The 113,080-nt window shown below is 50.4% G+C and carries 111 protein-coding genes, 4 tRNA genes and 7 pseudogenes (2 of these 122 running past the window's edge); 89 read left to right on the top strand and 33 right to left on the bottom strand.

Annotation, left to right across the window (positions count from 1 at the left end; translation table 11 throughout):
- The 3 genes from Q9O24_01915 to Q9O24_01905 all read left to right on the top strand — a co-directional run.
- Positions 1-5,340, top strand: partial view of an OmpA family protein gene (locus Q9O24_01915; protein ID MDQ7073919.1) — the 3' portion only. The gene continues 1,098 nt to the left of window position 1, outside the view; 5,340 of the gene's 6,438 nt are visible here — the last part of the coding sequence; the start codon falls outside the window, past its left edge; its stop codon occupies positions 5,338-5,340.
- A 98-nt stretch (positions 5,341-5,438) separates the two neighbouring features.
- A complete protein-coding gene (gene yegQ, locus Q9O24_01910; protein ID MDQ7073918.1) occupies positions 5,439-6,761 on the top strand; it encodes a tRNA 5-hydroxyuridine modification protein YegQ in 1,323 nt (440 codons plus the stop codon).
- Between the two features lie 115 nt (positions 6,762-6,876).
- Complete coding sequence (locus Q9O24_01905) at positions 6,877-7,326, top strand: hypothetical protein (GenBank protein ID MDQ7073917.1); 450 nt, start codon at positions 6,877-6,879, stop codon at positions 7,324-7,326.
- Here the strand turns inward: Q9O24_01905 and rsgA are convergent.
- The 4 genes and pseudogenes from rsgA to Q9O24_01885 all read right to left on the bottom strand — a co-directional run bounded on the left by rsgA (position 7,323) and on the right by Q9O24_01885 (position 10,198).
- Positions 7,323-8,282, bottom strand: a complete 960-nt coding sequence (gene rsgA / locus Q9O24_01900) for a ribosome small subunit-dependent GTPase A (protein MDQ7073916.1) — start codon at positions 8,280-8,282, stop codon at positions 7,323-7,325. The genes Q9O24_01905 and rsgA overlap by 4 nt on opposite strands.
- A gap of 9 nt (positions 8,283-8,291) precedes the next feature.
- A complete protein-coding gene (locus Q9O24_01895) occupies positions 8,292-8,630 on the bottom strand; it encodes a 4a-hydroxytetrahydrobiopterin dehydratase (protein MDQ7073915.1) in 339 nt (112 codons plus the stop codon).
- Positions 8,620-8,946 (bottom strand): cytochrome c, encoded by a 327-nt coding sequence (locus Q9O24_01890; protein ID MDQ7073914.1) that lies wholly within the window; start codon positions 8,944-8,946, stop codon positions 8,620-8,622. Before Q9O24_01890 ends, Q9O24_01895 begins: the two co-directional genes overlap by 11 nt.
- Positions 8,943-10,198: pseudogene (locus Q9O24_01885) on the bottom strand (M48 family metallopeptidase). Before Q9O24_01885 ends, Q9O24_01890 begins: the two are co-directional and overlap by 4 nt.
- Positions 10,199-10,286: 88 nt before the next feature.
- Here Q9O24_01885 and orn point away from each other — a divergent pair.
- Positions 10,287-10,850 carry an oligoribonuclease gene (orn, locus tag Q9O24_01880; protein ID MDQ7073913.1) on the top strand — a complete coding sequence of 188 codons (564 nt, stop codon included), beginning with the start codon at positions 10,287-10,289 and terminating at the stop codon, positions 10,848-10,850.
- Here the strand turns inward: orn and Q9O24_01875 are convergent.
- The 3 genes and pseudogenes from Q9O24_01875 to Q9O24_01865 form a co-directional block, all read right to left on the bottom strand.
- Positions 10,847-11,686 (bottom strand): sulfurtransferase, encoded by an 840-nt coding sequence (locus Q9O24_01875; GenBank protein MDQ7073912.1) that lies wholly within the window; start codon positions 11,684-11,686, stop codon positions 10,847-10,849. The two genes, orn and Q9O24_01875, sit on opposite strands and share 4 nt — an antisense overlap.
- Positions 11,683-11,967, bottom strand: coding sequence for a hypothetical protein (locus Q9O24_01870; protein MDQ7073911.1), 285 nt, complete (start codon positions 11,965-11,967; stop codon positions 11,683-11,685). Before Q9O24_01870 ends, Q9O24_01875 begins: the two co-directional genes overlap by 4 nt.
- A gap of 225 nt (positions 11,968-12,192) precedes the next feature.
- Positions 12,193-13,298 (bottom strand): annotated as a pseudogene (locus Q9O24_01865) (FAD-dependent oxidoreductase).
- A gap of 195 nt (positions 13,299-13,493) precedes the next feature.
- Here Q9O24_01865 and rpoE point away from each other — a divergent pair.
- The 15 genes and pseudogenes from rpoE to Q9O24_01790 all read left to right on the top strand — a co-directional run bounded on the left by rpoE (position 13,494) and on the right by Q9O24_01790 (position 24,483).
- A complete protein-coding gene (gene rpoE / locus Q9O24_01860; GenBank protein MDQ7073910.1) occupies positions 13,494-14,096 on the top strand; it encodes an RNA polymerase sigma factor RpoE in 603 nt (200 codons plus the stop codon).
- On the top strand, positions 14,083-14,673 hold the full coding sequence (locus Q9O24_01855; GenBank protein MDQ7073909.1) for a sigma-E factor negative regulatory protein: 591 nt from the start codon (positions 14,083-14,085) through the stop codon (positions 14,671-14,673). The genes rpoE and Q9O24_01855 overlap by 14 nt, the downstream gene beginning before the upstream one ends.
- Positions 14,674-14,686: 13 nt before the next feature.
- Positions 14,687-15,658: a MucB/RseB C-terminal domain-containing protein gene (locus tag Q9O24_01850; protein MDQ7073908.1), complete on the top strand. Its 972-nt coding sequence runs from the start codon at positions 14,687-14,689 to the stop codon at positions 15,656-15,658.
- Positions 15,655-16,119 (top strand): SoxR reducing system RseC family protein, encoded by a 465-nt coding sequence (locus Q9O24_01845; GenBank protein MDQ7073907.1) that lies wholly within the window; start codon positions 15,655-15,657, stop codon positions 16,117-16,119. The genes Q9O24_01850 and Q9O24_01845 overlap by 4 nt, the downstream gene beginning before the upstream one ends.
- A gap of 60 nt (positions 16,120-16,179) precedes the next feature.
- Positions 16,180-17,589 (top strand): DegQ family serine endoprotease, encoded by a 1,410-nt coding sequence (locus tag Q9O24_01840; protein MDQ7073906.1) that lies wholly within the window; start codon positions 16,180-16,182, stop codon positions 17,587-17,589.
- Positions 17,586-17,837, top strand: coding sequence for a glutaredoxin family protein (locus Q9O24_01835; protein ID MDQ7073905.1), 252 nt, complete (start codon positions 17,586-17,588; stop codon positions 17,835-17,837). The genes Q9O24_01840 and Q9O24_01835 overlap by 4 nt, the downstream gene beginning before the upstream one ends.
- Positions 17,838-19,631 (top strand): translation elongation factor 4, encoded by a 1,794-nt coding sequence (gene lepA, locus Q9O24_01830; GenBank protein ID MDQ7073904.1) that lies wholly within the window; start codon positions 17,838-17,840, stop codon positions 19,629-19,631.
- A 41-nt stretch (positions 19,632-19,672) separates the two neighbouring features.
- Entirely contained in the window at positions 19,673-20,488 is an 816-nt protein-coding gene (gene lepB / locus Q9O24_01825; GenBank protein ID MDQ7073903.1) for a signal peptidase I, read from the top strand.
- A 13-nt stretch (positions 20,489-20,501) separates the two neighbouring features.
- Positions 20,502-20,876 (top strand): DUF4845 domain-containing protein, encoded by a 375-nt coding sequence (locus tag Q9O24_01820; protein ID MDQ7073902.1) that lies wholly within the window; start codon positions 20,502-20,504, stop codon positions 20,874-20,876.
- On the top strand, positions 20,877-21,581 hold the full coding sequence (gene rnc / locus Q9O24_01815; GenBank protein MDQ7073901.1) for a ribonuclease III: 705 nt from the start codon (positions 20,877-20,879) through the stop codon (positions 21,579-21,581). It abuts the gene before it with no gap.
- Between the two features lie 42 nt (positions 21,582-21,623).
- A complete protein-coding gene (gene era / locus Q9O24_01810) occupies positions 21,624-22,526 on the top strand; it encodes a GTPase Era (GenBank protein ID MDQ7073900.1) in 903 nt (300 codons plus the stop codon).
- A complete protein-coding gene (recO, locus tag Q9O24_01805) occupies positions 22,523-23,104 on the top strand; it encodes a DNA repair protein RecO (protein ID MDQ7073899.1) in 582 nt (193 codons plus the stop codon). Before era ends, recO begins: the two co-directional genes overlap by 4 nt.
- Positions 23,101-23,253, top strand: coding sequence for a hypothetical protein (locus tag Q9O24_01800; GenBank protein ID MDQ7073898.1), 153 nt, complete (start codon positions 23,101-23,103; stop codon positions 23,251-23,253). Before recO ends, Q9O24_01800 begins: the two co-directional genes overlap by 4 nt.
- Positions 23,250-24,071 carry a ferritin-like domain-containing protein gene (locus Q9O24_01795; protein MDQ7073897.1) on the top strand — a complete coding sequence of 274 codons (822 nt, stop codon included), beginning with the start codon at positions 23,250-23,252 and terminating at the stop codon, positions 24,069-24,071. The genes Q9O24_01800 and Q9O24_01795 overlap by 4 nt, the downstream gene beginning before the upstream one ends.
- A gap of 178 nt (positions 24,072-24,249) precedes the next feature.
- Positions 24,250-24,483 (top strand): annotated as a pseudogene (locus tag Q9O24_01790) (transposase).
- A gap of 126 nt (positions 24,484-24,609) precedes the next feature.
- Here the strand turns inward: Q9O24_01790 and dapD are convergent.
- Both dapD and dapC read right to left on the bottom strand, forming a co-directional pair.
- Positions 24,610-25,440, bottom strand: a complete 831-nt coding sequence (gene dapD / locus Q9O24_01785; GenBank protein MDQ7073896.1) for a 2,3,4,5-tetrahydropyridine-2,6-dicarboxylate N-succinyltransferase — start codon at positions 25,438-25,440, stop codon at positions 24,610-24,612.
- A 33-nt stretch (positions 25,441-25,473) separates the two neighbouring features.
- Positions 25,474-26,673, bottom strand: coding sequence for a succinyldiaminopimelate transaminase (gene dapC, locus Q9O24_01780; protein MDQ7073895.1), 1,200 nt, complete (start codon positions 26,671-26,673; stop codon positions 25,474-25,476).
- 70 nt (positions 26,674-26,743) lie between these two features.
- On the opposite strand from dapC, the gene Q9O24_01775 reads away from it, so the two are divergent.
- On the top strand, positions 26,744-27,115 hold the full coding sequence (locus Q9O24_01775; GenBank protein ID MDQ7073894.1) for a VOC family protein: 372 nt from the start codon (positions 26,744-26,746) through the stop codon (positions 27,113-27,115).
- 3 nt (positions 27,116-27,118) lie between these two features.
- On the opposite strand, the gene Q9O24_01770 is transcribed toward Q9O24_01775, so the two are convergent.
- Positions 27,119-29,857 (bottom strand): thrombospondin type 3 repeat-containing protein, encoded by a 2,739-nt coding sequence (locus Q9O24_01770; protein ID MDQ7073893.1) that lies wholly within the window; start codon positions 29,855-29,857, stop codon positions 27,119-27,121.
- An 82-nt stretch (positions 29,858-29,939) separates the two neighbouring features.
- Between Q9O24_01770 and Q9O24_01765 the strand changes: the two genes are divergently transcribed.
- From Q9O24_01765 to Q9O24_01710, 12 genes are all read left to right on the top strand, one after another.
- Entirely contained in the window at positions 29,940-30,530 is a 591-nt protein-coding gene (locus tag Q9O24_01765) for a DUF922 domain-containing protein (GenBank protein ID MDQ7073892.1), read from the top strand.
- Between the two features lie 143 nt (positions 30,531-30,673).
- The gene (gene rpsF, locus Q9O24_01760) at positions 30,674-31,114 is read left to right on the top strand and encodes a 30S ribosomal protein S6 (GenBank protein ID MDQ7073891.1); all 441 of its coding nucleotides are present in this window, start codon (positions 30,674-30,676) and stop codon (positions 31,112-31,114) included.
- 36 nt (positions 31,115-31,150) lie between these two features.
- Complete coding sequence (gene rpsR, locus Q9O24_01755) at positions 31,151-31,375, top strand: 30S ribosomal protein S18 (GenBank protein MDQ7073890.1); 225 nt, start codon at positions 31,151-31,153, stop codon at positions 31,373-31,375.
- 22 nt (positions 31,376-31,397) lie between these two features.
- Positions 31,398-32,309, top strand: a complete 912-nt coding sequence (locus Q9O24_01750; protein ID MDQ7073889.1) for a hypothetical protein — start codon at positions 31,398-31,400, stop codon at positions 32,307-32,309.
- A gap of 62 nt (positions 32,310-32,371) precedes the next feature.
- Positions 32,372-32,821, top strand: coding sequence for a 50S ribosomal protein L9 (gene rplI, locus Q9O24_01745; protein MDQ7073888.1), 450 nt, complete (start codon positions 32,372-32,374; stop codon positions 32,819-32,821).
- A 114-nt stretch (positions 32,822-32,935) separates the two neighbouring features.
- Complete coding sequence (gene dnaB, locus Q9O24_01740; GenBank protein MDQ7073887.1) at positions 32,936-34,351, top strand: replicative DNA helicase; 1,416 nt, start codon at positions 32,936-32,938, stop codon at positions 34,349-34,351.
- Complete coding sequence (gene alr / locus Q9O24_01735) at positions 34,348-35,451, top strand: alanine racemase (GenBank protein ID MDQ7073886.1); 1,104 nt, start codon at positions 34,348-34,350, stop codon at positions 35,449-35,451. Before dnaB ends, alr begins: the two co-directional genes overlap by 4 nt.
- A complete protein-coding gene (galU, locus tag Q9O24_01730; protein ID MDQ7073885.1) occupies positions 35,438-36,322 on the top strand; it encodes a UTP--glucose-1-phosphate uridylyltransferase GalU in 885 nt (294 codons plus the stop codon). The genes alr and galU overlap by 14 nt, the downstream gene beginning before the upstream one ends.
- A 93-nt stretch (positions 36,323-36,415) precedes the next feature.
- Entirely contained in the window at positions 36,416-36,844 is a 429-nt protein-coding gene (locus Q9O24_01725) for a hypothetical protein (protein ID MDQ7073884.1), read from the top strand.
- Positions 36,845-37,009: 165 nt separating this feature from the next.
- Positions 37,010-38,272 carry a TolC family protein gene (locus Q9O24_01720; GenBank protein ID MDQ7073883.1) on the top strand — a complete coding sequence of 421 codons (1,263 nt, stop codon included), beginning with the start codon at positions 37,010-37,012 and terminating at the stop codon, positions 38,270-38,272.
- A gap of 68 nt (positions 38,273-38,340) precedes the next feature.
- A complete protein-coding gene (locus tag Q9O24_01715) occupies positions 38,341-39,687 on the top strand; it encodes an efflux RND transporter periplasmic adaptor subunit (GenBank protein ID MDQ7073882.1) in 1,347 nt (448 codons plus the stop codon).
- Positions 39,681-42,851, top strand: coding sequence for a CusA/CzcA family heavy metal efflux RND transporter (locus tag Q9O24_01710; protein ID MDQ7073881.1), 3,171 nt, complete (start codon positions 39,681-39,683; stop codon positions 42,849-42,851). The genes Q9O24_01715 and Q9O24_01710 overlap by 7 nt, the downstream gene beginning before the upstream one ends.
- An 87-nt stretch (positions 42,852-42,938) precedes the next feature.
- Here Q9O24_01710 and Q9O24_01705 read toward each other — a convergent pair.
- Positions 42,939-43,015, bottom strand: a tRNA-Pro gene (locus Q9O24_01705).
- Positions 43,016-43,115: 100 nt separating this feature from the next.
- Here Q9O24_01705 and Q9O24_01700 point away from each other — a divergent pair.
- The 9 genes and pseudogenes from Q9O24_01700 (at position 43,116) to Q9O24_01660 (ending at position 50,336) form a co-directional block, all read left to right on the top strand.
- Positions 43,116-43,619 carry a CinA family protein gene (locus Q9O24_01700; GenBank protein ID MDQ7073880.1) on the top strand — a complete coding sequence of 168 codons (504 nt, stop codon included), beginning with the start codon at positions 43,116-43,118 and terminating at the stop codon, positions 43,617-43,619.
- A gap of 30 nt (positions 43,620-43,649) precedes the next feature.
- Positions 43,650-44,141, top strand: a complete 492-nt coding sequence (locus tag Q9O24_01695; GenBank protein ID MDQ7073879.1) for a hypothetical protein — start codon at positions 43,650-43,652, stop codon at positions 44,139-44,141.
- Between the two features lie 114 nt (positions 44,142-44,255).
- Positions 44,256-45,314 (top strand): recombinase RecA, encoded by a 1,059-nt coding sequence (recA, locus tag Q9O24_01690; GenBank protein ID MDQ7073878.1) that lies wholly within the window; start codon positions 44,256-44,258, stop codon positions 45,312-45,314.
- 70 nt (positions 45,315-45,384) lie between these two features.
- Entirely contained in the window at positions 45,385-45,786 is a 402-nt protein-coding gene (locus Q9O24_01685; protein MDQ7073877.1) for a regulatory protein RecX, read from the top strand.
- A gap of 66 nt (positions 45,787-45,852) precedes the next feature.
- Positions 45,853-48,460: pseudogene (alaS, locus tag Q9O24_01680) on the top strand (alanine--tRNA ligase).
- On the top strand, positions 48,460-49,677 hold the full coding sequence (locus Q9O24_01675; protein ID MDQ7073876.1) for an aspartate kinase: 1,218 nt from the start codon (positions 48,460-48,462) through the stop codon (positions 49,675-49,677). The pseudogene alaS and the gene Q9O24_01675 overlap by 1 nt, the downstream one beginning before the upstream one ends.
- A gap of 116 nt (positions 49,678-49,793) precedes the next feature.
- On the top strand, positions 49,794-50,009 hold the full coding sequence (csrA, locus tag Q9O24_01670; GenBank protein MDQ7073875.1) for a carbon storage regulator CsrA: 216 nt from the start codon (positions 49,794-49,796) through the stop codon (positions 50,007-50,009).
- A gap of 80 nt (positions 50,010-50,089) precedes the next feature.
- A tRNA-Ser gene (locus Q9O24_01665) sits at positions 50,090-50,182 on the top strand.
- 77 nt (positions 50,183-50,259) lie between these two features.
- A tRNA-Arg gene (locus Q9O24_01660) sits at positions 50,260-50,336 on the top strand.
- A gap of 283 nt (positions 50,337-50,619) precedes the next feature.
- Here Q9O24_01660 and Q9O24_01655 read toward each other — a convergent pair.
- Positions 50,620-50,695: transfer RNA gene (locus Q9O24_01655), tRNA-Glu, on the bottom strand.
- Positions 50,696-50,831: 136 nt separating this feature from the next.
- Between Q9O24_01655 and dusA the strand changes: the two genes are divergently transcribed.
- From dusA to Q9O24_01635, 4 genes are all read left to right on the top strand, one after another.
- Positions 50,832-51,806 (top strand): tRNA dihydrouridine(20/20a) synthase DusA, encoded by a 975-nt coding sequence (gene dusA, locus Q9O24_01650; protein MDQ7073874.1) that lies wholly within the window; start codon positions 50,832-50,834, stop codon positions 51,804-51,806.
- A 327-nt stretch (positions 51,807-52,133) separates the two neighbouring features.
- Entirely contained in the window at positions 52,134-52,511 is a 378-nt protein-coding gene (locus Q9O24_01645) for a helix-turn-helix transcriptional regulator (GenBank protein MDQ7073873.1), read from the top strand.
- A gap of 249 nt (positions 52,512-52,760) precedes the next feature.
- Entirely contained in the window at positions 52,761-53,567 is an 807-nt protein-coding gene (locus Q9O24_01640; GenBank protein ID MDQ7073872.1) for an IS5 family transposase, read from the top strand.
- A gap of 135 nt (positions 53,568-53,702) precedes the next feature.
- Complete coding sequence (locus Q9O24_01635; protein ID MDQ7073871.1) at positions 53,703-54,641, top strand: hypothetical protein; 939 nt, start codon at positions 53,703-53,705, stop codon at positions 54,639-54,641.
- 24 nt (positions 54,642-54,665) lie between these two features.
- Here Q9O24_01635 and Q9O24_01630 read toward each other — a convergent pair whose 3' ends face one another.
- Both Q9O24_01630 and cobD read right to left on the bottom strand, forming a co-directional pair.
- The gene (locus Q9O24_01630; protein ID MDQ7073870.1) at positions 54,666-56,105 is read right to left on the bottom strand and encodes a cobyric acid synthase; all 1,440 of its coding nucleotides are present in this window, start codon (positions 56,103-56,105) and stop codon (positions 54,666-54,668) included.
- Positions 56,106-56,198: 93 nt separating this feature from the next.
- Positions 56,199-57,182 (bottom strand): annotated as a pseudogene (cobD, locus tag Q9O24_01625) (threonine-phosphate decarboxylase CobD).
- A 425-nt stretch (positions 57,183-57,607) separates the two neighbouring features.
- Between cobD and Q9O24_01620 the strand changes: the two are divergent.
- Entirely contained in the window at positions 57,608-58,939 is a 1,332-nt protein-coding gene (locus Q9O24_01620; GenBank protein MDQ7073869.1) for a cellulose binding domain-containing protein, read from the top strand.
- 57 nt (positions 58,940-58,996) lie between these two features.
- Here the strand turns inward: Q9O24_01620 and bluB are convergent, their stop codons facing one another.
- Positions 58,997-59,656 (bottom strand): 5,6-dimethylbenzimidazole synthase, encoded by a 660-nt coding sequence (gene bluB / locus Q9O24_01615; GenBank protein MDQ7073868.1) that lies wholly within the window; start codon positions 59,654-59,656, stop codon positions 58,997-58,999.
- 164 nt (positions 59,657-59,820) lie between these two features.
- Between bluB and Q9O24_01610 the strand changes: the two genes are divergently transcribed.
- Together Q9O24_01610 and Q9O24_01605 are read left to right on the top strand one after the other, a co-directional pair.
- Entirely contained in the window at positions 59,821-61,101 is a 1,281-nt protein-coding gene (locus Q9O24_01610; protein MDQ7073867.1) for an AAA family ATPase, read from the top strand.
- Positions 61,102-61,106: 5 nt separating this feature from the next.
- Positions 61,107-61,760 (top strand): DUF4276 family protein, encoded by a 654-nt coding sequence (locus tag Q9O24_01605; protein MDQ7073866.1) that lies wholly within the window; start codon positions 61,107-61,109, stop codon positions 61,758-61,760.
- 98 nt (positions 61,761-61,858) lie between these two features.
- On the opposite strand, the gene Q9O24_01600 is transcribed toward Q9O24_01605, so the two are convergent.
- Complete coding sequence (locus Q9O24_01600) at positions 61,859-62,713, bottom strand: arsenite methyltransferase (GenBank protein MDQ7073865.1); 855 nt, start codon at positions 62,711-62,713, stop codon at positions 61,859-61,861.
- Between the two features lie 266 nt (positions 62,714-62,979).
- Here Q9O24_01600 and Q9O24_01595 point away from each other — a divergent pair, with 266 nt between their 5' ends.
- Genes Q9O24_01595 through Q9O24_01585 form a run of 3 tightly spaced genes read left to right on the top strand, consistent with a single transcriptional unit; the run spans position 62,980 to position 64,051 of the window.
- On the top strand, positions 62,980-63,132 hold the full coding sequence (locus Q9O24_01595; GenBank protein ID MDQ7073864.1) for a hypothetical protein: 153 nt from the start codon (positions 62,980-62,982) through the stop codon (positions 63,130-63,132).
- 20 nt (positions 63,133-63,152) lie between these two features.
- Positions 63,153-63,434, top strand: coding sequence for a hypothetical protein (locus tag Q9O24_01590; GenBank protein ID MDQ7073863.1), 282 nt, complete (start codon positions 63,153-63,155; stop codon positions 63,432-63,434).
- The gene (locus Q9O24_01585; protein MDQ7073862.1) at positions 63,431-64,051 is read left to right on the top strand and encodes a hypothetical protein; all 621 of its coding nucleotides are present in this window, start codon (positions 63,431-63,433) and stop codon (positions 64,049-64,051) included. Before Q9O24_01590 ends, Q9O24_01585 begins: the two co-directional genes overlap by 4 nt.
- Positions 64,052-64,101: 50 nt before the next feature.
- On the opposite strand, the gene gluQRS is transcribed toward Q9O24_01585, so the two are convergent.
- The 3 genes from gluQRS to Q9O24_01570 all read right to left on the bottom strand — a co-directional run bounded on the left by gluQRS (position 64,102) and on the right by Q9O24_01570 (position 68,587).
- Positions 64,102-64,923 (bottom strand): tRNA glutamyl-Q(34) synthetase GluQRS, encoded by an 822-nt coding sequence (gene gluQRS, locus Q9O24_01580; GenBank protein MDQ7073861.1) that lies wholly within the window; start codon positions 64,921-64,923, stop codon positions 64,102-64,104.
- A gap of 21 nt (positions 64,924-64,944) precedes the next feature.
- Positions 64,945-65,376, bottom strand: coding sequence for an RNA polymerase-binding protein DksA (gene dksA, locus Q9O24_01575; protein MDQ7073860.1), 432 nt, complete (start codon positions 65,374-65,376; stop codon positions 64,945-64,947).
- 133 nt (positions 65,377-65,509) lie between these two features.
- Positions 65,510-68,587 (bottom strand): efflux RND transporter permease subunit, encoded by a 3,078-nt coding sequence (locus tag Q9O24_01570; protein ID MDQ7073859.1) that lies wholly within the window; start codon positions 68,585-68,587, stop codon positions 65,510-65,512.
- Positions 68,588-68,691: 104 nt separating this feature from the next.
- On the opposite strand from Q9O24_01570, the gene Q9O24_01565 reads away from it, so the two are divergent.
- The 3 genes from Q9O24_01565 to Q9O24_01555 all read left to right on the top strand — a co-directional run bounded on the left by Q9O24_01565 (position 68,692) and on the right by Q9O24_01555 (position 71,418).
- Positions 68,692-68,928, top strand: a complete 237-nt coding sequence (locus tag Q9O24_01565; GenBank protein MDQ7073858.1) for a hypothetical protein — start codon at positions 68,692-68,694, stop codon at positions 68,926-68,928.
- Between the two features lie 44 nt (positions 68,929-68,972).
- On the top strand, positions 68,973-70,592 hold the full coding sequence (locus Q9O24_01560) for an ABC transporter ATP-binding protein (protein MDQ7073857.1): 1,620 nt from the start codon (positions 68,973-68,975) through the stop codon (positions 70,590-70,592).
- A 385-nt stretch (positions 70,593-70,977) separates the two neighbouring features.
- A complete protein-coding gene (locus Q9O24_01555) occupies positions 70,978-71,418 on the top strand; it encodes a YtoQ family protein (protein MDQ7073856.1) in 441 nt (146 codons plus the stop codon).
- Between the two features lie 20 nt (positions 71,419-71,438).
- On the opposite strand, the gene mnmA is transcribed toward Q9O24_01555, so the two are convergent.
- Positions 71,439-72,515 carry a tRNA 2-thiouridine(34) synthase MnmA gene (mnmA, locus tag Q9O24_01550; GenBank protein ID MDQ7073855.1) on the bottom strand — a complete coding sequence of 359 codons (1,077 nt, stop codon included), beginning with the start codon at positions 72,513-72,515 and terminating at the stop codon, positions 71,439-71,441.
- Positions 72,516-72,648: 133 nt separating this feature from the next.
- Here mnmA and Q9O24_01545 point away from each other — a divergent pair, with 133 nt between their 5' ends.
- Entirely contained in the window at positions 72,649-72,849 is a 201-nt protein-coding gene (locus Q9O24_01545) for a hypothetical protein (protein MDQ7073854.1), read from the top strand.
- A 13-nt stretch (positions 72,850-72,862) separates the two neighbouring features.
- Here the strand turns inward: Q9O24_01545 and gph are convergent, their stop codons facing one another.
- From gph to Q9O24_01525, 4 genes and pseudogenes are all read right to left on the bottom strand, one after another.
- A complete protein-coding gene (gph, locus tag Q9O24_01540) occupies positions 72,863-73,516 on the bottom strand; it encodes a phosphoglycolate phosphatase (protein MDQ7073853.1) in 654 nt (217 codons plus the stop codon).
- A gap of 2 nt (positions 73,517-73,518) precedes the next feature.
- A complete protein-coding gene (gene ubiG / locus Q9O24_01535; protein MDQ7073852.1) occupies positions 73,519-74,244 on the bottom strand; it encodes a bifunctional 2-polyprenyl-6-hydroxyphenol methylase/3-demethylubiquinol 3-O-methyltransferase UbiG in 726 nt (241 codons plus the stop codon).
- 78 nt (positions 74,245-74,322) lie between these two features.
- Positions 74,323-75,105 (bottom strand): annotated as a pseudogene (locus Q9O24_01530) (class I SAM-dependent methyltransferase).
- A 37-nt stretch (positions 75,106-75,142) separates the two neighbouring features.
- The gene (locus Q9O24_01525) at positions 75,143-75,472 is read right to left on the bottom strand and encodes a hypothetical protein (protein ID MDQ7073851.1); all 330 of its coding nucleotides are present in this window, start codon (positions 75,470-75,472) and stop codon (positions 75,143-75,145) included.
- 243 nt (positions 75,473-75,715) lie between these two features.
- Here Q9O24_01525 and Q9O24_01520 point away from each other — a divergent pair, with 243 nt between their 5' ends.
- The 10 genes from Q9O24_01520 (at position 75,716) to Q9O24_01475 (ending at position 85,850) form a co-directional block, all read left to right on the top strand.
- Positions 75,716-77,752: a chemotaxis protein CheA gene (locus Q9O24_01520; protein MDQ7073850.1), complete on the top strand. Its 2,037-nt coding sequence runs from the start codon at positions 75,716-75,718 to the stop codon at positions 77,750-77,752.
- A gap of 45 nt (positions 77,753-77,797) precedes the next feature.
- Entirely contained in the window at positions 77,798-78,292 is a 495-nt protein-coding gene (locus Q9O24_01515; protein MDQ7073849.1) for a chemotaxis protein CheW, read from the top strand.
- 41 nt (positions 78,293-78,333) lie between these two features.
- Entirely contained in the window at positions 78,334-80,715 is a 2,382-nt protein-coding gene (locus tag Q9O24_01510; GenBank protein MDQ7073848.1) for a methyl-accepting chemotaxis protein, read from the top strand.
- Positions 80,716-80,795: 80 nt separating this feature from the next.
- The gene (locus Q9O24_01505) at positions 80,796-81,335 is read left to right on the top strand and encodes a chemotaxis protein CheW (protein ID MDQ7073847.1); all 540 of its coding nucleotides are present in this window, start codon (positions 80,796-80,798) and stop codon (positions 81,333-81,335) included.
- Positions 81,332-81,613: a hypothetical protein gene (locus tag Q9O24_01500; GenBank protein MDQ7073846.1), complete on the top strand. Its 282-nt coding sequence runs from the start codon at positions 81,332-81,334 to the stop codon at positions 81,611-81,613. The genes Q9O24_01505 and Q9O24_01500 overlap by 4 nt, the downstream gene beginning before the upstream one ends.
- Before the next feature lie 15 nt (positions 81,614-81,628).
- Positions 81,629-82,465, top strand: coding sequence for a protein-glutamate O-methyltransferase (locus tag Q9O24_01495; GenBank protein MDQ7073845.1), 837 nt, complete (start codon positions 81,629-81,631; stop codon positions 82,463-82,465).
- A gap of 8 nt (positions 82,466-82,473) precedes the next feature.
- A complete protein-coding gene (gene cheD / locus Q9O24_01490; protein ID MDQ7073844.1) occupies positions 82,474-83,100 on the top strand; it encodes a chemoreceptor glutamine deamidase CheD in 627 nt (208 codons plus the stop codon).
- Between the two features lie 13 nt (positions 83,101-83,113).
- Entirely contained in the window at positions 83,114-84,172 is a 1,059-nt protein-coding gene (locus Q9O24_01485) for a chemotaxis response regulator protein-glutamate methylesterase (protein MDQ7073843.1), read from the top strand.
- A gap of 100 nt (positions 84,173-84,272) precedes the next feature.
- Positions 84,273-85,196 carry a CobD/CbiB family cobalamin biosynthesis protein gene (locus Q9O24_01480; protein MDQ7073842.1) on the top strand — a complete coding sequence of 308 codons (924 nt, stop codon included), beginning with the start codon at positions 84,273-84,275 and terminating at the stop codon, positions 85,194-85,196.
- 30 nt (positions 85,197-85,226) lie between these two features.
- A complete protein-coding gene (locus Q9O24_01475; protein MDQ7073841.1) occupies positions 85,227-85,850 on the top strand; it encodes a YdcF family protein in 624 nt (207 codons plus the stop codon).
- An 11-nt stretch (positions 85,851-85,861) separates the two neighbouring features.
- On the opposite strand, the gene Q9O24_01470 is transcribed toward Q9O24_01475, so the two are convergent.
- The 3 genes from Q9O24_01470 to Q9O24_01460 are packed head-to-tail and all read right to left on the bottom strand — an operon-like array spanning position 85,862 to position 90,294.
- Positions 85,862-86,011, bottom strand: coding sequence for a hypothetical protein (locus Q9O24_01470; protein MDQ7073840.1), 150 nt, complete (start codon positions 86,009-86,011; stop codon positions 85,862-85,864).
- A 49-nt stretch (positions 86,012-86,060) separates the two neighbouring features.
- Entirely contained in the window at positions 86,061-86,948 is an 888-nt protein-coding gene (locus Q9O24_01465; GenBank protein ID MDQ7073839.1) for a hypothetical protein, read from the bottom strand.
- A gap of 10 nt (positions 86,949-86,958) precedes the next feature.
- A complete protein-coding gene (locus Q9O24_01460) occupies positions 86,959-90,294 on the bottom strand; it encodes an SUMF1/EgtB/PvdO family nonheme iron enzyme (protein ID MDQ7073838.1) in 3,336 nt (1,111 codons plus the stop codon).
- A gap of 232 nt (positions 90,295-90,526) precedes the next feature.
- Here Q9O24_01460 and Q9O24_01455 point away from each other — a divergent pair, with 232 nt between their 5' ends.
- Genes Q9O24_01455 through Q9O24_01445 form a run of 3 tightly spaced genes read left to right on the top strand, consistent with a single transcriptional unit; the run spans position 90,527 to position 92,652 of the window.
- Positions 90,527-91,885, top strand: a complete 1,359-nt coding sequence (locus Q9O24_01455; protein ID MDQ7073837.1) for a sodium-dependent transporter — start codon at positions 90,527-90,529, stop codon at positions 91,883-91,885.
- 9 nt (positions 91,886-91,894) lie between these two features.
- Complete coding sequence (locus Q9O24_01450) at positions 91,895-92,338, top strand: type II toxin-antitoxin system RatA family toxin (GenBank protein ID MDQ7073836.1); 444 nt, start codon at positions 91,895-91,897, stop codon at positions 92,336-92,338.
- Complete coding sequence (locus Q9O24_01445) at positions 92,335-92,652, top strand: RnfH family protein (protein MDQ7073835.1); 318 nt, start codon at positions 92,335-92,337, stop codon at positions 92,650-92,652. The genes Q9O24_01450 and Q9O24_01445 overlap by 4 nt, the downstream gene beginning before the upstream one ends.
- A gap of 8 nt (positions 92,653-92,660) precedes the next feature.
- On the opposite strand, the gene Q9O24_01440 is transcribed toward Q9O24_01445, so the two are convergent.
- Positions 92,661-92,978, bottom strand: coding sequence for an outer membrane protein assembly factor BamE (locus tag Q9O24_01440; protein MDQ7073834.1), 318 nt, complete (start codon positions 92,976-92,978; stop codon positions 92,661-92,663).
- 78 nt (positions 92,979-93,056) lie between these two features.
- Between Q9O24_01440 and fur the strand changes: the two genes are divergently transcribed.
- The 13 genes and pseudogenes from fur (at position 93,057) to cobM (ending at position 101,377) form a co-directional block, all read left to right on the top strand.
- Positions 93,057-93,488 carry a ferric iron uptake transcriptional regulator gene (gene fur / locus Q9O24_01435; protein ID MDQ7073833.1) on the top strand — a complete coding sequence of 144 codons (432 nt, stop codon included), beginning with the start codon at positions 93,057-93,059 and terminating at the stop codon, positions 93,486-93,488.
- A gap of 16 nt (positions 93,489-93,504) precedes the next feature.
- Positions 93,505-94,236, top strand: a complete 732-nt coding sequence (gene cobK, locus Q9O24_01430; GenBank protein ID MDQ7073832.1) for a precorrin-6A reductase — start codon at positions 93,505-93,507, stop codon at positions 94,234-94,236.
- Between the two features lie 13 nt (positions 94,237-94,249).
- The gene (locus tag Q9O24_01425; GenBank protein ID MDQ7073831.1) at positions 94,250-95,164 is read left to right on the top strand and encodes a sirohydrochlorin chelatase; all 915 of its coding nucleotides are present in this window, start codon (positions 94,250-94,252) and stop codon (positions 95,162-95,164) included.
- Between the two features lie 112 nt (positions 95,165-95,276).
- On the top strand, positions 95,277-95,930 hold the full coding sequence (locus Q9O24_01420; protein MDQ7073830.1) for a precorrin-8X methylmutase: 654 nt from the start codon (positions 95,277-95,279) through the stop codon (positions 95,928-95,930).
- Entirely contained in the window at positions 95,822-97,153 is a 1,332-nt protein-coding gene (gene cbiE / locus Q9O24_01415; GenBank protein MDQ7073829.1) for a precorrin-6y C5,15-methyltransferase (decarboxylating) subunit CbiE, read from the top strand. The genes Q9O24_01420 and cbiE overlap by 109 nt, the downstream gene beginning before the upstream one ends.
- Before the next feature lie 7 nt (positions 97,154-97,160).
- Complete coding sequence (gene cobI / locus Q9O24_01410) at positions 97,161-97,862, top strand: precorrin-2 C(20)-methyltransferase (protein ID MDQ7073828.1); 702 nt, start codon at positions 97,161-97,163, stop codon at positions 97,860-97,862.
- On the top strand, positions 97,859-98,635 hold the full coding sequence (locus Q9O24_01405; GenBank protein MDQ7073827.1) for a cobalamin biosynthesis protein: 777 nt from the start codon (positions 97,859-97,861) through the stop codon (positions 98,633-98,635). Before cobI ends, Q9O24_01405 begins: the two co-directional genes overlap by 4 nt.
- 48 nt (positions 98,636-98,683) lie before the next feature.
- Positions 98,684-98,947: a type II toxin-antitoxin system RelB/DinJ family antitoxin gene (locus Q9O24_01400; GenBank protein ID MDQ7073826.1), complete on the top strand. Its 264-nt coding sequence runs from the start codon at positions 98,684-98,686 to the stop codon at positions 98,945-98,947.
- Positions 98,934-99,215, top strand: a complete 282-nt coding sequence (locus Q9O24_01395) for a type II toxin-antitoxin system YafQ family toxin (GenBank protein ID MDQ7073825.1) — start codon at positions 98,934-98,936, stop codon at positions 99,213-99,215. The genes Q9O24_01400 and Q9O24_01395 overlap by 14 nt, the downstream gene beginning before the upstream one ends.
- A 31-nt stretch (positions 99,216-99,246) precedes the next feature.
- Positions 99,247-100,022, top strand: a pseudogene (gene cobJ, locus Q9O24_01390) (precorrin-3B C(17)-methyltransferase).
- Between the two features lie 52 nt (positions 100,023-100,074).
- A complete protein-coding gene (locus Q9O24_01385; protein MDQ7073824.1) occupies positions 100,075-100,332 on the top strand; it encodes a DUF4160 domain-containing protein in 258 nt (85 codons plus the stop codon).
- Between the two features lie 5 nt (positions 100,333-100,337).
- Entirely contained in the window at positions 100,338-100,568 is a 231-nt protein-coding gene (locus tag Q9O24_01380) for a DUF2442 domain-containing protein (protein ID MDQ7073823.1), read from the top strand.
- 47 nt (positions 100,569-100,615) lie between these two features.
- A complete protein-coding gene (gene cobM, locus Q9O24_01375) occupies positions 100,616-101,377 on the top strand; it encodes a precorrin-4 C(11)-methyltransferase (protein ID MDQ7073822.1) in 762 nt (253 codons plus the stop codon).
- Between the two features lie 51 nt (positions 101,378-101,428).
- Here the strand turns inward: cobM and Q9O24_01370 are convergent, their stop codons facing one another.
- Together Q9O24_01370 and Q9O24_01365 are read right to left on the bottom strand one after the other, a co-directional pair.
- Positions 101,429-102,412 (bottom strand): DUF3187 family protein, encoded by a 984-nt coding sequence (locus Q9O24_01370; protein MDQ7073821.1) that lies wholly within the window; start codon positions 102,410-102,412, stop codon positions 101,429-101,431.
- Positions 102,405-102,716: a hypothetical protein gene (locus Q9O24_01365; protein ID MDQ7073820.1), complete on the bottom strand. Its 312-nt coding sequence runs from the start codon at positions 102,714-102,716 to the stop codon at positions 102,405-102,407. Before Q9O24_01365 ends, Q9O24_01370 begins: the two co-directional genes overlap by 8 nt.
- A gap of 151 nt (positions 102,717-102,867) precedes the next feature.
- Between Q9O24_01365 and Q9O24_01360 the strand changes: the two genes are divergently transcribed.
- Positions 102,868-103,422, top strand: a complete 555-nt coding sequence (locus tag Q9O24_01360) for a DUF2058 domain-containing protein (protein ID MDQ7073819.1) — start codon at positions 102,868-102,870, stop codon at positions 103,420-103,422.
- Positions 103,423-103,427: 5 nt separating this feature from the next.
- Entirely contained in the window at positions 103,428-104,840 is a 1,413-nt protein-coding gene (sbcB, locus tag Q9O24_01355) for an exodeoxyribonuclease I (protein ID MDQ7073818.1), read from the top strand.
- Here the strand turns inward: sbcB and Q9O24_01350 are convergent.
- A complete protein-coding gene (locus tag Q9O24_01350; GenBank protein ID MDQ7073817.1) occupies positions 104,837-106,093 on the bottom strand; it encodes a protein kinase in 1,257 nt (418 codons plus the stop codon). The two genes, sbcB and Q9O24_01350, sit on opposite strands and share 4 nt — an antisense overlap.
- A 237-nt stretch (positions 106,094-106,330) precedes the next feature.
- Here Q9O24_01350 and Q9O24_01345 point away from each other — a divergent pair, with 237 nt between their 5' ends.
- Both Q9O24_01345 and Q9O24_01340 read left to right on the top strand, forming a co-directional pair.
- The gene (locus Q9O24_01345) at positions 106,331-107,356 is read left to right on the top strand and encodes a response regulator (GenBank protein MDQ7073816.1); all 1,026 of its coding nucleotides are present in this window, start codon (positions 106,331-106,333) and stop codon (positions 107,354-107,356) included.
- A gap of 28 nt (positions 107,357-107,384) precedes the next feature.
- A complete protein-coding gene (locus Q9O24_01340) occupies positions 107,385-108,116 on the top strand; it encodes a metal-dependent hydrolase (GenBank protein MDQ7073815.1) in 732 nt (243 codons plus the stop codon).
- Positions 108,117-108,118: 2 nt separating this feature from the next.
- On the opposite strand, the gene Q9O24_01335 is transcribed toward Q9O24_01340, so the two are convergent.
- Positions 108,119-108,451, bottom strand: coding sequence for a PilZ domain-containing protein (locus Q9O24_01335; protein MDQ7073814.1), 333 nt, complete (start codon positions 108,449-108,451; stop codon positions 108,119-108,121).
- Positions 108,452-108,685: 234 nt separating this feature from the next.
- Here Q9O24_01335 and Q9O24_01330 point away from each other — a divergent pair, with 234 nt between their 5' ends.
- The 4 genes from Q9O24_01330 (at position 108,686) to Q9O24_01315 (ending at position 110,933) form a co-directional block, all read left to right on the top strand.
- Entirely contained in the window at positions 108,686-109,264 is a 579-nt protein-coding gene (locus tag Q9O24_01330) for a CDP-alcohol phosphatidyltransferase family protein (protein ID MDQ7073813.1), read from the top strand.
- 91 nt (positions 109,265-109,355) lie between these two features.
- A complete protein-coding gene (locus tag Q9O24_01325; protein MDQ7073812.1) occupies positions 109,356-110,348 on the top strand; it encodes a hypothetical protein in 993 nt (330 codons plus the stop codon).
- 41 nt (positions 110,349-110,389) lie between these two features.
- Positions 110,390-110,599: a hypothetical protein gene (locus Q9O24_01320; protein MDQ7073811.1), complete on the top strand. Its 210-nt coding sequence runs from the start codon at positions 110,390-110,392 to the stop codon at positions 110,597-110,599.
- 94 nt (positions 110,600-110,693) lie between these two features.
- Complete coding sequence (locus tag Q9O24_01315; protein ID MDQ7073810.1) at positions 110,694-110,933, top strand: EF-hand domain-containing protein; 240 nt, start codon at positions 110,694-110,696, stop codon at positions 110,931-110,933.
- Positions 110,934-110,976: 43 nt separating this feature from the next.
- On the opposite strand, the gene Q9O24_01310 is transcribed toward Q9O24_01315, so the two are convergent.
- Positions 110,977-113,080, bottom strand: the 3' portion of a protein-coding gene (locus Q9O24_01310) for an efflux RND transporter permease subunit (protein MDQ7073809.1). The gene runs 341 nt beyond the window's last position; 2,104 of the gene's 2,445 nt are visible here — the last part of the coding sequence; its start codon lies off the right edge, out of view — the gene reads right to left on this strand; its stop codon occupies positions 110,977-110,979.

The following is a 113,080-nucleotide window of genomic DNA, read 5'->3' as shown; positions in this document are numbered from 1 at the left end:
CTTGCTTTTGATTCTGATGGCGATAACTTGATTAATAGCGATGAGGATAGGCTGACAACCGATCGAAATTTGGTTGATACAGACGGTGATGGTGCGCGTGATGATGTTGAAGCGGGTGTGGTTGCGACACCGAACGATGCGGACAATGACGGTAAAAATGATGCGATAGAGTCGAGCATTTTTGATACGGATGGTGATGGTGCTTTTGATCAGTTTGATCCTGATGATGTGGACAGCTGTATCCCGAGCGTGACGGCGGCAAATTGTGATTCTGATGCTGATGGGCTTGGTTATGCTGAAGAATTGGCGATTAATACCGACCCGAACTCAAACGACAGCGATGGCGACGGCATTTTGGATGGCGTTGAAGTAGGGCCGGTTGTTTCAGTGCCTCTTGACGGTGATGGCGATGGCATCATTGACGCACTGGACTCCAATATTCTGGATGCTGATCTGGACGGTGTTGTGGATCAGCTGGATCCGGCCAATTTAGATGCGTGTATTCCGAGCGCCGCAGCGGCCAGTTGTGATGCCGACAACGATGGCCTAACCAACGGCGAAGAAATCATTGCAGGCACCAATCCAAACGTAAGCGACAGTGATGGTGACGGCATTCTGGATGGTGTTGAAGTGGGAGCGGATGTTAACAATCCGTTGAATGGTGATGGCGATGGCATCATTGACGCACTGGACTCCAATATTCTGGATGCTGATCTGGACGGTGTTGTGGATCAGCTGGATAAGGCCAATTTAGATGCCTGTATTCCGAGCGCCGCAGCGGCCAGTTGTGATGCCGATAACGATGGCCTAACCAACGGCGAAGAAGCGATCATTGCAAGCACCAACCCGAATACGCAAGCGACAGCAGACGGCGACGGCATTCTGGATGGCGCTGAAGTTGGAGCTGATGTTAATGCGCCTCTTGATGGTGATGGCGATGGCATTATCGATGCGCTGGACTCCAACATTCTGGATGCCGATTTGGACGGTGTTGTGGATCAGTTGGATCCAGCCAATGCCGACCTCTGTATTCCGAACCCAACTGCCCCCAGTTGCGATGCCGATGGCGATGGTTTAACGAATGCACAAGAGGTTGTTCTGGGCACCAATCCAAATGTGGCCGACAGCGATGGTGATGGGCTTGATGATGGTCAAGAAATCACAGTAGGCACCAATCCCAATTCAAGCGACACAGACGGCGACGGCATTCTGGATTTGACCGAAGTGGGCAACGTTAATGCGCCTCTTGACGGTGATGGCGATGGCATCATTGACGCTTTGGACTCCAACATTCTGGATGCCGATTTGGACGGTGTTGTGGATCAGTTGGATCCGGCCAATGCAGACATCTGTATTCCTAATCCAACGGCTCCTAGTTGCGATGCCGATGGCGATGGTTTAACCAACGGCGAAGAAGCGACATTAACCACCGACCCGAATAACAACGACACAGACGGCGACGGCATTCTGGATGGTGTTGAAGTCGGTGCTGATGTTAATAATCCGTTGAATGGCGACGGCGATGTTTTCATTGACGCACTGGACTCCAATACTCTGGATTCAGATCTGGACGGTGTTGTGGATCAGCTGGATCCGGCCAATGCAGACCTCTGTATTCCGAACCCAACTGCCCCCAGTTGCGATGCCGATGGCGATGGTTTAACGAATGCACAAGAGGTTGTTCTGGGCACCAATCCTAATGTGGCCGACAGTGATAACGATGGCTTAAGCGATGGCCAAGAAGTCACCTTGGGAACGAATCCAAATTCAAACGACAGTGATACAGATGGTGTTTTGGACGCAGTTGAGGTGGGTCTAAATCTCAATGCCCCGTTGGACTTCGATGGCGACGGCATTATTGACGCGTTGGATTCGAATCTTTTGGATTCAGATGGCGATGGGGTGAACAATCAGCAAGATATTGCTAACAGTAACCCCTGTTTGCCAAGCAATTTGGTCGCGTCCTGTCTTCTTGACTCTGATGGTGATGGTTTGACCGATGTTGAAGAGACTGCGCTTAATCTGAACCCAAATTCAAGCGACAGCGATGGCGATGGCATTCTGGATGGCGCTGAAGTTGGAGCTGATGTTAATGCGCCTCTTGATGGTGATGGCGATGGCATTATCGATGCGCTGGACTCCAATATCTTGGATTCGGATCTGGACGGTGTGGTGGATCAGTTGGATCCAGGCAATGCCGACTTCTGTATTCCAAATCCAACTGCTCCCAGTTGCGATGCCGATGGCGATGGTTTGAGTAACGCTCAAGAAGCGGCGCTGGGTATTAATGCCAACAGCAATGACAGCGATGGTGATGGTTTGTTGGATGCGGTGGAGGTGGGAACAAACGTCACTGCACCACTGGACAGCGATGGTGATGGTATTTTTGATGTGCTGGACTCCAATCTCCTCGACAGCGATGGCGATACCTTTGTTGACCAAGTCGATATTGATAATCAAAACCCCTGTTTGCCGAGTGCGACGACAGTGGCTTGTGGCCTGTTTGATTCGGATGGCGATGGCCTGAGCAATAACGATGAGGTTCTGTTAGGCACTGATCCGGCGCTGTTTGATAGCGATGGAGATGGGATTGGTGATGGTCTGGAGGTGGGAGACAGCACAACACCACTGGACAGTGACGGCGACGGTTTGATTGATGCGCTGGAGTCCAATCGGCACGATCTGGATGGTGACGGTTTGGTTAATGCACTGGATGCAGACAGTGATGGCGATGGCATAAGCGATTTGATTGAGGGTGCGGGTTTGGGGGTTGATTTTGATGCGGATGGTCTGCCGGATTACTTGGATCGTGACAGCGATAATGACGGCATTCCAGACTTGTTGGAAACGCCCTTTTTGTCTGTTGTTCCGCGTGACACCGATGGCGATGGTGAGCCAGATTATCGGGATACGGACTCGGATAATGACGGTCTGCCCGACCTGTTAGAGAGCCCAGCTCTGGGGTCGGATCTGGATCACGACGGCATTGATGATGGCTTTGATGTGGACTTTACCGAAGGTCTGGATCTGAACGGGGACGGCATTGATGACTTGGTGCAGTTTGCTGACCCTGATGGCGATGGTCTGGAAGATCATCGCGATGTGGACAGCGATAACGACGGCTTGAGCGATGCGCTGGAAAGCGGTTTGGCACAGCAAGATCTGAATGAAAACGGTCTGGATGATGCTCTGGATGTTGCTGTGACGGGTGGTTTTGATCTGAATTTTGATGGCATTGATGATGATTTTCAGCGCCCCGATTCCGATGGCGATGGGGTGATTGATGGCCATGATCTGGACAGCGATAACGACGGTCTGCATGATGTTTTGGAAGCCGGTTTGAGTGATGTGAACCAAGATGGTTTTGTGGATAACGGCGCTGTGATTGATGTTGCTCCTGACCGTGATGCGGATCTGTTGCCGGACTATTTGGACAGCGACTCCAATGACGATGGGCAATTTGATATTGTCCGTGTCTCTTTGCAGGCGCTGGACGGCAACGGCGATGGTGCGATTGATCTTATGGTTGATCCCGACGGTGATGGCATTCTTTCCACGGCAGATCAGCTGCCGAATCAGTTTGGTAATGTTTTGGATGCCGACAGTGACGGCGACGGTCTTGTGAACAGTCTGGATCTGGATGCCGATGGTGATGGAATTCCTAATTCAGAAGAGGGGTTTGGTGATCTGGATGGTGATGGGGTGCCCAATTATCTGGATCTGGATACGGATAACGACGGTCTGGCGGATGTGGTGGAAGGCGGTGGCAGCGATGTCGATGGTGACGGTCGTTTGGATGATCTATTGGATCTGAACGGTGACGGTCTGGCGGACAGCGTTGATCCTAACTTGGCAGGGACTCCTCTGCCGTTGCCGGACAGTGATGTTGATGGTCTGCCGGATTACCAAGATCTAGACAGCGACGGCGATGGCATTGCCAGCGTTTTGGAGGCAGGTGCTACGGATGTTAATAATGACGGTCAAGTAGATGGCTTTGTCGATCAAAATGGCAACGGTTGGTCTGATAATCAAGAGGTCTTGTTGGGCGGTGTGACCTTGCAAAGTGGTGAGGTGGGAGAGGGTGTTTATGTTTTGCAGTCCGCTTTACAGGGGGTGGGTTCATTGGCCTCATCGGGTATTTTATTTTTGTTTTCTTTGTTGATGTTGCGTCAACGACGCTTGCAAACGGTGCTTGTCTTGTCGTTGCTTGTTTTCTTTAGCGGCGTTAATGCGGAGGAAGAAAACCACAGCAGGCCGAATTGGTATGTGGGTATCAATGGCGGCCTAACAGAGTTAACTCCGCGTGAAAATCAAAGTGGTTTAGTGGTGGCGGATAAAAACAGCAGCGGTGTGGGTTTGTTGATGGGGCGGCATCTATTGGATCAATTTGCGCTGGAATTTTTTGCGATTGATGGCGGTTTTGCACGGATCAAACATCAAAATCCGGCGGTGAATTTACAAGGTAAATTGAATTATAAATTTTATGGGGCGAGTTTGGACTGGTTTCCATTGAGCCACCAACCCACGTTTGCGCCTTACCTTAAAGCGGGTCTGCATTACAACGAGAACTCGGTGGATAACAGCCGTATTGTCTATGAAAAATTAAATAATTTGGGGCTGCATCTTGGTATTGGTCTGGTTTGGTATGCCTTGCCGCGTCTGGGCATCACTTTGGATTACAGTAGTTTTGATAAAGATGCCAACTACCTTTCATTGGGGTTGCGTTTGGTTTTGGGTCGTCGAGAAGAAATTGCGGAAACCAAAGCGTTTAATTTCCCTCATCCCGCTGAACCAGAATTGTTACAGATGCCCGACAGTGATGGTGACGGGGTTCCTGATATCAATGATCGTTGCGTGGCGACGCCGTCTGGTGTGTTGGTGGATGCCTTTGGTTGTCCTCAGGACAGCGACGGTGATGGCATTCCCGATTATTTGGATCGCTGTCAGGGCAGTCTGAAAACCATGTGGACGGATGAGCAGGGTTGTGCGGTGTTTAAAAGCCATGTGGTTAGAGGGATTAACTTTAAGCTTAATGCTGCCAACTTAAATACAAAGTCGCGTTCAGTGTTGAATATGATCGCCACCAAGTTGATCCAACATGGCAAAATCACCGTGGAGATCGCCGGTTACACCGACAGTCAGGGCGCGGCGCAATACAACCGCGCTTTGTCACAAAAACGAGCCGAAGCGGTGGTGAAGTATTTAATCCAAAAAGGCGTTAATGCCGAACGTTTGGTGGCCAAGGGCTACGGTGAGTCAGATCCCATTGCCAATAACAAGACTTCAAAAGGGCGCAGAATTAACCGCCGTGTGGAGATTCATGTGTTGCAGCGTCATTGACTGGGAGAGTCTCTTGTCGAAATAAGCAGGTAGTGCTTGGTTAAAAAGGAGCCAAGCCGTAAAATTAGGCCTTTCCATTACCTGTTGTTGTGTCGATTATGAATTCCCCTGAACTGCTTTCCCCTGCTGGAACCTTGAAAAACATGCGTTATGCTTTTGCTTATGGGGCTGATGCCGTGTATGCGGGGATGCCGCGTTACAGCTTGCGGGTACGCAACAACGACTTTAACGCAGAAAATTTGGCCATCGGAATTGCCGAAGCCCATCAGCAGGGCAAGCAGTTTTTTGTCGCCTGTAATGTCATGCCACACAACTCCAAATTAAAAACCTTTATGCGTGACCTTGCGCCGGTGATCGAGATGAAACCCGATGCGCTGATCATGGCCGATCCTGGTTTGATTTTTTTGGTGCGTGAGGCGTGGCCGGAAATCCCCATTCATCTGTCGGTGCAGGCCAATACGGTTAATTATGCGGCGGTTAAATTTTGGCAGTCTGTGGGCATTGAACGGGTGATCCTCTCACGAGAAATTTCCTTAGATGACATTGCTGAGATTCGCCAGCAGGTGCCAGAGATGGAGCTGGAGGTGTTTGTACACGGGGCACTGTGCATCGCGTATTCAGGGCGTTGCATGTTGTCCGGTTATTTTAACCATCGAGATGCGAATCAAGGCACCTGCACCAACTCGTGTCGTTGGGATTATAAAATGAGCCCCGCCGAGGAGGGCGTGGATGGTGTTTGGCGACCGGCTGAGCAGGAAATTGTGGCACCGCAGCCGGAAGCACGTCACCCGATGGCTGATTTGCCGGTGTTTCTGGAAGAGCCGCAACGCCCAGGTGAATTGATGCCGGTGATGGAAGATGAACACGGCACTTACATTATGAACTCCAAAGATCTGCGTGCGGTCGAACACGTACATAATTTGGTCAAGCTGGGGGTGAATTCACTCAAAATCGAAGGACGCACCAAGTCACATTATTATGCAGCACGCACGGCACAGGTCTATCGACGCGCCATTGACGATGCGGTGGAAGGTAAACCCTTTAATCCGCAGCTGCTGGGGATTTTAGAAAACTTGGCCAATCGCGGTTACACCGATGGTTTTTATCAGCGTCACCATACTCAGGCGGAACAGAATTTGATTGAATCCCATTCGGATTCTTACAAGCAGCGTTTTGTCGGTGAAATAAGTGCTTACGATGAAGAAACTCAATTGGCGACCATTGAGGTGAAAAATAAATTTTCCGTAGGTGACAGTTTGGAATTGCTCTCTCCGCAAGGTAATCAGACCTTCACTTTGGGTGAAGTGTGGGACTTGAAAGGAAATAATATGGATGTGGTGCCTGGTGGCGGTTATCGAGTCAAAATTAAGACCCCCCAAGCAGCCTCCAAACTGGATCTTTTAACGATAAATCTGACATAATCTGATTTTTAGTGCTTTTTTGCAGATAAAAGCCATTCAATGGCTTGTAGTGTGGATCTTTTTGTGGGAAAAATAGTCTTTCCTAGCGACATCAGTTTTTATTGAGGTGGGTAAGGTGAAGAGAGAATCAAATATAGATCAAGAGGTGGATCTTGATCTGGAAGAGACGTTGTTGGACAGCGAGTCTGATTTAACAGAGGCGATACGCTGTATTCGAGAACAGGGGGTGGATTTTGCATCTGAAGATGATGAAGTGTTGTCGTTTGATGCCGACGAGACGGTGGTAGAGGAAGATCTGGGAGCGTTAAAAGCCGCATTGGCCGCCGTTCGGCGTGCTCATGGGGTAGAAAAGGAGCAGCATCAGACGTTGGCACCGGCACCCGATTTTGTTTTGGATGAACCCTCGGAGCCGGGCAGTGAGGATTTTTCAGATTCGTTAGCGAAGTTACGTCGTGCGAATAATATTCATGAAGAACCGGAGCTAGAGGCGGATCGTACCTTGATGGACGGCGATCAAGCGGCGTTGCAAGAGGCCTTGGCAAAGATTCGAGAAGGCGGTTTTTAGTGTGAGCTGTTTTTCAGTGAAGCACAGATTTTCTGGTAGTTAAACATGCGTTGTGAATCAATTTTGCCTTGGGTCACAGCGGTTTGCACAGCGCAGTTGGGTTCGACCAGATGAGTGCAGTTGTTGAATTTGCAGAAGGGTGCTAACTCATCGAATTCTCGAAACCCTCGTGCAATTTGGGGCTGGCTGAAGTTTTCCAGCGAGTATTCTCGCACTCCAGGTGAATCAATCAGTTCTCCACCGTCGGGAAGGGGGTAGAGAATGGTGGTGGTGGTGGTGTGTTTCCCCAGCCCAGTGGCTTGTGAAAGTGCGCCGACGCGAATTTCTCGTTCGGGCAGCAGATGCTGAATAATGGATGATTTCCCCACCCCCGATTGACCGACAAAAATGGCAGTCTGTTGATGCAGAGCTTGGCGCAAGGGGTCTAAACCATCCCCGTCAAGGGTGTTGACCAGCAGTGATTTATAACCCAACTCTCGGTAGCGTTTTAGCAGTTGGCCGACTTTTTCTCGTTCTTGCGTAGAGAGCAGATCGGATTTGTTGATCACCAGCAGTGGGGTGACGCCCATGCTTTCGGCGGCGGCCAAAAAGCAGTCGATCATTTCTGGACTGATGCCAGGAGAGGGGGCGTTGACAATAATCAGGCGGCTGAAATTGGCCGCCAAGGCTTTGGGGTGGCCGCGATGGTCCGGGCGTTCCAGCACCGATTGACGCGCTTCGATGCCGGTAATAACGCTGTCGCCCCGGGTTTGAGGCTGCCATGTGACACGATCACCGCAGACGGGCAAACCAACCCGTTTGCGCGCTACGGCACGGTGAATGCCGCCCTGTTCGTCTTCAAAGGCGAGGGTGGCACCATAATTGGCAATCACGCGGCCACTGAGGTCGTTGCTGGTGTCGGTCACTCTGGACGGAGTAGGTGCATCTCTGTTTTTTCGGTTGCGAATTTTTCTCACAATATTGGCTTAATCGGCTACAAGGTCGTCGATTTTTGCCGCACAGATAAAATCGTTGTGTGACAGGCCACCAATGGCATGGGTGCTGTAGCGCACCAAGCAGCGGTTGTAACCGACTTCCAAATCAGGGTGGTGGTCTTCGCGGTGAGCCACCCAAGCCAAGGCATTTACAAACGCCATGGTTTGGTGAAAGTCTTTGAATGTAAACGTCCGTTGAATCTCTTTGCCGTTTTCGTTTAGTTGCCATGTTTTGATTTGTGGCATTAAGTTGTGAGCGGCTTCCAGAGAGATGGCCTCAACGCCGCCCTCACAGGGCTGGCATTTGGCTTGGCGTAGATCAGTGCTCATGGTGGTCTTTCTTGTTGTGGTCGTCTTTTTTGGCCATGTCGAAGTGGTAGTACTCTTTGTTGAGGTAACCAATAACGTCGTTTACTTCATCATCAAACCAAGTCAATCCTAGATTGGTTTTGCACATCCGTACCTGTGTTCCCAGTGCGGGCAGTGACGTGACTTTGCGATTGTCGCGGGTGTAGTTGCTGCTGCCGTGACAGCGAACACACGATTCATCGTGCAGCTCTTTGCCGTCGTCGCTGTCGGCTAAGACAAGAGCGGGGCTGGTGATTAAGGCAAGCACGCAAGCCAATGCGGTGTGGGACAGTTTCATGAGGAAACTCCTTTCAGTTGATTGAGATGCGCAATGCGGATCGAGGCCGGAGGATGCGAATCGTAGAAAGACGAATATAACGGATCGGGGGTTAATGTGCTGGCATTTTCGCGATAAAGACCGACCAGCGCGGTAATTAATTCTTCTGCTGAGCTGTTTTGGGCTGCAAATTCATCGGCTTCAAATTCGTGTTTGCGTGAAAAGAGCGCGGTTAAGGGCTGCAAAAAGAAGCTAAAGACGGGCATGGTCAACATAAACAACAGCAAGGCGATGTGGGTTGAAGGGGTAGAGACGCCCAAGCCACTGTAAAACCACTCTGAGGCCATCAGCCATGCCAATAGAGCCAGACCGGCCAGACTCATGGCGGCCATTAAAATGATGTTTTTCAGTACGTGTTTGCGTTTGAAATGCCCCAGTTCGTGCGCCAAGACGGCCTCCACTTGTGACGGGGTGAGGGACTCCAGCAAGGTATCGAAAAAAAAACGATGCGCTTGTTGCGCCCAAAGCCGCTGAAATAGGCGTTGCCGTGGCCGGAGCGTTTGGAACCGTCCACCACAAAAATGCCGTTGCTGCTAAAACCGCAGCGCTGCAACAGGCTGTCGATGCGCTCTTTCAATGGACCGTCTTCTAGGGGGGAGAATTTATTGAACAGGGGGGCGATGATGCTGGGGTAAGCCCAGAGGATAAAGAGGTTGAAGCTCATCCAGACCAACCAGGTGTAGAGCCACCACTGTTCACCGGCATCGTTCATCAGCCAGAGCACCACCCAGATCAGCGGCAAGCCCAATAGAAGCATCAGCAGGGTGCCTTTGAGCGTGTCTTGTACAAACAGCGTTGGGGTGGTTTTGTTGAAGCCAAATTGTGCTTCGATGACAAAGGTACGATAAAGATTAAAAGGCAGATCAAGCAGCGCACCGATGACAGTGAGGCTGAGAATCACGGCCATGCCAGTGGCGATGGGGCTCCAGCCTGCGCTTTGCCAACTTTGATCAAGCCACTCCAAGCCGCCGCCAAAAGTCCAAATCAGCAGTAAAACGGGTTCCAAGAGCAGATCCCAGCGGCCAAAACGGGCTTTGCAGAGGGTGTAGTCGGCGGCGGTCTGGTGCTGCTCCAGACGAATGCTGTGTTGAAACTCTTCGGGTACGGCGGCTCGGTGTTGCTGTACATGTTTGATTTGGCGTTGATTTAACCAGAATCGAATCAGCAGGCTGAGACCCAATGCGGTTAAAAAGAGGAGGCTAAAAGTGCTCATAGAGTTTAGAAACTGTATTAATATATGGAAGGGTAGAATAACAAATTCTTCAACTCTATAAGACCATAACTTTTTTAAGGAGTTTAATATGGGTACAACAACTTCGCCCTCAGCGGAAGAGCAACGTTTGATCTGGATTGATCTGGAGATGACGGGGCTGTTCCCAGAGTCGGATCAGATCATTGAGATTGCCACTGTGGTCACGGACGGTGATTTGAATGAGTTGGCGCAAGGTCCAATGATTGCCATTCATCACAGCATTGAGACTATGGCGGCGATGGACGAGTGGAACACCAAGCAACATGGTAAATCCGGCTTGACTCAGCGGGTTAAGAAGAGTGATTATTCTGTGGCGGAAGCGGAAGCGGAGACGATTGCATTTTTACAGCAGTGGTTGCCAAAGGGGGTCTCTCCGATGTGTGGCAACAGCATCTGCCAAGATCGACGTTTTATGGCGCGACTGATGCCGACCTTAGAAGAGTATTTTCACTACCGTAACTTGGATGTCAGCTCCATTAAAGAGCTGACTTCACGTTGGGCACCGGAGATTTTAAAAGGCTTCACTAAAGAGAGCTCACATCTGGCGCTGGACGACATTCGTGACTCGATCAACGAGTTGAAATATTATCGCCAGCAGGTGTTTAAAATTTAGTCGTGTTCTGTTTGTGGATCGGTTTCGATGGGGGTGTCATCACAGTTGCCCCAATCAGACCATGATCCTGGATAACCCCTGACCTTGGCGTAACCGAGGTATTTGAGCATAAACCAGCTCAGAGCTGATCGGTGATGGGTTTGGCAGTAGACAATGACTTCCTGTTCAGGCTCGATGCCGCGCGCTAACAAGAGCGTGGATATTTCATCTTTGGAGCGAAAACGTAAGTTTTTTGTTGGATCAAGGCCGATGCTCCATTTGAAATGAATCGCACCTGGAATGCGCCCTGAACGTTTTGAGTAGGCTTCGCTGCCGTCAAATTCCGCTTTGGAGCGGGCGTCTAAAAATTGCACGTTAGGGTTATCAAGGTGTTCTAAAATATACGCTTGGTCGGCAACGTTGTAGCCTTTGAAGAGGGCTTGATAAGGCTGGGGTTCTGGGAAGACGGGGTTGTTGCTGAGGGGGTGACCTTCGTTCGCCCAGCTGTGTAGGCCGCCGTTGAGCAATGAAACGTGTTTGTGGCCAAAGGCTTCTAAGGTCCACAACAGACGTGCTGCATTGCCACCACCTTCGTCATCATAAGCCACCACATGGGTGTTGGGGGTTAAACCGATGGCAGACATGAGGCGATTAAATTGCTCGCTGCTGGGCAGCAAACCGCCAATGGGTGGGGCAAAACGAATGATCTGAGTGTAGTCGAGATGGATTGCGCCTGGAATATGGTAGTGGCGGTAGACCTGAGGGCGTGAGACATCGATGACCAATAATTTTTTGTTGCCCAGCAGTGATTCGAGCTGTTTTGTTTCGACCAGAAGAGGAGCAAGTGGGGTGCTCATGATATTCCTTTGTCTTCGGCAGGGGTTAAAAGAGTGTTTTTTGCTTGGTTTAACATTTTTGGGTAGTCGAGAGTGTAATGAAGGCCTCGACTTTCCTTTCTTTGTTGGGCAGAGCGAATAATTAACTCCGCGACCAGTGCCAAGTTGCGCAGCTCCAGTAGGTCACTGCTGACGCGGAAGTTACCGTAATAGTCGTTTATCTCTCTTTGCAACAGTTCAATTCGGTTTTTTGCTCGTTGCAAACGTTTGTTGGTGCGCACAATACCCACATAATCCCACATAAAGCGCCGAAGTTCATCCCAGTTGTGGGAGACCACCACCTCTTCGTTAGAATTGGTGACCCGACTTTCATCCCAAAGGGGAATATTTCTGTTTTTTCGCGGTTTATTGAGTTGGTGATTAATAATATCTTCGGCGGCAGAACGGGCAAAAACAAGACACTCCAGCAGAGAATTACTGGCCATGCGATTGGCTCCGTGTAGGCCGGTGTGGGCGGTTTCGCCAATGGCATACAAGCCGGAGAGTTGGGTGCGACCGTTGAGATCGGTCACCACTCCCCACAGGTGTAGTGGGCTGCTGGTACCACGGGAATTGGTTCTTGGGTCATGTCGATACCAAACATTTGGCATTTTTGATAAATGTTCGGGAAGTGTTTGAGAATAAAGTTGGCGGGTTTGTGGCTGATGTCCAGATAGAGGCAATCAACGCCGAGGCGTTTCATTTCATGATCAATGGCGCGGGCAACGATGTCGCGGGGAGCGAGTTCGGCGCGTGGATCAAATTTATGCATAAAAGCAGTGCCGTCGGGCAACAATAATTTTCCACCTTCACCGCGCACCGCCTCAGAGATCAGTGACGATTTGGCTTTGGGGTGATAGAGACAGGTAGGGTGGAACTGCATGAACTCCATGTTTGCTACTTGACAGCCCGCTCGCCACGCCATGGCGATGCCGTCGCCGGTAGAACCATCGGGGTTGCTGCTGTAGAGGTAGACTTTGCTGGCACCACCACTGGCTAAAATGACAATGGGAGCCAAGAAGGTCTCGATCTGTTGCCGCTCTCGATTGAGAACGTAAGCGCCGATGCACTCTTTTTTGCCCTTGTTGTTGCGCTTGGTGATCAGATCGACGGCGTTGTGATGTTCAAACAAAGTTATATTGTGGTGGCGGCGTGATTGAGATTCTAGGGTGTTTGCCAATGCTTGGCCGGTGGCATCGTCGGCGTGAATGACGCGGCGATGGCTGTGGCCGCCTTCGCGGGTAAGATGGTAGTGTGAACCGCCGTTGTCATCGTCGCATTGGGTGAACGGCATCTGCAATGACTCAAGCCAATGAATGCTGTCAGGGCCGTGAGTGACCACGTATTGCACGGTTTCGGGGTTGCACAGACCTGCCCCTGCATTGAGGGTGTCCTGAGCATGGGAGGCAAAACTGTCCTCTTTGTCCAAGACTGCGGAGATGCCGCCTTGGGCGTAGAAGGTGCTGCCGTCTTTCAAAGCACTTTTTGAGAGCACCGCGACTTGAGCATGAGGAGCCAATTGCAGAGCCAAAGTCAGCCCAGCAGCACCGGAGCCGATAATTAAAACGTCGTATTGTTTCTGTTTTTTTTGCATTTGCTTGTAGAGATGAGCCGGTCTGTGTATTTTGTCCCCCATGAGCGAGGGTTAAGGCGATTAAGTTTTAACATGGCGAACGAACAGCGGCATTCTACCTGCTTTTTTTGAAAAAGCGGTACAAAAAAAGAACCAACAAAAAATTTTGCGGTCTATCCTAGCGATTTGGGCGGCAAGAGTAAGGAGTCTGCCCAAATGGGCGAGAGAGATATTGATCTTGAGTTGGTAAGACGAGTACAGCGGGGTGATAAAGCAGCCTTTGATCTGTTGGTATTGAAGTACCAGCACAAAATTGCTCACCTGATTTTGCGTTTTGTTAAAAATCCGGCGGATGTTCAGGATGTGGCGCAAGAGGCGTTCATCAAAGCGTACCGTGGTTTAAAGAATTTTCGCGGTGACAGTGCCTTTTATACTTGGATGTATCGCATTGCGGTGAATACAGCGAAAAACTTTTTGGTTTCCAATCGACGTAAAGCCCCTCTCGGTACGGTGGATTCGCAAGAGGCGGAGCAGTACGAGGGGGCGGATTTACTCAGGGACTATGCAACACCGGAACATGAGTTGTTGTCCAACGAGGTGAAAGAGGTGGTACACCGCACGATTAATGAGTTGCCTGAAGAGTTGAAGGTGGCCATTACCTTGCGGGAGCTGGAGGGGTTGTCTTATCTTGAGATTTCCCAAGTGATGGAGTGTCCCATTGGCACGGTGCGCTCCCGTATTTTTCGAGCGCGTGAGGCGATAGATCACAATCTAAAACCTCTTCTTGATGAGACGGAAGAACATTATGTCAACGAATAAACAAGTTAATGAGTCATTGTCAGCCTTGATGGATGGAGAGAGTGATGCCAGAGAGCAAAAACATATATTAAATTTGATGGCGGAGTCTGAGCAGGTTGATTTGAAATTGAGGTGGGGGCGTTATCACTTGATCTCTGATGGAGTACAAGGTGATGTGCCGCTGTTGAGCACCAATTTTGCCGCTTCGGTGCGAGATGCCATCGATAATGAACCGGCCATTTTAGCGCCTAGAGCGTTGCGGACAATTTTGACTCGCAGTACCTTGCTCAAAGGGGTCGCCGGTTTTGCGATTGCCGCGAGTGTGGCTTTGGTCTCCATTGTGGGTTTGCGAAGTTTACAAAACGAGGTAGGTGTCGATCAGCAGTTGGCAGAGCAATCTCAGCCCTTGATGTTATTACAACCTCGCCAGGATGTGCGTTTGGTTGCCGCACCGCTGCAAGGGACGCGCTGGAATTTGCACCGTTCTGCGATTGAAAAACGTCTAAACGGTTATTTGGCCACCCATACGGAACACACGGTCTTGGGTGAAGTGCAGGGAGTGGTTCCTTACTCTCGTTTGGCTGGTTACGATCAATAGGGCGCTAACTCAAATGCGGATCTTCGTCATACTCTTGTTGTCACTGTTGGCTTCACCCCTGTTTGCCGACGAGGTTCGTCAGTGGCTGGATCGCATGTCCGTTGCCATGAAAACCCATAATTATGAAGGGGTCTTTGTCTATCAACATGGCTCTGAGTTGGAGTTGATGCGCATTGTGCACGGCCATGATGGCGAACATGAACGTGAGCGACTCTTCTCTCTTAATGGCGAAGCTCGTGAAGTGATTCGAGACAATCATTCTGTGATCTGTATTTGGCCCAACAGTCAGTCGGTGACGGTGAGTAAATCTGATCCTCGTTCGCCTTTTTTGTCCACTGTGCCAGACTCTGTGGGACGTTTGGATCGTTTTTACGATCTGTTGGTAACAGAAGGAGAGCGAGTGGTGGGGCGTGATGCCCGTTTGCTCAGTATTCATCCTAAGGATGCGTTTCGTTACGGCTATCGGCTTTGGTTGGATCAAAAAAGCGATCTGTTATTGCGCTCCGATTTATTGGATTCCGAGGGGAAAATCATTGAAGTGGTGATGTTTACCGAGCTGACTCTGTTGGACAAAGTGCCAAAGGAGCGTTTTGTTTCGATCTCTGGTGGCAAAGGTTTTATCTGGCATCATGGCAAAGAGAGCAAGGCACCGCTTAAATTCAGCTCGCCGTGGTTCATTAAAGAGGTGCCTGAGGGTTTTGTTTTAACTTCTCAGACGGAAAAAACCATGAGCTCGAAGGGTATGCCGATCTTTCATACGGTCTATTCCGATGGGTTGGCCAGTGTCTCAATTTTTATTGAAAAGTTGCTCTCGGAAAAAGAACGTTTCCAAGGTATGTCGAAAATGGGTGCGGTGACGGTCTACGGTCGAGTCATTGGCGATCATCAAATTACGGTGGTGGGAGAGGTGCCGATGCAGACCGTTAAGTTGATTGCTCAATCAATTACACCGGTTACGCCCTCTTCGGATAAAGAGCCGTCATGATAGAAGAGCAGGCGTGCATCAGCGAGCTTGACGGTGACTACGCTTGGGTGGAAGTGGAGCGTCGCTCCGCTTGTGGTTCTTGTGCGGTCAGTGGCGGTTGCGGCACGTCGGTGCTGGCCAACGTGCTGGGTCGTCGCATGAGCCGGATTAAGGTGCTGAACTCTATTTCTGCCGGTTTGGGTGATTCGGTGGTCGTCGGGATTCCCGATGCGGCTTTGATACAAGGCTCTTTGGCAGTCTATGCCGCTCCCTTGTTGAGTATGTTATTATTCGCCATACTTGGAGAGCAGCTCATAGAAGAGCCTCAATGGGTCGAAATTGGATCAATTTTTGGCGGCCTGTTGGGATTAGGTTTAGGCTTTTTTTGGTTACGTTATTACACTCGTCGTATCTCAAAAAACCCCCACCATCAACCGGTCATTTTGCGTAAAGTGTGGCCTCTGCATGTGTCAGCCGATTGAGTTGTTGTTTGATCTTTGCTGATTATTATTCCCTATTTTTGCCGTTTCGCAGGAGAAACTATGAAGACCGCGATTAAGTGGCTTACTCTGTTGGTTGTGCCGTTTTTATTCATGCCCGTGCAGGCCAGTTTGCCGGACTTTACCCGTTTGGTGGCGGAAAACCACAAGGCGGTGGTGAACATTAGCACCACCAAGCGGGTTGAGCGGCGCAATTTTTTGCCGCGCGGTATGGATAAAATCCCCGATCTGGAAAACAGCCCTTTTGGTGAACTGTTTCGCCGCTTTTTTGGTGAAGGCGGAGAGATGCCGGAGTATCAAGATTCCACCTCGCTGGGATCGGGTTTTATTATTTCTTCCGATGGTTATATTTTAACCAATAATCATGTGGTTGAAGGCGCTGACGAAATTGTGGTGCGCCTGCATGATCGGCGTGAGCTGTTGGCAAAAGTCATTGGGGTGGATGGTCGCAGTGACATTGCGTTATTGAAGGTCAGTGCCGAATCGTTGCCGGTGGTGAACATCGGCACCTCCAGCAATTTGCAAGTGGGGGCGTGGGTGCTGGCGATTGGCTCACCCTTTGGGTTCGAGCACAGTGTGACTCAGGGCATTGTCAGTGCGAAGGGGCGCAGTTTGCCCAATGAGAATTACGTGCCTTTTATCCAGACCGATGTGGCGATTAACCCAGGGAATTCCGGTGGGCCGCTGTTTAATTTGGAAGGAAAAGTGGTGGGGATTAACTCACAAATTTACAGTCGCACCGGTGGTTTTATGGGGCTCTCTTTTGCGATCCCCATCGAAGTGGCGATGGATGTGGTGGAGCAGCTCAAATCCAAAGGCAAGGTGACGCGCGGCTGGTTGGGGGTGATCATCCAAGAAGTGACCCGTGAGTTGGCTGAATCTTTTGCGATGGAGGCGGCACACGGAGCGTTGGTGGCGCGGGTGTTGGATAACAGCCCAGCGGCTGCGGCAGAGATTCGGGTGGGCGACATCATCACTCGTTTTAATGGTCAGCGTGTTTCGACCTCAACGGATCTGCCGCCGCTGGTGGGGCGAATCCATGTGGATGAAGTGGCGCAAGTTGAGGTGATTCGCAACGGCAAAAAAGTGCAGCTTAAGGTGAAGATTGGCGAGCTTCCGGAGCAGGTGCAGTTGGCCGATGCAAAACCCAAATCCAGTATCAAGGAACGCAATCGTCTGGCGATTGAAGTCGAAGAGGTGGACGACAAATTGCGTCAAGAACTGGGTTTGCAGCAAGCTGGCGTGCTGGTGCAAAAAGTCTTTAAGGGACCCGCTGCGGTCAGCGGCATTCGCAGTGGTGATGTGATTGTGATGTTGGATAACAAGGCGATCAACAGTGTGGTTGATTTTGATGCCATTATGAAAACCTTGCAAAAGGGGCGTTCCATTTCAGTTTTGGTGCAGCGTCATGATGGACCGATCTTTTTGGCACTGAAACTCGCTGAAAAATGAGGCCAAAACTGACCCTTTACAGCCGCCTTTATTGTCATTTGTGTGAAACGATGCAAAGGGAGTTGCAGCAATTGGGTATTGAGTGGCAATTTGAGTTTGAAGTGGTTGATATTGATCGAGATACAGAGTTGAAACAACGTTATAACGAGTTTGTTCCAGTGTTAAATCATGGGGATAACGAGATCTGTTTTTACCAGCTGGACAAGGACGCTCTAAGACGGGCACTTGCAATCAAGGTACCCGAGTAGATGAAAAACATCCGCAATTTTTCCATTATTGCCCATATTGATCACGGTAAATCCACCATTGCTGATCGTTTTATTCAGATCTGTGGTGGTTTGAGCGAACGTGAAATGGAAGCGCAAGTACTGGATTCTATGGATCTGGAGAGGGAACGTGGCATCACCATTAAAGCGCAGTGCGTTTCATTGGATTACAAGGCGCGTAACGGTGAGACCTATCACCTCAACTTTATTGATACGCCAGGCCATGTGGATTTCTCTTATGAGGTTTCACGTTCCTTGGCTGCTTGTGAAGGGGCGTTGCTGGTGGTGGATGCTTCGCAAGGGGTGGAAGCGCAAAGTGTGGCCAACTGTTATACCGCCATCGAACAAGAGCTGGAAGTGGTGCCGGTTTTGAATAAGGTGGATCTGCCCGCCGCTGATCCTGAGCGTGTCATCAATGAAATTGAAGAGATCATTGGCATTGAAGCGGGTGATGCGCTGTTGGTGAGTGCCAAAAGCGGCTTGGGCATTGATGATCTGCTGGAGCAAATTGTAGAGCGAGTTCCAGCTCCGGTAGGAGATCCTGAGGCGGCAACGCAGGCGTTGATCATTGACTCTTGGTTTGACAATTTTGTTGGTGTGATTACCTTGGTTCGCGTGATGCAGGGGCGTTTGGCGAAAAAAGACAAACTGCGCATGATGTCTTCGGGGCGTGATTTTTTAATTGATCAGGTGGGAATCTTTACCCCCAAGCGTCTGCCGACGGATTCGATCAGTGCGGGGCAGGTGGGTTACATTATCGCAGGTATTAAGGACATTGATGCAGCAAGGGTGGGTGATACCATTACCACCTTGCGAAACCCTTCGGAAGAGATCTTGTCTGGGTTTCAAGAGGTGCAGCCGAGAGTGTTTGCTGGGTTGTTTCCCATCAGTGCCGATGATTACGATAATTTTCGTGATGCGTTGCAAAAATTGCGGCTCAATGATGCGTCATTGAATTTTGAACCGGAAACCTCGCAGGCGTTGGGGTTCGGCTTCCGCTGCGGTTTCCTTGGCATGTTGCATATGGAAATTGTGCAAGAGCGGCTGGAACGTGAATACAATTTGGATTTGATTACCACGGCACCGACGGTGGTCTATGAGTTATTGGATACCAAAGGCGAGCTGTTTTACATCCACAACCCCTCTGAAATGCCAGTGGTCAATAAACTGGATGAGATTCGTGAACCGATTATTGAGGCCAATATTTTGGTGCCGCAAGAGTTTGTTGGTGATGTAATCAAACTTTGCATCGACAAACGCGGTGTGCAGAAAAACATGCAGTATTTGGGTAATCAAATATCTCTGTCTTACGAGATGCCCATGAGCGAGGTGGTGCTGGACTTTTTTGACCGGCTTAAATCCGTCAGCCGTGGTTTTGCTTCCTTTGATTACGAGTTTAAACGTTTTCAAGCGGCGGATCTGGTCAAAGTGGATGTGCTGATTAACGGTGATCGTGTTGACGCACTGTCAATTATCGTACACAAAGACCGTGCGCAAGGGCGTGGGCGTGAGCTGACCGATAAGATGAAAGAAATTATTCCACGGCAGATGTTTGATGTGGCGGTGCAGGCGGCCATTGGCAGCCATATTATTGCCCGTTCCAGCATTAAAGCGTTGCGTAAAAACGTTACTGCTAAATGTTACGGCGGTGACATCAGTCGAAAACGCAAGTTGCTGGAGAAACAGAAAGCCGGTAAAAAACGCATGAAGCAGATTGGTCGCGTGGAAATTCCACAAGAGGCTTTTTTGGCGGTCTTGCAAGTGGATCGTAAATAACACATTTATTTTTGCTTAAAACGATAAGAAGGTCTTTGTAAATGAATTTTGATTTTGCCTTAATGCTGGTCATAGGAACGGGTATTACGGGAGTTGTATGGGCAATTGATGCGTTTTTTTTCGCAAAAAAACGCAGCCAAGCACTGGCTAAACCGGGCGCGATGTCGGAGGTCGAAGGCAAGCGCGAGCGCCCAGGCGAACCTATTTTAGTTGAATACGCCCGTTCTTTTTTTCCCGTGTTGCTGGTGGTGCTGCTGTTACGTTCATTTTTAGTGGAGCCGTTCCGAATCCCTTCAGGCTCGATGCTGCCAACGCTGTTGGTGGGTGATTTTATTTTGGTGAATAAATTTTCCTATGGGGTGCGTTTGCCGGTTTTGAATAAAAAAGTGATCGATGTGGGCAAGCCCAAGCGGGGGGATGTGGCGGTGTTTCGTTATCCTCGCAACCCAAATGTCGATTACATCAAACGGGTGATTGGCCTGCCTGGAGATCAAGTCGAGTATTTTAATAAAGTGCTCTACATCAATGGTGAGCGCATTTCAGTGGAAAAAGTAGGCCTGTTTGAGAGCGCTAAAGAAGCGCGTGGTGGTTTGGCGACGGTTGAGTTTAAAGAAGATTTGGGTACGGTGAACCATTCCATGCTCATTACGCCAAGCCGCTACAACAGCCCTGAGGGGCGTTACACGGTTCCAGAAGGCCACTATTTTGTTATGGGCGATAATCGGGACAACAGTAATGATGGCCGTGTGTGGGGTTTTGTGCCCGATGAAAATTTGGTTGGCAGGGCCTTTGCAATCTGGATGAATTGGAACGGGTCGGGGGTTACTTGGTCTCGGCTTGGGCAATCTATAGAATAGTGGAGTCATTATTATGCGGATCACACAGCGTCAGAGCGGTGCAATTACCTTGGGAAAAATGCTCAATGTCGTTATTTTTGGGGTTTTGTTGCTGATATTTGTCCGCTTAATCCCTGTTTATGTGGATTATTTTACTGTTGTCTCTGTGGCTAAGTCGGTGATGGAGGATGACTCGCTGTTAAAAAAAGGCCGAGTGGCGATGCGTCAAGCGATCAATCAACGCTTTAGAATCAATAATTTACGAGCATTGAAAGCCAGTGAAGCACTGGTCATTCGAATGGGTGACAAAGATGATGGAATAAAGTTACTGCTCGATTATGAGGTGCGTACCCCTTTGTTGGGTAACTTGGATGGGGTGTTGGTGTTTAAACGTGAGTTCAGTCGTTAAATGAGAGATTTAAACCGCCCCCTTTCGGCTCTGTTACGCCGATTAGCGTATTCTTTTAAACAGCCGCAACTGTTGCAAGATGCCTTGACTCATCGCAGTGTGGGCAGCCGTAATAATGAGCGACTGGAGTTTTTAGGGGATGGCATATTAAATTTTGTCATTGCTGCGGAACTGTTTCAGCTCAAACCAAACTGCAACGAAGGCGATCTGAGCCGTCTGCGTGCCAGCTTGGTGAAGGGTGAAACTCTGGCCGTGATTGCCCGTGAGCTTGACTTGGGTGATTGTTTGAAGCTCGGTGGCGGGGAGTTAAAAAGCGGCGGTTATCGGCGCGATTCTATTTTAGCTGACGCGGTGGAAGCGATTTTAGGTGCAATTTATCAGGACAGCGGTTTTGATTCTTGCCGCACGGTGATTTTGCATCTGTTCAAAGATCGTTTGCAGAATCTTCCTTCCAGTGATATTTTGAAAGACCCTAAAACCCGTCTGCAAGAGTATCTCCAATCGCGTAAATTGGCTCTGCCCGCCTATGAAGTTATTAATGCGATGGGCAAAGCGCATGAGCAAAAATTTACCGTTGAGTGCCGAATTAAAGAGTTAGACCACCTCTCACAAGCCACGGCTACCAGCCGTCGCAAAGCGGAACAAGCGGCAGCCTTGCTGATTTTAGAGCAAGTCACGCTGAAAAAAACCGCCAAACAGACTTAGCCAAACAGGCTGAGTTTACCTTACTGTTTTTTTGGAATTTTTATGTTTGAAGAAAAACCGCCACGTTGTGGTTATGTGGCCATTGTTGGCCGCCCGAATGTGGGCAAATCCACTCTGCTGAATCAAATTTTAGGGCAGAAACTCTGCATTACCGCTCACAAACCGCAAACCACCCGTCACCGTATTTTGGGGATTAAATCGGAGGTCGGCATCCAAACCCTTTATGTGGATACCCCAGGTATTCATGGCGGCGGCAAACGGGCGTTGAACCGGGTCTTAAACCGTTCTGCCAGCAGCGCGGTTCACGATGTGGATGCGATTATTTTTGTGGTGCAGGCCTTGATCTGGAGCGACAACGATCAGCTGGTGTTGGAGAAGTTAAAAAAATCAGAGGCACCGGTGTTTGTGGCGGTGAATAAAGTCGATGAGGTGCCGGAAAAAGAGCTGCTTTTCCCCTTTTTGCAGCAGCTCTCTGAGATGCACGATTTTGCGCAGATCATCCCCATTTCGGCTAAAAAAGGCAGCAACGTTGAGCATTTGGAAACCGCAGTAAATCAGGTGTTGCCCGAGCAGATGCCGATTTACCCTGAAGATCAATTGACCGACCGCAGCGAACGTTTTTTAGCGGCAGAATTGGTGCGCGAGCAACTTACGCGCATGTTGGATCAGGAGCTGCCCTACGGTTTGAGCGTTGAGATTGAGCGGTTTAAATACGAGAACAACGTCAATCACATTCACGCCATTATTTGGGTGGAGCGCAGCGGCCAAAAAGGCATTGTTATTGGCAAAGGCGGCAGGCAATTAAAAGAGGTTGGTACTCGGGCGCGTAAGGCGATGGAAAAATTGTTTGATAATAAAGTGAACCTGAAATTGTGGGTGAAAATCAAACAGGGCTGGGCCGACGATGAACGCGCTCTGCACAGTTTGGGTTATGGGGTGGAATGAGTCGTTCGCAGCGCGTCGAATTGCAAGATGCGCTGGTGCTTCATCGTCGTCCTTATCAAAACAGCAGCCTGCTGCTGGAGGTGTATACGCCTGAGTTTGGCCGTGTCGGTTTGGTGGCGCGCGGCGCACGGCGGAATAAATCGCCGTGGCGCGGGCTGTTGCAGCCTTTTACACCGCTGCTGCTCTCTTGGACAGGTCGAGGCGAGCTGTACAGTTTGATTCATGCCGAGGAGTCTCAGGCGGCCTTTGCACTGCATTCACAGAGCTTGTTGTGCGGTTTTTATCTGAATGAACTGCTCATGCGTTTGAGTGAGCGGGAAGACCCACTGCCGGAGCTGTTTTCCCTTTATCAGCAGGGTTTAGTGCAACTCTCTGATCACAATCCCGATACATTGGAAGCGGTGTTGCGCCTGTTTGAGCTGCGCTTGTTGGCGCTGTTGGGTTACGCGTCTGGTGCTGCCGGAGAAAAATTCGCTGTGTGCCGATCAACGCTTTTGCCTTTGATCTTGAGCGCGGTGAGGTGTTTGCTTTGTCTAAAGCTGAAACGACATCGTTCCCTCTGTCCTACGCCTGTGTGAAGACGCTGCTAAGCGCGCCTTTTGTGTTGTCGGATGAGTGTAAATTGCCGATTAAGCGCCTGCTAAGAACGCTGTTAAATCAACATTTGGGCAGTAAGCCGTTGCAGAGTCGGGCGCTGTTTCGTTTTGGATTGGGTAGAAAAAAATGACCTTGAGCGTACAAAGAGCGACTTACGCGGCGTTGATCGAGTCTGATCCGACCGTGAAGGTGGAAAAAATCCGTCAACTGGCGCTTGATCTGCGGGCGGAAAAATTAAGCTGGCAGCGGTCGGCAGCGGAGCGGTTAGAGCAGCCGGGCCGCCCGGAAAAGCCGCTGTTGGTGGAGCCAAGAAAGGTTCCTCGGCGCAGTTTAAAATCAGCGCAAGGTCATCAAGCGTTGATTCATGCCATCGTTCACATTGAATTTAATGCGATTAATTTGGCGCTGGATGCCCTGTACCGTTTTGCTGAGATGCCGCGTCAATTTTATCTGGATTGGTTGTTGGTGGCGGAAGAGGAGGCGTTGCACTTTTCCCTGTTGCGTGAACATTTGCAGACCTTGGGTGCGGATTACGGCGATTTTCCGGCGCACAACGGTTTGTGGGAGATGGCGCTGAAAACTCAAGACAACGTATTGGAACGCATGGCTCTGGTGCCACGGGTGCTGGAGGCGCGGGGCTTGGATGTCACTCCTGGTATTATTAAAAAATTGGAGCAGATTGAAGATCAGCGTGCGGTGGAGATCTTAAAAATCATTCAGCGCGATGAAATTGGTCATGTAAAAATTGGCAATGAGTGGTTTCTGTATGCCTGTGAACAGGAGGGCGAAGAGCCGATGCAGACCTTCAAAACCTTGTTGGATCAACACATGGGCGGGGCGTTGCGCGGGCCTTTTGATGAAGTGGCGCGGCTGCAAGCGGGCTTTACGCAAGCCGAGTTGGATGAGCTGAATCGCTTGGATCAGGCGCGTTTGGTGGTTAGGAAGTGATCCCTGTTGTGTTGGGGGAGGTGTTTTGTGGTGATGGATTTGACTTTTTTAGGCGGTGTTTGCAGCTTACCCCCTGTGTCAGGGTAGTTGTCCGGTGAGTTGAATAAGTAAACTTAACTGCCCAGCGGGCAGCTCCTGAAAATTAAGGTGATCCAGCTGTGGCGAGAGGTGTCAGAAGGCCAAACCGATCTTGCAACAGTTCCGAGCTTGGCTCGACAAAAATCAGAATCACGTCTTGCCTAAAGGACTGTTGGGTAAAGCGTTGAGCTATCTGGAGAAAAATTGGCAGAAGTGGCAGGTGTGCCTTGAAGACGGTCATTTGGAGATTGACAACAACGGAGCCGAAAACGCCCTTCGTCCCAACTGCGTTGAAGAGATTGAGGCGCTGTTGCCTTGGAATGTGAGCAACTGAGTTTAAGGTCTACGCAATGTGACTGCTCACTTCAAGGTGGGGTTTATTGAGTGCTTACGGATTATGACCTTGGCGGTATTGGTGGGTTTGGGTGCAAAACCCTTGGGCATTGCACCTTGAAACGCTTTAAATGTCCCGCAACAGCTCGTTAATGCCCACTTTGCTCAACGTCTTGGCATCCACTTTTTTCACAATCACCGCACAATAAAGACTGTATTTGCCGTCTTTGGAAGGCAAGTTGCCAGAGACCACCACCGAACCGGCTGGCACCCGTCCGTAATGCACTTCACCGGTTGCACGGTCATAAATGCGGGTGCTCTGGCCGATGTACACGCCCATCGAAATCACCGAACCCTCTTCAACAATCACCCCCTCGACCACCTCGGAACGTGCGCCGATAAAGCAGTTGTCTTCAATGATGGTGGGCGAGGCTTGCAACGGCTCCAAAACACCACCAATGCCGACACCGCCAGAGAGATGCACGTTTTTGCCGATCTGCGCGCAAGAACCAACGGTAGCCCAAGTGTCCACCATCGTGCCGGAATCCACATACGCACCGATGTTGACGTAAGAGGGCATCAACACCGTGCCAGAAGCGATGTAGCTGCCTTTACGCGCCAGCGCCGAAGGCACCACGCGCACCCCAGAAGCGGCAAATTGCTCGGGGGTGTAGTCGGCGTATTTGGACTCCACTTTGTCGTAGAACTGAGTGTAACCGGCGTCCATTGGCTTGTTGTCGTTGAGACGGAAGGAGAGCAGCACGGCTTTTTTCAACCATTCATTGACCACCCAATCACCCACACCGCGCTGTTCGGCAACGCGCAATTTGCCTTGGTCGAGCAGTTGAATGGCGTGATTGACGGAATCACGCAGGTCGCTGGGGGCGTTGGCGGGGGTGTATTCGGCGCGTTTTTCAAAGGCGTCTTCGATGATCTGTTGCAGTTGTTGGTGACTCATGGGTTCTGTTTACTCTTCTTCAATTGGAGGGGGTTAAAGGGTTTCGCAGTAGGCACGGATGCGTTCTGCGGCTTCGATACATTCGTTCAGTTCGGCCACCAGTGCGAGGCGAATCTGCTGATTACCAGGGTTGAGGCCGTGTGCGGGGCGCGAAAGATAACTGCCAGGCAATACGCCAACGTTCTGTTTGCGGTAGAGGCCTAAGGCAAATTCGGTGTCGCTGATCGGGGTTTTAGGCCAGAGGTAAAAGGCCGCATCGGGCGGTTGTACCTCCAGCACAGGCTTGAGAATCTCCAGCACGGCGGCAAACTTTTCTCGATAGAGGTCGCGGTTGACCTTGACGTGTGTTTCGTCGTTCCATGCGGCAACGCTGGCCACCTGCACCGGCAGGGACATGGCGCTGCCGTGGTAGGTGCGATAAAGCAAAAAGGTGTTCAGCAGAGCGGCATCTCCAGCAACAAAACCGGAACGCAGTCCAGGCAGATTGCTGCGTTTGCTGAGGCTGTGAAACACCACGCAGCGACGGTAATCAAGGTTGCCCATCGCCGCCGCCGCTTGCAGCAGACCGACAGGCGGATGGTGTTCGTCAAAGTAGATCTCGGAGTAACATTCGTCACTGACGATGATAAAGTCGTATTTTTCGGCCAGATTGAGCAGTTTTTGCAAGGTGGCCAAACTGAGTACGCTGCCCGTGGGGTTGCTGGGTGAGCAGAGGGTCAGCAGTTGGCAGCGCTGCCAGACCACCTCGGGAATGGCATCAAAGTCGGGTTGGAATTGATTCTCGGCGACGGTGTTGTAAAACCACGGTTGCAGACCGGCCAGCAGCGCCCCACCTTCGTAAATTTGATAGAAGGGGTTGGGCATCAAAACCAGATCTTTTTGGCTGTTGCGGTTCAGCAACGCTTGCGAAAAAGCAAACAGCGCCTCGCGGGTGCCGTTGACGGGCAGAACGTGTTGCTCTGGATCAAGGCTTTCGGTAGGCAGTTTGAAGCGGCGCGTCAGCCATGCGGCAATGCTCTGGCGCAGGGCGGTGCTGCCTTTGGTCAGTGGGTAGTTGGCGATGCCGTCAAGGTTGTCACGCAGAGTTTGCAGGACAAATTCCGGTGGCGGATGTTTGGGTTCGCCAATGCCCAGTGCAATGGGGGATAATGCCGCATTGGCGACGACCCCAGCGCGCAGGTGTTTGAGTTGTTCAAAGGGGTAGGGTTGCAGGCGAGCCAGATCCGAGTTCATACAAAGTCTCTGCGACAAAAAGGCTCGATTATAAGCCATTGCGGTGCATTTCAGCAAAGGGAGGAAAAGGATGAACATCAAAGCAATACACCACGTCAGTTTTGTGGTGGCGGATACGGCCAAAGCCTTGGCGTTTTATCAGGGTATTTTGGGCTTGAAGGTGTGTGAAGATCGCCCCGATCTCGGTTTTGCTGGTGCGTGGTTGAATCTGGGCGAACAGCAGATTCATCTGTTGGAGCTGCCCAATCCTGACCCCATTGAAGGGCGACCGGAGCACGGTGGGCGTGATCGCCATTTGGCGGTTTCGGTGTTGAATTTACAGGAGGTGATTGATGCGTTGGAAACAGCAGGGCGCGTGTATACCTTAAGCAAATCGGGGCGCAGGGCGCTGTTTTGCCGTGATGATGACGGCAATACGCTGGAGTTGATCGAGGTGGTTTGAGGGTCAGTGCCTCTTGGGTTTTGCAGAGCAGTAACGCAGGCCGAATAACAGCAGGGCAAACCACGGTAGGCTGCCGCCGCTGCTACCATTGCCACCAGAAGTTGTACCGCTGGCGACTTGTGATAGGTCAGCTAGGGAGGTGATGGTTAAGGTCTCCAGTGAAAATTGTTCAATTGTTATTTCACCGATTCCTTTCACATACGTAGTGCGAATATCGAAAAGAGAGCCACTATTTTGACAGCTGGCCTGATTTGTTAAGTCAATTGATAGATGGTCTTTGTTATTCCATCGTTGTTGATTGACTGAAATAGAACTGATTGTTTGAGTGCAGTTTGTTAATGGAACAGTTTGTCCATTTTGACTGGCAGTTGCACTCCAGTTGGAAATGAGGCTTTCTCCCAGTTTTATCTGGCTGGGTATGAACAGAAAATTTTGATAGCTGATGGTGATTTTGTCACCGAGGTCTTGGCTTTTGAGCAGATAGACGCCGTTCGAGCGCAGCTCTATATGATCGATGTATAACAAACTCCCATTCGAGCGATATTCAATTTCAAATTGACCCGTTTTGCTGCTGGTCTGCATTGAAATTTGTAGACTGTCGAAGGAATCGCTGTAATTCCATGTCAGATTGCCCAGTGGGTAATATTCAAGCAGAGATATGGTTGGTGCTGCATTTCCTCTGTCTGGTGCAGTACCCAGCAGAATTTCAGCTCGGTTTGATAAACCATCGAAATCAAAGTCTGTGTTTGCATCAGTGGGATCACGTTCATTCAGAAAAGTATAACGTTGTTCGACGTCATTATTAATGCCATCGCCATCTAAATCTGCATCACACAGGTCGCCCAGGCTATCGAAGTCGAAATTTTCTTGTCCCAGATTGGGGGTGTTAGGGCAGTTATCACTAAAGTCAGGGATGAGGTCGCCATCGCTGTCGATATTAATATTGGCTGTATTGGGTTCTGGGTCACAGGCATTACCAAGGCCGTCTTGGTCATTGTCAGTTTGATGAGGATTGGAAACAATTGGGCAGTTGTCGAGAAGGTTGATAACACCGTCTTGATCTTTATCGGCTCCAAATTGAATGTTGTCGATAAGATAAGAATTGTTAGATTCAATTGTGCTGGAATAATTGAGAACCATTTTAAAGGTAATGGTATGCAAACCTGCTGGGACGATGATACTTGCCAAACTCCAGAGTTTGGAACCGTATAAAAAGGTCGCAGGTACTGTCACACCATCAATTGACAAGAGTAAGTAGGTATTGTAGCTATCGCTGGTGGACTTAAATTGAAAACTGAAAGAGCCCTCTTGACCAAATAGAGCTGTAAAATTGACTTCATTGCTTAAAAGTGTGTCTGTAACTGGGGTTGATGCGAGAGCGTGTTGTCCTTCAAAACCACCTGCTTGAAGTGTCCAGCCAAGATTGCTTGGGTTAAACCAACCGGCTGGCCAGCCATTTTCAAAACCTTCTTGATAGGTTGTTAACGCTGTTGGGATTGAAGCCGCGTTGTTTAAGTCAAACCCTAGTAGATATTCCACTCGATTATTAAAACCATCGCTGTCTAGATCGCCTTCGGCATCGCTGGCGTTGAGAGGATTTAGACCCAGTTGAACTTCCAGTGTGTCGGGCAGGCCATCGTTGTCGTCATCCAGATCGCAAAGATCACCTTGTCCATCCACGTCGTTATCAAGTTGTGCTGGATTGATGAGTGAAATGCAGTTATCGCTTAGGTCATGAGTGCCATCACCGTCACTGTCAGGAAGGTTGTTTGGATCGAAAAGGCTAAATGCGGGGCCATTAGGGAGCTGTTTTACCAACAGCAACTTTCCATTGGAGTTGAAAATCCGTGCTGAGCGGCTGTCCAGTAGCGGATAGTTTGCCGTTAATCCGTAGTTGTTATCCCAAAATTGCAGCTCGGGTGAAGCCTTTTTAACTGTAAACAATGAGCCATTAATCCAAGCGGCATCCGAAACAGTGTTGGGTAAGGTATTGAGTAGAGTGAGTGATGTTGCGTCAAGGATTTTCCCTTCCCCGTTTAACAGGGACAGTCCGTCGTCGCTGAGACGTAAGGGAAAGTTGATCGTGAGGAAACTGTTTGCTTGATAGGGGGCGAAGCCGCTAAGAGTAAATAAACCTGTTGTTTGATCAATCTCTTGCCACTCAATGGTGTTGTTTAAAAAGGTGTTGTAATGATAGATACGGTTATTGACGGGATTCCAAACATACTCGAGACTGAGGTCATTGGACATTTTGGAGTCAAGCAGAGTCGCGTTAATATCAAAACTGTAATGCGTCGCCCAGAAACCAGACAAATCCGTGGCAAATAGATGGTTGTTGGTAGCAAGTAGGTGTTTTACAGATAGGGTTAAATTGGCAAAGTGAGTTTCTACAGGGTTGATCAGACTGAGATCAAAGTAACTGATTTTGCCGCTGGAGTAGCCCAAGTAGAGGCGATTATGTGTTGTGGATAGAGCGACTGAGGTGGGTGGATCGAGTAACGCCCAACTGCTGAGGTAACTGTTGCTGATACTTGACCAGCGAAAAACACTCAGCGAGTCTTGGTCGATCAAATAGAGGATGTCATTGCCATCGTGTTGGTAAAATTCAGCTTGATAGGCGAGTTCAACGGGATTCGCAACTTGTCTTGTTTGGCTGATATCGCTGGAAATGGAGGGGGCTGCTTGAAGAGAGAAGGTGAATAGAAACAGACTTAATAACCAGTAGGTGTTCAGTTTCCTCATTGTTTTATTCTCTCCTCAGCGCTGTTTTTATGATTAAAATTCGTTCTAAGCTGCTTCAATATCCTACAGAGAGTGCCTTAAATTGCAATGTTTGATCAGGTTTTGGCCTTTTTGGGCGGTTTTATTACCGTTTTCTACTTTGGCGCATGTCTCGGAAAACAGCACAACGGAGTATTACGACCTTCGTGCAACTGCGCCCTTGGCGCTGCGCTATCAGCTTAGCCTGCATGGCCCGAAAGATCATCGCGGGAAGCGTTTTCATGGCATGGCGCGCAGCCGTTTGCGCTGGAGCTATGAAAAAATCGTGAATCGGCAGGGCTGTCGCGTTGTCTCGGTGACGGTGGTTTTAGACCAACATTACACCTTGCCCAACTGGGTCAATAAAGATCAGGCGCATGTTAAATGGCAAAAACAGTGGGCGCGTTACCATCGGGCTTTGACTGCGCATGAACATCAACACGGTTTTTTTGCGCGTCAAACAGCACATAAAATAGATCAAAATTTACTCAATTTAAGCCAGCCCAATTGCCAAAAATTGCAGCTTAAGGTGGAAAAAATAACCGCTGACCTGATGGCTGAACTGAGAGAAAAAAACCGCCGTTACGATGCGCTGAGCTGGCATGGGGTCTGGGAAGGGGTGATTTTCCCGCGTTTGAAAAAACGTAAGTGGTAACAATCTGTTTCTAAGATTGCTTTACCCCGTCAGCTTCCGTAGAATCCGCTCCCTTACGGGAGTGCCTGAGGTTTTTCTCTGGGTCTCCTTCTCCTTGCCTTCGTCCCTTTAGGATAAGGCTGCCAACCCGAAAGGAGTGTTTTGTGAAACACTATGAAGTGGTATTTCTGGTTCACCCAGATCAAAGCGAACAAGTTGCAGCGATGGTTGATCGTTACAAAGGCATCATCGAAAATTCCGGCGGTGCCGTCCACCGTTTGGAAGATTGGGGTCGCCGTCAATTGGCTTACCCAATCAACAAAATCCATAAAGCACACTACGTGTTGATGAACATTGAATGTGGCAAAGAGGCTCTGAATGAGCTGACCGAAGTGTTTCGTTTCAACGACGCTGTGTTGCGTAACATGGTTCTGAGCCGTAAAGCGGCTGAGAGTGAAGCCTCTTTCTTGGCGAAAAAAGAAGAAGTTCGTGCAGCAGCACCAGCACCAGCACCAGCGGCGGATGCCACTCCGGCTCCTGCTGAAGAAGCGGCGCCCGCTGCTGATGCGGTTCCTGCTCCTGCTCCTGCCAGCAACGCTGAATAAGCGTTGGCTTTCGACCAAATTTAAGAGGAATAGATCATGGCTCGTTTTTTTAGACGCAGAAAGTATTGCCGTTTTACCGCCGAAGATGTGGTTGAGATTGATTACAAAGATCTCGATACGCTGAAAAACTATGTGACCGAGACTGGTAAAATTGTCCCCAGTCGCATCACGGGTACCAAAGCACGTTACCAGCGTCAGTTGTCAACGGCGGTAAAACGCGCTCGCTTTTTGGCACTGCTGCCTTACAGCGATCAACACTGATCGCTGAGATACGACACACTCTATGATCGCTCTTGCTACATTCGCCATGCGTGGCCCGTTTCAAGCGGCTTTAGTGAGCAGCATGTTATTGCTGTTCTCCTTGATGCTGCCGCCCTTGGTCTGGCTGAGTAACGCCATTTTGGCGCTGGTCTGTCTGCGTGAAGGTCTGCCCGCTGCGTTTAAAGCCTTGGGCATGGCGTTGTTGGCTACCTTGTTGGTGACCGCCACGGTCAATCAGTTGCTGCTGATGCAAGCCTTGAGTTTGATGTTGTTTAACTGGTTGCCCATGTTGCTGGTGGCGTATTTGCTGCGAAGCCGCGTTTCATTGGCGATCAGTCTGCACGGTGTTGCTGCTTTGGCAGTGGTGCTGGTGCTGATGATCTTCTTGTTGGTGCCGGATCAGACTCGGGTCTGGAGCGAGATGCTCAGTCCGTTTATGGTGGATTTTTTCGCCGAACTGAAGTTGTCAGCCGATGAGCAAACCGAGATGTTGGCCGAGTTATCGAGCATGATGACCGCTGCGATTGCAGCCATGCTGGTGGTCAGTTTGACCGTCAGTTTGCTGATTGCACGGTGGTGGCAAGCACGGCTCTACAATCAGGGCGGTTTTCAGCAGGAGTTTCATAACTTGAGACTCGGTTTGAGAGCCTCTCTGCTGGCGGTGGCTGTCTTGTTGTTGTCGTTGCTGGTGGGCTCGCCTCTGCTGGCGGCTTTGGCCTCGGTGGCGGTGACGCTGTTTCTGTTTCAGGGCTTGGCGGTGGTGCATGCCATTGTTGTGCTGAAAAAAGTAAACGGTCGTTGGCTGGTGGTGCTGTATGCGGGTTTGCTGTTTATGCTGCCGCAGGTGTCGATGGCGTTGGCGGGTTTGGGGATGGTGGATGCGTGGGGCGATATTCGTGCTCGTATAAGTAAGGGTGTTTCATCTAATCATTAAGTGGAGGCTGGACAAGCGTTTGATCGTTTTGTGGCAGTACTCTTTGACGTTGGGATAATACAATGCAAGTTATTTTGCTTGATAAAGTTGAAAATTTAGGCGGTTTGGGTGATCTGGTTGAAGTAAAACCAGGTTATGCACGTAACTATTTGGTACCAAGTCGCTTGGCTAAAATGGCGACCAAACGTAACCTTGAGGCGTTTGAAGCCTCTCGCGCCGAACTGGAAAAAGAAGCGGCGGCGAAATTGGCTCTGGCTCAAGCCCGTGCCGATAAACTGGAAGGCATGGTTGTGACCATCGCTTCTAAAGCCGGTACCGAAGGCAAGTTGTTCGGTTCCATTGGTTTGGCTGACATTGCTGAAGCGGTGGTTGAAGCCGGTGTTGAGATCGAAAAACGCGAAGTGCGTCTGCCCGAAGGGCCGTTGCGTAACGTGGGTGAGTTTGATATTGACTTGCATCTGCACAGTGATGTGGATGCCGTGGTCAAAGTGGTGGTTGAAGCGACTGAATAACAGTCTGTTTTAACATCGCTTTAAGAACGGCTGCCCATGTGCAGCCGTTTTTTTTTGCGTATATAATCGCGCGTTCCAACCCCATTGCACTTTGTGCGGAGTCGTGTTGCCTTCATGAGTGACTTTTTTGATAATTTTGAAGCGCCCATGGATGAGCAGGTTCAAGCCCTTAAGGTAGCGCCTCACTCTGTAGAAGCGGAGCAGGCGGTGCTGGGTGGTTTGATGTTGAGCAATGAATCTTGGGATCGCATTGCCGATCGCGTGGCAGAGGACGATTTTTATCGCCGTGATCATCGACTGATTTTTCGTTCCATTCAGGCTTTGGCTGCGGCTGAGTCGCCACTGGATGTGGTGACGCTCTCCGAGTGGTTACAAGAACACTCCGAATTGGAAAACGCCGGAGGGCTGGCCTATTTAGGCACCTTGGCACGGGACACCCCCAGTGCGGCTAACATTACCGCGTATGCGGACATCGTGCGGGAGCGTTCGGTGTTGCGTCAACTGGCAGCGGTGGGGCATGAAATTGCCGACTCGGCCTATCACTCTCAGGGTCGTAGCAGTGCGGAGTTATTGGATGAAGCGGAGACCAAGGTGTTTGCCATTGCCGAGCAGGGCAGCCGTAATAAACAGGGTTTTGAAAACATCCGTTCGATTTTGAGTGATGCGGTGGATCAGATTGACACGCTGTTCACCAATGACGATCCGATTACCGGCATTGCCACGGGGTTTGATGAGTTTGATCAGATGACCTCTGGGATGCAGCGTTCTGATTTGGTGATTATTGCTGGTCGTCCTTCGATGGGTAAAACCACCTTTGCGATGAACATTGCTGAACATGTGGCGTTGACTCAAGATGAGCCGGTGGCGGTCTTTAGTATGGAGATGCCCGGTTCTCAGTTGGCGATGAGAATGATCGCTTCACTGGGACGGGTGGAGCTGCAAAAATTGCGTACCGGTCAGTTGGAAGATTCTGATTGGCCACGCATCACCTCATCCATTTCGTTATTGACGCAAAAATCAAACTTATTTGTGGACGACACACCGGCTCTGAATTCCTCGGAATTGCGGGCGCGGGCGCGGCGACTGAAACGTGAACACGGTTTGAGCATGATTGTGATCGATTATTTGCAGTTGATGCAGGGCAGTGGTCGTGGCAGTGCGATGGAGAGCCGTGCCAGTGAAATTTCAGAGATCTCGCGGAACTTAAAAGCACTGGCGAAAGAGCTGAATGTACCGGTGTTGGCGCTCTCTCAGCTGAATCGAAGCTTGGAGCAACGTACTGATAAACGTCCGGTGATGTCGGATCTGCGTGAGTCCGGTGCCATTGAGCAAGACGCCGATGTGATTGCCTTTATCTACCGCGATGAAGTGTATGACCCAGAGAGCAAAGCCAAAGGCAGTGCAGAAATTTTGATTCGCAAACAGCGTAACGGTCCAATTGGTTCCTGTCGCTTGACCTTTTTGGGACAATACACCCGTTTTGAGAACTTTTCGCCGGAGATGTACGGTGGCGATGAGGAGTTTGAGTGAAGCGAGCGGCCACTGCCAAGGTGGATCTGGACGCTTTGCGGCACAACTTGGCTGTGGCGCAAACAGCGGCTGCGGGCAGTCGGGTGATGGCGGTGGTGAAAGCCAACGCCTATGGCCATGGTTTGATTGCGATTGCGAAAGCGTTGCAACACGCGGATGGCTTGGCCGTGGCCTGTTTGGACGAAGCGATTCGTCTGCGTCATGCGGGTCTTGTTCAGCCCATTTTGGTGTTGCAGGGCTTCCATGACGTTGAGCAAATAGAGCTGTTTGCCCAGTTGAATTTGATTGCGGTGGTGCATCATGCCGAGCAGTTACAGATGTTGCGTGATTCAGACTCGGCGGCCATTCGCATCTGGCTGAAAATCGATACGGGTATGGGGCGTTTGGGGTTTTATCCGGCGGACGTTCGAGAGGTGTATCAACAGCTTAAACGCAGTTCAGTGGTGCAACATGAGGTGGGGCTGATGAGTCACATGGCCTCTGCCGATGAGCTTGACAGCCCGGTTACCGCTCAGCAGTTGGCCTGTTTTAATGACTGTACGCAGGGGTTGGCTGGTGAGCGCAGTCTGGCCAATTCGGCGGCCTTATTGGCCACTCCTGAGAGTCGCGCTGATTGGGTGCGCCCAGGTTTAATGCTTTATGGAGCGAACCCTTTTGTAAGTGGTACGGCTGCCGATTGGAATTTGCGTCCGGTGATGAGTTTGTCCAGTCGTCTGATGGCGATTAAGCCGATCTGCAAAGGGCAGAGGGTGGGTTACGCTGGCAGTTGGACGGCACCAGAAAATACGCTTATGGGGCTGGTGGCTATCGGTTACGGTGACGGTTATCCACGTCAGGCTGTGGTGGGTACACCGCTGTTGATTGCCGGAAAACGGGCCACATTGATTGGCCGTGTGTCGATGGATCTGCTTAATGTTGACTTGCGTGCTGTGCCAGAGGCCAAAGTGGGTGACGAGGTGCTGCTTTGGGGGGAAGGTTTGCCGGTGGATGAGGTAGCACAGTCGTCGAGCACCCTTGCCTATGAGTTGTTGTGCGGGGCGACTAAAAATTTAGAACTGGGAAGAAACGGAGAGACTGGAATTGGCAATGAAAGCAATTAAAAAAGCGGTCTTTCCAGTAGCAGGCATGGGTACGCGGTTTCTGCCTGCCACCAAGGCAAATCCAAAAGAGATGCTGCCCATTGTGGATAAACCCTTGATTCAGTACGCCGCTGAAGAGGCGGTGGCGGCGGGCATTGAAACCTTGATTTTTATCACCGGCCGCAACAAGCGTTCAATTCCTGATCATTTTGATAAAGCCTACGAGTTGGAGCGTGAGCTGGAGCTGGCGGACAAACAAGAGATGTTGGATCTGGTGCGCAACATTTTGCCGCCCCATGTGGACTGCGTTTACATTCGCCAGCCGGAAGCCTTGGGTTTGGGACATGCGGTGTTGTGTGCCAAACCGGTGGTGGGCGATGAGCCGTTTGCGGTGATTTTGGCTGATGATTTGATTGATGGCGGCGAGCAACCGTGTTTGTCGCAGATGGTGGAGGTCTACAACCGTCACCACTGCTCGGTGCTCGGGGTTGAGCGGATGCCCATGGCGGAAGTGAGTCGTTATGGCGTGATTGATGGTCAGCGTTTGGAGTCAAATTTATTGCAGATTAAGGCGATGGTGGAAAAACCCACGTTGGATCAAGCGCCTTCTGATTTGGCGGTGGTGGGGCGTTATATTTTATCGCCTTCTGTTTTCCAAAAATTAGAACTGACGGGACGAGATGCAGGCAATGAAATTCAACTCACCGATGCGATTGTGAAACTGCTGCAAAAAGAGCAGGTGTTGGCTTATGAGTTTGAAGGCAAACGCTTTGATTGCGGCAGTAAGCTGGGTTATTTGCAAGCGACGGTGGAATACGCTTTGAAACACCCGCAGCTCAAGCAGCGATTCCGTGCGTATTTGCAGGATTTGCAGATACCGTCGCTGGACTAAGGTGCTTTTTATTGCTGTTGAGAGAACCAATTCATTTTGGGTCACTCTGACGGAGTGTTGTTTGCTTGAATAAGATGGGATAGCAGAGTGTAAATGATGCAAAGCCGAGCCGTACGCCGTTTCGTTATCGCCCTGTTTTTTTTCATGGCGGCGTTGACCCAATTTCAGACGTTGTATGCCTGTGAACAGATGGAGCATGAGCGTCTCAGTACGGTGTGTTGTTGTGATGAGCCGGGTGAAATGGAGCTGAGTTGTGAACTGGGGGGCGCTTGTCAGGATCAAGCGGGTTTGATAAATGAGGGCTGTTGCACGGTCTCTTATGAATCGTCCCAAATAGCGCAGACGGTCGGCAGCCAATTTCAACAGGTTGTGTTGTTCGATGCTCCGCAAGCGTCCCCTTTGCTTTTATTTGACGGTGCTGAAATCGCCTGCATTCATTGCAGCCGTTCTTTTAATCTTGTTTTTTCCTCTCCCCTGCCTGATAAGACGGTCTATTTTCTGACCGGTCGCTTTCGTATTTGATCACACCTTTGTTCCTTACTTTTTTAACGTAGGGACTGAATTCAACCGTAACTTTTCACCTTGGGCGTGTTGTTTCGTTCTTGGTTGGCGTTGATTCAGTTTGAGTTTCATTAAGAATAATGAAGGTGTTTTATGCACAATACGAAGCGTTACACAGGCTCGCGTATGAGCGTTGTTTTATTCGGGTGGGTTGTTTGCCAGCCGTTGGTGGCCGTTGAGGTCGATAGCCCTTTTGTTAATACTGCGTTACTAACCTCATCTCATTTGGTGGCAGCGGTGTTGGCACGTCACCCTGATATTTCCGCAATGGAAGCAGCTTGGTCGGCGGCAAACGTGCGTGTTGAGCAGGCCAGAGCCTTTGATGATCCTGTTCTTTCGTACACTCTTGCACCGCAAACAGTGGGAGCGAAAGGGGTGGCTGTGGGGCAAAAATGGTCTCTCTCACAGCGATTGCCTTGGCCAGGAAAACGCGACTTGCGCGTTAAGGTTGCTCGCGCTGAGTCCGATGTGGCTTTTGTGGGCATTGAACAGATGCGCTTGAAATTGACGGAAATCAGTAAGGCGGTTTACGCTGATTGGTATTTTGTGCATGCGGCTCTTCGCATCAACGGCATCAATAGATCGTTGTTGCAGGCGTTTCAAAACATCGCCGAGATTAAATATTCGGCAGGTCGTGCTTCTCAGCAGGATGTTTTGCGTGCTGAAGTGGAGCAGATGCTGCTGGAACACCGTGACATCCGTTTAGAACGCCGTCGCCGGAATACATTGGCAAGCATCAATACGCTGTTGCAACGTCTTCCCGATCAACCACTGCCGCTTCCGATGGGGTTACCAGATCCCATTTCATTACCAACGGTAGAGCAACTGCGAACGCGAGCATTAGAAACGCATCCCGCGCTGCGTATGTTGGCCGCACGTACAGAGGCAAGTCGTTACAGATCAAGCTTGGTCGAGCGTGACGACTATCCCGATATTAAGCTCAGTGCAGGCTACAACAGCCTTTGGAATCAGAGTGAGAAGCAGTTCACCGTTGGAGCCTCGATCAATATTCCGCTTCAAGATACGCGCAGTGCAGCAAAAGTGGAGGCACGGGCGATGACTTTGAGCCTCGATTTTCAGCAGCGCGCCAAAGTTTCTCAACTTATGGGTGATGTGCAGCACGCGCTGGAAAACGTGCGTGAAAGTGAGCGTGTTTTGAGCCTGTACCAAACTCGTTTATTGCCTCTTGCGCAAGAGAATCTACAGGCCGCTCAGTCCGACTACGAAGCAGGCAGTGGTAATTTTCTTGATCTCATCAGCGCAGAGAAAAGTGTGATGCAGACTCGATTGCAACAGGAGCAAACACGGGCGAATTACCATCGGCGTTTAGCGGCATTGGAGTACGTCGTTGGCGGGGAGCTCACGACTCGTTTTGGAGGTGAGTCATGAGCCAAATCCTAAGGCAGAGCCTGTTGTTTTTATGTGTTGTTTTTTTAAGTCCCATTAAGGCAGCTACAGTGTCTGAACCTTTTTATACGGCGGGTTCATTTAAGGTGAGGCTGGAGCTGGATTCTGAGAGGCCCAAAGTGGGTAAAAATCGTGTGACACTTTGGCTGCAAGATCAGATGGGGCAGCCTGTGAGCGGGGCGACACTCAAAGCGGTGGCGGTGATGCCTGCGATGGGCAGCATGCCCGCCATGTACGCTCCGGCAGAGATGAGAGAGGCCGGTGTCGGGCGCTACGAGGGTGAATTTCAGCCGTCGATGGGCGGTGAGTGGCCACTGACCATTGAGATTGAAGCCGGTACGAAAAAAGGCCGCATTCGTTTTGATTTGGCTACCGGTCGTAAGGGCTTGCGCTGCGCCACCTGCGCTGATGTAGGCGAGCACGTCGCTGGCACGGTGCGAGTTGATCCGGCTCGTCGTCAGTTGATCGGGGTTACGACGGCACAAGTCGAACGCAAAGCGTTGCGCGTGGTGATTCGTGCGGCTGGCAGGGTGACCTATGATGAGACGCGCTTACGGGATGTGACTCTGAAGTTTAATGGTTGGATCGGTACGCTGTACGCCAATTCTGTCGGTATAACGGTAAAAAAGGGCGCGCCGTTATTCACCGTTTACAGTCCCGAGCTGTTGAGTGCTCAGGAGGCGTATCTGGAGTTATTGCGTCGTGTTTCAGTTAAGGGAAGTCAGCACCGCTTGGCTGCCGCGCAGCGTCGATTGCGTTTATGGGGGCTGACTAAATCCCAGATAAAGGCTCTAGAAAAACGCGGTCAAGCACAGGAATACGTTGCTATTTTGGCTCCTGCCAGCGGCATCGTCATCGACAAACAGGTGGTTGCCGGTTCCGCTTTCAAGGTTGGGCAAAGGTTGTTGCGCATTGCTGATCTTTCTCGCGTGTGGGTTGAATCTCAGGTTTACGATTATGAACGGCCTCTGATCAAGGTGGGGATGGAGGTTGAGGTGCTTTTGCCCGAAGTGCAGGGTCGTGACGTTTTGGCCAAGGTCGATTTTATCTACCCCTTTATGGAAGGCGATACTCACACCACGCGGGTGCGAGTGGTGCTGGACAACAGCGACGGTGTTTTGCGTCCCAATATGTACACTCAGCTCAAACTCAAGGCTGAGTTAGGGCGGCGTTTGCTGGTGCCGGAGTCGGCGGTACTCTATTCGGGAGAAGCGCGCGTGGTTTTTCTTGATCTGGGTGAGGGGCGTTTGGCTCCGCGTAAGATCAAAACCGGTCAGCGTAATCGCCACTGGATTGAGGTGTTGGACGGCTTGGAGGCGGGTGACACGGTAGTGACTTCGGGTAACTTTCTCATTGCTGCTGAGAGCAAACTGAAGGAGGGAGGTGCGTCATGGTGAATGAAACCAACCGTTTCCATCTGGGCCCCATTGAGTGGCTCATCAGCTACTGTGCACGAAATCAGTTAATGACACTGCTGATCGTAATCGCTGCGACGTTTTGGGGTTATAAATCTCTGCTTGCGACGCCGTTGGATGCCATTCCCGACCTCTCTGATGTGCAGGTGATTATCTACACCGAGTGGCCTGGACGCAGCCCCGATTTGGTGGAAGATCAGATCACCTATCCACTCACGACCTCACTGTTAGCAGCCCCTAAAGTACAGTCCGTGCGAGGTCAGAGTTATATGGGACTCTCGTTTGTCTACGTCATTTTTGATGAAGGCACCGATCTCTATTGGGCGCGTTCGCGGGTCTTGGAGTACCTCAATTCAGCACAAGGCAAATTGCCCGCCGATGTGAGACCCACTCTGGGCCCGGATGCCACAGGTGTGGGTTGGGTATTTCAATACGCGTTGGTAGACAGATCGGGTCAACATAATTTGGCCGAGTTGCGCAGTTTGCAGGACTTCAAATTGCGCTACTGGCTGGAGTCGGTAAAGGGTGTGGCAGAAGTGGCTTCGGTGGGAGGTTTTGTTAAGGAGTATCAGATTCAGCTTGATCCAAACAGGTTGGCTGCTTATGGCATTCCGTTGAAAAAAGTCGCTGAGGCGGTGCGTCGTTCCAATAACGATGTGGGTGGCCGAGTGTTGGAAATCGCCGGACACGAGCAGTTCATTCGGGGTCGCGGTTACATTAAAAACAAAGGCGATATTGAGGACATTGTCCTTGGTTTAGGTCAGCACGGTGTGCCCATTTTGTTAAAAGAGGTGGCTGAGGTGAGTCTCGGCCCAGCCATGCGCCGTGGTGTGGCTGAATTGGACGGTGAAGGCGAAGTGGTTGGTGGCACGGTGGTGATGCGCTACGGCGAAGATGCCTTGGGGGTGATTGAGCGGGTCAAAGAGCGTTTACGTGAAGCACAAGCCGCTCTGCCAGATGGGGTGGACATCGTCACCGTTTATGATCGTTCTGTGTTGATCAATCGAGCCATTGATACCTTGAAGTACACCTTGAGCGAAGAGATGATCATCGTTTCGCTTATCATCATGGTCTTTTTGCTGCACTTTCGTTCAGCGTTGATCGCCATTCTTACCTTGCCGGTGGCGATTTTGTTGTCGTTTATCCCCATGTCTGAGCAACACTTAACGGCGAACATTATGTCGCTGGGGGGCATCGCGGTGGCCATTGGTGCGATGGTGGATGCCTCCATTGTCATGATCGAAAACATCCACAAACGTTTGGAAGAGTGGGGTGATCGTCATCAGGTTAAGGGTCGTACAGAGGTTATTATTCGCGCCATGCAAGAAGTTGGGCCGAGTATTTTTTTCTCATTGCTGATCATTACGGTCTCTTTCTTACCGGTGTTTGCTCTGGAAGGTACGGAAGGGAGGTTGTTTAAACCGCTGGCCTACACCAAGACCTATTCAATGGGTTTTGCTGCGCTGCTGGCGATTACGTTTACCCCTGCTTTGGCGGTGTTGCTGATTCGCGGCAAAATTCGCGGTGACAAAAGTTGGATCAATCGCGCTCTGGTTGCGATCTACACGCCGGTTGTGCGTTGGTCGGTAAAACTGCGTTGGTGGGTGGTCGGTGCGGCGGTCGCTTCATTGGTGGCCACGGTGCCGGTGTTTATGGCGCTGGGAAATGAGTTTATGCCGCCCTTGAACGAAGGCAGCATTCTCTACATGCCCACCGCCGTACCAGGCATGTCCATTGCCGAAGCAAGCAGGGTATTGCACTCAATGGACAAGGAGCTAAAGTCCTTTCCAGAGGTTGAGCGGGTGTTTGGCAAGATGGGACGTTCTACCAGCCCCACTGATTCGGCTCCGCTTTCTATGGCTGAGATCATGGTTACGTTTAAGCCGAAAGATCAGTGGCGTGAGGGGGTGACGTGGGAGAGTTTGCTGGCAGAAATGGATGAACAGTTGCGTTATCCCGGAATGCCCAATGTGTGGTGGATGCCGATTCAGACCCGCACCGAGATGCTGGCCACGGGCATTCGTTCCACGCTGGGGATTAAGGTGTTTGGTGACACTCTGGAGACCGTGGAAGCCACCGGCATTCGTATTGAGCAGGCGTTGCAGGAAGATGAGCGTACCGCACCTTATACCCGCAGCGCGTTTGCTGAGCGCATCAGCGGCGGTTATTTTCTCGATTTCGATATTGATCGGCAGAAAATTGCGCGCTACGGCTTGACCATTGATGATGTGGAGGAGGTCATTATGGCGGCGGTGGGTGGAGTGACGGTTTCTGAAACGGTGGAAGGTCGAGAGCGTTACGCGATTAATCTGCGTTACGCCCGCGATTTTCGCGATAACCCGCAAGAATTGAAGCGGGTTTTGGTGCCGACCCCGACGGGAGCGCAGATCCCTCTGGCACAACTGGCTGAGTTGAATTTTCGTACCGGTGCGCCGATGTTGCGTAACGAAAACGGCCAGTTAGTCGGTTATGTTTTTGTCGATGTTAACGACAAGATTGGCATTGCTGACTACGTGGCGGCAGCTAAACGGGTGGTGGCGGAACAGGCCAATGTGCCGCCAGGTTATCGTCTCGACTGGGCTGGGCAGTTTAAGTACTTTGAACGTGCCAAGGAAAAGCTGCAAGTGGTTGTGCCGCTGACGTTGTTTATTATTTTCTTCATGCTGTTTATCAACCGTAAGTCGGTGGTGGAGTCTCTTATCATTCTGTTGGCCGTGCCTTTTTCCTTGATTGGTGCCGTGTGGCTGCTCGCTTGGCTTGACTATAACCTCAGTGTTGCGGTGTGGGTTGGCATGATTGCTCTAGCAGGAGTGGACACCGCAATGGGGGTGTTGATGATGCTTTATCTCGGCATGGCTTATCGCCAACGTCAGGCCGATGGTCGTCTACAGACTCAGCAAGATTTGCTGGAAGTGATTGTTGAAGGTGCAGGGCGGCGCATTCGACCCATGCTCATGACCGGTTTGGCGCTGTTATTGGGTTTGATTCCGATTCTCTGGAGTGACGGTACCGGTGCGGATGTCATGAAACGCATTGCTGCACCGATGGTGGGGGGGGTTGCTTCGGCTCTGATTACGGTTTTGGTTTTGTTTCCTGCCCTTTTTGCCATTTGGAAAGGAGCGTTGTTGCGTGCCAATAATAAGTAACTGCGAGAGGATGTGGATGATGGCATTGATGCTGGATTAGAATCAAAAAAGGCCTAACAGATGAACTCTGTTAGGCCTTTAACTTTTTGGTCGGGGAGAGAGGATTCGAACCTCCGACCACCTGCACCCCATGCAGGTGCGCTACCAGACTGCGCTACACCCCGAAAAGAGCGCGCAGATTAGCGTAATTTTTTCTTTTTGGGAAGCATTAATTGATGTTTTTTTCTGATCGTTCGCTGGGGTTTGCTTTGTTACAATGCGAGAATGAATTCTCCGCAGCTGTTGATGGTTTTAGATCAGGTGGCCTCTCTGCTGAAGGCTCAAGGAGCGACCTTGGCGGTGGCAGAGTCCTGCACTGCCGGTTGGATTGCAAAAACAGTAACGGACAGAGCGGGCAGTTCAGCTTGGTTCGAGGCCGGTTTTGTGACTTATTCCAATGCCGCTAAAGAGTCGATGTTGTCGGTTCCAGCGTCGGTTTTGCAGCGTTTTGGTGCGGTGAGTGAAGCCTGTGCTGAGGCGATGGCGGCCGGTGTTTTGCTGCATTCTAAGGCAGATTTCAGTTTGGCAGTGACGGGCATTGCCGGTCCTGGTGGTGGCAGTGTTGAGAAACCCGTTGGTTTGGTCTGTTTTGCGTGGACGGGACGCGACCTGCAATCCGTAACAGAAAGCGTACGATTTTTTGGTAATCGTGACATGGTGCGTCAGCAGACAGTGCAATACGCCCTGTCACGTTTGTTGGTATTACTTAAAGAGGTGGCGGGAAGCTGACCTAGATTTGATAAGGAATAGGAAAAAATTATGAATAAATACGAGTCTTTTTCTGATGATAGTGAAGGTAAATCACGTTGGTTGCTGCCTCTGTTGCTGTTAACGGTGGTGGTGGGGGCGTTTTATATGGAGATTCCACAGAAGTGGTGGCCGCCTGTGCAGCAAATGTTGGGCATGAGTGAGGAGAATCAAGGTGGGGATAGTAAAACCTTGTCTCTCTCGCCCATGAGTGAGAATCGTACTGAACTTCCTGCCAGTGATCGTTTTGAACAGGCGCATCAGACGGCTTTGGATGCGATGAAAACGCCCGACAGTGAGATGCAGGACAAACGTCCTTCTACGGGAGATGAGCTGCTGGATATGGAGGCGTTGATTAACGATAAATTGAACCAGTTGTCTCAAACTCAGCAGAATCGGGAGGGTTTGAAAGAGGAGATTTCCGATTTGCAGGTGGAGATTGAACACAGTAATCAGCGGGTTGCCAAAAAGCAGCAGCGGTTGGAAGCGCTCCAGACACGCTAATGGGATAAATACCTAGGAGCTGTGTAGGCTTTATGGGATAATTCGCCAAATTTTTCAGCAGTAAAATCATAAGAACGAACGATTGTAAGCGGGTTTTTTTGGGAGTAGTAGAGCGTGGACGATAAACGAAAAAAAGCGTTAGCCAGTGCCTTGGGTCAGATTGAGAAGCAGTTTGGCAAAGGTGCCGTGATGCGCATGGGTGACGGTGCCATGCGTGATGTGGAGGTGATCTCCACCGGTTCGTTGACGATCGACATTGCTCTGGGCATTGGCGGTCTGCCCAAAGGGCGTGTGGTGGAGATTTACGGCCCTGAATCTTCGGGTAAAACCACCTTGGCGTTGCAGGTCATTGCCGAGTGTCAAAAAGGCGGAGGTACAGCGGCATTTGTGGATGCGGAACACGCGCTTGATCCCATTTACGCTGAAAAACTGGGGGTCAATCTGGATGATATGTTGGTCTCCCAGCCCGATACGGGCGATCAAGCTCTGGAGATCACCGACATGCTGGTGCGTTCCGGTGGTGTTGATCTGATCGTGATCGATTCGGTGGCTGCACTGACACCCAAAGCGGAGATCGAAGGCGACATGGGCGATTCCCATGTGGGCTTGCACGCTCGTCTGATGTCACAAGCGTTGCGTAAGTTGACCGGCAACATCAAACGCGCCAATACCTTGGTGATTTTCATTAACCAAATTCGGATGAAAATTGGGGTGATGTTTGGTAGCCCTGAAACTACGACGGGCGGTAATGCGTTGAAGTTTTATGCCTCTGTGCGATTGGATATTCGTCGTATCGGTGCGATTAAACGCGGCGATGAAGTGGTGGGCAATGAAACTCGGGTCAAGGTGGTGAAGAACAAAATGGCACCGCCTTTCAGGCAGGCTGAATTTGAGATCCTTTACGGTGAAGGCAGCTCTCGTGAGGGTGAACTGATTGATTTGGGAGTGAAAAATGACCTGATGGACAAAGCCGGTGCTTGGTACAGTTACAACGGTACGCGAGTGGGTCAGGGCAAAGACAATGTGCGTAATTATTTGAAAGAGCATCCTGAAATGGCAGATGAGCTGGATGTGAAACTGCGCACCTTGTTGTTGCCGCAGCCGGATGAAGCGGATAAAAAACCAGTGGTAGCTGCTTCAACAGAGAAGGAAAAGGGAGCTGATAAAAAGTAATAAACCCACCTCCAGCACAGTCACTCTTTACGGGGTTGCTGTCGGTTTACTGGCCAGACGTGAACACTCATTGCTTGAATTACGGCAAAAGTTGCGTTTGCGCAATTTTGATTCCTCAGAGATTGAGCCTGTTTTGCAGCGTTTGGTGGATAAAAATCTACAAAGCGAAGCGCGCTTTTGTGAGGTTTTTGTCCGCAGTCGAGCTGAGCGCGGTTACGGACCGTTGCGCATTCGCAATGAATTGCAGCAGCGTGGTGTTACGTCTGAGTTGATTACTGAGCATTTGGCGCTGTATGAATTTGAATGGTTTGATATTTTGCAGCGGCTGTTGGAGAAACGTTTAGCTCATGGTGCAGAGCTGGATCGTAAGGGCGTGGCGAAGCAACAACGTTACTTGTTGGGACGCGGTTTTTGTGCTGAAGAGGTACATAAGGTCTTAAAAAGATTCGAAACAGGTGAGCAGCGGCGTTAATTTTTGGTGTTTCTGCTTAAATTGATTACAATGGGCGGTTTTGGTAACAAGGACAATGTGGGCACGATGAGTACAACCTCGGCGCTTCGAGCGCAGTTTCTGGATTTTTTTAGCGCACGCGGCCATCAGGTGGTGGCTTCGGACTCGCTTGTGCCCAGCAACGACCCTACCTTGCTGTTTACCAACGCAGGCATGGTGCCGTTTAAGGAGCTGTTTCTCGGTCGTGAGCAACGCGCGTATCAGCGTGCCTGTAGTTCGCAGCGCTGTGTGCGTGCCGGTGGTAAACACAACGACTTGGAAAACGTAGGTTATACCGCACGCCATCATACATTTTTCGAAATGCTGGGTAATTTCAGCTTTGGTGATTATTTTAAAGAAGAAGCGATAGCCTACGCTTGGGAATTTTTAACCGTCACATTGAAACTGCCGCCAGCGCGTCTCTGGGTGACGGTGTTTGAGGAAGACCGTGAATCAGAGCAGATTTGGCTGGATCAGATCGGCATTGACCCCAAACGTTTGGCGCGCATCGGTGCCAAAGATAATTTTTGGCAGATGGGCGACACCGGCCCTTGTGGGCCGTGTACGGAAATTTTTTACGATCATGGCGTTGATGTGGCCGGTGGTCCTCCAGGCACTCCAGATGAAGACGGCGATCGTTACATTGAGATCTGGAATCTGGTCTTTATGCAGTACGACCGCAGCGCGGAGGGTAAATTAAGTCCCTTGCCGCACCCCTGTGTGGATACGGGCATGGGTTTGGAGCGTTTGGCGGCGGTGTTGCAGTCGGTTCACAGCAACTACGACATTGACCTGTTTCAGAGTTTGATCAAGGCGGCGGCCAAGCTGACCTCTTGTGCGGATCTTCAGCACAACTCGCTGAAAGTGATTGCCGATCACATCCGTTCTTGTGCTTTTTTGATTGTGGATGGTGTGTTGCCCTCCAATGAAGGGCGCGGTTACGTTTTGCGTCGCATCATTCGCCGTGCGGCACGCCACGGCAATCAGCTGGGAGTGAAAGAGCCTTTCTTGTGTCGCTTGGTGGAAGCACTTTGTGAGCAGATGGGGGGGGCTTATCCTGAATTGCTGGCGCAACGTGCTCAAGTAGAGCGGGTGCTGCGTGCTGAGGAAGCGCGTTTTAATGAGACCTTAGAGCAGGGGATGAAAATTCTCGATGCGGCTCTGCTTAATTTAGGCGGCTCTCAAATTCCGGGTGCGGTGCTGTTCAAACTTTACGACACCTACGGTTTTCCTCTCGATCTGACCGCCGACATCGCTCGTGAACGGGGCTTGAGCATTGATCAAGCCGGTTTTGAGGCCGAGATGGAGGCGCAGCGTCAGCGCGCTCGGGCTGCCAGTCAGTTTGGCGCTAATCTCAGCGGTCGTATTCAGAATGAGAGCAGCACGGTTTTTGAAGGTTACGATCACTTGGCGCATTCCGCCACAGTGGTTGCTTTGTATTGCAACGATCAATCCGTAGCACAGGTGAATGCTGAACAGGAGGCGGTGGTGATTTTAGATCAAACGCCTTTTTATGCCGAGTCCGGTGGGCAGGTGGGTGATCGTGGTGTGCTCAGCTCAGCCGCTGCTCAATTTTTGGTCTCCGATACGCAAAAACAAGGCAGTGCCTTTTTGCATTTGGGTTGCTTGCAGAACGGTGAGTTAAGTGTTGGTGATGTTCTGAGTGCTCAGGTAGATGAAGCGTTAAGGGACATTACGACAGCTAACCATTCGGCAACGCATTTATTGCACGCCGCGCTGCGCAAGATCGTCGGTGAGCATGTGCATCAAAAAGGCTCCTTGGTCAATGCAGATGGGTTGCGTTTTGATTTTTCTCATTTTGAACCGCTTTCCAGTGAGCAGTTGCGTGAAATTGAACGCCGAGTGAATCAACAGATTCGCGCCAATGTTGCTACGGAGACACAAGAGATGGATATGGAGGCGGCGGTTGAGCGTGGTGCGATGGCGCTGTTTGGCGAGAAATACGGCGATGCGGTGCGAGTGGTGGCGATGGGGGATTTCTCTGTTGAGCTCTGCGGTGGGACACACGTTAAGCAAGCTGGAGAGATTGGTCTCTTTAAAATCACCTCTGAAGCGGGAATTGCTTCAGGAGTGCGTCGTATCGAAGCGATAACAGGGGCGCGGGCATTTGCTCATATCTCACTTCAAGAAATGCAATTGATGCGCACCGCGCAATTATTGAAAGCACCCAGCAGCGAGGTGGCGAATAAAGTGACTCAGTTGCTGGAGAAAAATCGCCGTCTGGAAAAATCACTGGAAACTTTGAAAGGCAAAATGGCCAGCCAAGCGGGCAGTGACTTGGTCTCGCAGGCGGTGGAGATCGGTGGCCTGAAACTGTTGGTGGCCAAACTTGACGGGGTAGATAACAAAACTTTGCGTGATACCGTGGATCAGCTCAAACAGAAACTGGGCAGTGCGGCGGTGCTGCTGGCTACGGTAGAGTCGGGTAAGGTGAAAATGGTTGCTGGGGTCAGTAAAGATCAAACCAAGACGGCTGAAAGCCGGTGATCTGGTTAATCAAGTGGCGCAGCAGGTGGGTGGTCGTGGTGGTGGTCGTCCCGATATGGCACAAGCCGGTGGCAGTGACCCCGGTAATTTGGAGCAGGCCTTGGCCTCCGTGGCATCTTGGGTCGAACAGCGGTTAGACAGCGTATAATGGCACTTTTAGTTCAAAAATACGGCGGTACCTCCGTCGGCACGGTCGAGCGAATTGAAAGCGTTGCTGATAAAGTGATTCGTTCGGTGGAGCAGGGTAATCAAGTGGTGGTGGTGGTTTCAGCCATGAGTGGTGAGACCAATCGCTTGCTTACGTTGGCCAAAGAGATCAGTAAACGGCCTAACGAGCGTGAGCTGGACGTGTTGCTCTCCACGGGTGAGCAGGTGACCATTGCGCTGTTGAGCATGGCGTTCCATCAGCGGGGGTATCACGCACGTTCTTATACCGGTTCACAGGTTTCGATTGTGACCGACAGTGCGCACAACAAAGCGCGCATTCGCAGCGTAGCCGATGAAAAAATTCGTCATGATTTGGCGCAGAACCGCATTGTGGTGGTGGCCGGATTTCAAGGTGCGGATGAGGATGGCAATATCACTACCCTTGGGCGAGGCGGTTCCGATACCTCAGCGGTGGCTCTGGCGGTCGCTTTGGGCGCTGATGAGTGTCAAATTTTTACCGATGTGGACGGGGTCTACACCACCGATCCACGGGTGGTGCCGCAGGCGCGCCGTCTGGATCAGATCACCTTTGATGAAATGTTGGAGATGGCCAGTCTTGGTTCCAAGGTGTTGCAGATTCGAGCGGTGGAGTTTGCTGGAAAATACCGTGTGCCTCTGCGTGTACTCTCCAGTTTTTCGGAGGGCGGTGGGACATTGATAACCTATGAGGATTCTAAGATGGAACAAGCGGTTATATCGGGCATTGCCTTTAATCGTGATGAGGCGCAGTTGACCATTACTGGCGTACCAGATGAGCCTGGAGTGGCTTATCAGATCTTGGGGCCGATTGCAGACGCGAACATCGAAGTGGATATGATCGTGCAAAACGTGGCACCTGATCAGACCACCGATTTTACGTTTACTGTGCATCGCAATGATTACGAGCGCGGTTTAGAAATTTTAACCCAGATTGCGGAAAATGTGGGTGCAGAAGCGGCCAGCGGTGATGCTGAAATTGTTAAGGTGTCTTTGGTTGGCGTAGGTATGCGTTCACATGCAGGTATTGCCAGCCAGATGTTCCAGACTTTGGCCTCGGAACGTATTAATATTAGGATGATTTCGACTTCTGAGATTAAAATTTCGGTCGTCATTGATGAAAAATACCTAGAACTGGGTGTAAGAATGTTGCATGCAAGCTTTGGCTTGGATCAGCTGTAGGAAAAATAAAGTGTGGTGAAAGGATGCCAGCAGTAAAAAAAACCGTGAGTCCCTCGGTTGATTGTGGCGCTGGGTCACAACAGAGGTGGCTAAATTTATTTCTTTAGGAGAGAAAAATGTTAATTCTGACACGTCGAGTGGGAGAGACCCTGATGATTGGTGACGAAGTTACCGTGACCGTATTGGGGGTTAAAGGAAATCAAGTCAGAATCGGTGTAAATGCGCCCAAAGAGGTGGCAGTGCATCGAGAGGAGATTTATGAGCGTATTAAACGCGAGCAAGAAAACTCCGCTAAGGCTGCAATTGAAAATAATGCAAAAACAGCGTTATAAAGGCTTTACGCCTGCCTAAATGGCAGGTATCCTTACGCCTGATTTTTGGGACTCACGAGTAACGAGTTCTGCTAAAAAACGGAGAGATGGCCGAGCGGCTGAAGGCGCTCCCCTGCTAAGGGAGTATGGGGTTTATAGCTCCATCGAGGGTTCGAATCCCTCTTTCTCCGCCATATTTTTACTGATTTAAGATGTGTCTTAATGGTGCTTGACACGATTGTTTAAATCAGGATAATGCACCGCTCACAACGCGCCCGTAGCTCAGCTGGATAGAGTACCTGGCTACGAACCAGGCGGTCGGAGGTTCGAATCCTTCCGGGCGCGCCATACCGAAAGGCTCAGTATTATTATGATACTGAGCCTTTTTTTATGCCTGCTGCTTTTTCAAATTTCATTCAAATTCAAATATTTTTTTAGGCACAGTTGCTTATTTTTTCGCTGATTGGTTTTTGCGTGACGCAAGTGAAAATAAGAGGGGGTGTGGAAGTAGAAATAAAGACGATTGGTTTTGCTAGTCGGTTTTTTTTAGTGTAGAAAAATACGCTAAGAAAGCGGTTGAATGTGTTTTGATTTTGTAACCTGATCTGAATGGATCAAGAGAAGTAAAAAATGGCGTCCCCAAGGGGATTCGAACCCCTGTTACCGCCGTGAAAGGGCGGTGTCCTAGGCCTCTAGACGATGGGGACGCATCCCAGAAAACGTTGCAAAGTAACGTTGTAACGTCGAGGTGGGGCGCATATTACCAGATATTTTTGAACTGTCTAGTAAAATTTAAAAATAATTGCATTTTGATTGTCAGAAGCATCCTTTACAATCCGCGCCATGAAGAACTTTTCCCCCAATCGCGCTTTTTGCGTCGCTCCGATGATGGAGTACACCGACCGTTTTGAGCGCTACTTTCTGCGTTTGATCTCCAAGCGAGCGCTGCTCTACACCGAGATGGTCACCACCTCTGCTTTGCTGCACGGCGATGCGGTGCGTTTTCTACGCTTCGATGCTTTTGAGCAGCCTCTGGCGCTGCAACTGGGCGGCAGTGATCCCCAAGCGTTGGCCGAGTGCGCGCAGATGGCTCAGAGCGTAGGCTACTGCGAAGTAAATCTGAATGTGGGTTGCCCCAGCAGTCGGGTGCAGTCGGGTGCGATTGGCGCTTGTTTGATGGCCACACCAGAGGTGGTGGCGGAGTGTGTGGCGGCGATGCGCGCTGTGGTCTCGATTCCGGTGACGGTGAAAACTCGCATTGGCATTGATCGAGACGAGAGCAAGGCGCAGTTGCATCGTTTTATTGATCGCGTCGCTGAGGCCGGTTGTGAGACCTTTATCGTCCATGCGCGTAAGGCGTGGCTGCAAGGGCTCAGCCCAAAAGAGAACCGCACCGTTCCGCCACTGCGTTACGAGGTGGTGCATGAGCTGAAACAAGAGCGCCCCGAGTTGGAGATCATCATCAACGGGGGGCTTAAAACCCTCACAGAGAGCCAGAAACAGCGTCAGTGGGTCGATGGGGTGATGTTGGGGCGTGAGGTCTACCACAACCCTTATATTTTGGCGCAGGTAGACGAATGTTTTTACGGCGACCTCAGAGCCGTTTTAAGCCGTCAGCAGGTGTTGGAGCAGTTCCTACCCTTTGTGGAGCAGCAGTTGAGTGAGGGGCTCTCTCTGGGCTTTATCAGCCGTCATATTATGGGGCTGTTTCAAGGGTTGCCTGGCGCGCGTGCGTGGCGACGCTATCTGAGCGATCATGCACATAAAAAGGGCGCGGATTGTGATGTGTTGTTGGAAGCGGCCAAACGAGTCTCTTAGCCGTAGGGTGCAATAACCGTAGGGCATTGCACCTTAAGTTAGGTCGTAAACGTCATTAGTTTGATTTGTACCTAAAAAAATAGTACATTGGAACTATGTATGCAGTATCCGTTAAAAAGAAAGTGATTAGAAATATAAGAAAACTTCCATTATGGGTGCAAAAAAAGATGGCTGTTTTGGCTCTGGATTTAAGGGATAAATGGCCAGAACAACCCAGCTGGCAAAGCTACAGCAAGTTAAGCCCTATAGAATATCATTGCCATTTGGGTACTTCATGGGTTGCCTGTTGGAATCATGACAACGATACAATTAGCATTGAGGTGTATTATGTTGGCAGTCGTGAAAAAGCCCCATACTGAGAATTCACTTTTTGAAGTTAAAGGTGAAATCCCTAAAAAACTGATTCAGTACTTACAAGACAATTTTGGTGATGATGTAAAAATTGTAGATGAGGATGAAGAAACGGTAGATCTCTTTTCTTCAGATTGGTTCAAGGAAACAACCGATTCATTAACGTCAGGTGAAATTATAAAAATATATAGAGAAAACCGTAAGTTAACCCAAGAACAATTGGGCAAACAACTGGGCAAATTTACAAGGCAAAATGTTTCTGATATTGAGCTTGGCCGACGTAGCATCAGTAAAGAGGTTGCAAAAAAATTAAGTGTTTTTTTTAATGTCAGTGTTGAGCGTTTTATTTTATAAAACACATAATAATCAACGCCATCGGGGGCGTGACTTTGCTGCCCCAATATCTGAACCACCGCAAATCCTCAACAGCTTGCTGCCGTAGCGCAGAGGGTGAGGTGTTGTTAGAGGCGGGTAACTACTCAGCCATATAACTTATTGATTTTTAATGAAAAAATATACCTTTATTGAGACCTTTGCACGATACAGTGCATTTATTTCCTAAAACATGAGATAATATCTTCTCTCTCAAAATAGATACTGAATATGGCCTGGAAGAACTTAAAACAACGCAGTTTAGCGGACGCATTGCTGATAGAGCATGATGCCCTGAAAGAGCTGGATGCGGTTCACGATCTGATTGACTGGTCGCGAATAGAAGCGCATCTCTCTGAGATTCATGCTCGCCGTAAAGGTGAAAAAGCGTGGCCGCCCTTAATCATGTTTAAAGCCCTGTTGCTGCAAAGCGGGTATGGGTTAAGTGACCCTGGTCTAGAAAAACAACTTGCCAGAGACCTGCTGTTTCGTCGTTTCGTTGCCTTAGATATTTCGGAATCGGTTCCCGATCACAGCACCTTCTGGCGCTTCAGACAAACGTTGGAACGGCTTTCACTGCTGGAGGTGCTGCTTTCAGAGATCAACCATCAACTGGCTGAACAGGGGCTTTACATTAAATCTGGTGAGGTGAGCATTGTGGATGCCAGTGTTATTGAAGCGAATCGATGTCGTCCAAATAAGCGTAAAGAGGGCGGTACAACACAAGACCCCGAGGCGGATTGGAACGTCAAAGCAGGATCGGATGGCAAGCGAAAAAGCACCTACGGTTACAAAGCCCATATCAATGTAGATGAAGAAGGCTTTATCAAAGCCGTGGATTACAGTTCAGGCAGTCTGCACGATTCGAACTGTTTTACCGACTTGTTAAGTGGGGTTTTTGGTGTTTTAAAATTGCACTACGGAATGGCAAAAGCCCGCTATCTGGGGTTGAGCCGCAATCGGACTCGCTTTGAATTGATGTGCGTGGCGCACAACATCAAACGAGGTTTGTCAGTGAGGCAGTCGAGTTGCGTCTAAAAAACAGAAAAGGGTACAAAACGTCCCTGTTTTTAGATGATTTCACTGGATTTAAGCAAAAGTGAAGCGGCTTAGGATTAAAAGGTTGGTTTCAGCGTTAAGTCTCAAGGTTAGGCTTATCGCGCAAAGGTCTCTATGAAAATTAAAAACAAATCAAATAAAAAAGAAAACAAAGGCAGAGGGCCTTTGGCCAGAAAAGTGATTGCTTCAGCTCAGCAACAACTGCAAAGAAAAATTGTTGATTTAGGCGATTGGAAAGAAGGGCGATTAAGGTCGGAGGAATACCTAAAGAGTATTGTTTCAGAAGCTCGGCTGAGTGAGCTAGACCCACTTCATGCGCTTTATGTACACAGTCAAAACCATCTGTCTGTTTTGATTGAGAATATATCTGAACTACCAATGCTGGATAAGTTGACGGATAAATATGCTGCTTCCTCAGAGGAGTACATGCCATCTGGCCCTCCCATGAGTCCATTAACAACGTCATATTTTACCTGTTGGGGAGCATTTGACCTCTGTTCTTCTGGAGCAAAAAAGGAAACTTTCTGTACCGTGGTGACGGATTTTTGCAAACATATCAACGTTGATTCTGGACAGATTGAAGTGTTTGAGGCGTTGCAAAACTCTTATATGGGGATATATAAACACGAAGGCGTATCAGAAGGGTATATTCAATTCAGAGAATTGCTGACAAATAAAAAAATAAAGGCGATTTGTGCCAGCGGTTATATGGGCTTAGAAGGCGAGATTTGGTTTGCTAGAATCCTTCCACCACTGTTTAACGTGTTCAACTATTCTGTGGTTTTCACAACGCCCTATATTTTAGGAAAACTCGGGGTTGGTCGTTCATTTGTTCCTGAAGTTGAAGCTGATTGGCTTCAGTATTTTGAACGAAACCTAGGTAAAAAAAGGGTTAAAGACATTGAAGGCGCTTACAAGGAGCTGATGAAATACGGGTTAGGTAAAAACTACTGGAATGAATATGTTTTTCTCTCTTATCGAAATCACCGGCATGATATGATTTTGCTCGAAGGGTTTCCAGATATACCGTCGAGCATGCCTCATGCACAGTAGAAATGCAGCTTTATTTGTCGTGAATTAACCCTCCAACATCCCCCGCAACAAGCCCAAATCCAAATTTTCCTCCACCGCATCAGCCAGCCGTTCAATCTGTCTCATGCGGTTCTGTTTATGATCGGGCTGTTGTTGTAACTCCGCCACCCCCGCCCAGCGCAGCACGGCATCTCGCGCTGGGGCAGAGTCAAACAGGCCGTGCAGATAAGTGCCTAAAATACGCCCATCTTCTGAACAAGCGCCGTCTAAATGGCTCTGGAGATCAGAAAACGGGCGTTGCAGTGCCGCACCTTCCGAATGACCGGCGTGAATTTCATAGCCTTCAACCGTGGCCTGTTCCAAACTGAGTTGGCCTTGCACTTGGCGCAGTTGTTTGGTGGTTTGCAAGGTGGTCTCAAACTCCAGCCAACCCAAACCCGTGCTGCTGCCGGGCTTGCCCTCAACGCCTTCGGGGTCATGAATTTGCTGACCCAACATCTGAAAACCGCCGCAGATCCCCAGCAGCGTGCCGCCGTAGCGCAGATGGCGTTCAATCTGCTTCGGCCAGTGGTTGGCGATGAGGGCAGCGAGGTCGTCACGCACCGATTTGCTGCCAGGTAAAATCAGCAGATCACAGGCAGGCAGCGGTTGTTCCAAAGGCACAAAGGTCAGGTTGACCTGCGGGTGCTGGCGCAGCGGATCAAAATCGGTGTGGTTGCTGATGCGTGGCAAGCGCAGAACCACTACCTTAAGTGGTTCTGCGGCCAGAGTACTTTGGCGTTGATCAACGCCATCTTCGGCATCCAGATAAAAATCGTTCAGATAGGGCAGCACCCCCAGCACCGGCTTGCCGGTTTTCTGTTCCAGCCAATCCAGACCCGGTTGCAGCAACGCCAGATCGCCACGAAACCGGTTGATGACAAAGCCCTTCACCCGCTGGCGTTCGCTGGGCGAGAGCAGTTCCAAGGTACCGACCAAGTGAGCAAAAACGCCGCCACGGTCGATGTCGGCCACCAAAATCACCGGACAATCAACCGCCTCAGCAAAGCCCATATTGGCGATGTCGCTGCGGCGCAGATTGATCTCAGCCGGTGACCCCGCGCCCTCCACCACGATCACCTCATAGCTTTGTTCAAGCTGCCGGTGGGAGGCCAAGACCGCTTTGCGGGCGGTTTTTTTGTAGTTTTGGTAGTCACGCGCCTGCATGTTGCCAACGGCGTGGCCGTGTACGATCACCTGTGCGCCGCAGTCGGAGTTGGGTTTCAGCAGCACAGGGTTCATCAGCGTGTGCGGCTCCAGATCACAGGCCAGCGCCTGCACCGCCTGAGCGCGTCCAATTTCACCGCCATCGACGCAGACGCAACTGTTGAGCGCCATGTTTTGCGGTTTAAACGGCACCACCAATTTTCCCCAGCGGCGCAGCAGACGACAGAGCGCCGTGACCAGAATGCTTTTGCCCGCGTCAGAGGTGGTGCCTTGCACCATTAGGGTTGCGGCCAGAGGGCGGTTGCGGTTGGACGTTGGTGTAGGTTGGGTACGACGTGCCCAACGGTCGGGGGTGATCTGCGCCAATGCGTGTTGCAGCCGTTGCCATTGACTCTCATCCGCAGGCAGCCCCAAGCGCAACGCAGGAGGGTGTTCAAACAGACGGCTGAAAATGGCCTGCTTTGCTAATTTCTGATGCAGAGATTTGGCATCGGGATGGGTGAAATAACGAAACAGCGCGGTGCCGTTATTGGTAAAACCGTGCTGTTCCAGCAGTTGTTTCAGTCGCTCGCCCTCGCTTTCCAGTTGTTGGCGCATCTGCTCTTGCCAAGCAAAATCGGAAAGCGCAGCACTGGCCACCACGCGGCTTGGGCCGCTGATGCTCCAAGGGCCGAGGTGTTCTCGCATCTGGTGCAGCAGCTCAGGTTGAGCAAAGAGAAAGCCGATGCGCGCACCGGCTAAGCCAAAAAATTTACCCAGTGAACGCAGCACCATCAGCCCCTCTGGCGCTTGCGGTTGGAGCAAGCTGGCCTCGGGGGTGACATCAATAAAGGCTTCATCAACGATCAGATGGCCGCCTTTGTGTTGCAAGTGCTGCTGCCATGCGCGCAAGCACGTTGAGCTGAAACGCTGACCCGTGGGGTTGTTGGGGTTGACCAAAATCAGCGCGTCCAGTTGCGCCATGCTCTCCTCGCTGGCGTTTATGATCTGCTTGCTGGAGAGGCGTTTGACTCTGTAACCGGCCTGTTGCCAGCAGTGGCCGTGCTCTTGATAACTGGGCTCCAGCAATCCGATGCAGATCTCAGCGCGATTTTGTCCCCGAAACAGCAGTTCGGGTAGGGCTTGAATGATCGCCTGTGAACCGGCGGTGGCGAGCAGATTGTCCGTGCCGTAGTAGTGGCTGGCGGCGGCCTCTAAGCCGTCTCGGAGTTCGGGCAGGCGCTGCCAGTGGTGCGCCTCAAGGGGAGCGATGGGGTAGCCGTGGGGGTTGATGCCCGTGGAAAGGTCGATCCAGCGGTCGTATTCGATGCCGTAGTGTTGCGCCGCATCGCGCAGCTTGCCGCCGTGGTTAAGCATGGGTGTGATTCACGTTCTGACCTGCAAAAAAGTGGGAGGGGCATTGTAAAGCGAGGCGCTGGGGTTGGCCACTTATGCGTTCTTGAATGCGTTTGAATCTTGAGTCGGCTCTGCTTATGGAGTAGGATCAGCGTGCTGTTTTTTAGGGTCAGGTTTTGCTTTTTATTTGGACTGATAAAAAAGACGGTGTTGTAAAGGGATGATTAAATCTAAACGATGGCATGGATTTGGTTGTTATTTAGGGGTTATTTAAGGTATTTTTGTAACTACTCAGCCCACTTGGATAACGTAACTCATTGATAATAAACAATATGATTTTTTTCAAAATGGTGAAAATGCCGTTTGTTGGTCAAAAACACCCAATAAAGGTATATTTTTTCATTAAAAATCAATAAGTTATATGGCTGAGTAGTTACGTATTTTTTATGTGGTTAGGTGCTAAGCGTAAGCTGTTTACAGCAGCTGTTTTATGGGTGGGATTGCAGGCGACGGCTTCTGCGGAAGTCTTGTTGTTTGATGATTTTAGCGGTACGGCTCTCAATTCACAGCTCTGGGATGAGGCGACGTGGCATTTGGGACGAACTCAATTTGGCAATGCCTTGACCTTTGCTCAAGAAGGAACAACGGATTACCTTTCGATGTCGTTGGATACCTACAACCCCAATGAGCCTGGGGCGAGTTTGTATGGTGCTGAAATTTACAGTGTGGCGAGTTTTCCGGTTGATACCGGTCTGGAGTTTGAAGCGCGAGTACGCTCTTCAGTAGTGACCCCAGGGTTGGTTTCTTCTCTGTTTTTATACGCGCAAGACAGCCAAGGTTGGGCGGATGAGATTGATGTTGAGGTCTTGAGTGCTCAGCCCAGTGACAGCTTTTTGGCCACCAGTTGGAATAACTGGGGTGATCCTAACGGTTCTTATAACGACGGGGTGTTCCATGCCGGTACACAACTGAGCTTGGCAAGTTACGATTACACCGCGTGGCAAACCTATACGATTCGTTGGTTCTCTGATCGAGTCGAGTGGTATTTGAACGGCACTTTGGTCAAACAGACTGACAGTCCCGTGCCTGATTTGGCCATGTCCATTCGCAGTAATTTTTGGGCGGCAGACAGTAATTGGTCACAGGCCTATGGTCCTGCGTTGATGGCCACTTCCGATAGTAGCTTGAATCAGCATTATCGTTATGACCTTGATTACATTAAAGTCAGCCGGATTAACTCCAGTGCAGTGGTCGATGTGCCTCTGAATGCGTTGGAGGTGTCTCGGGTTACAACGTCCAGTTGGAGCAGCGGTTATTGTGAAAAGGTAACGGTACAAAATCCAGACAGCCGCAGCCGAGATTGGACTATTGATCTGCTGGTGAACGGTACTTTGAGTAATGCTTGGAGTGCGAATGTGCAGATGCTGGAAGAAGGTGTACTGCAAGCGCAAGGTTTTGGCTTGACAGCTGGGGCATCAACAAGCTTTGGTTACTGCATTAAAAAACCGGTGCGTCAGGTCTCGAACAGCGAGCTGATTATTACTCGGGATGTGTTTGCAGATTGGGGTAGCGGTTACTGTGAAAAAATCACGGTAAAAAACCCGAATGATATTTTAGCGATTTGGACGGTTTCTCTGCCGATTGAGGGTGTCATCAGCACCTATTGGAGTTCCAATATGGTGCAAACGGGCGGCCAAGTGGAGATCACGGGGTTGACATGGAATGAACGTCTCAATCCCTTATCTTCAACGAAGGTGGGTTTCTGTGCCAAACGTTGATGTTTGAATGTTGGCTTTAAGCCATTGCAATAAAAAACCCAGCTTTTGCTGGGTTTTTTATTGGCTGGTGTGTTTAGGCCAGTGGTTTTCGCTTAACAGGTCGCTTAGTGGGCGCGGTTCACGCCAGCCTTCCAGTTGCAGCAGTGGGGCTGAGTAGACGTGATCGCTGTAGCCCAAACAGAGAATCGCCACCGGCTTGGCACCGGCGGGCATGTGCAGCAATTTTGCCAAGGCGAGGGGGTCAAACAGCGACACCCAGCCCAGCCCGATGCCCTCTGCACGGGCTGCCAACCAGAGGTTTTGAATCGCACAGGCCACGGAGGCCAGATCCATTTCAGGCAAGGTACGGCGGCCAAAGATCTCTTTTTCTCGCCCATCGGGCAGGGCGGCCACCAACAGTTCCGCGCACTGCATAATGCCCTCCACTTTCAGCTTTAGAAAGTCGTTTTTTTGTTCTCCCAGTGCCTCGGCGGTGCGTTGGCACTCCTCTTTTACCAGCGCGTGAATTTGCTTGCGTAGTGAAAGATCGCTGATGCGCAGCAGTCGCCACGGTTGCATTAAACCGACGCTGGGGGCTTGATGTGCCGCTTCCAGCAGGCGGCGCAGCAGTTCGGGGGCGATGGCTTCATCACAAAAGTGGCGCATGTCGCGGCGTTCTGCAATGACACGGTAGATGGCATCGCGTTCGGCTTGGGAGTAACGGTGTGTTTTGTTCACGCGCTGACCTGAAAATGAAGGGGGGAGGCTATTGTAAGGGGGATTGAGAGTGGTGGGTAGGTGGCTTTGCGGCAATGTTGGGCTTGTATTTTTGCTGACGGTTGACGTAGGGTGAAATAACCGTAGGGCATTGCACCTTTTGATCAAAGTGTTGGGAGAACAAAATGGCAAAAATAGAAGGGTTTCGCGTTAAAAATTACCGTTCACTCAAAGAGGTGAGGTTAGGCCGACTTTGGAAACATGATAAGGACGAATCTCTCACCCCACTCACTGCTGTTATCGGTAAAAATGGTTCCGGTAAAAGCTCACTTTTTGATGCGTTTGGGTTTCTGGCCGATTGTCTAAAGCTGGGCGCAGAAGAGGCTTGTGATGCCCGAGGTCGAGGTGGCTTTAATGCCTTGCGAAGCCAAGGCGAAACGGGAGCCATTGAGTTTGAAGTGACTTACCGAGAGAGTGAGGAAACCCAGCCCATTACCTATAAGCTTAATATTGACCTTGATTCATCACAGCGCCCCGTTGTGAAGAAAGAGACTCTTGGAGAGGTCTCTAAAAATCAACAGGGGCATTGGTATAAGTATTTTTTAGTATTAACGAATGGTAGAGGGGGAGTTTGGATAGGTGGGGATAATGATTCTCCTGATGAGTCCCAAGAAGGTTTTGATTTGAGTCAATTTGTGAAGTTATTGTTTTCTAAAAACAAAACTAGTGATGGTTGGGAAAAAGTTGAGCTGGATGACAAACGCAAGCTGGGTGTTGCCACCTTTGGTTCATTAAAACAGCACCCCCGAATCAGTGCCTTTCGCCACTTTATCGAAGGCTGGTATTTGAGCTACTTCAGCCCCAATGCCGCTCGCAGCTTGCCCCTTGCGGGAGCGCAAAAACACCTCAACAGCCACGGCGACAACCTAGGCAATGTGGTGCAGTTTATGGAGCGAGAACACCCACAACAGTTTCAATCCATCTTGGATCGCATCGCCAAAAAAATTCCTGGCATCGAAAAAATTGACACAGAAAAAACCAGCGATGGCCGTCTTCTACTGCGCTTTAATAACCGTGGTTTTGTTGACCCCTTTTACGCTCAGCAGATGTCCGACGGTACGTTAAAGGTATTTTCTTACCTGCTGCTGCTAGAAGACCCCACGCCCCCGCCTTTTCTGTGCATCGAAGAGCCAGAAAATGGCCTCTACCATAAGTTGCTTGAGTCCTTGGTGCAGGAGTGTCGTCAACACGCCAGTGATGCAGGTGGCTCGCAGATCTTTATCACTACCCATCAACCCTATTTGGTGGATGCTCTTGTCCCTGAGGAGGTGTGGATTCTGGAGAAGGGCAGTGATGGTTTTTCCCATATTCGCCGCGCCAGCAGCGATCCGCTGGTGGTGAACATGGTGAGTGAAGGTTTGCCTCTGGGCGGTCTTTGGTACAGCGATTATTTGGAAAAGGATTAGTTGATATGCATTTTGAGGTCTTGGTGGAAGATCAGTCGGGTGGCAAAGCCCTTGAAATTTTGTTGCCAAAAATGATTGATCATCAGCACACGTTTAAAATTCATACCTACAACGGTATTGGCCGAATTCCGAAAAAATCCAGTGGCAAATTTGATCCAAAAAAACGCAGTTTGTTAAATCAGCTACCGCAGTTGTTGCGCGGATATGGCAAAACCTTTTCGGATTACCCAAACGATTGTCCTGCTGCGGTGATTGTGGTTTGTGATCTGGATGATAAATGTTTAAAGGCGTTCCACAAAGAGTTACTGACGGTTTTAAATGCGTGTAATCCTAAGCCGGAGACTCGTTTTTGTCTTGCGATTGAAGAAGGTGAAGCGTGGTTTTTGGGTGATATTGCTGCGATCAAGCAAGCCTATCCAAATGCGAAAGAGGCGGTTTTGAAGGGCTATAAAAACGATGCCATCTGTGGCACTTGGGAGCGTTTGGCTGATGCGGTGTTTTCTGGTGGTGCTAAAGCGTTGGTGAAGCAACGTGCTACAGGGACGGAAAAATTCGCTTGGGCGGAGAAGATCACACCGCACATGAATGTGGATAATAACTGTTCTGAGAGTTTCTGTTATTTTCGGGATAAGGTGCGGGAGTTGGCGGGGTCGGTTTGAGGGGGTTGGGAGTGGTGGGTAGATGGCTTTGCGTTGGGTTTGGGGTCTGTTGGGTTTCGGCCTTTGGCCTGCAACCCAACCTACGCCCATCTTTGAGACTAAGGCTTTATCGCTTCAATGGTAGCCGAAAGCACGTACTCTTCTACGCCTCGACCGGGTGCCCAATCCTTGATGAACTCTTTGGAGTTGTCTTTGGGCGCGATGCGAACCTGCTCAAATCCCGCCGCTTTGATCATCTCTTCCAGCAGATTGACCTGTGACGCACCGGCCATGCAGCCGGAGTAGAGAATGGGGTCATTTTTGATCTCATCGGGCAGCTCGATGCTGGCCACCACATCGGAGATGGCCAAACGTCCGCCGGACTTTAAGACCCGAAAGGCTTCACGGAATACCTGTGGTTTGTTCGGTGAGAGGTTGATGACGCAGTTGGAGATGATTACATCGACGCTCTGATCGGCGACGGGCAGATGTTCGATCTCACCGAGGCGAAAATCGGTGTTGGGATAGCCGCCTTTGACGGCGTTGTTGCGCGCTTTGCTGAGCATGTCGGGGGTCATGTCCACGCCGATCACCTGCCCTGTTTCACCCACTTCACGGGCGGCCAAAAAGGCATCAAAACCACCACCTGAGCCAAGATCTAGCACCGTTTCACCCGCTTGCAGCGAGGCGATGGCGCGTGGGTTGCCGCAACCCAAACCCATGTCTGAGCCTTCGGGAGCGGCATCTACATCGGCTTCGGAGTACCCAAAGCGGGTGGAGAAGAGGCCAATAGGGCCTTCGGAGACACCGCAACAACTGGCTTCTTCACCACAAGCCTCATCGGCATCGTCTTTGCGCGCCACTTCGGCGTAGCTGGCGCGTACCTGTTGGCGGATTTTGTCGGCTTCCAGTTGTTTTTGTGCTTCGTCGGTGGGGGTGCAGTCGGTGCTGCTGGATTCACAACAGGTGCTCATGGGCATTTTTCCTATTTGGGGTGGCTAATTGAGATTGATATGGGGGTGATAAGGTCTATTTTAAAGCCAATGGTAAATATTTTCTGATTTCCCCGCCGTGTTTTTATTCTTAACAAAGTATGAAACAGACTCATGTTGCCCTGTTTGTTAGGATTTAAGGTCGGTATTGAGATTGTACATTCCGCTGTACTTCAAGGACGAGTCCTTGGAACGGCACTCTTTTCTATCGTGAACCTGAACTGATAAATCAAATGGAGCAATAGGAATTGATTAAAACACGAATGTTACAGTTTAAACGCCAATTGTTGGCCGCTGCCATTACCACTAGCTTGATGGTGCCGTTATCGGCACAGGCGGCTTTGGTGAGTGCAGTGCAGACTCCGGCTTCTCCCAGCATGGCTCCCATATTATCCGGTTAAACAACCCCAGTTGTGATCCTTTGGACATCCCACCCGGTGTGCCGATCAACCAAGCGCCGCTTGCCAATGCCGGTCTTGACCAGCTGATCGAAGCAACGAGTTTGAATACGGTGGTGACCTTGGATGGATCGGCTTCTAATGATCCTAATGGCGACCCTTTGAGTTACAGCTGGACAGATGCGCTGGGGAACGTTGTTGCAAAGACGGCTTCGGCCAGCGTCAGTTTGCCGCTAGGCTTGCATGTTTTGACCCTGACGGTGGAGACGGTCGCGGTAAAACGGCATCAACCAGCGTTAAGGTGACGGTTCAAGATACCACGGTGCCGGTGATTACAGCGCCGACTGCGGTGGTGGTGACGGCGGTGGTGACGGCGGTGGAGCTGGCTGCTTTGACACCGGCCCAATTGGCGTTGTTGACTCCGGTTCAATTGGCCAGTTTGACGCCGATTCAGGCGGCGAGTTTAACCCCAGCTCAAGTAGCTTCTCTTGCTCCGACGGAGCGTAACGTGGTGAACCGTTTGAATGGAACCTGTGGTGCCTCGGCTCCCTCTGTTACGGCTTCTTTGTTGACTTACAGTGAGGGCGATGATGGTCATGACTCTGATGAAGGGCGTTTTATTATTCAGTTCTCGGGTTCGGGTGGCGGCACCTCTTTGGCACTGAGTGCTGAATTGGTGATTGCTGGGTATGACGGCTCCATTTCGGTCAGCAACGGCCAGATGATCGAGTTTGAATACGAAAATGAGAAAACCGAAGTAGAAATCGAAGAAGGCAAGCTTGAAATTGAAGCGCCTTCTATGGTGTTGCGGGTCACGGCCAGAGATGAGTGTGATAATAGCGCTTCTGCTGAGGCGTACCCCGAAGGTTTGAGCGGCGATAATGACGATGATTACGATCATCGTGATGATCATGATGATTGATCTTTAATCATTTTGTGATTCGAAGAGGTCTGCTTTAGCGCAGGCCTTTTTTATGCCCGTTCACTTAACGCCCACAACCAAAAATCAGTAACCGTATCCAGTGGGGTATCAATTTCCTGTTGATAAAGAAAGCGCCAAGCCCGTTGCAACTCAATCAAGGCATTCTCTTTATTCAGTGGTGGGGCGAGGTTCTGTTTGCTCAGTTTTTCACCGCGCTCGTTTTTCACCAGCGGCAGATGGCTGTAACGAGGCGTGGGGTAGCCAAGCTGCTGTTGCAGATAAATCTGCCGTAGGGTGTTGTCGAGCAGGTCTGCGCCACGCACCACCTCTGTGATGCCTTGAGCGTCGTCGTCTACTACCACCGCCAATTGATAAGCAAACAGACCGTCGCGCCGTTTGAGGACAACATCACCGACCTCTTGAGCTAAATTTTGCTGCTGATGAGCGCAGAGTTGATCTTGAAAGTGGAGGGTTTGATCGGGAACGATCAGTTTTAAGGCGCTGTCTGTTTCGGGGTGCTGTTGTGTTTGGCAGGGACAGGGGCGTTGCTGAAGCTGTTTGCGACTGCATCGACAGGCGTAAATGAGGTTGTGTTGTTTGAGTTGTTCTAAAGCGGCTTGGTAGAGGGTGTGACGTTGACTTTGGTAAAGAACCTCGCCGTGCCACTCAAAACCGTAGGCTTCTAATAGAGTGAGAATCTGCTGGCTTGCACCGGCTTGTTCACGGGGTGGATCAAGGTCTTCAATGCGGACAAACCAATGACCGTTTTTAGCGTGGACGCTGAGGTAACTGCCCAGCGCCGCCACCAAGGAGCCAAAATGCAACGCTCCTGTGGGTGAGGGTGCGAATCGACCTGCAACGCTCTGTTTCACCTCTGCAAGCAGTGTGGTGGCCTAAGCCGATTGCCGCTCGCGGATCTCTGCTAAGGTTTTGCAGTCGATGCATTGAGTGGCGGTGGGGCGCGCTTCCAAGCGACGAATGCCGATCTCAATACCACAGGCTTCGCAGTAGCCGTATTCGTCTTTCTTGATGTTGTCCAAGGTTTTGGAGATTTTTTTCAGCAGTTTGCGTTCGCGGTCGCGGGTACGCAGTTCGAGGCTGAACTCCTCCTCTTGGGCGGCACGATCAATGGGGTCGGGGAAGTTGGTCGCGTCGTCTTGCATGTGATCGACGGTGCGGTCTACCTCTTCCATTAGCTCTTTTTTCCACTTAAGCAAAATGTCGCGGAAGTGTTCTCTTTGTGATTCGTTCATGTACTCCTCACCCTCTTTAAGATCGTAGGGTTGAGGTGCTGAGGTGTTGCTTGTTGCGTTTCTGGTTGCCATTTAGGTTCCCTAATATGCTGTTACGATTAGCAAGCCCGAGTAGATAACATAAATTGGTTTTTTTTTCAAGTTATAACCGACCTTATGCCTGTTTTTGCCTGTGTAGTGTAACAAATACGGGGAGATAAAATCCTTACTCTGTTTTTGCAAAAACACGGTAGAGCAGAGGAACGAGCAATAAACTGACCAGCAGTGAGAAGCTCAAGCCCGAAACCAGCGTCAGCGCCAGTGGTCGCAGCATTTCACTGCCTTCACCCCACGCCAGTGCCAGAGGCAACATGCCGATGACGGTGGTGAGGGTGGTCATTAGAATGGGGCGCAGACGCAGGCGGGCGGCGAGTAGAATGGCTGCTTGGCAGAGAAGGCCTTTTTGGCGTTCCAATTCGATCTGCTCCAGCAGCACGATGGCGTTGTTGACCACAATGCCGATGAGCATGATCAGCCCCAACCAAACGGGCATGGATAGGGGCAGGTTGAGCTGTTGCATCATTAAACTGACCCCAATCAGAGCAAAAGGCACACTGAGCAGAATCACCACTGGGTTGCGCAGCGATTCGTACTGCACCGCCATCACCACCAAGACCAGAAACAACGCCAAGCCGATCATCAGCTGCCCCATGGTTTGACTCTCTTGCAGGGTTTTCAGGCTGCCGCCGTCGTAGAGGCTGTAGCCCTTGGGTAGGGGCAGTTGTTGCAAGCTCTGTTTGGCTTGCAATAGAGCCTGCTCCAGACTCAGGTCGCCATTTAGAGAGGCGCTGATTTCCAGTACGCGGCGTTGTTGACGGTGTTCGATGGCGGCGGGGGTGGGTGAGAGGGTGAGTGTAACCAGTTGATCCAGAGTGACGGAGCCGTGGCTGGGGCTGAGCAGACGAATCTGTTGCAGTTTATCGAAGTCATTGAGCTTGCTGGCGGGCAGGCGCAGACGGATGCTGATTGCTTGACCCTGTTGGTAGAGTGTGCCGATGGCACGACCTTGCAACGCCATCTGTAAGGTTTGGCCGATGGTTTCGAGGCTCAGCCCCAGTTCTGCTGCCCGTTGTCGGTTGATGATCAGAGTCAGTTCTTGATGACGTTCTTCGGCGCTGTGTTGCAGGTTTTTCAAGCCCTTGATCGGTTTTAATAAGGCGATGGCTTTATCGCCCAGTTGAGAAAGGGTTTCCAGATCGTTGCCTTGCAGATAGAGGTTCAGGTCGTTGTTGCCCCGACTGAGGCGGATGCCGCGAATACCACGGCTGCGCAGGCGAATTTTCAGGCCGATAAAATCGCGTTTTTTCGCTTTTAGCTGTGTCTTGATCTGTTTAATCCATTGCTGGCTGTTGATGCCTTTTTTCAATTGCAGTTGGATGCTGGTGCGGTTGGGAGATTGGTATTGAGAACGACCAAAGACAAAACCACCGATGGTGGCAAAACCGTTCTTTACTTCGGGCTGCTGTAAGAGAAATTTTTCAACGCCTTGGCTGAGCCGATCCATCGCTTCGAGGTTGGTGCCAGGGTCGGCGCTGAGGCTGACGGAGATCTGCCCATTGTCCATTTTGGGCAGAAAGCTCTGTTTGGCGTTTAGCAGCGGCGGCAGGCTGTAGGCCAAGGCGATGACAAAGAGGGGAATAACCAGCCAGCGCAGATTCAACAGTCTGTGTAACGCCCACTGGTGGCCGTTTTGCATTCGCGTTAGCAGCCAAGCGATGAGGCGGGCTAAGGGGTTGGCTTGACGCTGTTTGAGCGGTGCGGCCAGTGCGGGAACCAGCGTCAGCGCCACCAACAGGGAGGCGAGAATGGCGGCGGAGATGGTGAAGATCAGCTCTCGAAACAGCAGCCCCACCAGTCCGCCAACAAACAGAAAGGGCAGCACTGCGGCTAAGTTGGTGCTGGTGGCGGCCAGCAGAGCGCCGCTGATTTCGTGGCTGGCGCTGAGGGCGGCCTCTTCTTTCTGTTCTTGCTGGTGGCGGCTGATGTTTTCCAGCATGACGATGGTGTTGTCCACCAATAGTCCGATGCCCAAGGCCAGACCGCCGAGGGTCATGATGTTGAGGCTCAAATCGGCCAGACTCATGAGGATGAAGGTGATCAGAATGGCAATGGGAATGGCGCTGCCGATGATCAGGGTGCGGCGCAGATCACCGAGAAACAGATAAACCACCAACATGGCCAGCAGTGCGCCACTCAAGGCGGTCATGCTGGCGTTGTTCAACGCCAGACGCACAAACCTCGCTTGGTCGGCGACTTTGACGATTTTGATGTCGCTTGGCAGCAGGTTTTGTTGGCGCAGCTCGGCAAGGCGCATTTCCACTGCATCGGCCACCGCCACGCTGTTGGCTTGCGGCTGTTTTTGGATTGAGAGCTTGATGCCATTGATGCCGTTGAGTCGAATGCGCAGACGTTCATCATTTTGACTTTCAATCACGGTCGCCAAGGTTGCCAGAGGCAGCAGTGTGCCGTCTTTGAGTCGAATGGGCAGTTGACGGATTTCGGCCAAACTCTTCAACGGGGCGTGCAGATGGGTGCCGATCAGACGTTCGCTGAGCTGTAAAAAGCCCCCTTGGGGTTCGACTAAATCCGCTTGCAGTTGTTTTTGCAGGCTGAGCAGATCCAGACCCAGCTCCGCCAGTTGGAGGCTGTCCGGTTGAATTAAGATCTCTCGTTGCAGCGCGCCGCCGACTTCGGTGGCGGCCACCCCCGCTAGGTTTAAAAACCAGTTGGAGAAGTCGTTTTCCAGCCATTCACTCAACTCAACGCGACTGCGTTCGTCAGAGCTGAGCACGTACTCTAAAACGGCAATTTGGGAGGGATCTCGTTTGTAGATCACTGGCGCTTCGGTGTTGTTGGGCAGAAAACGTTTGGCACGATCCAAGCGGGTGCTGGCATCACGCAGGGCGCGGTCAATGTCGGTGCCATAAGCAAAAGAGAGATCCACGGCGCTGCGGCCTTCGCTGCTGCGGGAGGTGATGGCGATAACGCCTTCGGTGATGGCGAGCTGTTCTTCCAGTTGATTGGTGATGCGCTGTTCCATGACGTTGGCGGCCACGCCGGGGGAGAGCACGCGGACTCGAATGTCGGGGTAGACCAGTTCGGGAAGCAGGTTGACGTGCAGTTGAAACAGGGAAAACAGCCCTAAGACCATTGTGGCTAGGGTCAGCATTAATACGCCGATGGGGTGTTTGATGGACCAGCCAGCCAGTCCGCTGCGGCGGTTTTTATCGGTGAGTTGGGGCATGGAGCGGTTTTTCCAGAAGTTCGTTTGTACTTTTATGGCAAAGCAGTATATTGTAATTTTTCAGGTTTTTAGGCTGTTTTTGCGATTTTCATGAGGATGCGTTGATGAAAAAATTGATTGAGTGGGCGGAAGGTGAAGTGACTCGGGCGAGGAAGTTGATGCTGTTTACCACCGTGTTTACCTATTTGTTGGTGACGGTGGCGGCGTTGGTTCTGGTGGTGATGGGTAAAGACATTGAGCCCTTTTTGGGGATTTATTATTCCTTCACGGCGGTGGCGGCGACGGCGATTGGTTTTTATACCGGCACCTCAGCAAAACTGCCTTCGAGTGGTCAAGGTTAATTGTGACTAATCTCGTTCATGTTGTCGGTCTGTCAGAACACCTTATGCCGTCGCCGGAGCTGCTGCGCATCAATAATCTGTCCGTGGCGTTTGGCCCCGAAGGCGCACGTCAGCGGGTGGTGGATGGGGTCAGTTTCTCCATTAAGCAAGGTGAAAAACGGGCAATTGTGGGTGAGTCCGGTTCGGGTAAGTCGGTGACGGCGATGTCGATTTTGGGGCTGCACGATCTACAGCAGGTGGAGTATGGCGGTGAAGTTTGGTTTCAGGACGAGAATCTGCTGGCGCTGAGTCAAAATCAACTGCGTTCGGTGCGGGGCGGTGAGATTGCGATGATCTTCCAAGAGCCGATGACGTCGCTCAATCCGGTTTTTCCCATCGGCGAGCAGTTGATGGAGCCGCTGCTGGTGCATCAGGGTTTGTCTAAGCCACAAGCGAAAGCGCGTATGTTGGAGCTGTTGGATTTGACCGGTATTCCTGAACCGGCCAAGCGTTTTGATGCCTTTCCGCACATGTTGTCCGGTGGTCAGCGGCAGCGGGTGATGATCGCAATGGCTTTGGCTTGTCGGCCTAAATTGCTGATTGCCGATGAACCGACCACGGCGCTGGATGTGACGGTGCAGGCGCAGATTTTGGAGCTGTTGGAGGATCTGCAACTGGAGTTGAATATGGCGGTGTTGCTGATCTCTCATGATTTGAATTTGGTGCGCCAGTTTTCCGATTCTATTTGTGTGATGAAACAAGGTCAGGTGGTAGAAACAGCGCAGACAGAGACGTTATTTACCGATCCGCAACACAACTACACCAAGGCGCTGTTGAGCAGTCGGCCAGAACGATTGGTGCGCCCATTGGTGGAGAAAACACACACTGCACCCTTACTTCGCGCCACAAATATTCGTTGCCATTTTCCGATTAAATCAGCGGGGTTTTTGCGTAAAACCAGCGGTTGGGTGAAAGCGGTGGATGGGGTTGATGTGCAGTTGGCGGCGGGTGAGACCTTGGGCATTGTCGGTGAGTCCGGTTCTGGTAAATCCACTTTGGGGTTGAATCTGTTGCAGTTGCAAGCGGGTGAAGGTGAGGTGTTGTTTAACTATCAAAAATTGAATGCGCTCAGCAGACGGCAGCTGCGCCCGATGCGCCATCACATGCAAATTGTTTTTCAAGATCCATACTCGTCACTGTCGCCGCGCATGACCGTGGAGCAGATTATTGGTGAAGGGTTGGAGATTCATTTCCCTGATTTGGATCACATTCAGCGCCGCAAACGCATTGTGCAGGTGTTGGAAGAGGTGGGGTTGGATGAGACTCTGCTGTGGCGTTATCCCCATGAGTTTTCCGGTGGTCAACGCCAGCGCATTGCGATTGCGCGGGTGGTGGTGCTGGAACCCAAGTTGGTGATGTTGGATGAACCCACCAGTGCCTTGGATGTGTCGGTGCAGAAACAGGTGTTGGAGCTGCTGCACCGTTTGCAGCAAGATCACGGCATGAGTTATCTGTTTATCAGCCATGATTTGGCGGTGATTCGGGCGATGTCGCATCGGGTTTTGGTGATGAAAGAGGGCAAGGTGGTGGAGTCGGGTGAGACCGAAGGGCTGTTTAATAACCCGCAACACGCTTATACCAAAACGCTGTTGAGTGCGTCGTTGTTGGCGGAAGCTGTGGATTGAGGGGAAAACTAAAGCGGCGTGAGGAAAATCGGACAAATTTGTTGACAAACACTGGGATTAAAGACAAGAAATTTAAGCAGAAAGAAGCATCCCAGTTGTTGCACGTTACACGTCCAAGAATATCTGATGCGTGGAAAAACTGAAAAATTTACAATTGATGCTGTGGTTGACATGCTTGAAAGAACAGGAAGGCATGTCACTGTTCAGGTTGATTGATCAACGATTAGGGCCGGCACGGTCAATCTAATCTCCATCGAAAGAACCAATATGGTTTCTATTTTAGCTTAGTTCAAGGAGCAACGTCGCCTGATGGCGGCAAGGAAAAATGCACTGGAATCAGGCTTGTTTCTCTTACATCCACACACAATCAATAAGGCAATAAACAATGAAATTATGCGTCTACCTTTCCGGCGAAATCCACACCGACTGGAGAGAGAAAATCATCAGCGCTTGTGCTGAGCAAAAGCTTGCGGTCTCTTTTTTATCGGCAGTGACCGACCATGAAGCCAGCGATGCGGCCGGTGATGCTTTGGGCAACGAAGAGCAGGGCTTCTGGCGAGATCATAAATCGGCCAAAATCAATGCAATCAGAACCAAAACAGTGATTGAACGTTGCGATGTCGCCGTGATTCGTTTTGGGGATAAATTCAAACAGTGGAATGCCGCTTTTGATGCCGGTTATTGTGCTGCCTCAAATACCCCCTACATCACCCTGCATAACGAAGAGATCGTTCACCCGCTGAAAGAGGTGGATGCCGCCGCTCTGGGTTGGGCAACCACGCCGGAACAGGTGGTGGAGATATTGAAATACGTGGTGGGCGAGTAGCTCAGTCAGCCCCTGTGGGGCTATTCAATCACTCCGCCACCGAGACAGAGTTCGTCGGCGTAAAACACCACCGATTGACCGGGGGTGATGGCGCGTACCGGCGCTGCAAATTGAACCTCAAGCTGCGCTGTTGAATCACCTGTGAGCAGGGTGCAGTTGATGTCCTGTTGACGGTAACGGGTTTTGGCGCTCAGCTTGATTGGCAATTGCGGTGTTTCGCCCAGCGTCCAGCTGAGGTTTTGGCAGTGCAGGCGGCTTTGGAACAGCAGCGGGTGATTGTGGCCTTGTCCGGCGATCAGCACATTCTTATCCAAATCTTTGCCCAACACATACCACGGCTCTTCACTCTTCTCTTTTTTGCCGCCGATGCCGAGCCCTTGGCGCTGACCGAGGGTGTAGTACATCAGGCCGTGATGCTGGCCGATCACCTCGCCATTGGGGGTCTGAATCTCGCCGGGATTGGCGGGCAGATAAGTCTCTAAAAAATCTTTAAATTTGCGTTCACCGATAAAACAGATGCCGGTGCTGTCTTTTTTCGCGTGGTTGGCAAAACCCGCTTGGGCGGCGATTTCGCGCACCTTGGATTTTTGCAGCTCGCCGATGGGAAACAGGCTTTTGCTCAGTTGGGGCTGGCCGATGGCGTGCAGAAAGTAGCTCTGATCTTTGTTGTTGTCCAAGCCGCGCAGCAGTTGAAATTGGCCGTTTTGCTCGCGGATGCGGGCGTAGTGGCCGGTGGCGATTTTGTCTGCACCGAGCTTCACGGCGTAATCCAAAAAGGCTTTGAACTTGATCTCTTTGTTGCAGATGATGTCGGGGTTGGGGGTGCGTCCGGCGCGGTACTCAGCGAGAAAATGCTCAAAGACGTGATCCCAATATTCGCCCGAGAAATTCACTGTGTGCAGTTTAACGCCCAACCGATCGGCCACCTGTTGCGCGTCGGCCAGATCTTCGGCGGCGGAGCAGTACTCGCTGCTGTCGTCCTCTTCCCAGTTTTTCATAAACAGGGCTTCGACACAGTAGCCCTGTTGCTGGAGCAGCAGCGTTGCCACGGCGGAATCGACCCCGCCGGAGAGTCCCACAAAGACCGTCTGTTTCATTGTTTATGCCTCACCCGTTTGAGGGCGCAATGCTAGGGCAGATTGAGGGGAGAGACAAGCGCCGCTTGTTTGCCTCTTATGCTAGAATCCCTCCCACATTTTTGAGTCAAAACACATTAAAAGCAGGTAGAGTATGAAAAATCTAATATTGGGTCTGTTGGTAGGCTTGATCGTCGGTGGTTGGGCCGGTCTTAACACGGGTAAAGAACGCCCTATGTTTTCTAACCCCTTTGTGGAAGACCCTAAGCCGGTCACTACGTTGGATCAGCTGAAATCAAGCGCCGATGAATTGATTGAAAGCGGACGTGACGCGCTGCACAAAGCCACTCAGTAGCGTGTAAGGCCGTTTAAAGCCACTGCCAAAGTTCTTTGGGGTGGTTTATCAGCCCATCGGCGTTCCAGTCGTTGGGCTGATCATCTTCTGCTAAATACCCAAACAGCGCTGCTAGAGTCAGCATTCCGGCTCGATTGCCCGCTTCAATATCGCGCTGCGCATCGCCTACATAAAGGCATTCGCTGGGGTTTACCCCAATTTCTCGACAGGCGTACAGCAGCGGTTCTGGGTGCGGTTTGCGTTCGGCGGTGGTGTCGCCACTGACCAAGCAACTGCTGCGCTGAGCGAGGTTGAGCTGCTGCATCAAGGGTTCGCTGAGCCAGCTCGGTTTATTGGTTACTACGCCCCATTTTAGCCCCTGTTGTTCTGCCTTGTTAAGCAGCTCTTCAAAGCCCTCAAACAGCGCCGATTCACGGGCAATGTTCTGTAGGTAAATCTGTAAAAAACGCAGCCGTAAGGCCTCAAATTCCGCTTTAAGTCGCTGTTCGCCAAAGCCCAACCGAGTCAGTGCGGCTCCGCCGTGAGAGACCATGGGGCGAATGGTTGCGTAAGGCAGAGTGGGGTTGCCCTGCTCTTGCAGCACGCGGTTGAGGGCGTAGGCCATGTCCGGTGCGGTGTCGATCAGGGTGCCATCGAGATCAAACAGTAAGGTGGTGATGTTGGCCATGATTAAGCTTCTTTTTGGCAATAGAGCAGGTAGTTGACGCTCAAATCTTGGCCAAGGCGGTACTGTTTTGTAAAGGGGTTGTAGCTCATGCCGGTGCTCTCTTTGACCTCCAGATCGGCTGCGCGACAGGCGCTGGCCAGCTCGGCGGGGCGGATGAATTTGGCGTATTCGTGGGTGCCTTTGGGCAGCATGTTGAGCACGTATTCAGCGCCGATGATGGCAAACAGATAGGATTTTGGGTTGCGGTTCAGAGTGGAAAAAAAGAGTTTTCCGCCTGGTTTGACCAGCTTGGCGCAGGCGGTGACGATGGATTCGGGGTCGGGAACGTGCTCCAACATCTCCATACAACTGACGGCATCAAAGGATTCAGGTGCTTCTTCGGCCAGTGCTTCGACGGTGATTTTGCGGTAGTTCAGTTCGATGCCCGCTTCGGCGGCGTGCAATTTGGCCACCATCAGAGGTGCGTCGCCCATGTCGATGCCGGTTACGTTCGCGCTACGCGCGGCCATGCTTTCGGCCAGAATGCCGCCGCCACAGCCCACATCCAATACGCTTTTTCCTTCCAAATTCAGATGCCGGTCGATGTAGTCGAGGCGCAGTGGGTTGATGTCGTGCAGGGGTTTGAATTCGCTTTCAGGATCCCACCAACGGCTGGCCAAGGCTTCAAATTTGGCGATTTCATGGGCATCCACATTGGCTGTGGTCTCTCCTGTTTTGGCTGCGGTCATTATTCTTCCAGCGTCAAATTTAAAAGGAGGCTAGCTTGCCACAGAGTGAGCGGTGCTGCACGGCTTTGGCGGGTTTGATTACGGTTTTTTGCTGTGAATGGGGTAGAGGTCGTAGCGGGTATTGGGGCTTTCGATGCAACTGTGGGGGGCTTGACCTGCCAGCGGTTCTGCGCCTTTGGGGCGTTTTACTACGACTCTTTTTTGCGCGGTTTTGAGCGCCACAGCCAACAGTTGCTCGCTGTCGAGGTCTTTGCCGAGCAGTTTTTGCAGCAGTTGCATCTCTTTTTTTACTTGGGCTTTTTTCTGCCGTCCATGGATACATGGGGTCGAGGTAGATCACTTCGGGGTGTTGTTCTGGAGTGAGGCTGAGCAGGTAATCGCTGGCGTCTTGATTCACCAGAGAGAGGCGTTGGCAGATCTCTTCTATCTCGCTGTTGTGTTGGCCTTGTTCTAAGGCTTGTTGCAGCAGCAGGGCGATGATGGCTGAGCGTTCGATCATGGTCACGTGGCAGCCGAGGGTGGCCAAGACAAAGGCATCGCGTCCCAAACCGGCGGTGGCATCGACGACGCTGGGCGTTGCGCCTTTTTCAGGCCGATGGCGCGGGCTAAGGGTTGGTTTCTGCCGCCGCCAAATTGACGGCGATGCGCGGCTTTGCCGCTGCTGAAGCTGATGCTGAAACCCCTGCTTTTTTTCTGTTGATTGTCGATTAGCTCGATTTTATCGCTGCTGATTTGCAGCAGCAAAGCCGCTTCTGATGGGTCTTCGAGCAGGGTTAAGTTGAGCTGTTGTGCCAACTGTTGGGCGCGTTTTTTATTGTTGTGGTCGAGGGTGTGCAGGGCGATCGGTAGGCGGTTATTCATGTTGAGGCGATACGGAATCTCATTGGACTGGTGGTTGTTAATGTAACACGGCTGTTGTCTGTGGGTTGCTCAGAGTGCGCATCTGTTGTTGCAAGGTCAGTAGAGGGTCATCGATATAGAGGGTGGTGTTTGTGCGTTGAGTGCTTTTTTTACTGTTGATTAACAGCAGGCTCCAGAGGCTGGCTGTGAGCCAGAGCAACAAACCGAGTGCGGCACCGAAGCCGAGCTGTTCGTTTTGTAGATCGACAGCGAGGCAGATTAATCCAGTACCCCACAAAGTGGCGATAGGGGCTGTGCAGACGTGTTTAGGAGCGGAGTGGTAGACAGAAATGGGCGGTGATAACAGTGCGGTTATTGAGTTGTTCATTGGATGTTTTCCAGTTGACCTGTTTATGTTTTTGTAGTTGTTTTAGCTGTAGCAGCTACTAAGCCAGAGGCGGTGCTCATGCCAGAAAAGCGTTTCTAATAGTGTGGAACTTTGACCTGCATCAAGGTTTTGTCTCTTTCTGCTGATTGGGAAGCACATTTTTTTTGGCCTCTGATTTGCTTTGTTGTGCTTTCATTGATGAGTGTGCATCAAGATGATTTATGTCCATTGAGGAAAGAGTCCGTGTCTATCGACTTATCGCAGTTTCAGCAGGTGTTCTTCGAAGAGAGTTTTGAGGGGCTGGAGATTATGGAGACCTCGTTGTTGGGTCTTGACCCCAATGATGTGGACGATGAAGAGATCAACACCATTTTCCGCGCCGCTCATTCGATAAAAGGCGGCAGTGGCACTTTTGGCTTTTCGGCGGTGGCGGACTTTACCCATGTGATGGAGACGCTCCTCAACGAAATGCGCGATGGCCGCCGAGCGGTGACAGCAGAGTCGGTGGATATTTTGCTGCAATCGGTGGATGTGCTGCGTGACATGCTGGCGGCGGCCGATGAAGAGCGTGAGGTGGATGTGGCGCGGGTGGCGGCACAAAAGCAGGTGTTGGAAAACGTCTTAAACCCAGATGGAGAAGATGAGTCAACGGCTGGAGAAGATAAAGTAGAAAATAATGCACCTCCTGAGTCGGATGAAAAACCCATCGGTTGGCATATTATTTTTAGGCCGTTGCCGCAAATTTTAAAAACCGGCAATGACCCCATGCGTATTTTACGCGAGTTGATGGAGTTGGGTGAAATTCATATCGAAGTGGATGACTCCGATTTGCCAGATCTGGCGGAATTTGATCCCGAGCTCTGTTATTTGACCTGGGATATTACCTTAATGACGGAGAACAGCCGAGCTGAAATTGATGAAATTTTTGCTTGGGTGGAAGACGATTGTGAGTTGATTGTGCAGGAAATTTTGGCCGACAAACCGGCTTTATCTCAGTCAGCTCCAGAGTTGAAGGTTGTGGCTCCCGTTGAAGATCGGCGGGTTAAAAAAGATCGGCGTGATAAAGAGCCTAAAAAAGCCTCGGGTAGCAGCTCTATTCGGGTCGATATTACCAAAATTGATGAGCTGATCAATATGGTGGGTGAGCTGGTAATTACTCAGTCGATGTTGAGTCTGCTGGGTGAAACCTTTGAAATGGAAAAATTGGAACAGTTGACCAATGGCCTTTCTCAATTGGAACGTCATACACGTAATTTGCAAGAGAGCGTAATGCAGATTCGTATGTTGCCGATCAGTTTCACCTTTAACCGCTTTCCCCGTCTGGTACATGATTTAAGTGCCAAATTGGGTAAAAAAATCGACCTTCAAGTGAGCGGTGAAACCACGGAAGTGGATAAAACCGTGATTGAAAAAATCGGTGATCCATTGGTGCATTTGGTGCGGAACAGTTTGGATCACGGCATTGAAATGCCTGTTGATCGACTGGCATCGGGCAAGAGTGAGGTGGGTGTGATTAGCCTTAATGCGTTTCATCAGGGCGGTAATATTGTTTTAGAGATTCGAGATGATGGCAAGGGGTTAGATCGTAGCGTTTTAGTGAAAAAAGCATTGGAAAAAGGTCTGATTGATGGCTCACAAGAGTTAACGGATCGACAGGTGTATGAGTTGATTTTTCACCCTGGGTTTTCTACAGCCGAAAAAGTCAGTGATGTTTCCGGTCGTGGTGTGGGTATGGATGTGGTGAGAAAAAACATCAATGAGTTGGGCGGCAGCATCACCATTGAGTCGGAGCTGGGTCAGGGTACGGCAATCATTATTCGTTTGCCATTGACCTTGGCCATTTTGGATGGCCAGACGGTACAGGTAGCAGATGAAACCTACATTGTGCCGTTGGGTTCGATTGTGGAGTCGATTCAGGTTAAGGAGCAGCAGGTGAGTCGCGTGGTGGGACGCGGTGAGACCTTTAAATTACGAGATGAATATCTGCCCATTGTGCGTTTGCATGAGGTGTTTGGAATTAAAAACAGTACGTCTAAAACAGTGCAAGAGGGGCTGTTGGTGATTGTGGAGGGTGAGTCGCACCGCTGTGGTCTGTTTGTGGATGATTTATTGGGACAGCAACAGGTGGTGATTAAATCTTTGGAAGAAAATTACCAACGGGTCAATGGAATTTCGGGAGCTACGATTTTAGGTGACGGTTCGGTGGCGCTGATTTTGGATATTCCGGGCGTGATGCGCTTGGCGGACAAAGCGGGTTTTGAAAACAGGGTCTCGGCGTGAATGGTGGTTCTGGTTGAGGGCGGCAATAACAGTGGGTAATCAAATGTGAACAGCAGAGAGTTGGAAATTTCGGTGGAGTCCCAAGGCGATGAATATCTGAGTTTTCGCTTGGGCGACGAAGGCTATGGTGTGGATATTTTACGGGTGCAAGAGATTCGTGGTTGGGAGGAGTCCACTCGTATTCCCAATGCAGCGGAGTACGTTAAAGGCGTGTTGAATTTGCGCGGTTCCATTGTGCCTATTTTGGATTTGCGTCATCGTTTGGGCATGGGTCTAAATGAGTACAGCAAAGAGAGTGTGGTGGTTGTGTTGCGCTCTGTGGGCAGTGGTAGCGGGCAGATTATGGGTGTAATTGTGGATGAGGTTTCTGATGTGATTACGGTTAAACGAGAGCAGTTTCAGGGCGTACCCAAGTTTGGCAATGGCATTTCAACGGATTTTATCTCGGGTTTGATTGAGTCTGACAACAGAATGACCATGATATTGGATGTTGATAAATTACTCTGTCTGTCAAACAGTCCGGCAGTCAGTGAACAGTAATTTTTTAGATTTGTTTATAGTGAAATTTTAGGAGTGGTCTTGTGAAAATAAATCAACCGACAACAAACAACGAAGTGCTGATGAAAGAAGGTGCGATTTTAGTCTCTCGCACCAATCTTAAGGGCGCAATTACTTACGCCAATCGCGCTTTTATTGAGATCAGCGGCTTTAATGAAGAGGAATTGATAGGTAAAAACCACAATATGGTGCGTCACCCTGATATGCTAGAAGAGGCATTTGATGACCTATGGCAAACCTTAAAGCAGGGTGATCCGTGGGTTGGTTTTATTAAAAATCGTTGTAAGAACGGTGATTTTTACTGGGTCAAAGCGACGGTGTCACCGGTGTTCAAACAGGGGCAGGTGGTGGAGTACATGTCGGTACGCAGCAAACCCTCTGTTGCTCAAGTGGCTGCGGCGGAGGCTCTTTATGCTGAGGTCAGTTTGGGTAATGCGCATATCAGAAAAAAAGGTTTGTCAGCGGTATTGGAGAAAATTTCTTCAGTTTCAATGTTTAATCAACTGTTGATGATCAATGTGGTTTTGGCTGGATTTTTCCTGTTTGGCTTCTTAGTCATGGCAGATGAAGCTTTATTGCACGTGGTTATGGAGAATGCAAATTCACTGGCTGTGCTGTTTGGCACGATGGGGTTGTTGGCTGCGGGTCTTTCATATGTTGTCTGCCACCGTTTGTACGCAGGTCTTGCAAAAGCAACATCTATTCTTGCTAAGCTGTCTGAAGGAAATTATGACAATTATATTAAGACCTCCAGCTCTAAAATAGGGCAATTAATGAAGTCGCTGTTAATTACTCAATCCCGCCTCTCTTACGGCATGCATGAAGTGGTTGAAAAAGCCGATGAAGGGCAAAGGCTTAAAACTGCATTGGATAATATGAGTGGCAGTGTGATGATTGCGGACAATCAGCGCAATATTATCTATATGAATAAGCAGGTGGAGCGTTTGTTTAATCAAGCTGAAACGGACATTCGTAAAGATTTGCCTGATTTTAATTCAGCACAGTTAAAAGGCGCGAGCATTGATCTGTTTCATAAACACCCAAAACATCAAGAAGATCTGTTGGCGGCTTTAAAAGAAACGTATGTGACGGAGATTAAATTGGGCGGGCGTTCGTTGCAAATTGTGGCCAATCCGATTATTGATGATGATGGCAGCCGTTTGGGGACATCGGTGGAGTGGATGGATCGTACCGCTGAAATAAAAACGGAAGATGAAGTAACGTCTCTGATTGTGGCGGCACGTTCTGGGGATCTCGGTCAGCGTTTGGCGTTGCAGGGCAAAGAGGGGTTCCTATTGAACCTATCAGAGGGGGTGAACAGTTTGATGCAGGGTTTAGAGCAAGCGTTTGCTGATATTTCACAAGCAATGCAAAGCATGTCTGAGGGTGATTTAACCAAAACCATTGAGCGTGATTATGAGGGTGTTTTTGATCAGGTGAAACGCAGCATCAACAGCAGTATGGTTAATTTTGAAGAGGTGGTGAGTAAATTGCGCGAGTCTTCAGACATGATTAATACCTCTGCGTTGGAAATTTCTACCGGCAATAATAATTTGTCTGCTCGTACCGAGCAGCAGGCTTCCAGCTTGCAGCAGACCGCCTCTAGCATGGAGGAGTTGACCAGTACGGTACGCAACAATGCGGACAATTCACAGCAGGCGAATCAATTGGCAACCGGTGCGCGGCAAACGGCAGAACACGGTGGTGAAGTGGTTAGTCGGGCGGTGCAGGCAATGGATGCGATCAATACCTCCAGTAATAAAATTTCGGAAATCATCGGTGTGATTGATGAGATTGCGTTTCAAACCAATTTGTTGGCACTGAATGCTTCGGTGGAAGCAGCCCGAGCCGGTGAGCAGGGTCGCGGTTTTGCGGTGGTGGCAACGGAGGTGCGGAATTTAGCCGGTCGCAGTGCAACGGCAGCGAAAGAGATTAAGTTGCTGATTCAAGACAGTGCCGAAAAGGTCAATGTTGGCGCGACCTTGGTGAGTGAGTCTGGCGAAACGCTGAATGAAATTGTTCACAGTGTGAAAAAAGTCGGTGACATTATTTCTGAGATTGCCGCTGCCAGTCAGCAGCAGAGTTCAGGCATTGAGCAAGTGAATCGAGCCGTGACCAATATGGATGAAGTGACTCAGCAGAATGCAGCCTTGGCTGAGCAGACTTCAGCGGCAGCAGCGTCGTTGACGGAAAAAGCCAAACAGATGGAGCAGATGATTCAATTTTTTAAAGTGGGTGAACGCTCGCAAAGAATGCGTTCAGGAAGCAGTAGAACAGGTGGCGCAGCGCTGGAGTTTGCGCAAAACAAGCCGTTAAGTGCTCGTACAGAGGGGCGGACATCATCTCAAACCGGTCGCCAAGTCGTTACAAATACAGCAGAGAGTGATGAGTGGGAGGATTTTTAACTCATCGAATATGGGCTTGAATTTAAGGTTTGTTGAGTACGCTTAAACGTAGTTGGGTTATTCAATAGAAGGCGATGAATATGCAAAGCGCAGAACAGAATATAGCGGGCCTGAACCTGAATGATGCTACTTTAGGTGAGTCGGGGGAGCCTGGACAGTATTTGACCTTTACCTTAGGTGGGGAAGATTATGCCATTGATATTTTGCGTGTTATGGAGATTAAAGGCTGGGGTTTGGTGCGCCCTTTGCCCAATACACCCGAGTATGTCAAAGGTGTGATGGATCTTCGTGGTCAGATTGTAGCGGTGGTTGATTTGCGAGCGCGCTTTTTCATGGAACGTATTGACTACACACCAACCACGGTGACGGTTATTCTTTCGGTTGAATCACAAGGCAGATCATCTGTGATTGGGGTGGTGGTTGACAGTGTTTCAGATGTATTGGAGGTGGCACAAAAAAAGATTCAATCAGCACCCAATTTGGGTTTGCATATTAATGTCTGTTATATGTCGGGAATGGTGATTCATAACGGAAAAATGATCGTTTTATTGGATATTGATAAATTTTTAAACCCAGAAGAGATGGGGCTTGGGGTTAATATGCAGGGAGATACGGTATGAGTGGACAAGGTGAAACGGTACTTGATCTACAGGAGTGTTTGAGCATTCAGGAGAGTGCTGCGGTGTTTAAATCGTTCAAAGAGATATTGAAATCTGCGGATCACATCAAGGTTTCTGGAGTGAATGTGAGTCGAATTGATGGCGCGGGCTGTCAACTGTTGTATTTGATTTATAAGGATGCTGAAAAAAATGGTGTGGTGTTGGATTTTTCTGATATTTCAGAGGTGTTGAAGTCTTCTTTAAGCTGCTTGGGTCTGAAAAAAATATTCTCTTTGTAGTTTTTTGAGGTGATTATGCAGAATCGTGAGTTTTCCTTTAGTCGAAAAAATTTTGATTTTTTGCGTAAAATTTCCAATGAAAAAACCGGCATTGTGGTTTCCGATGATAAGTTTGATATGTTTTATTCTCGACTTTCACGTCGAGTTCGATGGCTTGGTTTATCCAATTTTGATGAATATTGTGATTTTATAGAGCAGGGTGGTGCTAAAGGTGAGTTGACGGAGCTGATTAATTCTGTGACCACCAATTTGACCTCCTTTTTTAGGGAACAGCACCATTTTGATTATTTAAAAGAGACTGTGATCCCAGAATTGTTGGTTAAAAATAGAGCAGATAAAGAGATGTCTGTTTGGTCATCTGGTTGCTCGACTGGCGAAGAACCTTACTCTTTGGCCATCACTTTATTGGATGCTTTGAGAGATAATTTGAATTGGAGTGTGCGCATTGATGCGACAGATGTCGATTCTAATGTGCTGGCAACGGCAGAGTCAGGGGTTTATGTCTATGATCATCTGAATGGCATGTCGAAACAGTGTCTGCGTACGTGGTTTCAGCGTGGGATGGGCAATAATGCGGACAGAGTACGTGTTAAGAGCATCGTGCGTAGCATGATTGATTTTCATGAATTGAACTTGGTGGGTAATTGGTCTGTTGCTGAGAAAAAAGACGTTATTTTTTGTCGTAATGTGATCATCTATTTTGATAAAAAATTCAAGAAGCGTTTGGTTGATAAATACGCGGATGTTTTGAAAGTAGGTGGCTACCTTTTTATTGGCCATTCTGAATCTCTTTTTAACATTACTGATCGTTTTGAATTGATAGGAAAAACGATTTATAGGAAAATAAAGTAGTGGTTTTTGTGCCAAAACCTGAAAAGAAACGGGCGTTGGTCGGTTTTGAGGCAATCAATCGATACTGGGATAAAACCAACAGCAGCATGGCCGCAAAAATATTGCCTGGTGAATATTACGTCACCTCTACTGATGAGATCATTACTACGGTGTTGGGTTCTTGTATTTCAGCCTGTATTTGGGATCAAGGGCGGGGCATTGGCGGTATGAATCATTTTATGCTGCCCTCCAATGAGAGTGGAGGCTGGGGTGGCAGTGACTTGGTTAGTACGGCGACCCGTTATGGAAACCACGCTATGGAGCAGATGATTAACAGTATTTTGAAGCACGGCGGTCGCAGAGGGCGACTATCAGTAAAAATATTTGGGGGGGGAAAAATCATCAGCTCTATGTCTGATGTTGGGAAAAAAAACATTAAGTTTGTGGAAGATTACATTAACAATGAGGAGCTCACTTTACTGGCCGAAGATGTGGGGGGGGGGCAAGCCAGAAAAGTGATCTTTTACCCTAAGACAGGTCGTGCCAGAGTAAAACGGCTGAAAAATTTACACAATAATACGGTATTACAAAGAGACAGAAATTACCAAGATACGATTGTAGATGAGCCGTTTGAAGGCACTGTGGAGCTTTTTTAACAGGATTTTTTTTATGATAGATGTATTGGTGGTAGATGATTCTGCTTTGATTCGGCAACTGTTGAGTGCCATTCTTTCATCTGCGGATGATATTAATGTGATTGCAACAGCATCTGACCCGTATGTGGCACGAGATAAAATTAAGCAGCTGAACCCCGATGTGTTGACGCTGGATATTGAGATGCCGCGTATGGATGGGGTGACATTTTTGGGTAATTTAATGCGGTTGAGGCCAATGCCGGTGGTGATGGTGTCAACTCTGACTGAACAGGGCGCGGACATTACCTTGCGTGCATTGGAGTTGGGTGCAGTTGATTTTATTGCCAAACCAAAATTGGATGTTGCGCAGATGTTGCCTCATTATTCTGAGGAGATTGTGGCCAAGGTTAGAGCAGCGGCAAGCGCCAGTGTAAAACCTTTGGAAAGAGCGCCGCCTATTTCAAAAAAGGACGTTGAAAATCGAGTTTTGAAAAATAATAAAAAAATGAGTCATTTTCGTACCACGGATCGAATTATCGGCATAGGTTCTTCAACGGGCGGTACGGAGGCGATCAAAGATGTTTTGCGTAATCTGTCACCGGACATGCCAGGTATTGTTATTTCTCAGCACATTCCTGCGGCGTTTAGTGCTCCGTTTGCTGAGCGCGTTAATGGCATTACCGATCTTTCTGTGATGCAGGCCGTTGATGGGCAGCAGATTTTATCAGGCCATGTTTACATCGCTCCAGGGGATGCCCATCTGTTGGTTCGCAGAAACGGTGCGCGTTATGTGTGTGCGTTGAGTGATGCGCCGGAGGTGAATCGTCATCGTCCCTCTGTGGATGTGATGTTTCGTTCACTGGCGAAAAATGCGGGGAGCAACGCCATTGCGGTGATGTTGACGGGCATGGGAGCCGATGGTGCAACGGGCATGGGCGAGATGAAAGAGGTGGGCGCGCACACCTTGGCGCAGGATGAAAAGTCGAGTGTGGTTTGGGGGATGCCAGGGGAGGCGTACAAACGCGGCTTTGTGGATGAGTTACAGCCACTGCTTGCCATTGGAGAGCGTTTGCGTCAATTGAGTGGCGAGTAATGTGTGTTTGTTTGAACCCAGAGGCTTGTTCTGGCTTCTTTGCTTGTGTTAGTTTCCTTTGACTGTTTTTTCTAACGGTCTCTGTTTTTCCATGATGTCGATGTTTGATTTTTTTTTGCTCTCCGTGCCGTTGATGGCGCTCTGTTTGGATCTGCTCTTGGGTGAGCCACGCCGCTGGCATCCGCTGGTGGGATTTGGTTTGCTGGCGGAGAGAACCGAGGCGCTGTTAAACCGTCAGGAGGCAAAATACGCTCAGCGAAGCTTGGGTGTGTTGGCTTGGTCGTTATTGGTTTTACCGTTGCCGCTGTTGCTGTTGTTTTTGCCCGATACTCTTTATGGCGGGTTGATTGAGGTTTGCCTGCTTTATTTGGCCGTTGGGCGACGTTCCTTGGTGGAACACGCTTTGGCGGTGAAAAGTGCTCTGGAGTGTTCGGGCGTGCAGGCGGGGCGTGAAAAAGTGAGCTGGATGGTGTCGAGGCAGACCGATTCGTTGTCGGAGGGACAGGTGGTGAAAGCAACCCTTGAGTCTGTGCTGGAGAACGGCAACGATGCGCTGTTTGGGGTACTGTTTTGCTATCTGGTGGCCGGTGCGCCTGGGGTGGTGTTGTTTCGTTTGGCCAATACCTTGGATGCCATGTGGGGTTATCGTACCCCGCGTCTGCTGCATTTCGGTTGGGCGGCGGCACGTTTGGATGATGTGCTCAATTATCCCAGCGCCCGATTGACGGCTTTGAGTTACGCTTTGTTGGGGCGTACTCGCTGGGGGTTACGCTGTTGGAAAACTCAAGCGGCGTTGTGTGACAGCCCCAATGGCGGGGTGGTGATGAGCAGTGGAGCGGGCAGTTTGGGTGTGCTGTTGGGCGGTGGTGGTTATTATCACGGTCAGTGGCAGGACAAACCTATTTTGGGCTGTGGGCGTGAGCCAAGGCGTGAGGATATTCTGGCGGTGGTAGTGCTGTTTAATCGGGCTACTTTATTATGGTTGTTTTGCATGACGTTGTTTATTTTTTTGTTTCAAATATAAGGGGTTTGGGGTGTGCGTTGGATAAAAAGGATGCTGATTTTAGTGCTGTTGTTAACGCCGCTTTATCTGTTTCATAAGCCCATTTTAGTGGCGTACGCTGAATGGTTCATCATTGATAACGCCACTAAAGGCGCGGATGCCATTTTGATTTTGGCTGGTGGCGTAGAAACTCGGCCACCAAAAGCAATTGAGCTTTATCGGCAGGGCTATGCACCTCGTGTTTTATTAACCCAAGAGAAACGCCAAAACAGCCGTTATGCCCACATTGTTAAAAGTGAGCCTGAATTGATGCGCGCCATTTTACGTTATGAAAAGGTGCCAGCGGAATTTTTGCCGACCTTAAATGACGGTGTGACCTCAACCTTCGATGAGGCTTACGATCTGGCCGCGTACGCCAAACAGCACGATTTGCAGCGCATTATTATTGTTACCAGTGATTTTCATACGAGGCGTGCTCTGTTTGCGTTTGAAAAGGTCTTGCGTCAGCAGGGCGTGACCTTGACGGTGGAGATGGCGGCGGCTTCAAACGACGTTTATAACCCTCAAAATTGGTGGAGTACCGAAGCGGGGCTGCGCAATTATGTGACGGAGTTTTTTAAATTTTTGGTCTATTTGGTCAGCAATCAAAATTTAGCGGGGATAAAAGAGGGTTAGCTTTTTTTGCTCTATTCATCAAGGTAAGGCAGAAGGATAGCAAGCGCCTCTTGAACACCGTTGGCCTGCGGTGTGGGTGGCGGTTGTTTCTTCAGTAGGTCTGTTATTTTTTGCTCAAATGTCCCCAGTGTGAACTCGGCGTAACTCATTTTTTCAGCCACACCGTATTGTTTTAACCAGCGTTCCAGATAAATTGATTCCGGCCATTCGTCACGCTCTAAATAAAGGCAAGGAACGTGCGTTACACGCGGCTTCGCTAAAACTGCCGTAACCGGGTTTGCTGATCAGCAGATCCGCTGAAGCGAGCAGGTCGATAAAGCTAAAAGGGCAGGATTCAACGCTGCTCATATTCGCCTGAGGGTTGAGCCAGTTTTCGGGAACCAGCCAGTGATAATCTGGATTTTTTGGCCACGGTTGTAAATAAAAGCGGCTGTTGATGCCACCCAAACCGACCACGATCAGTTTTTTTTGAGGGCTAATGTTGAGGTGTTGATTGATTTCGATGCGGCGATGTTTACCCAAATTGGTGATGGGGCTGATGTACTGGCTGTGGGTTATGCAGTCCATCGGCATACTGGGTTTGGGTTTTAAAAAATGGGTGCTCTGTTGGTAAGCCTGCACAATCTGCTGGTGGATCTGATCCGCGTTAGAAAAATGGGCGCAGCAGTGCTGATAAATATCAGCCCAGTTTAGAGAGCAGAGGGCAATGCTGGGGATATTGAGTTGTTTCGCGGCGACGATGGGCAGGTAAGCGACGTTGCTGAGCAGCAGGTCGGGTTTGAGGGTTTTAAAATGATCGCTGAGTTGGTTGACTTTATTTTGCCACTGCCGGTGAAAGTATTGGTAAGCATGATGGCTCTCGGCAAGGCGAGGTTTGATTTGATCATCCATCAGCAAACCCACATCCAGAGCGATTTTATGCTGCTGGAATGGGGCGTGGATGCGGCGTTTTAAGTAGTCTGTTTCGATGTCACTGAAAAGAGTGATGCGCAGGTTGGGCAGGTGTTGCTGGAGGGCGTTGAGAATGGGGGCGGTTTGAGCGACGTGACCGTAACCGTGGGCGGTTAGGGTCACAACGATGTGCGGCGTTGCAGCCATAAAACCTCAACTAACGGGCGATGCGGAAACCTTGACCGAAAGAGGTGTAATTGGTGCGATGCCAATCACGACTGGCGGAGCGCAGATCTTTGAGGTTGTCGCTCCAAGAGCCTCCCCGTGAGAAACGGATGCCGCAGTTGCCTTGTGTCCATGCTTGGCCTGATTTTGGAGCGCCTTTGTAGGAGCTGTGGGAGCAATCTTGCACCCATTCCCAGACGTTGCCGTGCATGTCGTAGAGGCCGAATTTATTTGGGCTGAATTGACCGACGCTGAGGGTTTTTTGCCGATAGATGCCGCTGCTGGGGCAGTCGTCCCAGCCGCTGTTGCCGTTGAAATTGGCGTCCTCTGCTGAGAGGCAATCCCCGCTGTTAAACAGGTTTTTACTGCCTGCGCGAGCGGCATATTCCCATTCGGCTTCGGAGGGCAGACGATAACCGCCGCGTTTGATCCGGTGTTCTTTGTTGAGCCATTTTACGAAGGCGTTAGCGTCGTCCCAATTGACGTTGATCACAGGACGTTCACCCCGACCCCAGCCTTCATCATTGGGTAAAGAGCGTTTGGTGGCTTTGGCAAACTGGTCGTACTGCTCAAACGTGACTTCGTATTTGCTCATGCGGAAGCTGCGTTTGATGCGCACTGTGTGCAGAGGTTTTTCATCTCGGTCGCCTTTGCCTGCTTGATCACCCATCTGAAAACGACCGGCTGGGATTTTTACCATGCTGGGGGTGACCTCGTCTAGATAGAGTTGACGCTCACTTTTTTGTTGGCCTTTTTTACTGTTGGCTGAGCGGTTGCTGTTTTTTCGGTTATTTTCAGAGCGAATTTGGCGCTTGACGTAATCGCTTTTACGGCCTTTTACATAGAGTGTGGTGGCCGTTTGGTATTTGGCTACAGCAAGCTCTAGGCTGCCTTGATCGAGCAGAGGCGGGATTTCATCCAAATTTTTCTTGGCTCTTTTGATGTCTCTTGGCTCTTTGAGACCGAAGATTTTTTTCAAACGCAGCCATTTACGCCGAGCTTGACGCATCTCTTCTCTGCTGTCGCGCAGGTTCATCAGCTCGTTTGTGGTGTTTTGATAGTTTTCTAACAGAGTGGTGTAGATGTTTTCGGCAACTTTAAAATCACCGGATTGTGTGTTGTTGTTGGCGGCCTGATGCAGGCTTTCATTTTCTTTTGCCCACTGCTTATTTTGCAGTTTGCGTTTTTTTAACTCTCGTTTCCAATTAAGACGTTGTTGGCTGATGCGAGATTCCAAAAAGAGCAAGTTACTGGCCGACGACATCTTCTTGCTCAATGAATCAATGTCAGTGAAAAGGGTTTCGATGGCTGCTTTGCTGGTTTCGCTGTCCTTACCGCTGGTGTTTATTTTGTCCAGCTCAACCAAACGTGGGGTAAGGGTTTGGTAGGCGGGTTGGTTGTAGATGTGGGTTTCCACCAAGCTTTGTAAGGACTGTTGTTTGTTTAGTTTCTCTTCAGCGGTACGGATTTGGGTTTTAAGCTGTCGTTTGGCGCGTGTGCTGTTGGCGTCTTTCAGCTCTCTTTGCAGCTTGTTGACGTTGCCTTCGCTCTGCTGAATTTCACTTTCCATCTGCCAGCGCTGCTTTTTTAAGACTTCGGCTTGCTGGTGTAAGCGTCCCAGTGGGGATTGAACCTGTGCCACGTCATTACCGGAGCTTGATTCTTGGCTTTGCTGTTCATTTTCGTCACTGCCACCGACAAAGAGCAGTGAAATGCCAACGATTGCCACCCCAGCGATCAGTCCGATGATCTCTTTGGAGAGCTTTGTAGGTATTTTGATCTGAAAACGTTGCAGAGAGTGAATCAGAGCATTTTTAAACTCATCAATGGTGTTGTAACGGTCGTTTGGGCGACCTTCCAGACCTTTGTCGATGACGCGGGTAAAATTTTTGTTGAGGTTGGGATTTAGATCATGTAGCGCCTTAATGCGTCCGGCAGGCACTTCATTGGTGAGCATTTCATAGACGATGACGGCGACGGCGTACTGGTCAACGCGGCTGTCAATTTCTCGAATTTCACTGTCATTGACCCCGTCGAGTTGTTCTGGAGCCATGTAACGAACGGAGCCGGTGACGGTGCGGGTTAAAACACACTGTTGATCCGAAAAGGTACGGGCAATGCCAAAATCCATTAATTTGACATCGCCATCACTGCCCAGCCAGATGTTTTCTGGTTTGATGTCGCGGTGAATGATGTTTTTATGTGCGTATTGCAGGGCATCACAGAGAGGCGAGATCAGCTTTAACACCTCTTCTTCGCTGAATTTGCTTTTTTCACGCTGTTTTTTGCGCATTAGGCTGCGTAAATTTTCGCCTTTGAGCAGCTCCATGCACATAAAGAGCAGATCACCGTCTTGTTGCACGTCGTAGACATTGACAATGTTTTGATGGCTTAACTGGCTAGAGAGCAGGGCTTCATTGAAAAAACGTTCTTTGGCATCGTCGTCTAGGCCCGGCAGCAGCACTTTAAGCGCGACTTCTTCATCCCGCACGCTGTCTTTGGCTTGATAAACCTCACCCATGCCGCCTTTATCAATAAAAGCGGTGATGGTGTAACGACCGTGAACCAAACTTTGGCCTATTTGCAAAACTTCGTTTTTGCCACCTGTCGCGGCAACACCGCCAAGCATGGTTTTGTCGATGTCAATATCAGGGGTTGGGTTTTGTGGTAGATCTTTTAGGCCTTGTTTGTGACCTGTTTTTGCGGCACTTGTTGTTGCTGTTGTCGCAGTGGGTTTTTGAGTTGTTGTTTTTGAGCTGGCGGCAACGTAGGTTTTGTTGTCATCTTGATCGAAAAATTGATGTTTTTCTTTGTCGAGCAGCGCTTCTTCCAAGCTTTCCATCAACTCTTGGTCGCGGTCACTTTTAACCATAAAGGTTTTGTTTTCGTCGTCTACTTCTGTTTCTGCTCTGATCTCTTCTAGGCTGGGAATGGCTGATTTTTTGCCGATTTTTTCTGCATCAGAGGCCTTAACCATGATGGTTTCATTCAGTTCAAAATCAAGGTCATCGTCGTCATGTTCGACTTTTATCGCTGTTTCTGGCTTAATTTTTGGGGTTTTTTTGACGTTTTTCTGTGCTTTCGGCGCGATAATGGTTTTGTCGTTGTCGTCTTCTTGTGAGTTTACGTTTGGATTGTTACGTAGGGCGGCCAGAGCGGTGTCCAGACGTTGCATTTGTTGCAGACAGGCTTTGCCAGCGCGAGCAGACTTGGCTTTAGATTGCTCATTTTTGAGCGCATCCCATTTGATTTGATAGGCTTTTTCCGCCGTCTGTAGACTGGCTCCCGTATTGATACCGAGTACGGAGAGGGCTTCTTCTCTATTCACGCCTTATTCCTTAAATGTATTGATCAAATCTACTGCGTCTGGATAGTACAGTGAGTTAAGACGGACATAAAGTGCTAATTTGGTGGGTTTTCCTTAACTTAGTCAGATTGTTGTTTTTATGATCAGATGGCCTTCGTTTGGGGGTTAATTTGTTGTTGTAGGGTCGCTTAGAGGTTGAGACCCTGAGCGATTTTGCTCACAATGGATGCTTTGATTTTTACGGAGTTTGGCAATGGAACAACAGCGCAGCTCTATTCACGGTCAGTGGTCGGGTCGATTGGCCTTTATTTTGGCGGCGACCGGCTCGGCGGTGGGGTTGGGGAACATCTGGAAGTTTCCTTACATTACGGGTGAAAACGGCGGTGGCGCGTTTGTTCTGGTCTATTTGCTCTGCATTGCTTTGGTGGGTATTCCGATCATGATGGCAGAGGTGATGTTGGGGCGGCGTGGGCGGCAAAGCCCGATCAATACGATGATGAGTTTGGCCAAAGAGGAAGGCGCGCACCGTTTTTGGAAGGCGCTCGGTTGGATGGGGGTGTTGGCCGGTTTTCTGATCCTCTCTTATTACAGTGTAATTGCCGGTTGGGCGCTCTCTTATGTCTCCATGAGTCTGGAGGGGGCGTTTGTCGGTGCCAGTGCTGAGGGCATTGGTGCGCTGTTTTCGAACCTGATCGCTGATCCACAGCGTCTGATTCTGTGGCATAGCCTCTTTATGCTGATGACCATCGTGGTGGTGGCGCGTGGGGTTCGCGGCGGGTTGGAAGTGGCGGTGCGTTATCTGATGCCCGGATTGGGATTGTTGTTGTTGGTGATGTTGGGTTACGCCATCAGCAGCGGTTATTTTATGCAAGGTTTGGCATTTTTGTTTGATGCTGATTTCAGTAAAATTAATTCCACTTCGATTTTGGTCGCTATGGGGCACGCCTTTTTTACTCTTAGCTTGGGCATGGGGGCGATCATGGTGTATGGCTCCTATCTGCCAAAGGGCATCTCCATTGCCAAAACCAGTGTGTTGGTGGCGCTGGCGGATACGGTGGTGGCGCTGTTGGCCGGTATGGTGATTTTCCCACTGGTGTTTGCCAATGGTTTGGAACCAGGTGCGGGACCGGGGTTGATTTTCCAAACGCTGCCGATTGCTTTTGGGCAGATGAGTGGTGGTTTGGTGTTTGGTACGTTGTTTTTTGTTTTGCTGGTGTTTGCGGCTTGGAGTTCGGCCATCTCTTTGATTGAACCGGCGGTGGCTTATTTAGTGGAAAATCGTGGCATGAAACGCCTGACAGCGGCGTTGATCTGTGGTCTGGCCACGTGGCTGGTGGGGTTGGCGACGGTGTTCTCTTTCAATATTTGGTCTGACGTTACCCTGTTTGATAAAACGATTTTTGATCTGTTGGATTTTGTTACCTCCAATATCATGTTGCCTCTGGGTGGTCTAATGATCGCCATTTTTGCCGTCTGGGTGATGAAAAAAGAGTCCAGTCGTCAAGAGCTGGCTATGAACGTGTTTGGTTTTTCACTCTGGTATTGGGTGACTCGTTTGGTTACGCCCGTGGCGGTGCTGTTGGTGTTTTTAAATTCCATTGGTTTTCTTTAAAGGTCTGTTATGACAACGATTAACCGTTCTGCGCTGGTGCCTTTCAGTGCTGCGCAGATGTACGCTTTGGTGAATGACATTGAAGCCTATCCTGAGTTTTTGCCTTGGTGTTCGGGCAGCCGTATTTTGCAGCGCAGTGAGTCTGAAATCGAGGCCACCGTTGAGCTTTCTAAAGGCCAGTTGAAGAAGGCGTTTACGACCCGTAATCGCCTTTCGAAGGATCGAGAGATTGAGATGAAGCTGGTGGAAGGGCCGTTTAAACGTCTGCACGGCTGTTGGCAGTTTGACGAGATTGAATCCTTGGGCTGTAAGATCTCCATGGAGATGGAGTTTGAGTTTTCCAGTCGCATGATGTCGATGTTGGTGGGGCCTATTTTTAGCCAGATTGCCGGTTCCCTAGTGGATGCGTTTTGCAGTCGAGCCAAGCAGGTCTACGGTGAGGTGGCGCTGTGATTAAAGTTGAGGTGGCTTACGCGCTGCCCGATGAGCAGATTATTTTGCAATTTGAGATCGAAAAAGGCTCTACTGTTGAGCAAATTTTGCAGGCCAGTGGCATTTTTGAGCGTTTTCCTGAGATTGATGCAGAAAAAGCCAAGGTGGGTGTTTTTGGTAAGTTATGCAAACGGGATGCGATGCCCAAGGCGGGGGATCGCATTGAGATTTACCGGCCATTGATTGCCGATCCGAAAGCGGTGCGTAAAAAACGCGCCGCTGAGGGCAAGGCGATGAAAAAAGGCGGTGGTGCGATCAATGAGAAAGAGGCTTAGCTGCTTGCTCAGAGTGTGCGTTGGTAGTGATTGTCTATTTTAACCAGTTTGTCTTGCTCAAAGTAGAGGGTCAGCCGTTCAGGTGTTGGGTCGGTGCCACTTTTTTCAACGTAGTAGAGGTAGTTCCAACGGTTGGGGTGAAAGCCACGATTTAGAGTCGGAGTGCCGACTAAAAAGGTCACTTGTGACGTGCTCATGCCGACTTTGAGCTGTTCGATCTGCTCGCCGTTGATGATGTTGCCTTGTTGGATATCCAGCTTGTGTGCCAGAGAACAACCGCCAAGAGTGAGTAACAAGATAAAAATCAGGGAGTGGCGTTGGATCACGGTTAACCTTTATGATGAGAGGGTTCGGGCAGCAATAATACCGCACAATCCTAGACTGAGTCACCCGTAGGAGGAATTTTGGAATCTCAAGATCTAAAAAAGGCAGGTTTAAAAGTCACCTTGCCGCGCATGAAAATTTTGGAAATTTTGGAAACGCACCGTAAAGAGCATCTGAGCGCAGAGGACATTTACCGTATTTTAATGGTCAGCAACAACGAGATTGGTTTGGCTACCATTTATCGTGTCTTGACTCAATTCGAGACCGCCGGTTTGGTGACACGGCATCACTTTGAAGGTGGGCAGGCGGTGTTTGAATTAGACTGCGGTGTTCACCATGACCACATTGTCTGTATTGATTGCGGCAAAGTGGAAGAGTTTGTCGATGAGGTGATTGAGGAGCGACAAAAGCGAATTACTGAGGAGTTGGGTTTCGATATTCGCGATCACAGCATGATTCTTTATGGGGTTTGCAAAGATCGAGACGGCTGTTTGAAACGGCGCGAGAAGTGATCAACAGGCCGCGCCGATGATTTTGCTGCTGGGAGGTACTTCTGAAGGACGGATATTGGCGGAGCGTTTTTCAGACGCAGGCCTAAAGCTGATCTACAGCGTAGCGGGTTTGGTACGACAGCCAATTTTAAGGGTTTCAGTAATCACAGGCGGTTTTACTCAGTTTGGTGGTTTACAACGTTACCTCAAGTCACATAAGATTCGCGCCGTGGTGGATGCCACTCACCCCTATGCGCTGAAGATCAGTGCTACGGCGCAACAGGCGGCGTTGCAATTGGGGCTGCCTTATCTGCGTTTTCAGCGTCCTGAGTGGCAACCCAGTGAGCAAGACGATTGGCGCGGTTATGATCGTCTTGATGAGCTGTTTACTGCGTTGCAAGGCTATCGACGGATTTTGTTTACCTTGGGCGCGGTGGCGAAAGCGCGTTTGGCAATGCTTTCAGGGGCGGATTTGCTGTTGCTGCGTCGAGCAGTGGTGGATCATGCCTCATTGGCCAATGTACAGAACTTAAAGGCCATTGGTCCTTTTGATCTGTCGTCGGAATTGGCTTTGCTACGAAAGCATCGCATTGAGGTATTGGTCTCGAAGCAGAGCGGAGGAGAAGCCACCGCAGCTAAATTAGAGGCCGCCAGAGTGTTGTCTATTCCCGTTTGTTTTTTAAATCGACCTCGCCCAGTGGCGCAGGTGGATGAATTTGAATCCATTGAAACGTTGTTCGCCGTCTGTGTGCCGCGTTTTTCAGTTTAAGGAGCGTGGAAAAGTGAGTGGAAGTGAAGCAGCGGTGCTGTTTGTGGGGCATGGGTCTCGGGATGTGGACGCGGTGCAGGAATTTTATCAGTTGGCGGAGCAGTTTCAGAAACGCTTTCCTGATCGTTTGGTGGAGACGGGCTTTCTGGAGTTTGAACGCCCCATCATTGCCGATGCGGTGAAAAAGCTGGTGGATCAAGGGGTGACGAAAATTCACGCCGTACCAGGGATGTTGATGGTGGGCGCACACGCTAAAAATGACATTCCCAGCGAGTTGAACGCACTGCAACAGCAATTTGGGGTCAAGATCGAATACGGCGCAGAGCTGGGGGTTAATGCCAAGATGTTGCAGGCCGCCGAAGCGCGTATTCTGGAAGCAGAACAGTCGTTCGGTGAGGGTTACGACCGCAAAGAGACCTTGCTGGTGGTGATTGGACGTGGCGCGTCCGATGCCGATGCCAATTCGAACATCAGCAAAATCAGCCGTTTTCTGGAAGAGGGTATGGGGTTTGGCTGGGCGGTGACCGGCTACAGCGGTGTGACTTCGCCCTTGGTACCGGAGTGTTTGCAACGGGCGCACGGTTTGGGCTTTAAGCGGGTGATTGTTTTCCCTTATTTTCTCTTCACAGGGAGACTGGTCAAACGCATTTATGCGGCGGTGGATGAGTACGCAGCGGCGCACCCTGAGATTGCGGTGGTCAAAGCGCCCTATCTGAACGCCCATGAAAAAGTGATTGATACCTTTGTGGAGAAGTTGGACGAGATCAGCAGCGGCAACCCGAACATGAACTGCCAGCTCTGCCATTATCGAGTGCAGATTGTCGGTTCGGAGCACAAAGTCGGTACGCCACAACAGGGGCATCATCATCATGTGCAGGGCATTGGTACCGATGCTCATTCGCATGATCACGGCCATTCTCACGATTGAAGGGTAGGGGCAGAATCCATTTCTGCCCTTTTTTTACCTCTCTCCCTTTTGAAGGGCGGATATGGAATCCACCCCTACGGGGGTATTTGCAACCCAATCAGCAAAGATCCTTATGTTTGACTACCAGCTCGACCCAGACAAAATCGAAGCCGAGAGCTTTCGACAAATCGAAGCTCTGACCGACTTGAGCGGCTTTGATCCAGTGCAAAAAGAGGTGGCCAAACGGGTGGTTCACAGCATGGGAATGCCCGAGGTGGCCGCTGAGCTGCGTTTCAGTGCGGCGGCCTGTGAGGCGGGGCTGGCGGCTCTGGCCGCAGACGCGCCGCTGCTCTGTGATGTGGAGATGGTTAAACAAGGGGTGACCAAGCGGCTGATTAACCGTGCGCCGCTCTGTTATCTCAATCACCCCGAGGTGGCGAGTTGGGCAAAAGCCCGTGGTGAGACCCGCACGATGGCGGCCTTGTCTCTCTGGCAGCCTCAACTGGCGGACAGCATTGTTTTGATCGGCAACGCCCCCACGGCGCTGTTTCGTCTGTTGGAGCAGCTGCAACAGGGGGCGGAGCGTCCGGCTTTGATCATCGCCCTGCCAGTGGGCTTTGTCGGTGCGGCGGAGTCGAAAGCGGCGCTGTGGCAGTTGCATGAGGCCTTGGGGGTGGAGTGCATCACTTTGCTTGGGCGGCTGGGTGGCAGCGCGGCGACGGTGGCGGTGGTGAATGCCTTGCTGCGTTTGCAACCGGCTTCTCTACCGCTGCAAAAAAAATGCTGATTCATGTTGTCGGTCTGGGTGTGGCGCAGCCGCCACTGCTCTCAACAGAGGCGCAAGGGGCATTGACTGAAGCCGCGTGGGTAATTGGCTCTGAGCGGCAATTGGCTGCGCTGAGGTTGGAGGGTGTACCACAACTGCGTTTGCCAAAATTAGCTGAATTGTTGCTTTGGTTGCAAGAGCATGAGGCCGAAACGGGGGTTGTTTTGGCTTCTGGTGATCCGCTGCACTACGGCATTGGGGCTTTTTTGAGCCGTCATTTTGCTCCAGATCAACTGTGCTTTCATCCTGCCATTTCCAGCATTCAGGCCTTTTGTCATCAGTTGTACCTCAGCCAGCAAGAGGTGAAGGTGGTCTCCTTGCACGGTCGGCCTCTGGCCAATCTGCGCCGCCACCTGCACGCGGGGCAGAGGGTGATGATTTTGAGCGACACTCAGAGCCAGCCGCAGCATTTGGCGCAGCAGTGCCAAGCGACGGGCTTCGGCGATTCCACTGTTTGGGTCAGTGAGATGATCGGCTACCCTGAGCAGCGGCTGCGCTCTTTTTCTGTGGCGCAGTTATTGGCGCAGGAGATTGAGTTTGCCCCCTTGCATCTGAGCTTGATTATGGTGAAGGGTCGGGGTGATTTTTTGCCGGAGTTTCCTGGTATTGAAGACCGTCATTTTGTCACCGATGGAGTGAGCGGTGCTGGGCTGTTGAGCAAGCGGGAGGTGCGTTTGGCTATTTTGTCGCTGCTGCAACCGGCGCAGGGCGAGGTGGGTTGGGATATTGGTGCTGGGTGTGGTGGGGTGGCGGTGGAGTGGGCGTTTTGGAACCCTGCGGGGGCGTTGTTTGCCATTGAGCATCACGCTGAGCGTTTGGCCTGTTTGCGCGAGAATCGAGACAAATTTGGAGTGGTTGCTAATCTGAAGGTGGTGGCAGGGTTGGCACCGACGGTGTTGGCCGATCTGCCTGATCCCGATAAGGTGTTTGTGGGCGGCAGCGGTGGGGCGTTGGCGGAGATCTTAAACACGGCTTGGGCGCGTTTGGCCTTGGGTGGGTTTTTGGTCGCCAGTGCGGTGACAGAAGAGAGTAAGCAGATGTTGTTGCAGTTTGGCCGAAAGAACCCTGAGGCGGAACTGGAGTCGATGCAGATTGCCGTCAGTCGGCGCAGTGAGTTGGCGGGGCAGAGCCTCTATCGGCCACAGTTGCCGGTGACGTTGTTTAAGTGGCTGAAGTTGAGTTGAGGTTAATATGACGGGCTGTTTTTACGGTGTGGGGGTGGGTCCGGGTGATCCTGAATTGCTGACGTTAAAAGCGGTGCGGCTGATTCAAAACGCCGATCTTCTCTGTTATTTGAGCAACGAAGCGGGGCACTCGCAGGCGAAAGAGATTGCTCGTTTTGCGCTGGATGAGACAAAACGCTCTCAGCAACGTCTGCCGATTGTGATGCCCATGAGTCGGCAACGAGACGCGGCCAACGTTGTTTATGATGGGGCGGCTGCGCTGATTGCAAAGGCGTTGGATGCGGGGCAGGTGGTGGTGTTTCTTTGTGAGGGTGATCCGCTCTTTTTTGGCTCGTTTAATTATCTTCTGGAACGTCTGGAAGGGCGTTATTGTTGTCAGGTGGTGGCGGGGATCTCCTCTTTGCACGCGGCGGCGGCGGCGCTGCAACGGCCTCTGACTCAGCAGGAGCAGTCCTTGGTGGTGGTCAGTGGTCGCCACAGCGATGCCGATCTGTTGCAGGCGTTGGCGACCCACGACAGTGTGGTGATTCTCAAGGCGGGGCAGGCGCGGTCTCGAATTTTGGCGTTGCTGAAACAGAGTGGCCGGTTTGATCAGGGGCTGTATCTGGAGCAGATCGGGCGGCCTGAGCAGCGTATTGTGGGTGATTTGGCTGAGCTGGAAGATAAGGCGGGGCCATATTTCTCGCTGTTTGTGGTGCTAAAAAAGTGATTCGCATCGTCTCTTTGACCGAGGCCGGTCGGGTGTTGGCTGTGAAGCTGGCGGCAGGGCTTGGGCAGGGCGAAGGGGTGCGCTGCGCCTTTAAACCGCAGCCTTTTGGCGAGCAGGTGCGAAACGCATTTCAGCGCGGTGAGCGGTTGATTTTGATCTGTGCCACAGGGATTGCGGTGCGGACTCTGGCCTCGGTGCTGGTGGACAAGCGTTCTGATCCGCCGGTGCTGGTGCTGGATGAGTTGGGGCAATTTGTTGTTCCTCTGTTGTCGGGGCATGAGGGCGGTGCGAATGAGTGGGGGCGTGAGGTGGCGTTGCTGTTGGGTGCTCAGTTGGTGCTGACCACCGCTGCGCCTTATTTGCACCCTGTTTACGCCGTTGGTTTGGGGTGTGAGCGTGGCTGCCCTGTTTCAAGTTTAGAGAGCCTGCTGGAAAGCTGTTTGGCGCGCCTGAATCTGAAAATGGAGCAGATTGAGAGTGTGAACAGTCTGGATATTAAAGCCGACGAAGTGGGCATAATCGCCTTGGCTGAACGCTGTTCTCTGCCCTTTCGCACCTGGTCGGTGGCGCAGTTGCAGCAGATGGAGACGCAGTTACAGCGCCCTTCGGAGTATGTTTTTCAGACCGTGGGGGTTTACGGGGTAGCGGAGTCGGCGGCGTTGTGGGCGGCAGAGCAGATCAGTGGCGGCGCGGCGGAACTGGTGGTGGCGAAAGAGAAAAATTCACAGGCGACCTGTGCCATTGCACGGGGGTATTTTTCGACCTCGCAGTGATTTTTTTGGGCTACAATGTAGCTACAGTTTTTTATTGGAGAAGAGACTATGGCTGCGAATGCGGTGGTGCGTGCGCGTATTGATGAAAAGATCAAGGAAGAAGCTTCTGTGGTGCTGGCCAGCATGGGTTTGACGATTTCCGATGCTTTGCGGTTAATGTTGACCCGTGTCGCTAAAGAGAAGGCTTTGCCCTTTGAGCCACTGGTGCCGAATGAGTTAACTCTGGCAGCGATGAAGAAGGCGCGTCGGGGTGAGGTGGCGTCATTTGATGGTTTGGAGGGTTTGTTGGACGATTTAAATGGCAAGGATTGAACGAACAGGACAGTTTAAGCGGGATTATAAGCGGGAATCTAAAGGGCGGCATAGAGTGACTTTGGAGCGGGATTTTATTACGGTTGTGACGATGTTGATGAGTGGAGAGCCCTTGCCGACAAAATACCGAGATCATGCCTTGGTCGGAGATTGGAGCGATCATCGTGATTGCCATGTTAAGCCTGATTTGATTTTGCTTTACCGCTCTTTTTCTGATGGGAGGTTGCAGTTGGTTCGATTGGGATCTCACAGTGAACTCGGTTTATAAGTGAAACTAAATGTATAAAAGTGAGCAAGTGATGGGGCAGTTATTTTTAGTCAGTGCAGGTCCTGGGGATCGTGCTTTGTTGACCAAAAAGCGGAGCAAGCTTTGGCTGCGAGCAGCGATTGGGTCGCTTATGGTCTCTATTTAGAGCTGTTGGCGGAGCTATCGGCGGGTAAAGTTCATCACGATTTGCCGCTGGGGGAGGAGATTGCACGGGCGCGTTTGGCGCTCGATTTGGCTGCCGAGGGCAAAACTGTGGCGCTGATCTCCAGTGGTGACATTGGCATTTATGCGATGGCAACGCTGGTGTTTGAGTTGTTGGATCAGCAGTTACAAGGTAAACAGAATCACCCCGAATGGTTGCAGGTGGCCATTGAGGTGATCCCGGGTATTTCGGCGATGCAAGCGGGTTCCAGTTTGGTGGGAGCGCTGTTGGGTCATGATTTTTGTACGGTGTCGTTGTCGGACTTGCTGACCCCGTGGCAGACCATTGAAAAGCGCATCGAGTGCGCGGCGCTGGGGGATTTTGTGGTTTCGTTTTACAATCCGGTCTCGAAAAAACGCGATTGGCAGTTGAACCGTGCGCGGGATATTTTATTGCAGCATCGTCCTGAAACGACCCCCGTGCTGTTGGGGCGGCAACTGACGCGCCCTGAGCAAGAGGTGCAGATCATCACCTTGGCTGAGTTGGATGGCAAACAGGTGGATATGCTGACCTTGGTGTCGGTGGGCAACAGCGAATCGCGCCACATTGTCAACGGTGAGCAGCACTGGCTCTACACACCACGCGGGTATGCAAAAAAATTATGATGTTGCAAGAATTGAGAATAAATGGAATGGTATTGAAGGTGTGGATAGGCAAATGCCAGAAATAAGTCGCTTTCTCGGAATCGTGATTCGGATGTACATTCGAGAGCACTACCCAGCACATTTCCATGCTGAATATGGAGAGTATGAAATTACTGTTGATATTGAAACGGGGGTTGTTACAGGAAAGTTTCCAAGAAGAGCATTGAATGCGGTTCTCGATTGGTATGTACTGCATCAGGATGAGTTGAGGTCTAATTGGGCATCGGCAATGGAGAGAAAGCCATTGTCTAAAATTGAACCATTGGAGTAGTTGTTATGTTTCTTCACGTTGAAAAAGCAAAATACATCGACGATTACAAAATTTGGGTCTCTTTCAATGATGGAGCACAAGGTGAAGTTGATTTATTGCCTGAGTTGTACGGCGAAATTTTTGAGCCATTAAAAGAAGTGTCCTTTTTTAAGTCATTTACCCTAGAGGGGCATACTCTGTCATGGAGTAACGGGGCTGATTTTGCTCCAGAATTTTTGCGGGAGCAGCTTCCTTAAACTTCAATTTCAGGGTGTTTCCCTAAACGCGGGTATGCAAAAAAATTATGACGATCTATTTTATTGGAGCCGGTCCTGGTGATCCTGAGTTAATGACCCTCAAAGGGCAGCGGTTGGTGGATGGTGCTCCCTTGGTGCTGTTTGCCGGTTCTCTGATTCCGGAACAGAATTTAGAGGCTGCGCGCCAGCGTGGCGCGCAGGTGGTGGACAGTGCGCCGCTGAATCTGGATCAGCAGATTGTGCTGATGCAGCAGGCCGACCAGCAGGGGCAAGATGTGGCGCGTCTGCACAGCGGTGATCCCTCTATTTACGGTGCCATCGGTGAGCAGATTCGCCGTCTGCACGCCTTGCAGATTGAGTATGAAATTATTCCTGGAGTGACGGCGGCTTCCGCTTCGGCAGCGTGGTTGGGTAAAGAATTAACTCTTTCGGGGGTGTCGCAGACGGTGATCATGACCCGTTATGAGGGTAAAACGCCCTTTCCTGAACGGGAGAGGTTGCCGGAGTTAGCCCGTTCTGGCGCGACCTTGGTGATTCATCTGGGGGTGACGCGGATCCATAAAATCGTCGCCGATCTGCTGCCGCATTACGGCGAGGATTGCCCCGTGGCGGTCTGTTATCGCACCTCATGGCCGGATCAAGATCGGGTGGTGGGGACATTGAAAGACATTGTGGCCAAGGTACGGGCGAAAAAGTTTGTCCGTACCTCGTTGATCATCGTCGGAAAGGTGCTGGATGCTGAAGGTTTTGATGATTCCTATCTGTATCAAGAGGGGCAGGCGCACATTTATCGACGGCGGAAGGGGTGAATCTAAGCGGTCTTCGTCGGTTGTAGGACGGTACTTTAGTGTAGGTTTAGACTAATTTGTTATGTTCCAAGCCAGATGAAAATTAACATCCGGTGAAGCACCCACCTGAATGTCTTCTACCACTGCAATATCCAACCTCTGTTTAGCTGAAAAGTAGAGGCTGCCGCCCATCGCCAGTTGCACACTGGAACCTAAAAACGTGAGGTCGGTTTTGTTAAACAGGGCGCTGTGGCCATCCAGTTGTAAAGTAAATTCAAGCAGCGGTGAATAACGATAACTAAGGCCACTGGAGCCGAACCCGATCAAGCTGTTTTGCAGCTTCGGTAAAAAATGGCCCTGCTCAAGCCAAAGTAATCCGAGACTGTGTTGGCTGCGCCAGTGTGAATTCCATTGGTTGTTTTGGCTCCATTGCGAGCTGAGTGAAACGGTGTTGTTATTAAACAGAGCGCTTTGGTTGCTCGGCAGCTTTAACTCGAACCAGAGGGTGCTTTGGTGTTTGGGGGTCTGTTGTAACGGCGTGCCTACCGCCACCCTCAGATCTTGTACGCCGCTTTGAGCGGTGGTGATGTTCACGCTTTCAATGCCGCCGCGTTGATATAAAAGTTGAAATTGATCACGGGAATAAAAAGGACGAGCGCCCTGTGGAAAGCCGAACAGGTCGTGAAAATCGTCGATAAAAGCGTCCAACTGACCGGCGCTGAGGGTGAGGTAACGCAGGCTGAGGGCGAGGTTCCAGTGGGAATTTAGGCCGTAGTCAAAACGCAGCGTCGTTTGCTGGCTCTCGCTGTCGATCAGTAACTCTTCGAGGCGGTTGCGCTCAACATTGAGCGTGTTGCTCCAGTCGTGGCGCAGTTGCAGAGCGTGTTTACCCTGAGCCAGCAGTTGTGATGACGCAGGGGTGGGTAAAGCAACGCTCTGCAACAGCGGGTTTTGATTCACTGTAGCCAGCGGTTGACCCTGACCAAGCAGAGGCCAGCCGCTGAGCAATAGGCATAAGCTCAGCGGTATTGCCGATTGGAACGGGTGTTTAATCACCGATGGTCTGTTTGGGATTCCACGTCGGTACGGCAACTTCTTGCACTTCATCGCCGGGTTCTTGGACTTCATTGGCCAGTTTGATGCTGACGGTGTCTTCCATCACCCCTTGGCTGAACTGGCTCAGATCGTTGAGCAGCGCTTGACGGTCTTGGGGGTTCGTATCCACATCGGCGAGCAAAATGCCCATAATGGCGGCCAGATACTGGGCGCTGATGCCGGAGTTCTGGGCGCGAATATCCACGTCGATCAGCTGCTGTTTGATGCTCTCGACCAGAGTTTGAGAAAGTTTGAGTTGGCTCATAATATGATGTCTTGCTGTTGAATATTGGAAAGGCGCTACTGTAATGGCTCTGGCGCAAACAAGCAAAGCAGCTGAGGGTGAATCTGCCCCTTGAGCTGCAAGAGAGAGTCGGTATAGTACGCTTTAATTGACTTTTTTTGGGGAGAAAATAATGGCAGGTTCACTGCGAGATCAACTGTTGGGTGCCGGTTTGGTGAGCAAAGATCAGGCAAACCGTTCCAAAGCGAAAGCGCGTAAAAAAGCGGGACAGATGCGCAAACAGAAACAAGCAGGCAAAGAGACCGAAGTGGATCAAGCGGCGGCGCAGCGGACAAAAGCGATTGAGGCGAAAAAAGCCAAAGATATGGCGTTGAATCGTGAACGCGAATTAGTGAAGCAGAAAAAGGCGCTCAAAGCGCAGGTGCGGGATATTTTGCGTCGAGGGCGTAAAAATCGTGACAAAGCATCGCTGCTGTATAACTTTGTCTTGGGTAAAGTGATCAAGACGGTGGCGGTCAATGCCGAGCAGAACGATCAACTGGCGCGGGGTGTGTTGGCGATTGTGGTCTTTGATGATCGCCATCATGTGATCTCGCGCCAGACCGCTGACCGGCTGCTGGGGCTGGACAGCAAATTGAAGGTAGTGATGCAGAGCTGCGATGAAGAGCTGCCGGAAGAGGATGATCCTTATGCCGATTACCAAGTGCCTGATGATCTGAACTGGTAACGGCAATGCAAAACAGTTTTTATTGGCACGATTACGAGACCTTTGGCGTTGATCCCAAACGAGATCGGGCGGTGCAGTTTGCCGGAATTCGCACCGATGCTGAGTTGAACATCATCTCGGAGCCGTTGGTGATTTACAGCCGTCCGAGCAATGATTTTTTGCCCTCGCCGGAAGCGTGTCTGATTACCGGTATCACGCCGCAGTTGGCGCTGGAGAAGGGGCTGAGTGAGGCGGAGTTTATCAAACAAATTCACGCCGAACTGTCGCGAGCAAGCACCTGCGGGGTGGGCTACAACAGCCTGCGTTTTGATGACGAAGTGACTCGGTTTACCTTGTACCGTAATTTTTATGATCCCTACGCTCGTGAGTGGCAAAACGGCTGTTCTCGTTGGGACATCATCGACATGGTGCGCCTCTGTTACGCCTTGCGCCCTGAGGGAATCAATTGGCCGCTGCGTGACGATGGCACGGTCAGCTTTCGTTTGGAGGAGCTGAGTCGTGCTAACGGCATTGTTCACGAGGCGGCGCACGATGCGCTCTCCGATGTCTATGCCACTATTGGTTTGGCGAAGTTGATTCGTCAAAAACAGCCCAAACTGTACGATTACGTGCTGGAAAAACGCAATAAACAGTGTGTTGCGCGGTTATTAGATCTGCAACAAAAACCGATGTTGCTGCACACCTCGCGCATGTTTCCTGCCGCGTACGGGTGCAGCACCTTGGTGATGCCGTTGGCCAAACACCCTACGAATAATAATGGTGTGATTGTGTTTGATCTGCGCCAAGATCCTGCCGCCTTGTTAAGCCTTTCTGTGGAACAGATTCAGCAAAGGCTGTTTACCCGCCAAGATCAATTGCCAGAAGGGGTTGAGCGCATTGCGCTGAAAACCGTGCATTTGAATAAGTGTCCTGTGTTGTCGCCCAGCAGTGTGGTGCGAGACCCTGCCTTGCAACAGCGTCTCCAGCTTGATCTGGCGGCCTGTGAGGCGCATCGACAGCGGTTGTTGCACGCTGAGGGTTTGGCGCAGAAGATTCAGCAGGTACACACCGCGCCAGAGTATGAAGCTCGCCAAGGGGACGATGATCCTGAGTTGACGTTGTACGGCGGTGGTTTTTTGAGTCGCCAAGATCGTGCTCTGTCCGATCAACTGCGTGAGGTAGAACCGGAAGCGCTGGCTGATTTTGCCGATCGCTTTCAAGATGAGCGGTTGCCGGAGTTGTTGTTTCGTTACCGTGCTCGAAACTTCCCCCAGACTTTGAATGCTGAGGAGCAGACCGCTTGGCAGCAGCTACGACGGCAGCGTTTGGGTGATGTGAGTGACTATGTATCTGAGCTGGAGGGTTTGCTTCAGAGAGCGATCGATGAACGATCTAAGCGTATTTTAATCGCTTTGCTGGAGTACGTGCAGACGCTTTAATGTGTGCAGTGTGCTTCGAGGGCGGTCATTAATTCGCGGGCATTTTGAAAGCGTTCTTCGGGGTCTTTTTTCAGCAGCTTTTGGATGATCGGGTCTAGTGGGTCTCTGAGAAACGGTGGCATAACGCAGGTCTGTTGATAAAACAGCGCGGGCAGCGAGTCGGCTTGAAAGGGGCGCTGACCAGAGATCATTTCGTAGAGTACCACCCCGAGGCTGTAAAGATCGCTGCGCGCATCGGGTGTGCTGCCGCCGGAAATCTGTTCAGGACTGATGTAGTGGGGGGTGCCGTAGATTTCTCCTTGGCGGGTGAGACCGCTTTCCACATCCAACTGTTTGGCGATGCCAAAATCCACCAAAGCAATGCTGTCATCGGCGCGTAACATGACGTTTTCGGGTTTGATGTCGCGGTGGATAATGCCGTGTTTGTGGATGGCGTGCAGGGCTTTGATCATCTGGGTCAGGTAGCTGAGACGCTGGCCTTTTTTTAGCCCCTGACTTATTTTACTGCGCAGACTGCCGTTGGGAAAATACTCCATCGCAATGTAACAAAAATCGTCGTTAATGCCTTGTTTGTAGATGGTGGCGATGTGGGGTGTTTTAATAGTGGAGATGATGCGATGTTCTTCCAAAAAGCGCTCCAACATGTTCTGGTCGTTGTCGCGTTCGGGGTCGAGTACTTTTAGCACGACTTTTTTTTGTGTTTTATCCTCTTGGGCTAAGTAAACAATGGAGCTGGAACCGGAACCAAGGCGTTCTAAAATGGTGTAATCTGGAATCGCTTTGGGGTGCAAAAGCAGGGTGTGAGCGAGTACGGGGCTGGCTTCCAGAATTTGATCGGTTGACAGTTGTAAGGTGCTGGTGGTATTGAGATTTTGCCGCCGTTGCAAGGTGTCATCAATGCTGTTTTTTAGGACTTCGACGGTGATGCCTTTTTTGGGTAGGTAATCGTCGATGCCGGTGCGCATGGCTTTGACGGCAATCAGTTCATTGCCTTCGCCGGTAAACATGATGGTGGGCGGAAAGCCTTTGAGTGCGGAAAATTCTTCATACCACTCTAACCCGTTGTATTTTCCAAGGTTGTAGTCGAGCAGTAATATGTCGTAATCGTCCCACGGAAAATCGTGATCGGGTTTTTCTTTAAGCAGTGGGTCGTATTCGTCTATGACCATGTCGGGCAGGCAGGTTTTCAGCATCTGTCGAATCAGAATGCGAAAGTGGGCTGCATCGTCGATAATGAGTGCTTTTTTAGCCATACAAAGAAGTGGCTCCGCAGCAGAAAGGTGAATTTGGTGTGTCTGAATGGGCATGATGTCTCACGGTGTTCACAAGCCGTCTTGGAAGGATAGCATAGTGTTGATAATGGTTCGTATTATTGCTTTTTGTCTTCTATATTTCTATGGGGGGGTGAAGTAATTATTGGCAAGGGATTGCTAAGAATAAAAGCAATAATTGGGGCAACTTAGCGAATTTTTAGTATTTTAAGGATTGAAATGAGTGGGTTAGCGTTCTTTGTTATCGTATTGATGCTGTTGCTTGCTGTTGGGGGAGTGGTTGCTTGGAATCTGCGGGGCAAGGTCAGACAACTTCAAGACGTCTTGACTGTGGCTAAAAAAGAGGCTGAGGTTGCGCTGCAAAATAAGAACAAGATGGAGGCTTTGTTGGAGCAGGCTCGGTTAGAACTGGTGCGGGTTTCTTCAGCCATTCAGCCGAATGTTGAGCCGTCTGCTGTGGGTTCTGATGCCAAAAGTGTGGATGATCTGGGGCTGCACATTTTGGTGGCGGAAGATAATTTGGTGAACCAACAGGTGGTGGCTTTGATGCTGGAGCAGTTGGGTTACGCCGATGACCGTGTGGATCTGGTGGCGAACGGGGTGGAGGTTCTGAATGCGGTGGAGAGCACCGTTTATGATTTGATTTTTATGGATTTGCAGATGCCGATGATGGGCGGAGAGGAGGCGACTCGGAAAATCATTAGTCGTTATCCTGTGGGGTCACGTCCTCGTATTGTGGCCATGACCGCCAACGCTTTAAAAGGGGATCGTGAGCGCTGTTTGTCGTTGGGTATGGACGGTTATTTAAGCAAACCGATTTCTTTATCGAAGTTGTCCGTGGTGTTGGAGCAGACGCCGTATCGCAGCGGTGTGGGAATGCCCGTTTGTGGGGCGGTGGATGTGGCTGCACTGGAGGCACTGCGTGCGGATATGGTTGATGGTGCTTTGGTATTGGTTGAGCTACTGAATAATTTCTTTAGCGAATCAAAACAGTTGTTGTCCTCTCTTCATCAGGCTCAGGAGAAGGGGGATTATGAAAAAATGGGTCATGCGGTGCATACCTTGAAGTCGAGCAGCTTGAGTTTGGGAGCCAATGATTTTTCTGAGCGGTGTCGTATTTTGGAGCAGCAGATACGTCAGAATAAAGTGGTGGAGTTGCAGATGCAAATTGAGGCGATTGATGTTGAGTACCGGCGGGTTTGTGAGGATTTTAATACCTTGTTAGGTTATTATGAACAGGAATAGGTAACTTCAAAGGTCTTACACTTTATTCATGGCAAATTTTAAAACCCATGTGCTGGTGGCGGCAGCCGTCAGTGGTTCGGCTACCGTTGTGGCACTTTCCAGCGGTTTGCTTTCTGCTCAGGTACTGCCCGCTTATTTTCTCTTGGGAACGATGGCGGGTTTGTTGCCAGATATTGACTCCGATAACTCGGTACCGATTCGACTTTTTTTTAATTTGATGGCGGTTTCAGCGGCATTTGCTACCTTATTTAGTGTGGTGGATCGTTACAGTATTGTGGAGTTATTGCTGCTGTGGGGCGGTGTTTATTTCTTGGTGCGTTACACGGTTTTTGAGCTTTTTATTCGCCTTACGGTGCATCGAGGGGTGTTTCACAGTGTGTTAGCCGCTTGTTTTTTTGCTTTGTTGTTCACCTGTGTAGCCGATTATTGGTTGCATCGCAGCGAGGTGGAATCTTGGTTGGCGGGGGCGTTTGTTTTTATGGGTTATTTGGTTCATCTCTCTTTGGATGAGTTGTACAGTGTCGATTTGACCAACATTCGTCTTAAGCGCTCTTTTGGTACGGCACTGAAATTGGTCAGTCTTAAATACATCAAAGAGACCGTTGTATTGTTTTTGTTAACCTTGATGCTTTTTTCAGCAGCGCCCAGTGGTGATTTTTTTCTGCAAACCACTTGGAATGGTGAGCTTTATCAGAGCATTGTTAATAAATTATGGCCCGATGGGCGTTGGTTTTCTGGGCTTTGGCCGACGCATTCGTAAGGCTAAAAATATTTGGCGTCCTTGAGTAGCTCATGCAGTACCGTGATCACTTCATTACCAAAATGTTCAAAATTCAAACCGATGGCATCCTTGCTGGTGTGTACCACCCGTGCCCGCACAGCCTGTTCCTGCGGGTAGTGGTTGGTACGGGTATCAAAATAGAGGGTGATGAGCTGGTTGTCGCACAGCGGACATTGAGGTGGGTTGATATTAATGCCGGTCAGACTCAAGTCTCGAACGGCAACTTTTTGCAGTGTTGTCTCTGTAGGGGCTACAAAGACGTTTAAATCAATGGTTTTACGGCGTTGATGTCGCCGCTCGGTGCTCTTGACCATGAACGTTTTTACTCCGTATCATTCCCATTATTGGGTCATGATGATCCTTAATGTGAATTTAATGATTAAAAATGGGTGTAATTATGAATTTCCCTCATATTAAACAGGTTAACATTGGGAAAGCAATTTTTAAGCCCAACAATTTAGGGTTTTTTAGGCGTTTATCCCTGATAATAGGGTTAAAAAAATGATTCATTTTAGTGGAAAATGTTGTTTTAAGTCTCTAAGTTGTTAATGGACGGTTGTAATCAGATGTTTAATATTCCTAACTCACTCAGCGCTCTGCGTCTTTTACTGGCACCGGTGATGCTCTATTTTGCTTGGCGTGGTTCGGCTCAGCCTTTTATCGTTTTATTGGGAGTGGCGTTATTGAGCGATCTTTTAGATGGTTTTTTAGCGCGTTTATTAAATCAAGTGACCGAGTTTGGTGCTCGCCTGGACAGTTGGGGTGATTTTGCTACCTACTGGGTGATGACCATAGGAGTTTGGTTGTTGTGGCCGGAAGTGATTGAGCGAGAAGCCTTTTTTATTACTGTGATCGGTGTTAGCTATTTTTTACCCCGTTTGGTTGGGGTGGTGAAATTTCAGCGGTTTATTTTGAGCTATCACACTTGGGGGGCTAAAGCGTCTGCGGCTTTGATTAGCAGCAGTGTGTTTGTGATGGTGGCTTTTGAGGTGGTGTGGCCGTTTCATCTGGCGGTGGTGTTTTTTGTTTTGGCTGAATTGGAAGAGGCGGCGATTACGCTGGTTTTGCGCTCGTGGCGCAGTGATATCGCCAGCTTGTGGCATCTGCGTAGAGAAGGTGAGGGTTAGTCTTTTAGCGATCTAAAAGCTGTGTGCTATGCTCAGTAGGGGTTAGTTGTTAAAGACCTGTCACCATTATCTTATCTTCAAGGAGTCTGTTATGGCTGAAATGCAGGCAACACGCGCATTGTTAAAAGAGGTTGCTCCACGTCTACTGGCACAAAAAAATGTGCTGGCAACGGGGGTGGGTTACAAGGTTGTTAATGGTCAGGTGAGTTCGGAGTTTTCGCTGGTCTGTTCAGTAGAACGTAAGCTCAGTAAGAGCGACCTCTCTGCAAAAGATCAAATTCCCGCAGAGATGAATGGCGTGCAGACCGATGTGGTGCAAAGTGGTCGTTTTCGTGCGTTGGCGTTGCCAACTGAGCGTTTTCGACCGGCTCCTGGGGGTGTCAGTGTCGGTCATTATGAAATTACCGCTGGTACGTTTGGTTGTTTGGTTCGGCGGGGCAGTGAGTTGTTTATGCTCTCCAATAATCATGTGTTGGCCAACAGCAATGCGGCACAAGTGGGTGACGCTATTTTGCAGCCCGGTCCGATTGACGGCGGTACGTTGAACAACGATCAGATCGCTATATTGGAGGACTTTATCCCCATTGTCTTTCCAGGCGGTGGCAGCAGTTGTAAGCTGGCCAATGCGGCAGGAGCTGTGTTTAATGTGACCTCGGGTTTGCTGGGCAGTCATGCACGGATGCAGGTGATTACCACTCGTGCGGTGGATAATTTGGTGGATGCGGCCATTGCTCGACCTTTGAATCCAGACGATGTGACGGCGGATATTTTTCAGATCGGTGCTATTAATGGCACCGCTGAGGGTGTGTTGGGCATGGCGGTGCAAAAAAGCGGCCGTACCACGGGGCACACGCAGGATGTGATTAAGCAAATTGATGTGACGGTGAATGTGCAATACGGTTCGCAAACCGCGACCTTTAGCGATCAACTTTTGGCCGGCCCGATGAGTCAAGGTGGTGACAGCGGTTCAGCGATTTTAAGCGATCAAAAAGAGCTGGTGGGCTTGCTGTTTGCAGGCAGTGGCAGCAGTACGATTATGAATCGGATTCAAAATGTCTTCACTCTGTTAAATCTCTCGCTGTAAGTGTCTCCATGTCACTTTGGTTTTTTGATTCGGAGCCGCCCATGAGTATTGCTGCTGCAAAACAGAAACATCAACAGAGGTTGCTTTCCATACTGGGAGTAGCTTCTGTTGGTATTGGCCTGCATCAGCAGCAAGAGGTGATTGTGATTGGCATCCAACAGGATTCTGAAGAGCTGCGCCAGCAGTTGCCCTTGGAGTTGGAGGGTTTTCTCGTGTTGATTGAGGTGATCGGAACCCCACGGGCTTTTTAGTTTTTCAGTTCAATCAGTGATGTACTTCACCGCCTCTTTGGTCGCTCTACTCTACAATCTCCAGTTTCTATTCTGTAAATCAAAGGGCGCGATAATGAAAAAAAGAGTCTTGGGGATGATGTTAATGGTGGCCAGTGGGGCGTTGTTTGCTGAGGACTTTGTGGCCGTGTTTAACGATTTGGATGAAAATCGGGACGGTTATCTCTCTGTCGATGAGGCGCGTGAAAATCGTACTTTGGATCGAGTGTTTCGAGATTATGACAGTGATATTGATAATCGCATGAGTCTGGATGAGTATATGAATTATCTGAATGCGGAAGGTTTAAAGGATTGAGTCAAGTGAAGGAAGCGCAAGGCTCCCTTCTTGAAGGCTTAACTTAACGTCGTTTGTGCAGCTCTGCCATCAGGGCTGGGGCGAGGAAAAAATCGGCCAGCAGCGCCATAATGATGGTGAAGCCGGTCAACAGGCCGAAGTTAAACAGATTGCTTAAATCGGAAAACATGTAGAGGAAAAAGCCACTGGCCAGCACCAAGGTGGTGACCAGCATGGCTCGACCTGCGCCTAACAGAGTCTGCGTTACTGCCGTTTGCACATCGGTATCCCCTTGGTGGTAGCGACGGTAGTTGTGCATAAAGTGAATGGTGTCGTCCACCGCCAAACCAATGGCAATCGAGCCAATCAAAATCGTAAACAGATCCATCGGCAGATCAAACCAGCCCATCAGGCCGAGGGTTAAGATAATCGGTGTCAGATTTGGGATCATGCTGATCAAGCCCAGTTTTACATCACCAATTAACAGAATCATCATCAGGGTTATCACTGCAAACGCGATTAAATAACTTTCCGTCATACTGACGATGGTGGCGTGCATGGTGCGTCCGAGCAGGGCGGTGAGGCCGGTAATGGTGATGTTAACGTCATCACCAAAGGCGCTTTGGAAGCGTTGGCGTAGATCGTCGAGAAAATCACCGTAGAGTACGCTGTCTACCCACGGCATTTTGGCGGTCAATCGCGCTTTGCTGAATTGTGAGTCAACAAAATCTTCCAGATCATCAGAGCCGCTGTTTTCAAACAGCAGCAGTTCTTGGGCGATCAGTTGGCGATCTTCGGGGATACGGTACGCGCTCTGTTGATTCTCGTTTAAGGCACGGTTGGTCTCTTTCAGGATGTCCGCCAGTGAGGAGGTTTTACCGATAAACAGCTCGCCTTGATCAATTTGCTCCAGTTCTTTGCCAAGTCGTTCTAAGCTTGCCATCCGTTGAGGATCATAGAGGCCGTTCTCTTCTTGGGTATCGACGATGATTTCAACCGAGCTGGCACCGCGCATTTCAGTGTTTAGAAAGTCCGTTGCTTGACGAATGGGGTCTTCTTTGGGAAACCATTCATAGGGTTTGTGTGAGAAGCGCATCTGCGCCGCACCAAGCAGGCCGATGGTAATCAGGGTGGCGCTGATGATCAGCACCAGACGGGAGCGTTGCACGGAAAAGTGAGCAATGCCGGTTAAGAGTTGATCCATGCGCTGGTGACGTTGTTGCGAGGAGCTGCTTTTTTTGGCTTTGATCGGCAGCAGTGCCAACAGCGCAGGCAGCAGAGTTAAGCTGAAGAGCAGCGAGACCAGAACGCCCAAAGAGGCAATGATGCCTAGATCACTGATGGGAGCCACTTCCGCACCAGAAAATGAGGCTAAACCGGCGGCGGTGGTGAGAGAAGTCATGGCGATGGGCAGCCCTGAATGTCCCAGCGTATCGGCAATGGCCTGGGCTTTTTGTTGTCGTGCTGCTGTTTTGTCTTGCGCTGGGGATTGATCGTGGTGATATTGCAGACGGCGGAAAAAGATCGATAAGACGTGTACTGATGCACCGACACCAACGGCCAACAGGAACGAAGGCATAATCTGGGTGGGCAGTTTAAAGGGAATCTGCAACAGCGCCATCAGACCCAGTGTGGAGCCGAGGGACAAAAAAACCGTCAACATCGGCAGCACGACGCCAGAGATGCGGCGAAACAGCAGCAGGAGAATCAGGGCGATGGTTAAAAAAGCCAAACCCATAAAGCGTTTCATATTGCTTTGCATGTCTCGCTTGAGATCGTTACTGACCACCGGTGAACCGGCCAGATAGATTTTAAAATCATCACCTTGATAGCGGTTGCTGATCTCGCGAACGGCGTTGACCAATTCGCTGTTTTCAGCGTCGGTGAGAAACGCTCGTTCTTGCTCGGTGTCACTGGCTTCATCGTCAAAACCAGCCAGAAGATCCATTTGATCTTCGCCTTCATCGCTGTAGGCGTTGGTTTTGAGGGCGATGGCGGTGATGTCGCCTTTTTCGGAGAGCAGAAAATTCTTGTAGGTTTGGCTCTGCATGGCGCGCTGTTTGATGGCGTTCAACTGCGCCGTGTTTTGTGGCCAATTTTCGAGCAGATCTTCCACGATGAGGGTGTTGTTTTCGCCGCGTGTATTGCGGGCGTTGATCAGGCTGGTG

This window comes from Gammaproteobacteria bacterium (genome assembly GCA_030949385.1).
In the GTDB taxonomy this organism is placed as follows: Bacteria; Pseudomonadota; Gammaproteobacteria; order JAUZRS01; family JAUZRS01; genus JAUZRS01.
Note: the sequence above shows the minus strand (reverse complement) of the source record. Positions and strands in the feature narration are given on the sequence as shown.

What these genes read in the sequence shown, in the direction of transcription:
- Q9O24_01720 (MDQ7073883.1), top strand. Translation starts at nt 37,010, where the DNA reads ATGAGCGTTGTTTTATTCGGGTGGGTTGTTTGCCAGCCGTTGGTGGCC.
- Q9O24_01855 (MDQ7073909.1), top strand. Translation starts at nt 14,083, where the DNA reads ATGTCAACGAATAAACAAGTTAATGAGTCATTGTCAGCCTTGATGGAT.
- Q9O24_01695 (MDQ7073879.1), top strand. Translation starts at nt 43,650, where the DNA reads ATGAATAAATACGAGTCTTTTTCTGATGATAGTGAAGGTAAATCACGT.
- Q9O24_01450 (MDQ7073836.1), top strand. Translation starts at nt 91,895, where the DNA reads ATGACAACGATTAACCGTTCTGCGCTGGTGCCTTTCAGTGCTGCGCAG.
- dapC (MDQ7073895.1), bottom strand. Translation starts at nt 26,673, where the DNA reads ATGAACTCGGATCTGGCTCGCCTGCAACCCTACCCCTTTGAACAACTC.
- dapD (MDQ7073896.1), bottom strand. Translation starts at nt 25,440, where the DNA reads ATGAGTCACCAACAACTGCAACAGATCATCGAAGACGCCTTTGAAAAA.
- rnc (MDQ7073901.1), top strand. Translation starts at nt 20,877, where the DNA reads ATGAGAGATTTAAACCGCCCCCTTTCGGCTCTGTTACGCCGATTAGCG.
- Q9O24_01335 (MDQ7073814.1), bottom strand. Translation starts at nt 108,451, where the DNA reads ATGGTCAAGAGCACCGAGCGGCGACATCAACGCCGTAAAACCATTGAT.
- Q9O24_01675 (MDQ7073876.1), top strand. Translation starts at nt 48,460, where the DNA reads ATGGCACTTTTAGTTCAAAAATACGGCGGTACCTCCGTCGGCACGGTC.
- lepB (MDQ7073903.1), top strand. Translation starts at nt 19,673, where the DNA reads ATGAATTTTGATTTTGCCTTAATGCTGGTCATAGGAACGGGTATTACG.
- Q9O24_01500 (MDQ7073846.1), top strand. Translation starts at nt 81,332, where the DNA reads ATGAGTGGACAAGGTGAAACGGTACTTGATCTACAGGAGTGTTTGAGC.
- Q9O24_01635 (MDQ7073871.1), top strand. Translation starts at nt 53,703, where the DNA reads ATGAAAATTAAAAACAAATCAAATAAAAAAGAAAACAAAGGCAGAGGG.
- Q9O24_01545 (MDQ7073854.1), top strand. Translation starts at nt 72,649, where the DNA reads ATGAAAAATCTAATATTGGGTCTGTTGGTAGGCTTGATCGTCGGTGGT.
- Q9O24_01385 (MDQ7073824.1), top strand. Translation starts at nt 100,075, where the DNA reads ATGCCAGAAATAAGTCGCTTTCTCGGAATCGTGATTCGGATGTACATT.
- Q9O24_01340 (MDQ7073815.1), top strand. Translation starts at nt 107,385, where the DNA reads ATGGCAAATTTTAAAACCCATGTGCTGGTGGCGGCAGCCGTCAGTGGT.
- Q9O24_01525 (MDQ7073851.1), bottom strand. Translation starts at nt 75,472, where the DNA reads ATGAACAACTCAATAACCGCACTGTTATCACCGCCCATTTCTGTCTAC.
- Q9O24_01475 (MDQ7073841.1), top strand. Translation starts at nt 85,227, where the DNA reads ATGCTGATTTTAGTGCTGTTGTTAACGCCGCTTTATCTGTTTCATAAG.
- Q9O24_01750 (MDQ7073889.1), top strand. Translation starts at nt 31,398, where the DNA reads ATGATCGCTCTTGCTACATTCGCCATGCGTGGCCCGTTTCAAGCGGCT.
- lepA (MDQ7073904.1), top strand. Translation starts at nt 17,838, where the DNA reads ATGAAAAACATCCGCAATTTTTCCATTATTGCCCATATTGATCACGGT.
- Q9O24_01480 (MDQ7073842.1), top strand. Translation starts at nt 84,273, where the DNA reads ATGTTTGATTTTTTTTTGCTCTCCGTGCCGTTGATGGCGCTCTGTTTG.
- Q9O24_01870 (MDQ7073911.1), bottom strand. Translation starts at nt 11,967, where the DNA reads ATGTGGGATTATGTGGGTATTGTGCGCACCAACAAACGTTTGCAACGA.
- Q9O24_01640 (MDQ7073872.1), top strand. Translation starts at nt 52,761, where the DNA reads ATGGCCTGGAAGAACTTAAAACAACGCAGTTTAGCGGACGCATTGCTG.
- dusA (MDQ7073874.1), top strand. Translation starts at nt 50,832, where the DNA reads ATGAAGAACTTTTCCCCCAATCGCGCTTTTTGCGTCGCTCCGATGATG.
- Q9O24_01345 (MDQ7073816.1), top strand. Translation starts at nt 106,331, where the DNA reads ATGAGTGGGTTAGCGTTCTTTGTTATCGTATTGATGCTGTTGCTTGCT.
- Q9O24_01895 (MDQ7073915.1), bottom strand. Translation starts at nt 8,630, where the DNA reads ATGAGCACTGATCTACGCCAAGCCAAATGCCAGCCCTGTGAGGGCGGC.
- Q9O24_01820 (MDQ7073902.1), top strand. Translation starts at nt 20,502, where the DNA reads ATGCGGATCACACAGCGTCAGAGCGGTGCAATTACCTTGGGAAAAATG.
- Q9O24_01465 (MDQ7073839.1), bottom strand. Translation starts at nt 86,948, where the DNA reads ATGGCTGCAACGCCGCACATCGTTGTGACCCTAACCGCCCACGGTTAC.
- Q9O24_01875 (MDQ7073912.1), bottom strand. Translation starts at nt 11,686, where the DNA reads ATGAGCACCCCACTTGCTCCTCTTCTGGTCGAAACAAAACAGCTCGAA.
- Q9O24_01485 (MDQ7073843.1), top strand. Translation starts at nt 83,114, where the DNA reads ATGATAGATGTATTGGTGGTAGATGATTCTGCTTTGATTCGGCAACTG.
- Q9O24_01710 (MDQ7073881.1), top strand. Translation starts at nt 39,681, where the DNA reads ATGGTGAATGAAACCAACCGTTTCCATCTGGGCCCCATTGAGTGGCTC.
- recO (MDQ7073899.1), top strand. Translation starts at nt 22,523, where the DNA reads ATGAGTCGTTCGCAGCGCGTCGAATTGCAAGATGCGCTGGTGCTTCAT.
- Q9O24_01835 (MDQ7073905.1), top strand. Translation starts at nt 17,586, where the DNA reads ATGAGGCCAAAACTGACCCTTTACAGCCGCCTTTATTGTCATTTGTGT.
- Q9O24_01620 (MDQ7073869.1), top strand. Translation starts at nt 57,608, where the DNA reads ATGTGGTTAGGTGCTAAGCGTAAGCTGTTTACAGCAGCTGTTTTATGG.
- Q9O24_01770 (MDQ7073893.1), bottom strand. Translation starts at nt 29,857, where the DNA reads ATGAGGAAACTGAACACCTACTGGTTATTAAGTCTGTTTCTATTCACC.
- Q9O24_01610 (MDQ7073867.1), top strand. Translation starts at nt 59,821, where the DNA reads ATGGCAAAAATAGAAGGGTTTCGCGTTAAAAATTACCGTTCACTCAAA.
- rpsR (MDQ7073890.1), top strand. Translation starts at nt 31,151, where the DNA reads ATGGCTCGTTTTTTTAGACGCAGAAAGTATTGCCGTTTTACCGCCGAA.
- Q9O24_01350 (MDQ7073817.1), bottom strand. Translation starts at nt 106,093, where the DNA reads ATGGCTAAAAAAGCACTCATTATCGACGATGCAGCCCACTTTCGCATT.
- galU (MDQ7073885.1), top strand. Translation starts at nt 35,438, where the DNA reads ATGAAAGCAATTAAAAAAGCGGTCTTTCCAGTAGCAGGCATGGGTACG.
- Q9O24_01330 (MDQ7073813.1), top strand. Translation starts at nt 108,686, where the DNA reads ATGGACGGTTGTAATCAGATGTTTAATATTCCTAACTCACTCAGCGCT.
- Q9O24_01380 (MDQ7073823.1), top strand. Translation starts at nt 100,338, where the DNA reads ATGTTTCTTCACGTTGAAAAAGCAAAATACATCGACGATTACAAAATT.
- Q9O24_01395 (MDQ7073825.1), top strand. Translation starts at nt 98,934, where the DNA reads ATGGCAAGGATTGAACGAACAGGACAGTTTAAGCGGGATTATAAGCGG.
- ubiG (MDQ7073852.1), bottom strand. Translation starts at nt 74,244, where the DNA reads ATGACCGCAGCCAAAACAGGAGAGACCACAGCCAATGTGGATGCCCAT.
- Q9O24_01630 (MDQ7073870.1), bottom strand. Translation starts at nt 56,105, where the DNA reads ATGGTGCAAGGCACCACCTCTGACGCGGGCAAAAGCATTCTGGTCACG.
- Q9O24_01400 (MDQ7073826.1), top strand. Translation starts at nt 98,684, where the DNA reads ATGGCTGCGAATGCGGTGGTGCGTGCGCGTATTGATGAAAAGATCAAG.
- Q9O24_01700 (MDQ7073880.1), top strand. Translation starts at nt 43,116, where the DNA reads ATGAATTCTCCGCAGCTGTTGATGGTTTTAGATCAGGTGGCCTCTCTG.
- Q9O24_01850 (MDQ7073908.1), top strand. Translation starts at nt 14,687, where the DNA reads ATGCGGATCTTCGTCATACTCTTGTTGTCACTGTTGGCTTCACCCCTG.
- Q9O24_01570 (MDQ7073859.1), bottom strand. Translation starts at nt 68,587, where the DNA reads ATGCCCCAACTCACCGATAAAAACCGCCGCAGCGGACTGGCTGGCTGG.
- dnaB (MDQ7073887.1), top strand. Translation starts at nt 32,936, where the DNA reads ATGAGTGACTTTTTTGATAATTTTGAAGCGCCCATGGATGAGCAGGTT.
- Q9O24_01565 (MDQ7073858.1), top strand. Translation starts at nt 68,692, where the DNA reads ATGAAAAAATTGATTGAGTGGGCGGAAGGTGAAGTGACTCGGGCGAGG.
- Q9O24_01845 (MDQ7073907.1), top strand. Translation starts at nt 15,655, where the DNA reads ATGATAGAAGAGCAGGCGTGCATCAGCGAGCTTGACGGTGACTACGCT.
- yegQ (MDQ7073918.1), top strand. Translation starts at nt 5,439, where the DNA reads ATGAATTCCCCTGAACTGCTTTCCCCTGCTGGAACCTTGAAAAACATG.
- orn (MDQ7073913.1), top strand. Translation starts at nt 10,287, where the DNA reads ATGGGTACAACAACTTCGCCCTCAGCGGAAGAGCAACGTTTGATCTGG.
- Q9O24_01495 (MDQ7073845.1), top strand. Translation starts at nt 81,629, where the DNA reads ATGCAGAATCGTGAGTTTTCCTTTAGTCGAAAAAATTTTGATTTTTTG.
- Q9O24_01645 (MDQ7073873.1), top strand. Translation starts at nt 52,134, where the DNA reads ATGTTGGCAGTCGTGAAAAAGCCCCATACTGAGAATTCACTTTTTGAA.
- Q9O24_01560 (MDQ7073857.1), top strand. Translation starts at nt 68,973, where the DNA reads ATGCCGTCGCCGGAGCTGCTGCGCATCAATAATCTGTCCGTGGCGTTT.
- Q9O24_01600 (MDQ7073865.1), bottom strand. Translation starts at nt 62,713, where the DNA reads ATGAGCACCTGTTGTGAATCCAGCAGCACCGACTGCACCCCCACCGAC.
- rpoE (MDQ7073910.1), top strand. Translation starts at nt 13,494, where the DNA reads ATGGGCGAGAGAGATATTGATCTTGAGTTGGTAAGACGAGTACAGCGG.
- Q9O24_01420 (MDQ7073830.1), top strand. Translation starts at nt 95,277, where the DNA reads ATGTTTGACTACCAGCTCGACCCAGACAAAATCGAAGCCGAGAGCTTT.
- cobM (MDQ7073822.1), top strand. Translation starts at nt 100,616, where the DNA reads ATGACGATCTATTTTATTGGAGCCGGTCCTGGTGATCCTGAGTTAATG.
- csrA (MDQ7073875.1), top strand. Translation starts at nt 49,794, where the DNA reads ATGTTAATTCTGACACGTCGAGTGGGAGAGACCCTGATGATTGGTGAC.
- Q9O24_01320 (MDQ7073811.1), top strand. Translation starts at nt 110,390, where the DNA reads ATGAGTATTGCTGCTGCAAAACAGAAACATCAACAGAGGTTGCTTTCC.
- Q9O24_01605 (MDQ7073866.1), top strand. Translation starts at nt 61,107, where the DNA reads ATGCATTTTGAGGTCTTGGTGGAAGATCAGTCGGGTGGCAAAGCCCTT.
- Q9O24_01455 (MDQ7073837.1), top strand. Translation starts at nt 90,527, where the DNA reads ATGGAACAACAGCGCAGCTCTATTCACGGTCAGTGGTCGGGTCGATTG.
- sbcB (MDQ7073818.1), top strand. Translation starts at nt 103,428, where the DNA reads ATGCAAAACAGTTTTTATTGGCACGATTACGAGACCTTTGGCGTTGAT.
- era (MDQ7073900.1), top strand. Translation starts at nt 21,624, where the DNA reads ATGTTTGAAGAAAAACCGCCACGTTGTGGTTATGTGGCCATTGTTGGC.
- Q9O24_01555 (MDQ7073856.1), top strand. Translation starts at nt 70,978, where the DNA reads ATGAAATTATGCGTCTACCTTTCCGGCGAAATCCACACCGACTGGAGA.
- Q9O24_01890 (MDQ7073914.1), bottom strand. Translation starts at nt 8,946, where the DNA reads ATGAAACTGTCCCACACCGCATTGGCTTGCGTGCTTGCCTTAATCACC.
- Q9O24_01775 (MDQ7073894.1), top strand. Translation starts at nt 26,744, where the DNA reads ATGAACATCAAAGCAATACACCACGTCAGTTTTGTGGTGGCGGATACG.
- rplI (MDQ7073888.1), top strand. Translation starts at nt 32,372, where the DNA reads ATGCAAGTTATTTTGCTTGATAAAGTTGAAAATTTAGGCGGTTTGGGT.
- cobK (MDQ7073832.1), top strand. Translation starts at nt 93,505, where the DNA reads ATGATTTTGCTGCTGGGAGGTACTTCTGAAGGACGGATATTGGCGGAG.
- dksA (MDQ7073860.1), bottom strand. Translation starts at nt 65,376, where the DNA reads ATGGCAACCAGAAACGCAACAAGCAACACCTCAGCACCTCAACCCTAC.
- Q9O24_01505 (MDQ7073847.1), top strand. Translation starts at nt 80,796, where the DNA reads ATGCAAAGCGCAGAACAGAATATAGCGGGCCTGAACCTGAATGATGCT.
- cobI (MDQ7073828.1), top strand. Translation starts at nt 97,161, where the DNA reads ATGACGGGCTGTTTTTACGGTGTGGGGGTGGGTCCGGGTGATCCTGAA.
- Q9O24_01360 (MDQ7073819.1), top strand. Translation starts at nt 102,868, where the DNA reads ATGGCAGGTTCACTGCGAGATCAACTGTTGGGTGCCGGTTTGGTGAGC.
- Q9O24_01365 (MDQ7073820.1), bottom strand. Translation starts at nt 102,716, where the DNA reads ATGAGCCAACTCAAACTTTCTCAAACTCTGGTCGAGAGCATCAAACAG.
- mnmA (MDQ7073855.1), bottom strand. Translation starts at nt 72,515, where the DNA reads ATGAAACAGACGGTCTTTGTGGGACTCTCCGGCGGGGTCGATTCCGCC.
- Q9O24_01725 (MDQ7073884.1), top strand. Translation starts at nt 36,416, where the DNA reads ATGATGCAAAGCCGAGCCGTACGCCGTTTCGTTATCGCCCTGTTTTTT.
- Q9O24_01315 (MDQ7073810.1), top strand. Translation starts at nt 110,694, where the DNA reads ATGAAAAAAAGAGTCTTGGGGATGATGTTAATGGTGGCCAGTGGGGCG.
- Q9O24_01325 (MDQ7073812.1), top strand. Translation starts at nt 109,356, where the DNA reads ATGGCTGAAATGCAGGCAACACGCGCATTGTTAAAAGAGGTTGCTCCA.
- Q9O24_01840 (MDQ7073906.1), top strand. Translation starts at nt 16,180, where the DNA reads ATGAAGACCGCGATTAAGTGGCTTACTCTGTTGGTTGTGCCGTTTTTA.
- gph (MDQ7073853.1), bottom strand. Translation starts at nt 73,516, where the DNA reads ATGGCCAACATCACCACCTTACTGTTTGATCTCGATGGCACCCTGATC.
- Q9O24_01795 (MDQ7073897.1), top strand. Translation starts at nt 23,250, where the DNA reads ATGACCTTGAGCGTACAAAGAGCGACTTACGCGGCGTTGATCGAGTCT.